This window comes from Planctopirus sp. SH287, from assembly GCF_056500625.1.
This window is the reverse complement of the sequence record NZ_CM151403.1, coordinates 4,745,452-4,860,794: the sequence shown is the minus strand read 5'-3', so window position 1 is coordinate 4,860,794 and position 115,343 is coordinate 4,745,452. Positions and strand designations below refer to the sequence as shown.

At 54.4% G+C, this 115,343-nt stretch carries 84 protein-coding genes (1 of these 84 running past the window's edge); 41 read left to right on the top strand and 43 right to left on the bottom strand.

All coding sequences use genetic code 11. The features are described from left to right. The first annotated feature begins 548 nt into the window (after positions 1-548). The gene (locus SH287x_RS18010; protein WP_479515771.1) at positions 549-785 is read left to right on the top strand and encodes a hypothetical protein; all 237 of its coding nucleotides are present in this window, start codon (positions 549-551) and stop codon (positions 783-785) included. A gap of 139 nt (positions 786-924) precedes the next feature. On the opposite strand, the gene thrS is transcribed toward SH287x_RS18010, so the two are convergent. Next, complete coding sequence (gene thrS / locus SH287x_RS18005; RefSeq protein ID WP_479515770.1) at positions 925-3,135, bottom strand: threonine--tRNA ligase; 2,211 nt, start codon at positions 3,133-3,135, stop codon at positions 925-927. Between the two features lie 412 nt (positions 3,136-3,547). On the opposite strand from thrS, the gene tadA reads away from it, so the two are divergent. Then, a complete protein-coding gene (tadA, locus tag SH287x_RS18000) occupies positions 3,548-4,027 on the top strand; it encodes a tRNA adenosine(34) deaminase TadA (protein ID WP_479515769.1) in 480 nt (159 codons plus the stop codon). A gap of 414 nt (positions 4,028-4,441) precedes the next feature. Here the strand turns inward: tadA and SH287x_RS17995 are convergent, their stop codons facing one another. Beyond that, positions 4,442-4,927 carry a DinB family protein gene (locus tag SH287x_RS17995; RefSeq protein WP_479515768.1) on the bottom strand — a complete coding sequence of 162 codons (486 nt, stop codon included), beginning with the start codon at positions 4,925-4,927 and terminating at the stop codon, positions 4,442-4,444. 205 nt (positions 4,928-5,132) lie between these two features. Next, positions 5,133-6,359: a molybdopterin-dependent oxidoreductase gene (locus SH287x_RS17990; protein ID WP_479515767.1), complete on the bottom strand. Its 1,227-nt coding sequence runs from the start codon at positions 6,357-6,359 to the stop codon at positions 5,133-5,135. A gap of 512 nt (positions 6,360-6,871) precedes the next feature. On the opposite strand from SH287x_RS17990, the gene SH287x_RS17985 reads away from it, so the two are divergent. Continuing rightward, positions 6,872-8,302, top strand: coding sequence for a class I SAM-dependent rRNA methyltransferase (locus tag SH287x_RS17985; protein WP_479515766.1), 1,431 nt, complete (start codon positions 6,872-6,874; stop codon positions 8,300-8,302). A gap of 51 nt (positions 8,303-8,353) precedes the next feature. On the opposite strand, the gene SH287x_RS17980 is transcribed toward SH287x_RS17985, so the two are convergent. The 14 genes from SH287x_RS17980 to SH287x_RS17915 all read right to left on the bottom strand — a co-directional run bounded on the left by SH287x_RS17980 (position 8,354) and on the right by SH287x_RS17915 (position 23,838). Next, a complete protein-coding gene (locus SH287x_RS17980) occupies positions 8,354-8,536 on the bottom strand; it encodes a helix-turn-helix domain-containing protein (RefSeq protein ID WP_479515765.1) in 183 nt (60 codons plus the stop codon). Between the two features lie 7 nt (positions 8,537-8,543). Beyond that, positions 8,544-8,777, bottom strand: a complete 234-nt coding sequence (locus SH287x_RS17975) for a hypothetical protein (RefSeq protein WP_479515764.1) — start codon at positions 8,775-8,777, stop codon at positions 8,544-8,546. A gap of 132 nt (positions 8,778-8,909) precedes the next feature. Next, positions 8,910-9,518: a pyridoxamine 5'-phosphate oxidase family protein gene (locus tag SH287x_RS17970; protein ID WP_479515763.1), complete on the bottom strand. Its 609-nt coding sequence runs from the start codon at positions 9,516-9,518 to the stop codon at positions 8,910-8,912. Positions 9,519-9,532: 14 nt separating this feature from the next. Further along, entirely contained in the window at positions 9,533-9,994 is a 462-nt protein-coding gene (locus SH287x_RS17965; protein ID WP_479515762.1) for a nuclear transport factor 2 family protein, read from the bottom strand. Between the two features lie 106 nt (positions 9,995-10,100). Continuing rightward, entirely contained in the window at positions 10,101-11,063 is a 963-nt protein-coding gene (locus tag SH287x_RS17960) for an alpha/beta fold hydrolase (RefSeq protein WP_479515761.1), read from the bottom strand. An 83-nt stretch (positions 11,064-11,146) separates the two neighbouring features. Beyond that, positions 11,147-11,734 carry a TetR/AcrR family transcriptional regulator gene (locus tag SH287x_RS17955; RefSeq protein WP_479515760.1) on the bottom strand — a complete coding sequence of 196 codons (588 nt, stop codon included), beginning with the start codon at positions 11,732-11,734 and terminating at the stop codon, positions 11,147-11,149. Positions 11,735-12,252: 518 nt separating this feature from the next. Continuing rightward, positions 12,253-12,549 carry a CRISPR-associated endonuclease Cas2 gene (cas2, locus tag SH287x_RS17950; RefSeq protein ID WP_479515759.1) on the bottom strand — a complete coding sequence of 99 codons (297 nt, stop codon included), beginning with the start codon at positions 12,547-12,549 and terminating at the stop codon, positions 12,253-12,255. Between the two features lie 155 nt (positions 12,550-12,704). Further along, positions 12,705-14,483 (bottom strand): type I-MYXAN CRISPR-associated endonuclease Cas1, encoded by a 1,779-nt coding sequence (cas1, locus tag SH287x_RS17945; RefSeq protein WP_479515758.1) that lies wholly within the window; start codon positions 14,481-14,483, stop codon positions 12,705-12,707. A gap of 38 nt (positions 14,484-14,521) precedes the next feature. Further along, positions 14,522-15,193, bottom strand: a complete 672-nt coding sequence (gene cas5 / locus SH287x_RS17940; protein ID WP_479515757.1) for a type I-MYXAN CRISPR-associated protein Cas5/Cmx5/DevS — start codon at positions 15,191-15,193, stop codon at positions 14,522-14,524. 3 nt (positions 15,194-15,196) lie between these two features. Further along, the gene (cas7i, locus tag SH287x_RS17935; protein ID WP_479515756.1) at positions 15,197-16,111 is read right to left on the bottom strand and encodes a type I-B CRISPR-associated protein Cas7/Cst2/DevR; all 915 of its coding nucleotides are present in this window, start codon (positions 16,109-16,111) and stop codon (positions 15,197-15,199) included. Between the two features lie 38 nt (positions 16,112-16,149). Then, entirely contained in the window at positions 16,150-17,790 is a 1,641-nt protein-coding gene (gene cas8a1 / locus SH287x_RS17930; RefSeq protein ID WP_479515755.1) for a type I-MYXAN CRISPR-associated Cas8a1/Cmx1, read from the bottom strand. A 52-nt stretch (positions 17,791-17,842) separates the two neighbouring features. Continuing rightward, on the bottom strand, positions 17,843-20,272 hold the full coding sequence (gene cas3, locus SH287x_RS17925; RefSeq protein WP_479515754.1) for a CRISPR-associated helicase Cas3': 2,430 nt from the start codon (positions 20,270-20,272) through the stop codon (positions 17,843-17,845). Next, entirely contained in the window at positions 20,262-20,885 is a 624-nt protein-coding gene (gene cas6, locus SH287x_RS17920; protein ID WP_479515753.1) for a type I-MYXAN CRISPR-associated protein Cas6/Cmx6, read from the bottom strand. Before cas6 ends, cas3 begins: the two co-directional genes overlap by 11 nt. 1,219 nt (positions 20,886-22,104) lie before the next feature. Beyond that, positions 22,105-23,838 carry a GGDEF domain-containing protein gene (locus SH287x_RS17915; RefSeq protein ID WP_479515752.1) on the bottom strand — a complete coding sequence of 578 codons (1,734 nt, stop codon included), beginning with the start codon at positions 23,836-23,838 and terminating at the stop codon, positions 22,105-22,107. 463 nt (positions 23,839-24,301) lie between these two features. Between SH287x_RS17915 and SH287x_RS17910 the strand changes: the two genes are divergently transcribed. Further along, positions 24,302-26,470 carry a TolC family protein gene (locus tag SH287x_RS17910; RefSeq protein ID WP_479515751.1) on the top strand — a complete coding sequence of 723 codons (2,169 nt, stop codon included), beginning with the start codon at positions 24,302-24,304 and terminating at the stop codon, positions 26,468-26,470. A gap of 244 nt (positions 26,471-26,714) precedes the next feature. Here SH287x_RS17910 and SH287x_RS17905 read toward each other — a convergent pair whose 3' ends face one another. Beyond that, on the bottom strand, positions 26,715-27,731 hold the full coding sequence (locus SH287x_RS17905) for a hypothetical protein (protein ID WP_479515750.1): 1,017 nt from the start codon (positions 27,729-27,731) through the stop codon (positions 26,715-26,717). A 244-nt stretch (positions 27,732-27,975) separates the two neighbouring features. Between SH287x_RS17905 and SH287x_RS17900 the strand changes: the two genes are divergently transcribed. The 6 genes from SH287x_RS17900 to SH287x_RS17875 all read left to right on the top strand — a co-directional run bounded on the left by SH287x_RS17900 (position 27,976) and on the right by SH287x_RS17875 (position 35,359). Then, on the top strand, positions 27,976-29,118 hold the full coding sequence (locus tag SH287x_RS17900) for an AraC family transcriptional regulator (protein WP_479515749.1): 1,143 nt from the start codon (positions 27,976-27,978) through the stop codon (positions 29,116-29,118). Between the two features lie 220 nt (positions 29,119-29,338). Then, a complete protein-coding gene (locus SH287x_RS17895; RefSeq protein WP_479515748.1) occupies positions 29,339-30,277 on the top strand; it encodes a DUF1559 family PulG-like putative transporter in 939 nt (312 codons plus the stop codon). A gap of 104 nt (positions 30,278-30,381) precedes the next feature. Next, the gene (locus SH287x_RS17890; RefSeq protein ID WP_479515747.1) at positions 30,382-30,840 is read left to right on the top strand and encodes a hypothetical protein; all 459 of its coding nucleotides are present in this window, start codon (positions 30,382-30,384) and stop codon (positions 30,838-30,840) included. 104 nt (positions 30,841-30,944) lie between these two features. After that, entirely contained in the window at positions 30,945-32,192 is a 1,248-nt protein-coding gene (locus SH287x_RS17885; RefSeq protein WP_479515746.1) for a peptidoglycan-binding protein, read from the top strand. A gap of 134 nt (positions 32,193-32,326) precedes the next feature. Beyond that, a complete protein-coding gene (locus SH287x_RS17880; RefSeq protein WP_479515745.1) occupies positions 32,327-33,667 on the top strand; it encodes an NAD(P)/FAD-dependent oxidoreductase in 1,341 nt (446 codons plus the stop codon). 90 nt (positions 33,668-33,757) lie between these two features. Next, a complete protein-coding gene (locus SH287x_RS17875) occupies positions 33,758-35,359 on the top strand; it encodes an N-acyl-D-amino-acid deacylase family protein (RefSeq protein ID WP_479515744.1) in 1,602 nt (533 codons plus the stop codon). Positions 35,360-35,406: 47 nt separating this feature from the next. Here SH287x_RS17875 and SH287x_RS17870 read toward each other — a convergent pair whose 3' ends face one another. Beyond that, complete coding sequence (locus tag SH287x_RS17870) at positions 35,407-38,748, bottom strand: PVC-type heme-binding CxxCH protein (protein ID WP_479515743.1); 3,342 nt, start codon at positions 38,746-38,748, stop codon at positions 35,407-35,409. A 578-nt stretch (positions 38,749-39,326) separates the two neighbouring features. Between SH287x_RS17870 and SH287x_RS17865 the strand changes: the two genes are divergently transcribed. Together SH287x_RS17865 and SH287x_RS17860 are read left to right on the top strand one after the other, a co-directional pair. Continuing rightward, a complete protein-coding gene (locus SH287x_RS17865; protein ID WP_479515742.1) occupies positions 39,327-40,337 on the top strand; it encodes a hypothetical protein in 1,011 nt (336 codons plus the stop codon). Between the two features lie 59 nt (positions 40,338-40,396). Next, positions 40,397-43,558 carry an ATP-binding protein gene (locus SH287x_RS17860; protein WP_479515741.1) on the top strand — a complete coding sequence of 1,054 codons (3,162 nt, stop codon included), beginning with the start codon at positions 40,397-40,399 and terminating at the stop codon, positions 43,556-43,558. Between the two features lie 416 nt (positions 43,559-43,974). Here SH287x_RS17860 and SH287x_RS17855 read toward each other — a convergent pair whose 3' ends face one another. The 5 genes from SH287x_RS17855 to SH287x_RS17835 all read right to left on the bottom strand — a co-directional run bounded on the left by SH287x_RS17855 (position 43,975) and on the right by SH287x_RS17835 (position 49,725). After that, positions 43,975-44,772: a hypothetical protein gene (locus SH287x_RS17855; protein WP_479515740.1), complete on the bottom strand. Its 798-nt coding sequence runs from the start codon at positions 44,770-44,772 to the stop codon at positions 43,975-43,977. A 197-nt stretch (positions 44,773-44,969) separates the two neighbouring features. Then, positions 44,970-46,307 (bottom strand): Gfo/Idh/MocA family oxidoreductase, encoded by a 1,338-nt coding sequence (locus SH287x_RS17850; RefSeq protein ID WP_479515739.1) that lies wholly within the window; start codon positions 46,305-46,307, stop codon positions 44,970-44,972. Positions 46,308-46,545: 238 nt separating this feature from the next. Continuing rightward, positions 46,546-47,049 carry a GNAT family N-acetyltransferase gene (locus SH287x_RS17845; RefSeq protein ID WP_479515738.1) on the bottom strand — a complete coding sequence of 168 codons (504 nt, stop codon included), beginning with the start codon at positions 47,047-47,049 and terminating at the stop codon, positions 46,546-46,548. A 160-nt stretch (positions 47,050-47,209) separates the two neighbouring features. Then, the gene (locus SH287x_RS17840; RefSeq protein ID WP_479515737.1) at positions 47,210-47,743 is read right to left on the bottom strand and encodes a type II secretion system protein; all 534 of its coding nucleotides are present in this window, start codon (positions 47,741-47,743) and stop codon (positions 47,210-47,212) included. A gap of 176 nt (positions 47,744-47,919) precedes the next feature. Next, on the bottom strand, positions 47,920-49,725 hold the full coding sequence (locus tag SH287x_RS17835; protein ID WP_479515736.1) for an ATP-binding protein: 1,806 nt from the start codon (positions 49,723-49,725) through the stop codon (positions 47,920-47,922). Between the two features lie 194 nt (positions 49,726-49,919). Between SH287x_RS17835 and SH287x_RS17830 the strand changes: the two genes are divergently transcribed. From SH287x_RS17830 to SH287x_RS17805, 6 genes are all read left to right on the top strand, one after another. After that, positions 49,920-50,204: a hypothetical protein gene (locus tag SH287x_RS17830; RefSeq protein WP_479515735.1), complete on the top strand. Its 285-nt coding sequence runs from the start codon at positions 49,920-49,922 to the stop codon at positions 50,202-50,204. A 436-nt stretch (positions 50,205-50,640) separates the two neighbouring features. Next, entirely contained in the window at positions 50,641-50,850 is a 210-nt protein-coding gene (locus SH287x_RS17825; protein WP_479515734.1) for a hypothetical protein, read from the top strand. 467 nt (positions 50,851-51,317) lie between these two features. After that, positions 51,318-52,478, top strand: coding sequence for a twin-arginine translocase subunit TatC (gene tatC, locus SH287x_RS17820; RefSeq protein ID WP_479515733.1), 1,161 nt, complete (start codon positions 51,318-51,320; stop codon positions 52,476-52,478). A 591-nt stretch (positions 52,479-53,069) separates the two neighbouring features. Further along, the gene (locus SH287x_RS17815; protein ID WP_479515732.1) at positions 53,070-54,443 is read left to right on the top strand and encodes a 6-phosphofructokinase; all 1,374 of its coding nucleotides are present in this window, start codon (positions 53,070-53,072) and stop codon (positions 54,441-54,443) included. A 125-nt stretch (positions 54,444-54,568) separates the two neighbouring features. After that, positions 54,569-55,351: an SDR family NAD(P)-dependent oxidoreductase gene (locus SH287x_RS17810; RefSeq protein WP_479515731.1), complete on the top strand. Its 783-nt coding sequence runs from the start codon at positions 54,569-54,571 to the stop codon at positions 55,349-55,351. A gap of 659 nt (positions 55,352-56,010) precedes the next feature. Further along, positions 56,011-57,438 carry an IS1380 family transposase gene (locus SH287x_RS17805; protein ID WP_479514981.1) on the top strand — a complete coding sequence of 476 codons (1,428 nt, stop codon included), beginning with the start codon at positions 56,011-56,013 and terminating at the stop codon, positions 57,436-57,438. A gap of 406 nt (positions 57,439-57,844) precedes the next feature. Here SH287x_RS17805 and SH287x_RS17800 read toward each other — a convergent pair whose 3' ends face one another. Both SH287x_RS17800 and SH287x_RS17795 read right to left on the bottom strand, forming a co-directional pair. Beyond that, positions 57,845-59,785 carry a LamG-like jellyroll fold domain-containing protein gene (locus SH287x_RS17800; protein WP_479515730.1) on the bottom strand — a complete coding sequence of 647 codons (1,941 nt, stop codon included), beginning with the start codon at positions 59,783-59,785 and terminating at the stop codon, positions 57,845-57,847. 197 nt (positions 59,786-59,982) lie between these two features. Further along, positions 59,983-60,990 (bottom strand): LLM class flavin-dependent oxidoreductase, encoded by a 1,008-nt coding sequence (locus SH287x_RS17795; RefSeq protein WP_479515729.1) that lies wholly within the window; start codon positions 60,988-60,990, stop codon positions 59,983-59,985. Between the two features lie 488 nt (positions 60,991-61,478). On the opposite strand from SH287x_RS17795, the gene SH287x_RS17790 reads away from it, so the two are divergent. The 3 genes from SH287x_RS17790 (at position 61,479) to SH287x_RS17780 (ending at position 65,751) form a co-directional block, all read left to right on the top strand. Then, positions 61,479-62,819: a cytochrome ubiquinol oxidase subunit I gene (locus SH287x_RS17790; RefSeq protein ID WP_479515728.1), complete on the top strand. Its 1,341-nt coding sequence runs from the start codon at positions 61,479-61,481 to the stop codon at positions 62,817-62,819. Further along, on the top strand, positions 62,816-63,853 hold the full coding sequence (locus tag SH287x_RS17785; protein WP_479515727.1) for a cytochrome d ubiquinol oxidase subunit II: 1,038 nt from the start codon (positions 62,816-62,818) through the stop codon (positions 63,851-63,853). The genes SH287x_RS17790 and SH287x_RS17785 overlap by 4 nt, the downstream gene beginning before the upstream one ends. A 281-nt stretch (positions 63,854-64,134) precedes the next feature. Continuing rightward, positions 64,135-65,751, top strand: a complete 1,617-nt coding sequence (locus tag SH287x_RS17780; RefSeq protein ID WP_479515726.1) for a DUF1570 domain-containing protein — start codon at positions 64,135-64,137, stop codon at positions 65,749-65,751. A gap of 164 nt (positions 65,752-65,915) precedes the next feature. On the opposite strand, the gene SH287x_RS17775 is transcribed toward SH287x_RS17780, so the two are convergent. The 4 genes from SH287x_RS17775 to SH287x_RS17760 form a co-directional block, all read right to left on the bottom strand. Next, positions 65,916-66,866, bottom strand: a complete 951-nt coding sequence (locus SH287x_RS17775) for a DUF1559 domain-containing protein (protein WP_479515725.1) — start codon at positions 66,864-66,866, stop codon at positions 65,916-65,918. A gap of 180 nt (positions 66,867-67,046) precedes the next feature. Next, positions 67,047-67,220, bottom strand: a complete 174-nt coding sequence (locus tag SH287x_RS17770) for a hypothetical protein (RefSeq protein WP_479515724.1) — start codon at positions 67,218-67,220, stop codon at positions 67,047-67,049. A 339-nt stretch (positions 67,221-67,559) separates the two neighbouring features. Further along, the gene (locus SH287x_RS17765; protein WP_479515723.1) at positions 67,560-67,868 is read right to left on the bottom strand and encodes a hypothetical protein; all 309 of its coding nucleotides are present in this window, start codon (positions 67,866-67,868) and stop codon (positions 67,560-67,562) included. 170 nt (positions 67,869-68,038) lie between these two features. Continuing rightward, on the bottom strand, positions 68,039-70,633 hold the full coding sequence (locus SH287x_RS17760) for a c-type cytochrome (RefSeq protein WP_479515722.1): 2,595 nt from the start codon (positions 70,631-70,633) through the stop codon (positions 68,039-68,041). 337 nt (positions 70,634-70,970) lie between these two features. On the opposite strand from SH287x_RS17760, the gene SH287x_RS17755 reads away from it, so the two are divergent. From SH287x_RS17755 to SH287x_RS17745, 3 genes are read left to right on the top strand one after another with little or no spacing between them, the layout of a single operon-like run. Next, a complete protein-coding gene (locus tag SH287x_RS17755; protein WP_479515721.1) occupies positions 70,971-72,302 on the top strand; it encodes a hypothetical protein in 1,332 nt (443 codons plus the stop codon). 34 nt (positions 72,303-72,336) lie between these two features. Further along, positions 72,337-73,464 carry a tRNA pseudouridine(13) synthase TruD gene (truD, locus tag SH287x_RS17750; RefSeq protein WP_479515720.1) on the top strand — a complete coding sequence of 376 codons (1,128 nt, stop codon included), beginning with the start codon at positions 72,337-72,339 and terminating at the stop codon, positions 73,462-73,464. A gap of 22 nt (positions 73,465-73,486) precedes the next feature. Then, a complete protein-coding gene (locus SH287x_RS17745; RefSeq protein ID WP_479515719.1) occupies positions 73,487-73,888 on the top strand; it encodes a hypothetical protein in 402 nt (133 codons plus the stop codon). 168 nt (positions 73,889-74,056) lie between these two features. Here the strand turns inward: SH287x_RS17745 and SH287x_RS17740 are convergent, their stop codons facing one another. The 3 genes from SH287x_RS17740 to SH287x_RS17730 form a co-directional block, all read right to left on the bottom strand. Beyond that, positions 74,057-74,914: a hypothetical protein gene (locus SH287x_RS17740; protein ID WP_479515718.1), complete on the bottom strand. Its 858-nt coding sequence runs from the start codon at positions 74,912-74,914 to the stop codon at positions 74,057-74,059. Between the two features lie 350 nt (positions 74,915-75,264). Continuing rightward, positions 75,265-77,748, bottom strand: a complete 2,484-nt coding sequence (locus tag SH287x_RS17735) for a type II and III secretion system protein family protein (RefSeq protein ID WP_479515717.1) — start codon at positions 77,746-77,748, stop codon at positions 75,265-75,267. A 529-nt stretch (positions 77,749-78,277) separates the two neighbouring features. Continuing rightward, positions 78,278-79,171 carry a hypothetical protein gene (locus SH287x_RS17730; RefSeq protein ID WP_479515716.1) on the bottom strand — a complete coding sequence of 298 codons (894 nt, stop codon included), beginning with the start codon at positions 79,169-79,171 and terminating at the stop codon, positions 78,278-78,280. Between the two features lie 338 nt (positions 79,172-79,509). Between SH287x_RS17730 and SH287x_RS17725 the strand changes: the two genes are divergently transcribed. Then, a complete protein-coding gene (locus SH287x_RS17725; RefSeq protein WP_479515715.1) occupies positions 79,510-80,304 on the top strand; it encodes a hypothetical protein in 795 nt (264 codons plus the stop codon). 154 nt (positions 80,305-80,458) lie between these two features. Here the strand turns inward: SH287x_RS17725 and SH287x_RS17720 are convergent, their stop codons facing one another. The 4 genes from SH287x_RS17720 to SH287x_RS17705 form a co-directional block, all read right to left on the bottom strand. Further along, entirely contained in the window at positions 80,459-82,015 is a 1,557-nt protein-coding gene (locus SH287x_RS17720; RefSeq protein WP_479515714.1) for a Gfo/Idh/MocA family protein, read from the bottom strand. A gap of 238 nt (positions 82,016-82,253) precedes the next feature. Next, the gene (locus SH287x_RS17715) at positions 82,254-83,471 is read right to left on the bottom strand and encodes a DoxX family protein (protein ID WP_479515713.1); all 1,218 of its coding nucleotides are present in this window, start codon (positions 83,469-83,471) and stop codon (positions 82,254-82,256) included. Positions 83,472-83,773: 302 nt separating this feature from the next. After that, positions 83,774-84,874 carry an FAD:protein FMN transferase gene (locus SH287x_RS17710; RefSeq protein WP_479515712.1) on the bottom strand — a complete coding sequence of 367 codons (1,101 nt, stop codon included), beginning with the start codon at positions 84,872-84,874 and terminating at the stop codon, positions 83,774-83,776. A gap of 168 nt (positions 84,875-85,042) precedes the next feature. Continuing rightward, positions 85,043-86,302, bottom strand: a complete 1,260-nt coding sequence (locus tag SH287x_RS17705; RefSeq protein WP_479515711.1) for an outer membrane protein assembly factor BamB family protein — start codon at positions 86,300-86,302, stop codon at positions 85,043-85,045. 614 nt (positions 86,303-86,916) lie between these two features. Between SH287x_RS17705 and SH287x_RS17700 the strand changes: the two genes are divergently transcribed. The 13 genes from SH287x_RS17700 (at position 86,917) to SH287x_RS17640 (ending at position 100,898) form a co-directional block, all read left to right on the top strand. Continuing rightward, positions 86,917-88,347, top strand: coding sequence for a HEAT repeat domain-containing protein (locus SH287x_RS17700; protein WP_479515710.1), 1,431 nt, complete (start codon positions 86,917-86,919; stop codon positions 88,345-88,347). A gap of 156 nt (positions 88,348-88,503) precedes the next feature. Further along, complete coding sequence (locus tag SH287x_RS17695; protein ID WP_479515709.1) at positions 88,504-89,400, top strand: sugar phosphate isomerase/epimerase family protein; 897 nt, start codon at positions 88,504-88,506, stop codon at positions 89,398-89,400. 118 nt (positions 89,401-89,518) lie between these two features. After that, positions 89,519-90,055 (top strand): TPR end-of-group domain-containing protein, encoded by a 537-nt coding sequence (locus SH287x_RS17690; RefSeq protein ID WP_479515708.1) that lies wholly within the window; start codon positions 89,519-89,521, stop codon positions 90,053-90,055. A 159-nt stretch (positions 90,056-90,214) separates the two neighbouring features. Then, positions 90,215-93,289 (top strand): proline dehydrogenase family protein, encoded by a 3,075-nt coding sequence (locus SH287x_RS17685; RefSeq protein WP_479515707.1) that lies wholly within the window; start codon positions 90,215-90,217, stop codon positions 93,287-93,289. An 89-nt stretch (positions 93,290-93,378) separates the two neighbouring features. Beyond that, positions 93,379-94,707, top strand: a complete 1,329-nt coding sequence (locus SH287x_RS17680) for a phage portal protein (RefSeq protein WP_479515706.1) — start codon at positions 93,379-93,381, stop codon at positions 94,705-94,707. A 14-nt stretch (positions 94,708-94,721) separates the two neighbouring features. Continuing rightward, positions 94,722-95,729 carry a hypothetical protein gene (locus SH287x_RS17675; RefSeq protein WP_479515705.1) on the top strand — a complete coding sequence of 336 codons (1,008 nt, stop codon included), beginning with the start codon at positions 94,722-94,724 and terminating at the stop codon, positions 95,727-95,729. A 212-nt stretch (positions 95,730-95,941) separates the two neighbouring features. Continuing rightward, positions 95,942-96,439 (top strand): hypothetical protein, encoded by a 498-nt coding sequence (locus tag SH287x_RS17670; RefSeq protein WP_479515704.1) that lies wholly within the window; start codon positions 95,942-95,944, stop codon positions 96,437-96,439. An 80-nt stretch (positions 96,440-96,519) separates the two neighbouring features. Next, positions 96,520-97,713, top strand: coding sequence for a phage major capsid protein (locus SH287x_RS17665; RefSeq protein WP_479515703.1), 1,194 nt, complete (start codon positions 96,520-96,522; stop codon positions 97,711-97,713). 114 nt (positions 97,714-97,827) lie between these two features. Next, entirely contained in the window at positions 97,828-98,328 is a 501-nt protein-coding gene (locus tag SH287x_RS17660; protein WP_479515702.1) for a hypothetical protein, read from the top strand. A gap of 418 nt (positions 98,329-98,746) precedes the next feature. Then, on the top strand, positions 98,747-99,016 hold the full coding sequence (locus SH287x_RS17655) for a hypothetical protein (RefSeq protein WP_479515701.1): 270 nt from the start codon (positions 98,747-98,749) through the stop codon (positions 99,014-99,016). 122 nt (positions 99,017-99,138) lie between these two features. Beyond that, entirely contained in the window at positions 99,139-99,378 is a 240-nt protein-coding gene (locus tag SH287x_RS17650; RefSeq protein ID WP_479515700.1) for a hypothetical protein, read from the top strand. Between the two features lie 80 nt (positions 99,379-99,458). Further along, entirely contained in the window at positions 99,459-99,848 is a 390-nt protein-coding gene (locus SH287x_RS17645; RefSeq protein ID WP_479515699.1) for a hypothetical protein, read from the top strand. Between the two features lie 33 nt (positions 99,849-99,881). Next, a complete protein-coding gene (locus tag SH287x_RS17640; RefSeq protein ID WP_479515698.1) occupies positions 99,882-100,898 on the top strand; it encodes a hypothetical protein in 1,017 nt (338 codons plus the stop codon). Positions 100,899-101,146: 248 nt separating this feature from the next. On the opposite strand, the gene SH287x_RS17635 is transcribed toward SH287x_RS17640, so the two are convergent. The 3 genes from SH287x_RS17635 to SH287x_RS17625 form a co-directional block, all read right to left on the bottom strand. Continuing rightward, positions 101,147-101,368: a hypothetical protein gene (locus tag SH287x_RS17635; protein WP_479515697.1), complete on the bottom strand. Its 222-nt coding sequence runs from the start codon at positions 101,366-101,368 to the stop codon at positions 101,147-101,149. 47 nt (positions 101,369-101,415) lie between these two features. Continuing rightward, complete coding sequence (locus tag SH287x_RS17630; RefSeq protein WP_479515696.1) at positions 101,416-102,624, bottom strand: hypothetical protein; 1,209 nt, start codon at positions 102,622-102,624, stop codon at positions 101,416-101,418. A 351-nt stretch (positions 102,625-102,975) separates the two neighbouring features. Further along, the gene (locus SH287x_RS17625; RefSeq protein ID WP_479515695.1) at positions 102,976-105,420 is read right to left on the bottom strand and encodes a sialidase family protein; all 2,445 of its coding nucleotides are present in this window, start codon (positions 105,418-105,420) and stop codon (positions 102,976-102,978) included. A gap of 307 nt (positions 105,421-105,727) precedes the next feature. Between SH287x_RS17625 and SH287x_RS17620 the strand changes: the two genes are divergently transcribed. Continuing rightward, positions 105,728-106,381, top strand: coding sequence for a 3-keto-disaccharide hydrolase (locus SH287x_RS17620; RefSeq protein WP_479515694.1), 654 nt, complete (start codon positions 105,728-105,730; stop codon positions 106,379-106,381). Positions 106,382-106,533: 152 nt separating this feature from the next. On the opposite strand, the gene mutS is transcribed toward SH287x_RS17620, so the two are convergent. Beyond that, positions 106,534-109,155, bottom strand: coding sequence for a DNA mismatch repair protein MutS (gene mutS / locus SH287x_RS17615; RefSeq protein ID WP_479518727.1), 2,622 nt, complete (start codon positions 109,153-109,155; stop codon positions 106,534-106,536). Positions 109,156-109,542: 387 nt separating this feature from the next. Between mutS and SH287x_RS17610 the strand changes: the two genes are divergently transcribed. Next, positions 109,543-110,607, top strand: coding sequence for a prenyltransferase/squalene oxidase repeat-containing protein (locus tag SH287x_RS17610; protein ID WP_479515693.1), 1,065 nt, complete (start codon positions 109,543-109,545; stop codon positions 110,605-110,607). Between the two features lie 145 nt (positions 110,608-110,752). Here SH287x_RS17610 and pnp read toward each other — a convergent pair whose 3' ends face one another. Next, complete coding sequence (pnp, locus tag SH287x_RS17605) at positions 110,753-112,873, bottom strand: polyribonucleotide nucleotidyltransferase (RefSeq protein ID WP_479515692.1); 2,121 nt, start codon at positions 112,871-112,873, stop codon at positions 110,753-110,755. A 767-nt stretch (positions 112,874-113,640) separates the two neighbouring features. Beyond that, complete coding sequence (rpsO, locus tag SH287x_RS17600; protein ID WP_479515691.1) at positions 113,641-113,910, bottom strand: 30S ribosomal protein S15; 270 nt, start codon at positions 113,908-113,910, stop codon at positions 113,641-113,643. Between the two features lie 713 nt (positions 113,911-114,623). On the opposite strand from rpsO, the gene SH287x_RS17595 reads away from it, so the two are divergent. Continuing rightward, positions 114,624-115,343 carry the 5' portion of an ABC-three component system protein gene (locus tag SH287x_RS17595; protein WP_479515690.1) on the top strand. The gene runs 261 nt beyond the window's last position, so the window shows 720 of its 981 coding nt (coding positions 1-720); its start codon is at positions 114,624-114,626; its stop codon lies off the right edge, out of view.

Below are 115,343 nucleotides of genomic sequence, written 5' to 3'. Positions count from 1 at the left end.
GAGTTCACCGAAGAAAACGGGACGGGATTTCAGTGGGACAGGTCAAAGTGAAAGGCGGGATTAAGCAGAACGGAATCTCTCACAAAGCCATTGGTGCCTGTTTGAAAGCACAGATTGCTTTTTCAAACGTTGCTGCATCAGAGGTTTTACAAGAGTTGATAAAGATCAACGCCGAACAGGCCGGAGCCGATGGGTGAATCGATGAGTTGATGGGTGGGATAGTCAAAAGGTGAAAGCATTGAGCAAGTCAGTGTGATGACTTGTTTAGCCCCAATGTCAGCCAGGAAACGGGAGTAAAAATCGTCGAAGGAAGTGAAGTTGATACAGGCGGGAATAAGCCGTTGAAGGGAGATCAGCAGTCGAAACAGTGTGATAAATCCAGTGTGATCGCCAAGGACTGGCAAAATCGGCCACTGTTGCGAGGAATATGTAAAAGAATCGGCGGATTCTGCCAAGACGAGTTCGCAGAAATCTCGTGATCTGACCATCACCACATAAAAAACAGCATTTTCCGCCGATCACCAACCTGGTCAACCCGCAGGAATCTCGTGCGGTTCCCCCTTGCGGGGTTTGTGGCGGCGTATGAGAGCCAGCTGTTCAGAAACGAATGGGTCTTACGCCGCCAGAATGCGGTCGGTAATCCCGTCCAAAGCCACTGCGGGTTTGCCAGCAGTGGCTTTGGACGGGATGAAAAGCTCTTCGCCTTCTTCAAGCTTTTTCGCTTCCCCTTGCGGGGTTTGTGGCGGCGTATGAGGGCCGACTGTTCAGAAGCGAATGGGGCTTAAGCCGCCAGAATGCGGTCGGTAATCCCCCAAAGCCACTACTGGTTTGCCAGCAGTGGCTCTGGACGGGGTGAAAAGCTCTTCACCTTCTTCAAGCTTTTTTGCTTTTCCGCTTCTTCGCTTCCCCCCCCCCTCTCTCTCATCAGTCGGCGTAATTCTCGTCTTCACTGGTGGTCGGGGCGGGTGCTGGCTTCGCCACGTTGCGAATGCGTTTTTCAACCACTTCTGCTTGCAACCGGGCGATGGCGTCTGCCAGAGGAACCGCACCCAGATCGCCTTCAATGCGGTCGCGAATTGAGACGGTTCTGTTTTCCTGATCCTTACCGCCCACGACGAGCATGTAAGGCACGAGTTCTAATTGGGCGTCGCGGATCTTGCCGTTGATCTTGGCACCACGCAGGTCTGAAGTCACGCGGAAGCCAGCCGCTCGGAATTCGCGTTCGACTTCTTTTGCGTAATCTTCAAACTTGTCGCTGATCGACAACACGCGAATCTGCTCGGGAGCCAGCCACAAAGGAAACGCACCGGCGAAATGCTCAATCAGCATCCCTGTGAAGCGTTCCATCGAACCAAACGGTGCCCGGTGGATCATCACTGGCCGGTGCGTTTGATTGTCAGCTCCCACATATTCCAACTGGAAGCGTTCGGGCAGATTGTAATCCAGTTGCACCGTTCCTAATTGCCATTCACGGCCAATGCAATCCTTCACCATGAAGTCAGCCTTGGGGCCATAGAACGCAGCTTCCCCTTCACGGGCTGTGAACGGCAGATTGAGTTCGGTCAGCACCTTTCGCAAGCTGGCTTCGGCACGCTGCCAGTTCTCTTCACTGCCGACGTATTTATCGCTCTGTGGGTCACGGAGAGAAAGCTGCACGCGGTAGTCTTCTAACCCCACGCTGGCCAGCACGAATTGAACGAGTTGCAAAGTCCCCCGGAACTCTTCTTCCACTTGTTCGGGAGTGCAGAAGAGGTGAGCATCGTCCTGAGTCAAACCGCGAACTCGCAGCATCCCATTCAGTTCGCCCGATTGCTCATGGCGATAAACCGTGCCGAACTCGGCCAGTCGCACCGGCAGATCGCGATAGCTGCGATGCATCGACTTATAAATTTGAGCATGATGCGGGCAGTTCATCGGCTTCAGAAGATAGCGTTCCTGCTGCTTCTCCCAGGTGCGAAGAACTTCGCTCTTGGCTTCAGAGGTCGTGGCCTTGGCGTAATCGGGAATCTCCACCCCCAGAATTTTGGCCGAGCCGAGCAGCGACTGTTCATCGGCTTCACTGATCGCACCTTCTTGAAGCTTGCGAATCCAGAAGTCGATCAATTGGCCCCCGTCATGGCCATAAAGCGGTGTGAACTGAGAATCACGGTAGTAAGGGAAGTGACCACTGGTCTCATACAATTCCACACGCCCGATGTGCGGGGTGTAGACCGGCTGGTAGCCCCGCTTGAGGAGTTCCCCCTTGATGAACTCTTCCAGCAATGCCCGAACAGTGGCTCCCTTGGGCAGCCAGAGACAAAGCCCTGCACCGACTTCCGGACTGATCGAAAACAGGTTCAACTGCTTGCCCAGCACACGGTGATCACGACGTTTGGCCTCATTGACCTGCTCCAGATGGGCATCGAGATCTTTTTGCGAAAACCAGGCGGTGCCGTAAACCCGCTGCAATTGCTGGCCGCTGGCATCACCCTTCCAATAAGCACCAGCCACGCTCAACAAACGGAACGCCTTGATCCTTCCAGCATCCGGAATGTGCGGCCCCCGGCAAAGATCCACAAACTCACCCTGACGATAGAAGCTGACGCTTTCTTCGGCTGACAACCCCGTGCGGATATGTTCGCACTTGAGCTTCTGCCCCATTCCTTCCAGCATCGCCAGGGCTTCATCACGCCCGGTCATGAAGCGTTCAAATGGTTCGGCCAGTCCCACCAGCTTGGCCATCTCGGCTTCAATGCGGGCAAAGTCGTCTTCGCTCAGCTTATGTGGCAGATCGAGGTCATAGTAAAAGCCATGCCCAGTGGTCGGGCCGAAGGCCAGTTGCACTCCGGGAAAGACACGCATGATGGCCCGAGCCATCACGTGAGCACACGAGTGACGCAGCACGCCCAGCGAAGAGGCGTCTTTTTCTGTGAGAATCTGCACAGGCGCAGGCCGAACGTCAGTGCTCTCGGCCACAGGTCGCTTCAGATCAGTGATTTTCTCACCCACGCGAGCGGCAATGGCGGCTTGTGCCAGGCGGGGACTGATCGATTCCGCAATCGCCAGCGGAGTGACATCCGCAGGAAATTCCTTCACAGAACCATCAGGAAGTTGAATCGAAACAGGAGACGAGACTGAAGGAGTAGAAGCAATCATGAGGGAAACATCCTGACCAGACGGCGACAGGCTCTCTCCCCGGCCGACTCCGCCGGAAGGTTCCTGTCGTGACAGTCTGACCTCGTTGAAAAAATCAGGGCTATTGAAACGACTTTTGACTTATCAGGATCTGTAATGAAAAGGGGGTGAGTCGCCGCAAACACTCATTTTCATCACGAAACTCACGGACAAGATTACAAAAAACGCACCGGAAAGTCCGTCCTCACGAAAGAGGAAATTCGTGCGAAGAAGGTTCATGTACAGCAAAACATGCCGAATTGACCCGGAACATGGCCATTCTCGCCGCCATTCAAAGTGGTTCGCTTGCAGAATGTATGGCATGCTAAAAGTGGTTGATCATTGCCATTTTCCAAGTTAATCCGGCCCAGCCATGTCTCAGCAACTCTCCGAAATGTTTGACAACGTGCTCCAACCCCACGACCGGTGGATGCGGCAGGCACTCGATCTGGCACAACAGGCCTTTTCCGAAGAAGAAGTTCCCATCGGCGCGGTCATCGTCAAAAACGAGCAGATCATCGGAGCCGCATGGAATCAGCGAGAGCAACTCAAAGATCCCACCGCACACGCCGAAATCGTCGCAATCACCCAAGCGGCAGAATCCATCGGCGACTGGCGACTGGAAGACTGCACGCTCTACGTCACGCTCGAACCCTGCCCCATGTGTGCCGGCGCGATTGTCCAGGCTCGGATCCCCCGCGTGGTCTACGGCATCACCGATCCCAAAGCCGGCGCCTGCCACACGCTCTACCAGATCACCGACGACCCACGCCTTAACCACCGTTGTGCCGTCCTGGGCGGTGTCTTGGCACAAGACTGCAAAGAGATCCTCCAAGAATTCTTCCAGCTACAACGTTCCCGCGGCAAAAAGTAACCCCTCGCGGGGTTTGGGCCTATCGGCCGGGCCGTTGGCTGAAGATCCGCAGGCTCGTTGGCCTGCTGGTCGGTCGTTCATTCGCGAATGGGTCTTACGCCGCCAGAATGCAGTCGGTTAATCGCCCAGAGCACTGCGTCTTTGTCAGCAGTGCTCTGAACGTGCTGAAAAGCTCTTCTATACTCTTCTGGCTTTTTCGCTTTTCTGCTTCTTCGCTTTCCCCCCTTGCGGGGTTTGTGGCGTTGCATGAGGGTCGGTTGTTCATTCACGAATGCGCTTACGCCGCCAGAATGCAGTTGAAAGAGAGATGTGCCATGTTTAGCAAGCATGCTCTGTGAATTGATGGAACATCGGCGTCAAATGAACATCCGGTATGCTCACTCAGAGCCGTGAAGATGGCACGAAACTGAGTGTCTACTGCAAAGGTTTCCCGAGCAGTGCCCGCTTTTCGTAGGCGAACTTCAGGTGATGTTCCAGATGCCAGGTGTATTTCACCACCTGATCGGCCAGGCTGACTTTGCCCACCTCGGTATGAATCCCCGTGCGGGCAAACATTTCCGGTGAAAATCGCTTCAGATGTTCGGCCATAAACCTGCGGTTTGTACGCACGACCTCACACGCCGCGATCACATCCAGTTCGCTCATTCCCGGCAGAACATTGAACGCGGATTCGTCATAAGCACAGATCAGCGGATTATCCATCGCCGCGATCCGTTTCATCCGGTCGGTTCCGATAAGATCGCTGTCATAAATGTGCGTGGCAATCTGCTGCAGGCTCCAGGTTCCCGGTACCGGATAAGCCTGCAGTTCCTCTGATGTCAGACCAGAAAATGCCGTTACCAGTTTTTCCCCACCGGCAAGGTACGCTTCAATCTGCGAAGTTGTGATCATGGTTTCCATAGGCCTGCTTCCTTCTTGAACCTCAGATCGGCCATGATCACAAAGGTTTCTGACCGCACATTTTTCACTCAACTTTTTTTCACGTTGCAGTGATTCTGAAAGTAATCTGCAGGACAACCATTCGCTGGGAAAGTTCGCCCGCACGCGAAAATTTCTTTCCCCTATTCATGGCCAGACTCAGCAATTTGATCATCAGCCAGAAAGATCAGGATCGGGCAGGCTGTGACCCTGCCACAGGAAGTGTGTGCCACGAGTTGAGTTGATAGCCTTTCACATTGAAAGGCTGTGTTTCAGGCTGTTGATTCCCGGCTTGGTCAAAGGCTCGCACCGTGACGGTCTGGACGTCTTTGGCAGGAATTGTCAGGCTCCACAAAGCCCACGCATTGCGAGTGGGAGTCGTGGCGATCCGGGCCTGTTGCCACGTTTTTCCCAGATCTGTGCTCACTTCCACCCGCTCAATCGTATTCCCAAAACTTCCCTGAGGGACTGCATAGCCTCGAACGCGCAGTGACTTCTCAAAGGGCCGGATCTCAGTGATCGCGGAGTTAAGAATGTACTCCATGATCGGTTCGGCATTGGCCGTCGATTCCGGCTTGTCGTCGAGCACAACCTTATAAACATCCTGCACAAAAAAGTTGGGTGAAGGACGATCGCTGACAATCACCTTTGCCAGCCACTTCACACTGCGCGCTCCGATGTAGCCGGGAACCACGCCTCTTAAAGGAAACCCATGCTCGGGAAGCAACGGGTCACCGTTCATGCCCCAGGCCAGCAGTGCTTCTTCACCAACCCGCTGTTCCATCGTCTTTTCCAGTGGGATCGAGGCGCCGAAGGCAAAGGGGTCACCATGTCCTTCAACAGCGTCCAACCCTTCAAACCAGACATGCTTCGCCCCGGCTTTTAACCGGCAGAACTGAAGCACGTCGGATAACGAAACTCCCTGCCAGTCACAGTAACCAATAGCGCCGACATCCCAGGGCACACCTGGTGCCTTTCGTCCTTTCAACGCAAACTCATTCCGACGATTTCCCGCACAGATCATCATCGCGAGCGTCGATCTGGCTGGAAATCGTTCCTGCAAGTCATCCACGGTGAACGTCATCGGCTGTTCAACCAAACCGCTGATACTGACTGAAAATGATTGAGGGTCGATCCTGGGAATCTTGCCATGACTACGGACATACAGACTGCGCGTCGGTGTCATGAACTGTGACGTCAATTCAGGAGCCGGCGGTTCGGCATTAAAGGGCGTCGCCTGACGGGTGATCAGCCTTTTAATGTCGGCTGAAATCAAGTCCAGCGCCGGCTCATCAGCTCTCAGACGTTGCGAACCAACATAAGGAATCGCCGTCGATAAACCGGCCGCGGTCAACAACCCCGCTGTTTGACCAAGAAATTGACGGCGATTGGAACTGCCAAATGAGGATCGCATCAGTTGTTTCCCTGAAGTCTTTTCGTGGTGGAGTCGTGTGCGAATTGAGTTAGGAGAAATCTCGCTCTCGGTCATATTCATCGATCATCGTTGATTGAATTCTTATGTTAATCCAAACGGCAGACTCAGGATAGAACTGAACGAATGCCCGCCTGCGGTCAGTCACTCGGGCAGCTTCCCTTCAGATTCGACGTGTTAAGCAGTGAGTGAGTAGCACAGGTTGCCCGTCTGCGGGCTACCTGTGTGCCAGAGGCACAGGCGGTTCAGGCGGCCTGAACCGCCTGGAAGCGAGAAACCTCTTGTGGCTGTGCCACCCCGGTAGAAATCGGAATTTCAACCGGGGCTACCCTGCACTCGTCCGAACGCGGGAGAAGGGGCAGGAAGGACAATGCTGTCTCGCAGCCCTCGCCCGCCTTGCGGGAGAGGGTGGCACGAAGTGCCGGGTGAGGGTCTTTCCAATGGATATTTTCAATAGAGCAACGTGACTGGCTAGCTATTGGCGGGCATGTTGGATGATCGCTATTTGTCCCACGGCTCGCCCTCATCCCGGCCTTCTCCCGTCCGAACGGGAGAAGGAGCAGGACATCAGGCAGTTTCATCCTGTAGAGCTGTCGTGCAGAGGTCATCCACTGGCGGACGATGCGACTCCTTGTCACACTGTCGCTATGTCACTGATTCGACCCGTTGATCGCCCACCTGTTCATCTCCGCCTGGCCCGAGATCTTTCTCGATCCATCCGGCGGGGTCACCCCTGGGTTTATGCCGAGTCTCTGCGCGAGATCCCCAAGGTTCCTGCCGGATCGAAAGCAGTGCTGCTCGATTACAAACACAATCGGGAGATTGCCAAGGGATATCTAGACCCCGCCAGCCCGATTGCCTTTCGCGCCTGCACGGTCGAAGACAAAGACAAGCTTGATGACCGCTGGGCACGCAGACAGTTTGACCGGGCTTATCGACTGAGAAAAGCCTTGTTTCGCAGCCCATCCTCTCGCGATGGTTCCGCTCGCGATCAGGTGGAAGGCGTGACTCCGGTTGATGACATCACGGGGCGAACCAGTCAGACCACCGGTTTTCGCCTTTTCCATGGCGAAGGAGATGGCCTGCCAGGGTTGGTGGTTGATATTTATGGCGATGTCGCTGTCATTAAGCTCGATGGCCCCGCCGCAACCAGCTTCTGGGATGCAGAAGGAATCGCCGAGTGGCTCATGCAGGCCACACGGGTCAAGGCGGTCGTTCAACGGGAACGCGACCGGGGAAAAGATCCGCGCATTATTGGGGGAGAACTCGATCACCCCGCCGTCCCGTTTCTGGAATATGGCCTCAAGTTCACTTCGGATGTCCTGCACGGCCAGAAAACAGGCTTCTTTCTCGATCAACGGGAAAACCGGGCTTTGATTCGTAAGCTGGCGTACAATCGCCGGGTGTTGAACCTCTTCAGTTATACAGGCGGATTTTCAGTTGCTGCCGGTGTGGGCGGCGCCCAGCATGTCACCAGCGTTGATGTGGCTGAACCTGCGATCGAAGTTTCCCGCCAGCATTGGGAACTCAATGAGCTTCCAGAAAGCCAGCACGATGCGGTGGCAGCTGATGTTTTTGATTACCTGGCTGAAGCGAAGAAAGCTGGCCATCGTTGGGAAGTGATCATCGTCGATCCCCCTTCGTTTGCTCCTTCACAGGAAGCATTAACGCGGGCTATCGCCAGTTATGAACGGCTGTTTGGCATGGCGGCTGAGTTGGTCAGTCCGGCAGGCTTGCTGGCAACGGCTTCATGTTCCAGCCATCTTCGCGACCAGCAGTTTCTGGAAATCTGTGAAGAGTCTCTCAGCGCCGCCCGGCGTCGTGGCCGCATTCTCACCTTCAACGGCCCCCCTGCCGATCATCCGGCCCCACTGGCCCTCCGCGAATTCCGCTACCTGAAATTCGCCCTCATGCAGCTCGATTAGGATTGGCGAGAAAATAGGTGCCTTTGAAAGTGGCAGGCCGGATGAGCATTTTCAGATGTTTGCTGCCAGGACCGACACATCGACCTGGAAGTAATCTGCCAGCTTGTGGATCATCTGCCGACTGAACCGCTTCTTACCCTTCAGAACTTCGGAGATCGTGGATTTGGGAAGATCAGCGTCCCGGCTCAACTGTGCCTGAGTGACCCCTTTGGCATCAAGAAGATGCTGAAGCATTTCGGCGTCAGACGCCGGCGTGATGCTCGTCTTCATAAGCACCCACGAGATCGCTCAAGGCATCAAGGTAGGTTTCTTCGCCCTCATTCAGAGTGCCACGAGCCAGCAAAGCATCCATGACCTTCTGGGCTTCTTCCAGATGATCGTCACTCTTGATTGAAGCCAGAGGGAAATCGAGAACAAGCTCCAAATAGGAGTCTTTGTTCTTTCCCTTCAATCGAAACTGCGTCTTCGTGGCCATTTCACTTCCCTCGTTTCTTTGGCTTTGCCGTTCCTGACTTGTTCTCCGTGCTTGGTTTGGAAGGCGGAGGATCGTAGCAACCGCAGTCTTCTTTCAAATTGTCTTCGTCACCCCAATGCTGGCTCACCCGTCTTATTCTTTCGTTTCGAGAGCCTTGAGCCTGGCTTCCAGTTCCGCAATACGGCCCTGCAACTGCTCAATGACGGGAGCCACCTGCTTCTGCGAGAACCGGCGATGAATGTGCTGCGGGCAATTGACGTCCCAGGCTTCAATCTCGAACAGAATGGCCCGCTCGACCTTGCCTGGATAGGACGCATCACGCAGACGTTCGAGCAAGGCCATATCGTTTTCCACAACACGAGCCGTGCCCCAGAGCTTGATGCGTTGGCTGTGGGCGTAGTCCATCAGGAAGATGAACGCCTTGGGGTTCTCCGACAGATTGCCGAGGGTGATGTACTGGCGATTGCCGCCAAAGTCGGCAAAGCCCAACGTCTTCTCATCGACCTTCCTGAGAAAACCGGGGGAACCTCCTCGATACTGGATGTAAGGCTGCCTCTCAGCATTGGCGGTTCCCAGATAGAACATATCCAGATCAGCCAGAAACCCTTCCAACCCCGGCGTCACGGTTGTCTCCCAACCGCCGCCCATTTCCATGCGGGCGTAACTGGAACGAGAGCCTTTGTCAGCCTGAATGCCTTTCACGGCGGGCGTGAAGGCGATGTCACTCGAAAACTGACGCATGGAACGACTCCTTATTACTTCACGTTTGGGATCCCCGCGTCATCCGCTGGTCGCGGGCCGGGGGCAGGCCAGTGGAACTTCCGTTCGTGCTCTTGAATTCGCAAATCGTTGATGCTCGCCTCTCGCCGCCGCATCAGCCCGTCATCATCAAATTCCCAGAGTTCATTCCCATAAGCCCTGAACCACTGGCCGTGAGCATCGTGGTATTCGTACTGGAAGCGGACGGCGATCCGGTTCTCGGTGAAACTCCAAAGTCCCTTCGTGAGGCGGTAGTCGAGTTCCCGTTCCCATTTGCTCGCCAGAAAGGCTTGAATCTGATTCCGGCCTTGAACGAACTGATCCCGATTCCGCCATTCAGAGTCCACGGAATAGGCGAGGGACACCCGCTGCGGATCACAACTGTTCCAGGCATCTTCTGCGGCACGCACCTTGGCGGTGGCAGTTTCCAATGTGAAAGGCGGACGGATGATGGTCATGTTTTTTCCCTGACGTATTGTTGCGTTGAAAGAGGTACCGGATGCCCAGACACGGCCAGGCACCCGGTTGAGTGTCAGTTGGCTAATTTCAATAAACGATGCAGGGCTATTTTGTCAGTTGCTTGTCGAGAAAATCACGGATCAGTGTGGCGATCGTCGCCCCATCTTCTTCGAGAGCAAAGTGCCCCGTGTCGAGCAGGTGAAACTCCAGGCTCTTCAGATCACGTTTGTAAGGGAACGCACCGGCAGCAGGAAAGATTTGGTCGTTCTTGCCCCAGACGATCAACGTCGGTGGCTGGTGCTTACGGAAGTATTCCTGCCACTTCGGATACAGCGGCGGGTTGCTGCCATAGCTGTAAAAGAGTGCCAGTTGAATCTCCTGATTGCCAGGACGATCCAGGAGGGGTTGCACATGGTTCCAGGTATCAGGGCTGACCGTTTCCAGATTGCGGACGCCGGTGGTGTACTGCCACTTGGTTGCGTCGAGTGTCAGTAGCGAGCGCAGTGCGTCTCCATGTTCCTTGCTCCGGTCATTCCAGTACAACTTGACCGGCTTCCAGAATTCGTTGTCGATCCCTTCGTCGTAAGCGTTCCCGTTCTGCACGATCAGCGTTTGCACACGCTCCGGGTGCTTGGCAGCGAGACGGAATCCCACGGGAGCACCGTAGTCCATCAGATAGATCGAATACGTCTTCAACCCCACCTTTTCGGTGAACTTCTCGATCACGCTGGCCAGGTTGTCGAAGGTGTAGTCGAAGTCCTTGACGGAGGGGGCCGAACTGTAGCCGTAGCCGGGATAGTCCGGAGCGACAACGTGGTACTTGTCAGCCAACGCGGGAATCAGGTTGCGAAACATGTGCGAAGACGTCGGGAAGCCGTGCAGGAGCAAGACTGTGGGGGCATCCTTGGGGCCGGCCTCACGGTAGAAGATGTCGAGGCCGTCAATCTTCACCGTGCGGTGCAAGACTTGCGTTGGCGGTGTCTTCAGTTCATCAGCATTGGCATTCCAGCCCCACGATGCCAACAAGGCAACGGTCAGTGCGGTAGCGTAGCTTCTCAGAGTGGTCATGATTCTGTCTCCTGGGTTAGGTTAATCCACTGAGTAAACAGACAAGTCTGTCTGCTGTCTCGCAAAAAAAGAGAAACGTTTCGTTACTTTCGTTTGGCTTTCGCCACCAGGGCCACCGCAGCCTCCTTTGCCACGTCAGCCGATGCCGACGACTGTGCCATCACGGCGGTGACAATCGCCCCTTCAACCAGCAAAGCAATCGCCGAGGCTACCGTTTCCGCCGCCTTCGCTCCACTCGATTCTTCGATGATGGTTTGAAGCATCTCGTGAAATCGTACTTTGTGACAGGCCGAGAATTCCGAAGCCGGGTGCGTGGCGTCTGCCAGTTCCACCCGGGTGTTGATGAACATGCAGCCTCGAAAACCGGGACTCTCGAACCAATCCTTCAGGGCGGCGAAGAACGCTTCGAGGCGGTTCATGCGTTTGGACAAATGGCGATCCATCCATTGCGCGAACATGGCGTCAAACTTTTCTTCCCGGTACTGAAGCACGGCCAGGATCAGATCGTCCTTGGAAGTGAAGTGGTTGTAGAGCGACATCTTCGCCACTTCCGCTTTAGCGATAATGCGGTCGATGCCGACGGCCCGCACCCCTTCGGCGTAAAACAGCCGCTCGGCAGTTTCCACGATCCGTTGGCGGGCTTCGGAGGATTTGGTTCGCGTCTTGCTCATACCGATAATATACAGACCTGTCTGTTTTATGCAAGGGGCGGTGCAGGATTTTTTTTGGTTCGTCAGATTGGCCATTGTGCTGATTGTGAATAGCACATGTCGTCTCTTTTTCTTTTATTCATCCATGCAGGCGCTCAACGCCCGGGGGCGTCATAGGATTTTTTGCAGTCGTCAGGAGAAGGCGCGGGGAGAATCACCCCATGTGCTCAACGCCCGGGGGCGTCATAGGATTTTTTGCCACGTTGATCATAACTCGTTATCGCAAATTATGTTAACCCACCATCTTTCATGCACCCCGAAATACCACGGCTGATTTCCTGTTTCTAATCGGGGATGTTTCGATTCCAGAGATGCCGTTCGCATCGTATTTCCTTTCTCCATAACTGTTTAGCGTTCAATGATGGCTGGATTCATGGATCTTCGGACGATCTCTCTGCATCCTAAACCGTTACCAGGCAACTCTCTGACGACGTCTGAACGATCGGCTTAACGCACCACTCGGAGGTGCATGAAGAAGGTTAAAGCAACCGAAATCCCGGTGGAGGGGCTGTCCAGCTTGTTTGGTCGCCGGTGGAATGATGGGGAACTTTCCCTGCGCATCCATCGCACAAGGGGATCACCAGCAGTTCATCGGAGATGTCCAGCACCTTCGCAAGTTCCCAACGCAGCTTTTCGAGCGAAGGTTTGTCCAGCCGGCAGCGAAAAACGCTGAACTGTACCCGAGACCCATAGCCTTCCAACGTTTTGGCGACTCGCCTCAAGCGTTTCGGATCATGGATGTCGTATGTGATCAAATGCCAATGACGTTCGCCCATCTTCATGGATCCCCGAATTGAACCGCAGCGACCGTCGGCAGGACTTGATCTCAAGCACCCACGATTTGCGGAAAGTAAAGACAGTCAGCCGGATGCCCTGTGAGGAAATGTCACTGTGGGTTGCCAGTCCGAAAATCATCTTTGCCTTTGCCAACTCAGCGAATGCGCCAGCGGGCGAACAAGCCGGGACAACCGGTCCATTCCTTTTCAAGCAGACGACATTCCAACTCGATCATCCGGCTGTAAGAGAGGGCCTGCTTGGTCTGCGGGTGGACGTAGGAGTCCTGCAATCGCTTTTCAAAGAGGCCGATGGCTTTCTTGCGGCCTTCGTCCGACAGCCATACCTGGTTAGCAGCCACAGTGAAGTCTGCATCGACGTTCCATTGACCACGGTTAATGCTGGCGACGACGGGCATTTCCCACACGGGCGTCCGGAACAATTCCATCAAATCCAGCACGAGAGGAGGAGCAGAGGTTCGCGGCTGATGGAAGATGCCCAACGCGGGTTCCAATCCAACAGCCAGGGTACTGCGATGAACGGCTGAATGGATCAAGGCATAACCAAAGCTCAACAGGGCGTTAAACCGGTCGCGCGGCGGATGTTTGGTGCGTCCGCGGGGATGTAACCCGGCGGGCACGGACTTCCCCAATAATGAGGGGATCGCAGCGAAGTAATGCCGAGCCGCCATTCCTTCTAACCCACGCAACGAGTCCGGGTTGGTCGACAACGGAATGCGTCGGAGCGACTCGCGAATCCCTTCGATAGCCGCACGGCTGGAGGAGCGACTCTCGGGATCGCCGCGCGTGCTGCGCAACAGATATCGCAACTGTGTCTCGACCTTGGCATGGATCAATTGCCGAGCCAGGCGGAAACGCGTTTCTTCATTGGAAAGAGCCGCATATTGCCTCAGTCGTTGCTGCACGCGACCGGGGGAGGCGCTGGTTCCTGCTAGAAACTGGCCACCCGTCGTCATCCATTGCACCGAAATTCCGCGTTTGGCACAGAGCTGGATCGCTTGCGTGGTGATTTGGCCGAAACCATGGATCAGGATCGCATCGAGATCCTCGACGGGAACTTTTTCCTTGTCGTTTTCCACGGTCACGACCAGCGTCTCGGCACTGCGGGATACATAGGCTCGCGGTGAGATAATGTGGAGCGTCTGCTTCTGTCGCGTCGCAGGATAGAGTCGCGGTCGGGATGGTTCTTCTTTTATGACTTCGCCGGACGTATTTTCGGTCAACCCGCCGGCATCAGGCTGAAGGATGGGCAAGGAGCGTTCGGCTAACCGCTCCTCCTCCGGGAGGCAAACAGGGGCCAGCGAACAACGGTGGCACATCCGTTCGTTTTCATGGACAGGTGGCCTTTCGATGGTTTGCCGCAATTCACGGGCACGAGCAATCGCCAGGAACAATTCTCTGCGGGCAGCATCGTCGATGGGTACAAACGCCGTGACATTGTCGGCGTGGTAACGGACACGGGCTTCTGGAATGCGTTCACCAAGCGATTCCTCCAACAGGACGGCATAGGCGATGGCCTGGATGCGGTCGCTGGGCCAGGTTTGAGGTTTGTTGTCCTCGCTGCGCCGACAGCGACCGCGCTTATGTTCGTAAGCAACCCATTTTCCATCGCGCCGGCGGACGGCGTCGACCTTGCCGAAGATGCCCCAAGCTTCGCTGGCAACGTCGAGTGACCGAAACTCCGGCGATTCGTCGTCGAGCGGCACTATCTCCTCGTGCAACCTCCGCCCGGCATAGACCGCAGCGTCGGCGACACGGATCTCCTCGACTTCCTCCAAATAGAAGAGCCGCTCGCAATAGAGCAAAGCATGCAGCGACATCACCCGCAGCGGCGGTTCGTCAACGGCAACACCCGCTTCACCATCCCTCCCCGCGACCTCGCGAGGGACTTGATTATCAGCACCAAACGCAGCCATGAATGGGCACTCCGGTTAAGAAGGGAAACATCAACCCATCAGACGTACTCGCTCTCGATCTTGGGCATGAGAAGTGAATCTGGTGCTTCCGCGAGCGAATGTTCAACGAGATCGCCAGTCACGAATCTGGTCTTCGCGGAGCCGACATGATCGACCCACACTGGCAACGTGAGTCGTCCCCGGGGGGCGAGCAGAAAAGCCCGCCCCTTGTGTCCCGTCACGCGATGAGGAAGGTCGGCTGCCTTTTGTTCCTGCAGTACCACGCGTTCGATCAGCGTGACCTCATCAACGAGATGGGTGCTCTCACCAAATGAAAGACCGCCGAACCGCTGGATGGCGGCCGGGTTCTCCAGCGCCAACCGTACGCGATCTTCCAGGCGTTCGCCGGATTCCTGGGAGGAATCAAGCCAGATAACCAGTTCGATGTTGGTCAACAACTGCTGGTAATCGGGGCGGGTGTTGCCGGAAGAACCAAGCGGCAGCTTCTTCACCCGCCAGACCGTTCGCAGCACGACGCTGGTTGGCGGCTTGCCTTTCAAGACAGGAGAGACGCGGCACCCGAGATGGCGGCGGCGGTCGGTCTCGCCCACAAGCGACAAGAGGAAGCCGTAACAGGTCGCAGGCGGAGGGAGCGGTTCCGTTTCCAGATATTCGCGCGCCAGCCCCTTGCGGAAGCAGGCGACGGGAACGGTGACGTAAACGCCGAGCATGTGTTACGCCTTCACTTTGAGGTCTTTATTGATCTTATCGACGGCTGCAACGCAGGCTTTCTTCACACCCAGAACCTTGACTCCCCGTTCTTTCAGCGCGCTGGCGAAGGGAGAATCGAGGTCGCTGACTCCGACGATGAGTTCGCCCACCTGAATGTCCTCGGATTTCAGACGCTGGAGCAGTGACTTAGCGCCGAAGGTCTTCCCGTCGTCGGTGGTGTCGAAGCAATAGAGCAGCCGGGGAGCGGGATCTTCTGTGAGCCGGAAAATGACGGCTTCCGGGGAAAAATCGAACAGGAACCGCCCGTGGTTGCCAGCAACGGTGCCGAGTTGACATAAGGCGTCGACCGCTTTGGCGGCCCGCGATTTATCACGAAGGCGCTCGGGCGTCAGGGCGATGCCGTACTGATAGCGGGTAGCGTGCAGTTCGGTGCCATAGGGGACGGGATTCTTGCTTTTGTTCTCCCCTTTGGATGCTGAAGGAGTCGCACCGGGAGAAGCGGCATTGAATGTCACGTCGCCCGCCCATGGCGTTAGAGAAATCGCGCGGGTGACCTCAAGCACGGCCCGACGGACATTGGCCGAACCTTCAACCTCGTCTTTGGCCGCTTCCGCTTTCATAAATCCCAGCAGGTCGTCGTCGATAAAAGTCTTGCCTTTCTCTGACGCCCATCCTTTGAAGGCGTCGTCCTTCCAGCCATTCACTCTTTCTACCTCGTCCCAGGCGCGGTTCGTCTCTTCCGCGGAAGAGAGTCGCCGACGCAGGGCGAAGCGGATGGCTTCGGCAGAGACAGTGCTGTGAGTCTCCCCCATCCAGAGCACTTTTTGAAGCGTCGTGATGTTGCCCTCGGTTTCGGCGCGATTGTTCGCGGCGGTGCCGAAGGGAGTGACGAAATTCGCGAAGACATGCAGAGACATGAACGTGGATTCCTTGAAAGGAGTTGAATGTAACGTGATTACTTCGATTCGGTGGTTGCTTCGGTATCGGCCCCTCGTCCGACGTAGCTGGCGAGCGCCAGCAGGGCGAGGTCCCGCGTGTATTGCCATTGTTCGTCGCGCAGCATGGGCAGAATCTTGATCCATGCCTGTTGCAGGGGCTTGTTCGGTCCGCCGCGGCTGAAGAGGTCGCACAAGGCGGTTCGCGCCTGGGATGGCGTCTTGGCGCCTGCGAACGCGAGACGGAGTCGCTCGCGTTCGGTGTTAAACTTCTTTTTCATGCCGGACGAATTTGTTTTGTATTCATCGGCGATCTGTCCGAATCGCTGGCGGATCGCCTCGTGGACGGCTCTGACAACGAGCGATCCCCCCTCGTCGTCCAACCAAGCTTTTTCGTCGTCAACCATGTCCTTGAGTCCCTTTCGTTCAAAGTTCACCTGGTTCCGGTACGGTTTGTCCGTGGCCGGATTCGTTGCAGTCATCAGTCGGCCGAAGCCCGCATACCACCGGCGGGAACACGCGAGGTTTTCGGCGATGAGGGGTCGGACGACGCTATCGACGCGGAACGACTCCTGTTTCTCTGTGACGACCTTTGCCTTGCCCTTGCCGGCGGATTCGCGAACCGTGCGCACTGTCGACCGCGACGGCAGATGTGCACACGCTCGTTCAAATAAATCGATGTCCCGGTCGTCCAGAACCGGGATGTAGAGTGATTCGACGCGCGACTTTTGTTGCGAGGCCCACGGCGTTGGTCGAAAGGTGATCGCGTGGCAGGCCGTCAGTTGGAACTGGCGTTTCTTGAGCCGCACTTGCAACTGGAGACCTGCGTCGGCCGCGCCCGCCGTGAGTGTTTGCTTTCCGTCGACCGGAGTCAGGCCGGGCCGCTCCTCCGCGAAGTCGTTTAGATCCTCAACCTCGGGAACCAGCATCACGCCAACGCCCCGGTTGACGGGAATTGTGAAGCAGCCGACCAGTGCGAAATAGAGGGGCAACAATCGCTCGACCGGCTCGTCGATCTTCGTCGGCCCGGCGAACGCGTTGTGTCGGACGACGGCTCCTGGGTTGAGCGGGCCTTCGATGCCAACCGTCGCGGACGACAGGCATCCCGTCTTTTCGTTGATGCAGTCCTTCCAGCCGTCCTGGTGCTTGAAGCTCGAACAGGCCCGGTACTCAACAATCACGGGGGGGATGCCGTCGCCATCCGGATCATGGGTCGCGGGCGTTGATTCCTTGGCGAGCGCGCGGGTCTTCCCGTGTTGCAGGAAGGTGAGCGTGATCCCCAGTTGGAGGTCGGCCAGAACAGCCGGGTTCGGCTCCCGTTCGTATTGACCAGGAAGCCGGATGAGTCCGTCGGAATTTCCGATCTGGAAAGCCAGTTTGAAAAGCCGTTCCAGGAAAGCGGAGGCCCGCTGAGGTTCGCCAAATTTTAGCGTGATCTGGTTCGCTTCGATCTCCCAAGGTGGGCGTCCGCCTGGCCAAGGGCCACCCGGCAGCATGTCCGCTTTGAAACGCTTCGAGTTGCTTTCAATGTATTTCAGCGTGCAGGCCAACCCGCCGAGGCCCGCCCGGTGGATATGGGACATGCCAGGCGCGAACAGCCGTAGCGTGAGATGATCCGGCGCGACGGGTTTAGTGGGTTTGGCTTTCGAGATCGACTTCATGAAGTTGCATCTCAACGACTGGGGAATGATTCAATGAAAGTCCGTGATGCCGTCAGGCGTTTTTCCAGGTTGCCCCGCGGAGGAGGCAATAGTCGATCCGGTCGTGCGGGGCCAAGGGGAGGCCTTGGTGGCGCGGCCATTCCCTCCAGTCGCCGGAAAGCTGGGGCATGGGGATGGCGACGTTCACTAGCGTTTGCTCGTCCTCCCGGGGGCGACGTTCCAACTCGGTAAGCTTTTCCCCTGACAGACGGGCCTGCCTCAAACGTTGCTCATATTTCTTCACGGCAGGCAGATCGGCTTCGCGGATAACAGTGATGCCGTGTGATCCTTCGCGCAGCGCTGCCACATTCGTATTTGGCCCGCTTTGGAGCCAAGCACTATCAACAATCTGAAAATCATGGTTGCTTGTGCTTTGATTTTTCCAGGCGTCCGCCAGATGTCGCTGGCTGATGTTCGTGGCAGGCAGTTCCTCGAGCCATTCCCGCGCGGCTTGAAGTTCTTTCTCCTCATAGGGACAGTGACAGGTTTTCGGATCGTCGATCACGATGAACGGGCATGTGGGATCGCCGGCTTTTGCCTTGCGATTCAATCGGCCCAGCCGCTGGATCAGGGCCGAAATCGGTGCGAGTTCAGTCACCAGCAACGTGACCCCCTCCAGGTCGAGGCTCATTTCGCAGACTTGAGTGGTACAGGCGACAACTGGGCCGGTATGACTGCTTTTGAAGGCATCGACGACGGCCGCGTGACGCTGCACTCTATCGCAGTAGCGGAAGCGGGAATGGTAGACCTCGGGCTTGAGACCCAGTGTTGCCAGTCGATCGGCTGCATCCATGGCCCGCTGGACGATATTGCAAACCCAGAGGATTTTGCCGCCCCGGGCGAATTCCTCTGTAACGCGCCGGTCGAGGAGCGAAGACTCTGCGGGCATCGCTTCGCGGTGGTAGCGGGGTTGGTTTTCCAGTTCAGGATCGCCGGGGATCACATTCAATTTCTCGCAGCCCGTCCGCGCAAGAGATTCCTGCAACAAATTTAATCGGGCCTCGGGTAAGCTGGCGGTCATCAGCAGCGTTGGCAAACCGGGAAGGGCTTCCAGGAACCGCAGCAAGGCTCCGAACAGCCTATCGTCGTAGGCGTGGATCTCGTCGAAGACAAAGGCGGCTCCGGCTAGAGCCGGCCAGGCGTAGATGCCCCGCCGGTTGTTCTGGATCAGTCCCAGCACCGTGTCGACCGTACAACTCACGACCGGCGTCGACCAGGCGTCGAGCGATTCGATGCGATCGGCCGCCTCCGCTTCCTCGGCAGTTTCATCTTTTGAACCGGTGGCCGATCCTTGATCCCCCTTTACGATCAGCGCCATGTCGACCGCGGCGCGACCGTGGAAAAGCCGGTAGTTCCACTGTTCTTCGGGGTTGTTCAGGTAATCGCGGAAACCTTCGGTCGCGGTGCCTGTCGTGGGATAGCAGAACCAGAGACGTTTGTTTGGGTGGTTCGACGCGGCCCAGTGGTAGGCAGCCAGCGTTTTGCCCGAACCACAACCGGCCTCTGCCAGCGTGACATTGTTCTTTGAGGCGCCGATGTCTTTTTGGAACTTCCGCAGTTGGATCGACGGGTTATGTTGTTCCTCCCGCTGCTGCTCCAGTCGTCGTTCGACGATTGCTTCCAGCTCTCCGGCTTGGGGGACATTGCCAAGGGAATCGGCGATCCATGCGAGGCGTGTCTCCTCCTCCGCGACCTCGACCGGCAGTGCGGAACCGGCCACGTCGGCAGCGACGAGCGTCGCTTTCGCAGCGGCGACCAGACGGTGCTCCGATTCTTCCAAACGATCCCAGCATTTTTTGGACAGCTTTCGCCATGAGTGGTTGAGCCGGATGAAGGCGGAATCGCCGCCTGTCAGTTCGATCACCCACGGCTCAGCGAAGCGGGGAGGAGGGCCTACATCGGGAAAGGCGGATTGGACGACCTCGAGACAACCATGAAAATCGCTGTGGTTCGTGTGAACGATGACTTCGGGCGACGCGCCGTCTTGCAAGGAGAGAGATGGCGGTGTGTCGCGACCGAACTTGGGATGATGGCCACCGATGATCCATTCGACGATATTCAGATCGGTCTCGTTTCCATCAACAGCCGGTAGAAGCCACTCGCGGAGTTTCTCGCGGACAAGGAGCACCGAGATCCATTCGTGTCGCAAGCCTTGTGGTTTACTGCACCGGTCGGAAGACCAGGTGAGCATGCCCTGGAAGTGGTTGTTCGCCTTTCCCAGATCGTGCAGGACGGCGGCCAGACGCACAATACAGCGGAACCGCTCTTCGTATTCGCGGGCGGGCAGGCCGAGCGCGTGAAGTTGATCCTTTGCCGTGATGTCCAGAATCTGCACAGAAGCGGCGTGGACATCGCTGAGATGCCGCGGCAGAAATACATGGATGGGGGGTGTGCCGGGGAGCTGTTGGTTCCAGCTTTTCGCCCATAATCGCTCAGGTACCATGCCCCACCCCCTTGGCGAGCAGCGGTAGGAAGAGGCCGCAGCCCATGTGGCGGCGGCCGCCCAGGCCGTGAATCTGGATGTCGAGGGATTCTTGAGCCGCGATGCCGGAGAGGATGACTTCATGCCCGACGATCTCCTTCCCCTTGATGCGGATCGTACGCCGCGCGGGGAGGCGGGGAAGTGTCAGTTCCACATCGGGAGAAACGTTCAACAAGCCGAGTTGGCGGCGGAGTTCGCGACGGAAGTTATCGGCGTCCTCACCGTTCTTGGTCGTGGTGATCCGGCTGCGCAAGATGGTGGCCGGAACGAGGGCCTGCACACTCGGAACTCCGACCCGTATCACCCGGTCGGCCAGCGTCAATGATTGCCCCGCCAACTGGATCACTAGGGGGATGCGATCGGCGGTGAGACGGATCGCCAGTCGGCTCGTCTCGGTTGTTTGCATCATGCGACTGCCAACCAGCCGCCCGGCAATCGGATGCACCGCCATGCCATTCTCACGGTGGAGTTCGGGGAGCGTGCGCGAGAGGGCTGCGTACAGGATGTAGCCATGATCGGCGGGCAGCGGCGCCTGACTCATCACCGGAAAGAAAACATCAACGACTGGTTCCATGGGAGGCTCCGGGATCAAGAGCGATGTCTGACACATCGAAGATTATGCGCCAGGGGTATGACAGACTCTGTCACACCTGATTTTTTTATGATTTCAAAGTGCCAATAACCGCTTCGATCTCGCCGTCGAGACGTTGCAGTTGACGATAGGCACTTGATCTGGCGTCATCAGAGTGTTGCACCACATGACGCTTGGAATGAGCCGTATCGTTCTCGCCGAATAACATCGCGAGATAGGCGAAACGGCTAGCTCTTGTTCAAAACTTTCTTTGCTCTCTGTGCCATGCTTGGCGTGGTGGCATGCTCACGGCAACGGCGTTTTGTGCCATGCTTGCGGCTCTGAGCTGTCTTTTATACATAAATTTCTCATTCCCTTGAGCAAGCGGCACGGCATTGACACCATCAAGGGGTGATGACCAGATCAACCCACGGGAGTTCCGGCCTGGGGGAAAAACCTGCTCATCGGAATGACTCCTTTGCGTTCTTCGCGCCTTTGCGGTGAGTCAAAGAATTTTTACCGCGAAGAAAAGAAGAGCGCGAAGGAATTCGGAAGAGATCGAGTGCCGTGTCACGGCTTTGTTTTCGGGTTGATGTCGCCGCAACGTCCTCCGTTGTCGGACTAACAACAGAAGTGACCCGAATTTTATACTTTGACAATGCACGAGGGGAGTCGAACGGTATGGGGCGGGAGCCTGCTCTATGACTTTTGAACAGCATCAATCCCTTGGATTCCCTCGGCTGTATGCCAGATATTGAGGTAACGGCCGCAAGGTGCTATGGGCCACCCATGCCAATTTCATGGTGCGGTTCAGGTGGCGAAAAAGTTGTGTATAAACGACAGCGGCTCTGAGCAAGCATGCTCTGTGAACTGAGGAAGGATCGGCATCAAATGGATATCCGGCTCAAAGCCGTGAGCATGGCACGAAGAGTTTTGAATTCCCGACACGGCGCCCGTCTATGATCAAATTAAGCCGGAGAAAGTCGCGTATAAAAGACAGCGGCTTTGAGCAAACTTGCACTGTGAGATTGTGATTGACTGACGCTCTACACGTGCTGCGCATACTCATCTCAAGCGATGAGCAGGGCACGGAGTCTTTTGAAGACAGTACATGCGACCCACCCGGATGAAGGGGTCGAAAATGGCCTGTGGAAACACTGGTGGTTCATGGGCCACATCCCGACCCTTTTCCACAAGGGGAGGGGAGAGTGCCGGGCAGGTTTTAAGACACGCCGCTGGCGGTGATGGCTGCGGGTTCCTGGGCGCAGCAGACGCGATTGCGCCCGGCGGACTTGGCTTCATAGAGAGCGGCATCCGCTGCGGCAATCAGTGCTTCCGGGGATGTCGCATGCAATGGGCAAGTTGCCACTCCCACGCTGATCGTTACCGACATCAGGGTGGAATCCAGTGGGAAAGGATGTGCATCGATAGAGGCGCGAATTCCTTCGGCGATCCGCAGGGCACCGGCAATCCCCACACCCGGAAGAAGGATGGCCATTTCTTCGCCACCATATCGAGCAAGCAGCGCCCGATCTCCCGAACGGATCTTGCCCATTTGTTCGCGCAGGATCTGTGCCGTTTCCCGCAGGACAAAATCGCCTGCCTGATGACCATATTGATCATTGATCAATTTGAAGCGATCCAGATCGCAAAGCAGCAGCGAGCATTCCAAACCGAGTCCCTGCTGCACGCTGTCAATTTCTCGTGCCAGTTGCAGGTCAAAAGTGCGACGATTGGCCAGATCCGTTAAGCCGTCTTGTCGGGCCTGACGTTCGATCTGCAAAAAATTGATCGACTTCTGAATCGTTTCCGACAGCACATCAGCTGCCCAGTTGATCAGTTCCAGATCAACCGGCAACGGAGCCGCTGACTGACGGCGTGTGAGACACAACAGACCTGCGAATCGATGTTTATGCCGGATCGGTGCGGAAACGGCCGATTGCATGAGTGAATCAACACCAATGCGTTTGAGATGCAGTGGATCGAAGATGGTCACTTGCCCATACAGTTGGCCCATGCTGGCCAGGGTGTCTTCATGCTGGAACCAGCGGCTTTCGACGCCGGGGGGCAATTGCACTCCGCAACGAACCAGTGGTTTGCACGTGGCTGCCCCTTCCTTGGGCATGACATAAAGGGTGGCTCGTTCAGAGCCGGTGATTTGTGCCAGCCGGACGATGAACCGCTCGATCATACGCAGCGGCTGCTCGCTCTGGCTGTCGGCGATGGATCGCAACTCCAGCATTTCGCGAGTCGAACGCAATTGATGGGTATGATGCTCAAGAGTAAAGAGTTGCTTAAGAGAACCCGCCACGCAAGCCATGAGCCGGGAACTGAGTTCCAGTTGTTCGGCTTGAGGAGCAGCTGTTGGCAGTAACTGGGTGGTCGCCAGGACGGCACAAAGTTCTTGACCAATCCCTACGGGGATCAGAAAAATGCGACTGGCTTTTCGTTTATCACTGGGGCTTAGCGAAGCATGGAGCTGGGTTTTGCGGAGAACCTGATCTTCCAGTGTGGAAGGTGATCCTGACGCCAGCGTCGCCAGCAGATGCGTATCAACCGTGAATTGTGTGAGAGATTCGTCCGAGAGACCGCGCGATTCAAAGACGCTGCCGGTACTGCGATCCAGACGAATAATGGCGGCAAATCCCGAATCGGTATCAGGGATAAATCGTTTCAGGAGAACCGCGTAGGCCCGCTCGGGATCATTCTGTGTCAGAATCTCACGAAGAACCACGTTTTCCAGTCGGGTGATCATTTTGTCACGAGTGAGGTTCATCACTTCACGTTCGAGACCTTTGACCTCGCCGAGAATTCGGTTCGTGCTTCGATCAGCCCGCTGCCGCTGCAACACATGAATTCCGTGTTGGAACAGACAAACCGAGGCCAGCGCCAATAATCCGGCTGTACCGGATAGAGCACCCTCCAGTTGAGAAAGTACGTAGGCTAGACCTGACATGAATGGATTCGCCCTGCGGACACATCGCGATCAGAACCTGCCTCTTGCCTGAACCAGTCATCAGAAACATGTTGCAAAAATGCAACAATTCCGGAAGACACAGAAAGGCAATTGGCCCGTCATCAAAATGCCACCCTAGGCACCTCACTGAAACTTAGCATGGAATTCGCTCACTGCGGCGAGAATCGCGCTTTTCAATGACGATGGCTTGATCTCCAGTATTTTTTCACGTTTTTCCAGGCATTTGATCTCCAAAAAGATGGTGACGTGACCCATTTCCGCAGGAACCGCCGGTGATCCAGACTTCTGGAAAGTTGCCCAAAGGACGCCTGTCGATGTGCCGATGACTGACGATGAGATGGCAGATTGTGGAGATTCCCTGCGCTCACTGAACAGGGAATTGTCGGAGCAGGATGCTTCCGTTCACAAGCCAGAGATCTCTTGTAGTGAGGGGCAGACACGGATGTCGCGGCGAAAGCGGACTCTCCGCTGGCGATGGGTCAACTTCGTGATCATAGCGATCACGTTGCCAGGCCCAGGCTGCGCCCGTTATCAACCGACTCCTCAATCACATGTGGCCGTTGATCAATCGCACTATCAATCGATGGGGCGAAAGATTGAATATCCCCAAATTCAGCCCATGAGTGGCGAAGCGGAATTAGCCGCCACCAGTGCCCCCATTTCACTCAGTAGCGAAACGCCTACGGAATATCTCGATCTGACGCTTGAACAGGTGATGCAATTGGGTCTGGCTCAGTCCAAGGCCTTCCGTGATCTGGGCGGGCTGGTGCTGAGGTCACCGGAAATTGTTCGCACAAGAAACGATCCCGCGATTACCCAAACGGATCCCCGCTTCGGAATTGAAGCGGCACTGAGTGCGTTTGATGCTCAGGTTGCCGCCAGTGCCAATTGGGAGAAGAACGACCGGGCATTGAATAACCAGTTCTTTGGCGGCGGCACCCGTCTGCTGACTCAGGATTTTAACGTCTATCAGGCGCAGATCTCGAAGACAGCGGCCACAGGTTCCACCTTTGCCCTTCGCAATTACACGCAATACGACGCAAACAATGCTCCGGGTAACTTTTTCCCCAGCGCCTGGACAACCTGGTATGAAGGGGAGGTTCGACATCCTCTGCTTCAAGGGGGTGGCGTCGATTTTAACCGGATTGCCGGCCCTAATGCTCAGCCGGGATTGATCAATGGTGTGGTCATCGCCCGGATCAACTCGGATGTTTCGCTCGCTGATTTTGAAATGGGAGTGCGAAACTATGTGAGCGATATTGAGAACACCTATTGGGATCTTTCGTTTGCCTGGCGCGATCTGGAATCGAAAATCGCAGCCCGTGATGCGGCTCTGGAAACCTGGCGCCGCATTCAGGCGTTGTATGCTCAAGGCCGGCGCGGTGGCGAGGCGGAAAAAGAAGCGCAGGCCCGCGAACAATACTACCGCTTTCAAGAAGAAGCTCAGAATTCACTTCATGGTCGCCTGCTGGATGGCACTCGCACCAATAATGGCAGCACTGGTGGCACCTTCCGTGGTACGGGAGGTGTCTTTGTCTGTGAACGACGTTTGCGGCTGCTAGTGGGGATGCCGATCAATGATGGCCGCCTGATCCGTACCGCTGACGAACCCTCCGCTGCAAAGCTCGCTTATGCCTGGGAATCCACACTGGGTGAAGCTCTCACCCGGCGTGTAGAGCTTCGTCGACAGAAATGGCAGATCCGCAAGCGAGAGCTGGAACTTCAGGCCAATAAGAACTTCCTCAAGCCACAGCTGGATGCCATGGCTCGTTATCGTTTCCGCGGGTTTGGAAAAGACCTCCTTCCCGACGGCACCAGTGGCCGTTTTGGCGATGCCTACTCCGACCTTGTTTCGGGAGATTTTCAGGAGTGGCAACTGGGGCTGGAATTCTCCATGCCTCTGGGCTTCCGCCAGGCTTATGCGGCTGTTCGTAATGCCGAGCTTCAACTGGCGCGTGAACGATCACTCCTCTTTGAACAGGAACGGTCGGTTGTCCATGATCTCAGCAATGCGATTGCTGATGTCGATCGTTCTTACCAGATTGTCGAAACGGCTGCGAATCGTCGTATGGCGGCCCGCGAGCAGGTGGAAGCCGTACAGGCCGCATTCGATGCTGATAATGCGACTGTCGACCTGTTGTTAGAAGCTCAACGACGGATGGCCGACGCTGACGTTTCCTACTTCCGCTCGCTGATTGAATATTCGCTGTCGATCAAGAACGTCCAGCTCGAAAAAGGAACTCTCTTCGATTACAACGAGATCACGTTAGAAGAAGGGCCATGGCCGGAACAAGCCTATTGCGATGCGCTGGAACGCCAGCTTCGCACGCATCCTGCCAGCCGATTTGAGCATCCAAAACAACTGGCACCTCAAGTGAGTGCCGGGCCAATGTCGCAATCTCTGGTGCCTGGTGAATATCCACCAGAAGGGCCAACTTATCCTCCTCTGAACGGCCCGCCCACAACATCTGGCAGCTCGGCAATCTATGCCCCTGGGACTGAAGGCGTCCCGACGTTGCTCTATGACGGGTTAAGTTTGCCGCCTGGATCAAGGGATATTCCACCTGTTCCCGGTGCCGACTCGAAACTTGTCCCTTACGACGAACCGTAGACTATATGACGGAATAACGGCTTTGTCATCAGGGTTCGAGCGGTGTCGCGTCGCGCTGAGGCTTGATATTCGCATGCCATCAGCGAGGCCTTCGCGTGGGATAAGCCGCTTGACCAGCGACCATCACCAGTAACTATCAATTGATATTTAGCGATCGAGTGCCGTGTCACGGCTTTGTCTTCGGGTTGATGTCGCCGCAACGTCCTCCGTTGTCGGACTTAACAACAGAAAAGCCCCGAGTTTTCTACTTTGACAACGCACTAGCTACTTGCTCGACAATGTCGTGAATGACAGGGTCATTCTCTGGGGATTTCTGTTCGGTTTCCGTCCAGCGAGTCAGCTTCCGCTCTTTGAAGGCGATCTGATCGGCTTTTCCCAAGGCCAACAGAATGTCACGAACCAGATCCCAGCCTGCCAGCTCATCATCGACCAGCACGTGCTTGCCGTTAATATAGTGGGCCGCTTTCAACTCTGGCGGGAGTTGATCCATGGGAAGTTTTTGCAGGCGCGAGTGTTGTCGCAGTAGCGGACTCCAATAGCTCAATGAGGCGTCATAGCTTGATAGATAGACTTTTTCCAGCAGTTCCTGGCTGGGAGGCCAGATCAGTTGCTGCTGGCCTTTTGGTAGGCCTCCTGCTCGTAATCCCTGTTCTGACCAACGGGCTGTCCCTTCAGTGAACCACCGATTTTTGAAATAGGTCGCACTGTTTTGAATGACATGAAACATTTCATGAGCCGGCGTCTGGTTCTCAGCCGGTTTCACAGAAGTTGCGACATCGACACAAATGCTGATCGTTGTTGGCGGATCACTTTCCCGCTGAAATCGCCGCAGTTCATCGTATGTCAGTCCATTGGCCGATAAGGCGTCTTTATGTAGTAAATGGATATCGATCCAATTGGCCTGGGCATACCGCTCCGTCTTGAAAGGGTCTGGAAAACCCAGGCTTTTCCAAAGCGTGAGGGCTGCCCAGGATTGCATCGCGACATCTTCGACGGCATCAGGGACAGAATTTTGATTCAGATCCGCCAGAGCGACGGCATGTTCGCCCTTTGTCTCATAAAAAACGCGAATCCGCTCTTTGATCCAAACGCGAGGAAGCGACCGGCGCAGCTCGACGAATGAGGAACGACCTGCTGGCTTGTTCGCTGCCGCATTCGAGGCTGAAGAGGTTTTTGCCTGGATTGGTTCTTCCGAGCGGGCGTCCCCCGTTGACCAGCAGATCATCAGGAGAAGGACACCCTGAACACGCAGCGGAGACATGCAAGACGCCATCAGCAATTCGCCTTTCATTTTCATCGGAAGACTTCAGTGACAGATTACGCTTCTCCCGATGCGACCTCCACTGGCGTTCTGCGCAAAGTTCTTGCGGAAATACGCAATCCATTGTGAGGCACCTTTCTACTCACCAGAATGTCTCAGCCTCTCGTCACCCCGAAGCCTCAGCGGGGAAGTGACAGGGACGTCAGTGGTTCCTGGATAGGGAATCCGCAGGATAGCGGGCATCATGGCGCATTATCACAAGTCCGTTGCGGTGCTGATTGAAACCGGCGACAGCTGGGGGCGAAACGTCGTCGAGGCCGTTGCACGTTATGCCCAGAAGTATCGCTGGTCGCTGATTATCTCGCCTCGCGATGCCCACGGACGATTGCGGCTGCCGCCGAAATGGAAAGGGGACGGCGCTGTGGCCATGTTGCGAGATCTGACCATGGCTCGCCATCTTCAAGCGGCTGCCATTCCCGTTGTGGATGTGGATGTTCTGATGCAGTCAGAAAAATGGGTCGGCCGCGTCGTCACCAACGATTTGCAGCGAGTAACGATGGCCTTTGACCATTTTCGATCCAAGAATCTCAGTCAGTTTGCCTATTACGCCCCACGAGTGAATCGCTATCCCGACTATCGCTCGAAGCTATTTCAACAGGTTGTCGAGAAGGCGGGTTTTCCCTGCACGGGATTCGATCAGTCAGGACATAAAGAGTTCGGTTGGTACGCAGAACCGGAGAAGGTCGCGCGGTGGATCAGGAGGCAACCTGCACCGCTGGCCGTTTTCGCCCCCGATCCTGTCCCCGCCCGCCAGTTGGCGGAAATCTGCCAGGGGGAAGGGATTCATATTCCCGATGAAGTCGCGCTCCTCTCGGGTGATACCGATGACCTGCTCTGCAATATCGCCTCACCTCCCATTTCCAGTATTGAGCTTGATTGCCACAAGATTGGACATGAAGCCTGCGTAATGCTCAGCCGGATGATGGAAGGATCACCCGCCCCCACCCGTCCCAAGCTGATTGCTCCTTTGCAGGTGATTCCACGGCATTCCACAGACCTTCTGGCAGTGGCAGATACACAACTGGCGGAAATCCTGCGCTACATCAGATCCCGGGCTTGTGAAGGGATTCGGGTGCCCGACATCCTGCGGTTGTTTCCCATCTCCCGTCGGGGGTTGGAGCAAAAGTTTCGCAGCCTGCTGGGCCGAACACCGGCCGAGGAAATTCGCCGCACCCGGCTGGAACATGCCCGCCATCTGCTGGTAGAGAGCGAGATGCCCATCAGCGCCATTGCCACCGCCTGCAGTTTTTCCAGTGGTGTCGAACTCTCTCACGCCTTTCGGAAATACCTGGGAATCAAGCCTTCTGACCTGCGAACCCATGAGTGATCAGAAAGTGTTGATGAATCGCCCGTTGCGATTTTGCCCAACATTTCTGCGCAAAGCTCTATTGAAAGAGGCGGTTTAAGACTGCAAGATTCTTATCCAGCGCCGCACCAAATGATCTGCTTCATACTCACGACGACTTTCGATCATTCCCGGAGCCGCTGCCATGCTGTATTGCCACCGTTCGTCGCCTGGACATACCCGACGTAATATTCTGAGGCCGATGCGCCGCGTTAGAGCAGGTTTTACACTGATCGAATTACTGGTCGTTATTGCGATCATAGCCGTATTGATTGCGTTGCTACTCCCCGCCGTGCAACAGGCGAGAGAAGCGGCCCGTCGCAGCCAGTGCAAGAATAATCTCAAGCAGATTGGTCTGGCATTACATAATTATCATGACGCATATCAAAAATTGCCAGCAGGGTACGGTTATGAAGCTAACAATCTGATTCCTATCTATGGATGGGCTGTCGCGATCCTTCCTTATCTTGATCAGGGCCCACTTTATAATGCGTTAAATCCAGGGACGATTCCTTTGAGCGCACGATATGTCTCAGCCTTTACTTCAGAAGATCAGCGTCTATTACAGACACCCATTTCCGTTTTTCGATGCCCTTCAGATATCGCTCCTCCAGTCAATGAATTTGCGTTTGGTGCCTTGAATTTCTTCTATCCAGCGACATCAAATTATGTGGCATATGGTGGAGCGGGAACCACAGCCGAAACGCTGGCGAATAACAATGATGCTCATGGCGTATTCTTTGGAAATTCCTATTTAGGATTTAATGCCGTCAGCGATGGGTTGTCCAACACGTTTTTCGTGAGTGAGCGTGATTCATCACCAGTTGGCCCATCCACGAGTGGATTTACAACAACTTTTGGTGCTGCCGTTTGGGCGGGGATCGCCAGTCGCAATAATGTGCTTCGTCCTTATCGTACGCTGACACACGCGGTATACCGCATAAATTATGACTATGTTCAGGCGCTGAATGATACGACAGGAGCTTACAACGCCCGAGGAGTCAGTAGTTATCACATTGGTGGAGTCCATGTCCTCATGGGGGACGGCAGTGTGCGGCTTGTCAACGAAAATATCGATCACACGACGGTCTATCGGTATCTGGTCTGGCGGGATGATGGGCGGGCTAATCCTGAAATTTAGACATCTCGATCAATAGCGATCATGTAAAAGCAAGTCACGACCGTGTCTTATCCTTAGGGTTAATTCGTCTGAATTCTTACAGCATGTATCAGGATGCCGACTTCATGCGAATTGTTAAAAATATGAAAGAAATCCGCGTTACCGAACTTTGTAATCGCGTTCCATTCGGGAATTCACGAATCGTCCTGGTTTCAGGGATGTTGCTGGCATTGATTGTGCAGGGTTGCTCGCAATCTGTAGGGACGATTGAAGGGTTGCTCACGATTGACGGCAAACCTGCCAAGGGAATGGCTGTAACATTTAAATCATTAGATGATGAGCAGGAAGGCTTTGGGATGACCGATGAACAAGGCCGCTTCAGAATCTTTCGTGGACGTGGGAAACGGGACTTTATTACGGGTAATTACAAAATTGCTGTTGGCACGATGGACGCCGAAGGTGAAGAAGATCGTTCACGCAGATTTCCGGCGATCCTATCAGATATTAATAAGACGACTTTAGTGAAGGCTGTTCAAACAGGAAGTAATGATATTGAAATTCATCTGAATCGAGAGAGTCCTTGAAGATGTTAGGATGAGATTGATATCTGGCTCATCAGTCGTCAAGGGGTAAAAAAGTTTACGCAGGAATATCTCCATTGATCGAAATGACGAAATGGATACACAAGATGATTGGGCGAGTCGCATTTTCCGTAGCTTTGATTTTGATGGCATCGGTCGCGATAGGACAGGAGAGTTCCAGTGTTAAAGCCTCTTCAAAAGCACCGATTCCGAACCCTGCTCGACCATTAGGATTACTATCCGACGGGTGGCAGGTTGAGGCGCTACAACGTACGCTCAATTGGAAACTCGCCCCATCGCCTCAACTATCGATCAGTGGCAAATTCGATGAAGCGACAGAAGATGCTGTCAAGTCCTATCAAAAGCTGCACCATTTACCTGCCACAGGGATTGTCGATTCCCTGACCTGGCGTGCACTTGGGCCGCTGATGACCAGCGATTCGCCTATCCTTGATCCTTTACAGGATAAGCCAAATCAAGCGGAGAAATCGCCGGCCGAATCACTCAGTGGCGTCCCCTTTGTCACCTGTAAAGCCTGGGTGGTTCTCGACGCTGATACGGGCGAGATCGTGGGGGGAGAGCATCACAATGACGAACGGGAGATGGCCAGTACCACGAAGCTGATGACCGCGTGGATTGTCTTAAGAGCCGCAAAAAAAGATCCTCAGTTGCTTGATTCGCTCGTCACTGTCTCCCGCCGGGGCGATCTGACCTCGGGAAGTACGGCGAATCTCCAACATGGTGAACAACTGACGTGGCGAGATTTGCTCTATGGGTTGTTGCTCCCTTCAGGGAATGATGCGTCGGTGGTGGTTGCCGAAAATCTGGGTTCACGCTTTGCCCCGCCCGTTGATCAGCCCGATCTTAAAGATCCGTTTCGCTTGTTCATTACCGAGATGAATCGAACAGCAGAAGGGTTGGGGTTGAAGCAGACGCATTTTGCTAATCCGCATGGACTTTCATCGCCGGGTCATCATACGACCGCCCGTGAATTGGCACAATTTTCCGCGATGCTGGTGCGAGATGGAGATATTCTCCCGTTTGTCCAGACTCGACAGGCGATTGGAAAGCTGACGGGGGCGCCGGGATATGTTCGCTATGAACTATGGAAGAATTCTAATCAGTTACTCAATACCGAGGGATATCTCGGTATGAAAACCGGCACGACTCCTCAAGCTGGTGCTTGCCTGGTTGCAGTTGGTGAACGCGATTCTCGTCGATTGGTTGTCGTCGTTCTGGGGTCAACATCTCAAGACGCCCGCTATGTGGATGCTCGCAACTTATTTCGCTGGGCGTGGAATGAATGTGCGAAACAGTCATCTCGCGTCGGCGCCACATCCACAAGTGATAAATAATGTAGGGTGCATGCAGCGTAGCGAAATGCACCAATTGACTACCAGATGCGAGAGATGGTGCATTTCGCTTTGCTGCATGCACCCTACCAATGGATTTCGCTGAAAAGACAATTTTGAGTGACTAGATAATTTAGATGAATGTATCAACAACCATGATCAGTGCTACGTCCAAAGTTTCCACTTACGCACCTGCCAATGTAACGGGAGTGGCAACATCTCCGGGAAGTTCTGCCAAGCCTGTCGTCATTATTGGCGCAGGTGTTGTCGGTTCTGCCTGTGCTTATTACCTGGCATTGGCAGGATGCCGTGTGATCATGATCGATAAAGGAACATTCGGCCAAGGATGCTCCCATGGAAATTGTGGCTATATCTCTCCCAGTCATGTCTTGCCGCTCTGCCGACCTGGAGCTATTACGTCGTCATTAAAAACACTCTTTCAAAGAAACTCACCATTCAAGATTCGTCCGCGACTTGATTTAGCAACATGGCAATGGTTTTTTCGATTTGCGATGAAGTGCAATTCGAGTGATATGCTCCAAGCGGGGAAGGCCCGGCACGCACTACTGCAATCATCCCGGCGTCTTTATGAGCAATTGATCGAGGCCGAAGTTTTGGGCGAATGTGACTGGGAAACGCGTGGCCTGCTGTTTGTCCATCATGATCCGCATCATTTTGAGTCATTTGAAAAGACGAACAAGCTACTATCTGACGAGTTTGATCTTCCCGCGCGACGGATCGATGCGCCAGAATTATTAGAGATGGAACCGACATTAAAACCTGTCGTTGCGGGAGCGTGGCTCTATGACTGCGATGCTCATTTACGCCCTAATATGCTGATGAAATCATGGAAGGAGCGATTGATCCAGATGGGGGTCGAGATTCGCGAGAACTGTGAGTTTCTTGATCTGGAAGCGAAGGGTTCACAGATCCAGTCTATTCATACTTCGTTAGGACATCTGGAAACGGATCATGTCATTTTCGCGACGGGAGCATGGTCACGGCTCATCCAGAAGAAGCTCAAAGTGGCCATCCCGATTGAGCCTGGCAAGGGCTATTCGATCACCATGCCAAGGCCGGCCATGTGCCCCACCTATCCGATGATTTTTGAAGATCATCGGGTCGCGATCACTCCGATGGCCAGCGGCTACCGGATTGGCTCAACCATGGAATTCGCGGGGTATGATGCAACACTTCGCGAAGATCGTCTGGGACTATTGACCGATACTGCCAAATTCTATTTACATGATCCCGTCGCTTCGCCAGTCATCGAGAAATGGTATGGCTGGCGTCCGATGAGTGCCGATGAAGTTCCGCTGGTCGGGCGAATTCCCCGGTTAGGCAATGCCTGGATGGCCGCCGGCCATTGCATGCTGGGGCTTTCGATGGCCACCGCCACCGGAAAGCTGCTCACCGAATTGCTGACAAATACCACACCACACATTGACCCCCATCCTTATCGACTGGAACGATTCTGAGAAGCGGGGTGAATTAATCATATTTATTGGTGCATTCCGTCGGAACTTCATGCACCCTACTTGTTGAAACAAATTCATGAGATTTATGTGATGAATAAGCAGATCTTTTTGCGAACGTTCGGTTGCTTTTTCACTGTGCTTATAGTGGTTGCTTTTCCACAGAATCTGCTGGCGATTGATGATGTCGTGCTCAAAAATGGCCTGATCTATGATGGATCTGGCGGTGCCCCATTCACTGGGCATGTTTCTTTTAATAACGGGAAAATCACTTCTGTGGGTGCAGGGGATGGCCCTGATGCGACCTGGCAGATTGATATCAAAGGGCTGGTGATCGCGCCGGGATTTATTGACCTGCATACCCATAGCGATTCTTCTGTGATTTCCCCTGATCGACGCGCTTGCGTGAATTATCTCCTGCAGGGCTGCACCACGTCTGTCACGGGAAACTGTGGTAACGGCCCTGTCGATGTGGCCGAGTATTACGACAAGATCAACGCTGCGGGAGCGGGGACAAACGTCGCTCATCTGCTCCCTCAAGGATCGTTGCGATCCCGTGTCATCGGAAGTGTGAACCGTAAAGCCACACCTGAAGAACTCGAACAGATGCGGGGTCTGGCGAAAACTGCGATGGATGATGGGGCATGGGGTATGTCGACGGGCCTCATCTATACTCCCAGTTCTTATGCTAATACCGATGAGTTGATAGAGATAGCGAAGGTTGTCGCTACTGCTAATGGGATTTATGCCAGCCATATTCGTGGAGAGGATTCCAGCCTGCCAGCTTCAGTTCAGGAAGCGATTGAAATCGGTGAGAAAGCGGGTTGCCCGGTTCATATTTCGCACCTCAAATCGGCGGGGATGTCGAATTGGGGACGAATCCGCGTCGCGATTGATCTGATCGAAAAGGCCCGCGCTCAAGGGCAGAAGGTCACGGCAGACCAATATCCATACATTGCATTAAGCACATCGATACAGCCATTTCTCTTTCCCAGTTGGGCTAATTCTGGCGGAAGTAAAGGACTGATCGGTAGGCTGGATGATCCTGAGACAGGCCCGCGCATTCGCGAAACCGTTGCTAATAAGCTTAAAGATGCTGATGACGGTCATCACGTTGTGATCGCCCGCTGTGCCACGCATCCGGAATATGTCGGCAAGAGCTTGAAACAGATTGCTGAATCAGAAAAAAGCAGTGCTCTTCAGGTGGCCGAGAAAATTATTCGGGACGGTGGAGCCAGCATTGTCAGTTTTTCTATGAGTGAAGACGACGTTCGTCTGGCGATGACGCTTCCCTGGGTGGCGACAGCCTCTGATGCTTCGGCACAGATTCCAGGCGCCAACCGCCCTCATCCGCGAGGCTTTGGAACTTTCCCCCGGAAGATCGGACACTATGCGATTCGGGAGGGAGTGCTCCCTTTAGAACAAGCTATCCGCAGTGCCACGGGGCTGCCGGCAGAAATTATCGGCATGACAGATCGTGGACTTCTGAAAGTTGGCCTGGCCGCCGATATCGTGGTCTTTGATCCCAAAGCGTTCATCGATACGGCGACTTATGAAGATCCGTATCAGTACGCCCAAGGTATGCAGTACGTATTTGTGAACGGGACACCGGCAGTCAATCAGGGCACGCCGACAGGTGCTCTGGCAGGCAAGGCATTGCGAAAAACAGATCTCAAATCAGACCCTGTGCGATAACGATCAATGACCTGGCAAATGTTCTATCTGGCTTATCACTGCCATGGTTACTGTCCCAAAGGTGGTGACAATGGCAGCGGAACCTGCTGAGAATGTCTGAGATAACCCAGCAGATCACGGATCTGTTCGGGCGAGAGGGAATTCAGAATCCCTTCCGGCATGGGGGAGAGTTCTGTCGGTGAAAGTTCGGCAATTTCACTGCGTTCCAGTGTGATTCGTTCGGTCTGTGTTTGCAGCGTGATTGTTCGGGGAGATTGTTCGACAACGACGCCGGAAATGACTCGGCCATCTTCCAGCTCGGCAATCGACATCCGGTAATCCTTGGAGACGACAGCACTGGGATCGATGATGTTTTCCAACAGGTAATCCAGATTTGACCGTTGCGATCCTGTTAAATCCGGGCCGATTGCGCCCCCCTCGCCATAGAGCTTATGGCATTTGGAACAATGCTGGGTAAACAGCAGGCGACCATCCGTCAGCACGGCTTTGGCAAAGACATCCGGCGTCAATCGCCCCTTGAGATCTTCGATGGCCTTGAGCTTGTCCGCGCTGGTTTCGCGAACGCCGCCCCAATGACTCGTCAATTGTTCGTCCAGTTCGGCATCGCGTAATGATCGCATCTGACGAATATCAAAGGCGGTCAGATCGGCCACGGGAAGCTTCCCCTCAGCAACAGCTTTCATCAACGCCTTGGCGTATTCTTTGCGCGTCGTCAGTAGCGCAATGATCTGCGGTCTCACCGGTGCGCGGAAGGCCCGATAATGTCCGGCAATCTGCTGGCCAATTTGAACGCGATTCGCTTTGGCATGGTTCCATTGAGCCAGCCCACGAGCGGCAGAGACATTGAAACGGGCATCCTTGAGCAGTGGCATCAAAATTTCGGCCAGATCATCGGGGTGGCTCTCGGCCAGCGTGTCCAGTGCTGCCAGCCGGCTGGCAGGATCGGCATTCTGATCCAATGCCACCTGACGCACATCGCCCATCGCTCGGCCATCACCGAACAGGATGCTCAGATCGCGCAGACGTGATGGCAGGGAGTTCTTCTGGCTGGCATCGCCGGCAGACGCCAGATCCAGAGTTTCAACCATGGCAACAAAAGCAGGCCATGCCGCTGGGGCTTTCGCTTTTCGCCATCCCTTCAAACCGGCTGTCATCCCTGTGACAAGATCCTGAGTGAGTGAGAGGTCTTTTCTGGTTGTCACTTCCCGCAGCAATTCCTCCATCACCTGCGGGCGTGATTCAATCTCTTCTGCCAAGCGGCGAGTGATTAACTGTCGGGTCAACGGCCACTGGCTGGCCAGACAAACGGGAACCAAATCCGCAGGAGCCACCTCGGCCACAGGAATTAAGCCGTACCAGACCATCAGTGGTAAGTTGTGGTCATCTGCTTCACCTGGGTGACTCATGAGCGCGATTGCCAGATGTGGCCTCGTTGCCAGCGGGAGGCGTTGAAGTGTTGAAGCCAGCGTAAGCCGCACGAGTGAGGAGCGGTCTTCCTCGGCCAGATCGCAAAACTGGTTCAGCAGTTGTGGTGAAAGTGCCAGTGCCTGTTTTGCTGCTGCCTGAGGAGGCAGAACCCGCTGCCGGCTCATGGCATCGTCCAGCGGAAAAGCATCGGTCGCCAGGCGAATTCCCCATGCTCTGATGGACTCATCGGGCGAAGTGATCGCGTGTTCTAAAGCTTTTTTATCAAGCGTTTTTCCCTGCATGCCCAGAACCGTACCCAGTGTGGCAAGCAGCCTCAGCTTCACACGTGGTTCCGAAGCTTCAATCATCCGTTGTTGAAGTTTCGAGACTGTTTCGCTTGTGAGTGTCCCTTTCCTCGCTCGCGATGCCAATTCCAGTCGTGCCTGTCGAACAAACCATTCATTGGGATGCCCCTGCATCTCGATGAGGTCGGCATCACTTTGACTATCGATCATCAGGGATGCTGATGGCTTGACGGGGCTGGATGACTTCGAGGGAAAACTCACTTTGAAAACCCGGCCGCTGGTGCGATGGACTCCCGTGTTTTCGTGGCATTCGCCGGTATCACTCCAGTCGATGACAAACACACTGCCATCCGGGCCGTAATCTAAATCAATGCCACGAAACCAGAGATCTGGTGAAAGAAACATGTCAGGTCGATGGCGGCCCACGTAGCCGCTCCCTTCGCGATCCAGTTGTTCGACATTGATCCGCCGACCATGCAGGTTCACAGTGAAAAGCTGGTTGTGGTACTCTTGAGGCCACTGATTGCCCAGATAGATCATTGTGCCCGAGTGAGCGTGCCCGCCGCCGAGAGAATTTGCCGCGCCATCGCGCGAAGCCGTCCAGCTCTTGCCGGTATCAAAGTGAAAATGATCGGCGTGCTGATCAATCAGCCCGTAGGTTCTTGTATTGGGATCCAAAGTAAATGGTCGGGTGAAGTGAGCACCCGGAATGGCATGCCACAAGTGACCATTGACCGTGTTGACGAAGAAGGCTTCGTATTGTTCGTTCCAGTCATGGCCCCAGGGATTGGTGGTGCCAGTCGTCAGAACATCGAATTGACGACTGACAGGGTGATACCGCCAAAGTCCCCCTTCCAGTGCGGCCCTCGCTTCCGGTGGCGAATCCGGTAAGCCGATTTGTGCGGGGCAGGAACCTCCACACCGGCCATAGAGCCAGCCATCCGGCCCCCACTTCAAACCGTTTGCAAAGTTATGGTAATTTTCCTTCGCGACTTCAAAACCATCGAGCATCACCTGAGATGGCCCATCAGGGACACCATCATGATTCGCATCAGGAATGAAGACCAGTTGCGGCAAACAAAGTAACCAGACTCCGTCATGACCAACTGCCACACTGGTCAGGCAGCGGACGTTCTCAGTAAAGACCGTGCGACGATCCATCACACCATCGCCGTTCGTGTCTTCCAGCATGAGCACACGATCGCGCAGTGAGTCCTCAAAACGGACAGGGCGTTCGGCGTAGGTGTAGTTTTCAGCAATCCACAGCCTTCCCCGGCTGTCCCAACTCATGGCGATCGGGTTCTGGACATCGGGTTCAGCGGCGAAGACCGAAACCTCGAAACCAGCTGGCATCTGAGTTCCCGCCGCCGACTTCACGGCACTCATCTGCGGCTCACCCAACGACTTTTCCGTGTTGAACGGCGCGGGAAAGGTCTCTGCGGTGATTGCCGCTTCCCCACCAGAATTCTGAGCACAAGCCACGTGATCAAATAGAATTCCACCAGAGAACGCGTAGATAACCAGCGGCAGAACAGACGAAGAGAGAGTATTCCAATTCACGGGATCATATCCGCTGAAAGCACTCGAAGAACCAGACAACAACGCATCGACAGAAAAGCATATCAGAAATTTCTGCTGGAACCGAGTGATCGACGACCCGGAAAGAGATCTCGTCATTTCTCAAACCAGGCAATCAACCCTCGCCCGCGCAGGCGGGAGAGGGTGGCACGGAGTGCCGGGTGAGGGATTTTCCAGTGGGTGTTATCTATAGAGAAGTGTGCCCGGGTTTCTATTTGCATGGCAGATATGATAGTCGATGTTTTGTGGTGGATTTGTTTGCAGTTGGTGCATTGCGCTAGCGCTTCATGCACCCTACATAATACATAGGAATCCAGCAGTTATTAAGTTTCGGCTCGCCCTCACCCAGCCTCTCCCATTGGAATGGGAGAGGAGTAAATCAATGCCTACATGAAACATGATTCTGGCGGCGTAAGACCCATTCGTGGATGAACAACCGGCTGCCATACGCCGCCCCGAACCCCGCAAGGGGGCCGCCACAAACCCCGCAAGGGGATGCGAGGGGACGGTTCGCGAAAAAAACATTGATTGCTGAAAATGGTATTCGCAATGGCGTGCTGAGGGACTGTATTCTTATTCAGTCGCCATTTTGTCCAGTAGCAGCCGGGATGTGTTGCGTTGGTGGCGATTTTTGATGGTGGCGTTTTTTTACAGTCGACATCTTTGCGGGCCAGCCGATGTCATTGTCATCTCCTGTCAGGCTTGCTTCACAGTTGATTCTTGCGCGTCTGCTGATTCCGCAGGCCAAGGCACCTTCGCAGGCTGTTCTTTCCAAAGCTCTGGGGCCGCTGTTTGCTCAGCAGTATTCGGCAGGGCAATGGCGAAGTCTGTTTGAAGACGCATTGGGATCGCTTCGTTATGAAGGCGATCTCGAAGCTGATCAACTGGTGCTGACGCCAAGTGGTCTGGCGGCTGCCCGGAAATTTTGCGGTTTTTCTCCCGCAGAAGCACTTCCCAAAAATCTCCGCTGGCCTCAACTTCTCGCCAGGCAGATTGTCCCCCGGATCTGCGGCTTTGCCCTCCCCGGTTCCAAAGCCAAGACAACGGATCATCTGCTGCTGGAATATCTGAAACAGGCCTATCAACTGACAGAGCCTGTCACCACGATCAGTCAGTTGTTGCTGGCATTGGCGTGGAAAGAATTGAACGTCAGTTCGCGAAAGAAGCTGACGCCAGCGAATGTTCTGGCAACCGTTTCCTTGCAGACTGACCGCTCGCTGACATCCGCTCAGGTCATCAAACTGCTGGCTCAGCAGCAGCTGGGTGAGTCGAGTAGAGATGTGGCTCAATCGCTCATTCGTCAGCAAATCCGGCAAGCAGCAAGTGCTTCACAAGGCGATGTTTCACGGGGGGATGTTTCAAGTGGCGATGTTTCGCCAATGGCATGCACATTCACTCTGGCCGACATCCATGCCGCCTTGCCTGACATTCCTGTTGGCCCGCTTGGCTCGCATCGCGTTTTTATCGATGACCTTTGGCAGCACCTGCCTGCTGACCGACGGGGAACGCTTGACGAGTTTCGGCACGCGCTCCTGGCTCTATTCAAAAGCCACCAATTGCCACTCGGTCGTGTTGACCTCCCAGACCGTTTTGATCCCCAGACGATTGAGCGATCCCGCATCGAGGATGGGCACGTGACTTACCACTTTCTTATCAAACAGGGTGAATCACCACCACCCGTCCCGTGAGTGAGGCCGTTTGATCCATTCTTCAGGTTTTCATCCATTCTTTCACGAGGCCGGTCGATATGTCTGCTGACACTGAATCACTGCTCGCCGTTGCTGATATGGGTCTCCCCGGTGATCCTTATCTTCAGGCGTTGCTCTCTCCGCGTGGCGAGGAGGTTCTCCACGCGGTGTGCCAAAAGGATCAGATCTGGCGGCATGATAACTTCGATGTGTTTGATATCCATGAATCGGCCCGGCTGCAGTTCGACAGACTTCTTCGGCGGCTCAAAGCTGAAGGAGGTGCCCCCTACGGTCTGATCCAGTTGGTGCTGGGTGAAGCGGGGAGTGGTAAAACGCACCTGCTCCGCTTCTTTAGAAACCACGTCCATTACAGCAACGATGGCTTTTGTGGTTATCTCCAGATGACCACCGGGACACAAAATTATCCGCAGTATGTCTTGTCGAACCTCATCAATTCGCTCGATGAGATTTACTTTGAACCCGACAGTGATTTGACCGGACTGATGAAGCTGGCTGATGCTGTTGGTCAGCAGGTCGAGTTATTTCTTCCCAAAGAGATTCAACGGCTTCGCGAAGACGAAATGACTTTTGATGAGCTTGCGCAGTTGACCAATGAGTTAGCTGACTCGCTTCAGGCCCGTCCTGGGAATCGCGAACTGGATGCGGGGATTCTCCGCGCGCTCCTTTCGCTCATTCCGAGAAATCATAAAGTTCACACACGGGTGCTCAAGTATCTCCGCTGCGAGTCGTTCACTTCTTTCGATGAGAAGGTTCTTCCGGAAATGCCGCGTTGGGTGGCCGACGACGCCCCCAGCCATATGATCGAACACCTTGGCCGGATCATGCGGCAGATCACCAACAAGACTCTGGTGATTCTCGTCGATCAACTGGAAGAAATGGCGAATTTCGACGAAGACCCCACGCGGTTAGAACACCGGTTCCGTCACGCCATGCAGGCGATTTCCTCGCTGATAGGAAGAGTTCCCGGGGCGCTTTGTGTCGTGGGTTGTCTGGCGGATCTGTATTACCTGCTGGAACCGCGACTTCCAGAGCCGGTGCTTGCGCGGGTTGCCAAAGATCCCTCGACAATCCAACTGATTGCCAGTCGCACGCGTGATGAGGCGAAGCAAATCATTGAGACCCGCCTGAAGTCCGTCTATGAGCAGGCTGGGCTGGAAAATGCGGAAACGATTGCTCCCTTTACCGAGGAGTTCATTGACACGCTGGAAGGACTGACAGCCCGCGACATTCTCTTCGCCTGCCGGGCGTTTCGGGACCGTTTGGCGAAGGGTGAATCGGAGGAGCCGCTTCCACCGCCCCCACCACAAATTATGTGGCCACAGGAATGGAATGATTTTCTGTCAAGCGCGGCGCCCAGCGTCCCGGAAGATCCCGAACAACAATTGCGGCTGCTTCACTGGGCCATTGAACAATGCACACTGGAAAGACAACCCGCAGCGGAATGGTCGCCCGATCTTCATGAGGGTTCGTTGCTTGTTGGAGCCACTATCGGAGGCGTGACCAAAGAGTCCAAACTTCTGGCGGCGTTTTGTGATGAGAACGCCCAGGGCGGAAAGCTTCATAAGCGGGTCGAGTCAATTGTCAAATTGGCGGGAGACCAGCCAGCCGCCCTGTTGCGTAACACCGCATTCCCTCTGGTAAAAAAGGGAACCAAGATTGGCGGACTGCTCCTCTCGCTTCCCAACAATCAGTTCAAAAGGATTGTCTGGGAAAACAGCCACTGGCGATTTTTAACGGCTCTCCGCGCGTTTCATGAGCAGCACTCGATCCAGGGGCAGTATCTGGAATGGCGCACAACCAGCCGACCGCTGAACGATGTGAAGCCTCTGGCCGATCTGCTGGATCTCGACAAGATTCCGCTTTATCCAGAAGTAAAAGAGGAACAAAAGCCGGAGGAAACTGGCAAGAACGGTTCACACACTGAAGGAGGCCCGTTGCCGCCACCTCCTCCAGTAAAAGACCAGCCAGTGACAGGCCAGATCGTGCTGGGGATGACGCAGGGGTTGCGAGCGGCACCGGTTGAGTTGTCATCGGAAATCTTCAAGCGGCATGCGGCGTTTGTTGGTGGCGCGGGGAGTGGCAAGACGACGCTGGCGCTCAATGTTCTGGAGCAACTGTTACTGCAAGGGATCCCGGCCATTCTGGTTGACCGCAAGGGAGATCTGGCGACCTATGCCTCGGATGACTGGGGGACTGCGAACGATCCCGCCCTGCTCGAACGTGCTTCGCGCCTCAAGCAGAAGCTGGAGATTTCCGTTTACACTCCTGGCGATCCCACCGGGCACAACCTGCTATTGCCCCTGGTTCCCGAGGGTGTGGCACAGATCCCTGACAGTGAACGGATTGCAGCTCTCGACGCGACGACAGCAAGCATTCTTGGAATGCTCAACTTGTCAAAAAGCAAATGGGAGGAATACCAGCCAATCGTGCTAATGACTCTCCAGTTGTTGGTTGACGCTCCCGGAAGTGAAGTGACGTTGGAGCTTATTGAAACCGTCATCGGTCGACAAGAACAAGAACTCACCAGGCAGTTTCCTTACAATCAACCCAGTGTCTATCTTCAGTTGGCACGGCAAATCAATAATCTTCGCATCGCGCGACAAGTGCTCCTTTCGACAGAAGGGACGCCGCTGGAGGCTTCGCGGATGCTGTCAGTGACTGCTGATGGCCGCGTCCCTCTGTCGATCATCAGTCTCAAATCGCTGGTTGATCTGTCGGCTGTCCAGTTCTGGATGTCACGCTTTCTGATGACCCTTGGTCGGCATGTCAGTGCTCATCCCAGAGCGACTCTTCAGGGGGTGCTTCTGCTGGATGAGGCTGATATTTACGTCCCTGCGACCAGCAAGCCTTCGACCAAAGAACCGTTACTCAATCTGTTGAAGCGGGCCCGTTCTGGTGGTCTGGGAGTGTTTCTGGCGACACAGGCTCCCGGTGATCTCGACTCGACTTGCCGCAGCAATTGCGCGACCTGGGCGATTGGCCGCTTGAACGATAGCCTGTCCATCAACAAGGTCAAAGCGATGTTCAGCGAATCACCGCAACTGATGGATCGTGTTGCCACACAGACGGCTGGTGAATTTGCCCTGGCTTCGGAAGCCATCACCGGGCAATTGAAAGCCAGCCGCAGTGCCATGAATACTCGTCAGCTTTCCGAGCAGGAGATTCTGGCTTTGGCAAGATCTCGCACGCCATCACGATAAGATTTGCCGTTGTCCGAGGGATCAATGCAAGACAGATCAAGAGGTATCAAGTTCCCTGGGATGATCATGTCCATAGGAAAGGGCGAGTAGTCCGGGCAATCATGGAACAGTCGGCAGTAAAGTTCCGGACTTTTCCAGAAGAGGAATGTCAACCCCTCGAGGTTGCCACATTGGCCGTCCGGAGGCCTCCTGACGCTTCCGCGCATCCTCCAGTATCGCTTTCGCATCGCCGCTGAATCGTTCAAAAATCTCCCGGCGGGTCTGATGGATTTCATCAAGCACGGAATCAGTTGTCGTCGGCTTGCGGATCATTCCCAACCATCTCTTCCGGGGGGATTTCGTAGAGTACATGCTAATGCACCAATTATGGTCTGCATAAAATCAAAAGCATGCAACGCTAGATCCTAATTCTTCTCTTAGGATTCTGGACAAACACTTATTACTACAGAATTCCTTTTACACCACTCAATCAGTTCATAGACGTGCCGCAGGTAAAGTGGAAATATTGTCAAATTTGCCGTAATCTGCTCTTTGGTTTGCTTATCGCCCGAGGGGTGGCCCGCCTCATTTCTGTAAAGTCGGAGGCATGTAAACACAAAATCGAGAGATGTTTTGCAAGTCTTCCACCATTCTGAAGAAAAATGTTCCTTTAGTTTTTCTTCGCTTTTTTTGAGGTACTCCAGAAAGGCCGCTTGCTTTGTACTAATGTATCGTTGATCCAAAACCTTTTTGTCATAAGTTGTTATAACATTTTCATCCAACGTGTTTCTGAAAGCCTCGGAAAGCAGCAAAATTGCTTTTTCAGAGGCACAACCGAGTGTAACTGTGGACGATAGAAGACAATTACGCCGTAAGGTCTCTGCAGCCTCTGCAATATACATTTCGATGACCCAATCAATTTCTGGAATTTGGCTTTTCAAGTTTTGCAAGTAACCAGTTGGGTCATACGGATTAACGAGCCCTTGAAGAGCCTCTTTCCCATGTTTTGTAACATGAATGTATGGTAAATCTAGATTCTGATGACCGTCACCGGGTCGAAGCACTCCTTCAATAATGAGATCCCAAATGATATCCATGGCTGGTGCCTTTAGGGCATCGTTTAGCTCTAGGGCATCAGTCCCCTTTCTGATCCAAGCATTAGACTGATCTTTTGTCTTATAGTCTTCCTTTATCGCTACTTGTGCAATTTGCTGAAAAATAATGTCGTATTTCATCCTCCCGTCACCAGAAGGCTTAGTTTGAAGACATTTGATGATAATAGATCGCAGTATGCTCTCGTCGAGAACCATTGAGTCTACTTTCCAGAGATGTAGCGGTGAGATGCTTGCCAATACACCTATTCAGACTGTCACTGTGAAGCTGGTGCATTCCGAAGACTCCATGCACCCTACATAAAGCCACACGCCTCACCCTAACCCCAAGGACTGCGCTCCTCCCGCACCAGCATCTTGTTCGCCTCGTCATTATCGATGAACTTCTCCCCCTGCGCGTCCCACTTGGCCACCAAAGGGCCAGTTTCCGGAAAGAGGCGGATCATGGCGTTGGCGATATGGCAGAGGTTGGCAGAAGAGACGCCTACCTCCACCGGCGCCCGCGGCTCTTTCCGCGTCTTCACGCACTCCACAAAGTTTGCGAGATGGGCTGAATGCGGGTCGCTGGTTCCCTTGGCTGGTGGTGGGCAATCTTTCAAAAGGGCGGGATCAGAAGCGGTCGTTCCTTTGTAACCCGTCTGCAGCCAGCCGTTGCTCCCTTCAAAGCGGGTCTGCACCATCTCGGGGCCGCTCTCACAAAGCAGTTCAACACCATTGGCATATTTGCAGCGAAAGCGGGTTTCTGTCGCGGTATTAAAGAGGCTGCCCGTGGGGAGGAATTTGGCATCGAGGCATTCGATTTCTGTCGGGCCACCAACATCCAGCCCCATCCCCCAGTGAGCCATATCGTTGCAATGCGCCCCGAAGTTGGTGATCTGTCCGCCCGAGTAATCATAGTGAAAACGGAAACGGTAAAGGCAGCGGTCGACGTGGTACGCCGCCTCCGGTGCCGGGCCTAGCCAGGTGCGATAGTCAAACGTCGCGGGCACCGGCATCCCCTGCCAGCCTGGCCCCGGCCCCACTTTATTGTTGTAACCGACCTTCGTAATCACCTTTTGAAGGGTGCCGATTTTCCCGCTTTTTGCTGCCTCGCACACAAACTGGCTGACAGGATTGGAGCGTTCGTGGCTCCCTGTCTGGAAGACTTTCTTATGCTTCCGAACGGCGTCGATCATCGACCGTCCGTCAGCGACCGAAAATGTCAGCGGCTTCTCGCAATAAACATCCTTCCCCGCCTCCAAAGCCATCACGCTGATGATGCGATGCCAGTGATCAGGCACCACAATCACGACGGCATCAACATCCTTCCGATCCAGCACTTTCCGGAAATCGGCATAGGCGTCGCATTGTGGGACAGTGCCGCTCTTGCTTCGCTTTTTCGCGTCAGCTTCCACTACTTCTTTCGCAGGAAGGCGGCCGTAGAAATGGTCGGGTTCCTTGTAGCCGAAGCTCCCCTCATTGACGTCACAGACCGCCACCACCTGACCCATCTCGGCGGCGAGAAACCGCTTGAGCAAGCCCATCCCCTGATTCCCCGTTCCAATAAACGCCACCCGCAGCCGCTCACTGGGAGCCTGGGCACCAAACAACCGGGAAGGCAGAATGAACGGTGCACCCACAGCCAGCGAACTCTTGAGAAACGTACGGCGAGAAAGCATGGTGGCCTCACTGAAATTAGGTCCAATGCCTGTCAACGCGCCAATCGTTCATTGTAAAAATGACGCATGACAGGCAGTGATAAGTGAAATCAAACAAAACTGCTGGAAAACGCTTCACCAGCAATTCCGCTCATTCTCACATATAAACGACAGCTGCTGTATCTTGAAAGCATAGAATGCAACAAGTTCTCAAGATTGTCTCAGTGAAGGAGATGAAAGATCGACGTCTCTGAAGAGATCAACTTGTTAGCACCTTTCTCATGAGAGCATTCTTGAGCATGATACCTGCTCGCTCCACCTGATTTCGTTGTACAACCTCAAAGCCGTTTCTCAGGAAAAACGGTTCGGCTGTCAGGCTGATATGGGCGCAAATTTCTGGCAGTCCCCTTGCGGTGGCCAGTCGCTCGATATGCTTCAGCATCGCCTGGCCCACGCCTTGTTTGGCAGCGAAGGGGGCGACAAAGAAATGGTCAATCAGACCCTCTGGCTGCAAATCGGAATATCCTGCGACCTGACCACCCCACAGAGCAACGAACGGCTTGCGAGCAATCATTCTGGCATGGAATCCTTCAATATCATCCGCCCCGGTCATCCACGCCGCTCGTTCGGCCTCGCTATATTGACCGGTCGTCAACGTCGCGACGGCCGCCAGAAAGAGGTCTCTCAACAGCGGAATTTCTGCCGGCGTGGCGTCTCGAATGATTACTTCACCTGCCGACATCTTTTCCCCGTTACGGATCATTCACATTCTGGACAATATGGTGATGATATTACCGAGATCTCTTTTTTGTATCAATGTTTGCTATCGACGTGATATCAAACGAAAGACGGCAACTCTATCAATGAGCTGCCGTCTTCGTTTGATATTAGCGATGAATCGTCGGAACGATCACATCATCAATTTAGATATCATCCAGATCCTTGTCGTCAGCAGCCTTACCGCTGGCGTTTGCCTTGATTTCCCCTGTGGCAGCATTGTAGATCCAGCCAACCTTTTCGCCACTGATGACTTCCGTCATATCGGGAACGGTGCCGGCAACATCAGAAACCATCTTAATGGCTCGGCCGCCGCTATATGGGTTCACAGGAAGCTGACCCACGACATAGGGGCCGAACTGGAATCCTGCGGTGCCGGGAGGGGCTGTTGTCAGATCGGCTTTTGTGGCCATCGTCAGTTGCTCAACAACCTTGGTCGGGTCGGTGCCACCATCGCCGGGGAATTTGCCATCGTGCTGGAAGCGGAACATCTGAATCTGGCTTCGCAGCAGTTGCAGGTTCTGGCGAAGTGAGGCTTCCTTGGCATCATCCGTTGCCGCTGTAAACTGTGGCAAAACGGTGGCGGCAAGAATGCCCAGAATCACCACGACAATCAGAACTTCAACAAGTGTGAACCCACGTCGACGTGAGGTACGTGGCGAGTTTGAACGAGTCATCATCGAGCAGCTCCTGAAATAGCAAAACACCGAATGGGTTCGAGACGTTATGGCCCGCAGCTTTCAAGTCTGCTAGCGTCACGTTGACTAAAGGAAACCTAGGTTGGCATTTCAGCTTGTCAAGTCCGTTGGAGGTGTATTCACCTATCTGTTTCAATTTTTATTCGCTGTGGCTATTTTTACATGACAGAAAAATAGTTATCGACAGCAAAATCAAAGGCTTCGGGCGTCATCTGCTTGGCAAGATTTTTATAAGTGCAGTAATTCTTCACCTGAAGTAATAAATCTCGCGGCTGGCAGGCACGAAATGGGCGATTGACCGCCGTGTAATGCTTGCTAATCAGATAGGACACGGCCTGTTCGTTGTATTGAAAACCCAGATGAGGCGAGAGGCGTTGTAGGATGCCTCGAAACTCGATTTCAGTGGGATCAGGCACCTGGATTTTGTAGGGAATTCGCCGTAAAAACGCACCATCAACCAGATCACGAGGTTCCAGGTTCGTCGAAAAAATGATCAACTGATCGAACGGCACCTGAATTTTTTTCCCACTGGGTAAATTCAGGAAGTCATAGCGTTTTTCCAGCGGGACAATCCAACGGTTGAGCAGTTCAGCGACAGGCATTCGCTGGCGACCGAAGTCATCGATCACAAAGGTGCCGCAATTACTTTTCAATTGAAGCGGGGCCTCACAGATCTTGGTGGTAAGATTCTGTGTGACTTCCAGTTGATCCATCGTCAACTCACCTCCGGCGACAATCGTGGGCCGGACGATTTGAACCCAGCGTTGATCAATGCCAGTAAGATTGAACAGTCCCTGATCAGTCGGAGCAGCTTCCACCTCATCGTGCATGCCCGGATCAAACAGACGAATCACATCGCCATCAATCCCTAAAGCTCGGGGAATCCAGATGGTGCTTCCGAAACAGCGAGTAATTCGTTCCGCGATGCTGGTTTTTCCATTGCCCGGCTCACCGAACAGGAACATGCCCCGTCCCGAATTAATGGCAGGGCCTAGACGATCCAACAAGGCCGGGTTGATCAGTAGATCTTTGAAAGCCGCTTTGAGACTGGCTTCGGTGGCATAATGCCGGGTTATCGACTGAGCTTCCATGGCATGGAGATAGTCACGTAAAGAAACGGGAGCCGCTCCGAAATAGGTGCACTCCTCCATGAATCGACGTGCCCGCTCGCGGCCGACATCTGTGATGCAATATTCATAATCGCCCATCTCAGCCGTATTGCGATAGGCCAGCAGCATGTCCTGCTTAAGTCCTTTAACAATCGGTTCAATGAGACCAAATGGAAGCTTTAATTGAGTGGCCACTTGCCGGCCAGTGGCCGTTCCCTTGGCAAGTAAATACTTGAGTATCAGCCGCTCAATCTCGTCTTCTGTCAGACGTGTTTCATAGAGAGATTGCGGCTCTGGCGGGAAAAATTCATTTTGGCCGTTAGATTTCTTTGGCCCCAGCAGATTTTCGACTCGCTCAAACAGCGAATTGAGCCGGGTATCTGTGGCGTCAGTCGGGGGCACCAGTGATTCCGTTTCCCGCGAACTGATTGGATCTCGTGGGATATTAGCGCGCAGTGCGGCCGAATTGGATTTGAGCAAGTTGCGAATATCGGACTTCAACGCGTTGATCGACGCATCCGAACTGTCGCCTTGGGTGCCTGGCAATGAAGGAGCCACAGCTTGTCCAGAAAGTTTTTGATCACTACCGTGACCCGCCAGACGAGCGGCGGTGTTCCCCTGGTTTTCCTGTACAAGCGTTGATCGATTAGGAGACCCCATTGCCGGGAGACCAGTACCTCTGGAAACCGCAGGAGTCGGGCCGTTCGCACCTTGTGTGGAACCATGGGCGACTGCTGTGGCAGTGGGTGGTTTCGTGCCATCCCCAGGGACAGCAGAGGGTGAAAAAGAATTCGCGACGCTGGCGCCCACACGACGTAAGTACTCCGCCGGTGAGAGTTTACATTCCGTCGACATTAAACACTCCCAAGTCATGCAGGAACAAGGGGATCAAATCTCGTGGCCCGCAAAGCGCGAGGATCCCCTGTATGATCAACCTAGCTCATGACTTGTGTCTGGCAGGAAAATAGTTTCGGCCAATCTCAAATCAGGGCAGATGTGCCTTGGTATTCAGAAATAAACCACACGATGACACTGGCTGATGAACTCAAGTGAGTGACGACAAAACTCAATTCACCGGCAACACGGCACTTCACATCCCCCATCGAGAGCCTCCTCACCACTGGAGTTTTTACAACGGAATTGTCGCCAGGTTTCGCCATTTTGCAGAATCTACGATGATTGTGATTGAAAAATGGGTCTGGAATTTGTGTCATGGATTCTGCACCGGGAATCGGATCTCCGATCCAGATCGGTTGAGTGGCCTGCCCATCGATGACCTCGGTCGTCGTGTGAAGCTCTGCACGGGAATGTTTCTGGTCTCTTTGATCCCGTAGCGGTTAGGCTGAGCGTAGGGTTTGATCGATTTCCGGCAAAGACCGCCGATGAAAACCGCCGATGTGCCTCTCGTGAGAGATTTCGTCACTTGTAAGAAATAGTCTTTCCTGACGGTGATTCATTTCCAGGCACTGTCTGGTCTGTGAGTTCGTGGGGACTTGACTTGCTCGATTTCTGGTGGCCTTGCTCTTGCTTTCATGTCTGGAACTGCATTTGCATTGATGTTTCCTTTGTGCCGATGAGCGAAAAGTTTCACGGATTGAGGCTCACGCTGACGGCAACCCGCTTTACTAAGTTTTACAACCTTCACAAAATGATCTTGACAGGAACTTGAGATCGAAATTTGTGCGGGTTAGTATTTTGTGGATGAGGAGTCGGCAAATTCTCGGTGAACCAACGATTCTTGCCGCTTCCTCTCCAATAGTTGAGGATCTCATGAGCGAACCATTGCACGTTGACCTTTCCAGCCGCCAGTGCGAACTGCTGTTGCGTGGGCTGCGTTTTGTCCGCAGCAGCCGCATGTTGGAATTTCGTGATAGTTCTGACATGACTGATGAAGAACGAAAGCATGAGCTGGCGGAAATTCGTCAGTTGCAATCTCTTCTGGATGTCGGCGTCAGTTCCCAGCGAACATCTCGCGTCTGATGCCATCCTGTGGCGTGAATGAACTTCCGGTTTGTCAGTCTTCAATGCTGTTGCCGGTTAGAACTTCTCTCCATAGGCAGAATTCAACGAATTGGCTCTCTGCAAGGACTTCCTTGCAGGTGTGGTATACCGATTGTTCAAACGGCCTGTTCACGGCATTTCCGTGAGCAGGCCGTTTCTCATTGAAGTCGCTGCCAAACTTTTTCAGTACAGTTCCTTCCTTCGGATCTGGATGATGAGGTTGGATTCAACGAGACGAGCTGATACGATAAGTTTGCCCTGCGGAAGATCCTTGCGGCTCATCGTCGGTCTCTTCCAGCAATCGCGCACCGCAATTGTCTGCCTCCTGATCGCAGGGAAGCAGCCTTCTCGCATGTCGGTCGCGGGTCTGTTTGTCTGGCGTCAAAAGAATCGAGATTTCCGATTCGCGAGACCGCCACATCCCTCGTGACCTTCGTGAGTGTTCCATGGCAGCCTCGCAGACATCTTCTCCTGCATCCGGCAAAACGACTCCAAAAATCAAAACCCGCGATCTCTTCGATGATTCCACCATGACATTTGGGGAACATCTTGAGGTGCTCCGCGTGCATGTCTTCCGGGCAATGCTTGGGCTGATGGTTGCCGTCGTGATCACTCTCACCTTTGGTGAATATGTGGTCGCATTCATCCGGCAACCCATTGATGCCGCTCTTGTTCGTAACAACATGATGGAGTTCGTTCAGGATCAACCGAAGATGTCCTCATGGGATTTCTGGACTTATCTCCAGGAAAGCCTGGGGGCCTTTGTTGGTCGAAAGCCGGAAACCCCCGATTCTGCTGAAGCCTCCACCATGCGAAAAGAGCTGGAAAGCCTGCAAAATTCCAGTGATAAGCCCAGCCGCGCCATTGAATTGGAAATGTCAGCCTATGATCTGCTTTCTCAACTTCACAGCGCCTCCCCCGACACGCTTCCTGCACCAAAGGACGAACTCAAAGGAAAGTCGATTACCGTCAAGGTGATGAGCGACACCTTTGCCACTTTGCGCAAAGCCGCCGAAAACAGCGTTCGCCCGGTAGCGCTCAATGTGCAAGAAGCCTTCATGACCTATCTCAAAGTCGGCTTCGTTTCCGGTCTGGTGCTTGCCAGCCCTTGGGTGATTTATCAACTCTGGCTTTTTGTCGCAGCCGGTCTTTATCCACATGAGCGCAAATACGTGCATGTCTATCTGCCCGTAAGCGTCTTTCTTTTTCTGTCCGGGGCCGCCTTCTGTTATTACGCGGTCTTTCCTTTGATGCTTGATTTCCTTCTGGGATACAACGCCCGGCTGGGGATCAATCCACAAATCCGAATTTCCGAATGGATCTCTTTTGCAGTCTCATTCCCCTTGATGTTCGGGATCAGCTTTCAATTACCGTTGATCATGATGTTTTTGGCCAAGTTGAACATTCTCACCCCGCAGATTTTTCGACAGCAACGCCGCATGGCCATTCTGGTCATCGCGATTGCCTCCATGCTGCTCACTCCCTCAGGTGATCCCGCCAGCATGATCCTCATGATGGTTCCCCTTCTTCTCCTGTATGAACTGGGAATCATCTTTTGCGGAAAACCTATCCCAGAGGAAAATGCCGATCTCCCCGCCATCACATAACCCGCAAAAACGCCATTCCCCGTAGGGCAGGCCCCTGCCTGCCAGAATTGTTTCCTGAATCTGAAAAGGCAGGCGAGAGCCTGCCCTACCCACTCGCTAGGAATCATCTTTTGCGGCAAACCCGCACCTGATGCCGGTGAAGAACTTCCCGCGGTGACCTGAACCATGCCATCCGCAACTGTTCACTGTGTTAAAAATAGGCGTTTTTGCTCCCATGAGAGGCATGACGCATAAGTGTCTATTGTTCTATTGATCATTTTCCCAAGTTTCTCCGTAAGCTTTGCACATCAGAGTTGCCGGACTGGGCATGAACGATTGAAATGCGGGCACTCTGACGCATCAATTGCGATAAGAGTGCTGATTTGTTCGGTTCGCGCGAGTTTGGCGCGATGAATGCTGATAATCGACCTTAAGACCGACGCGGTGCCACTTTCACTGAATTTTCTTCAGTTTCAGTGAACAACACAGGCATCTGGCGAAGGAAGGTCAACGTCACCAATTCATTCATGGGCTGAGACGGCATGCAAATGCTGCTCACTCCTCGGGCACAATCAGCGTTCTGACAACTGTTTACTTCCAAAAGGTTCGAAGATGAAGCGGATTGCGATCCTCACCGCTGGCGGCGATACCCCAGCTTTGAATGCGACCATTTACGGGGCCGTCGAGCGTGCGAATGCACTGAATATCGAAGTTTACGGCGTGATCCGCGGCTTCGCCGGCGTGGTCGACCACCGCATGCCACACGTCCGCTTGAATCCGCTCTTCACCACCATCCCCGAACTCGATCCCTGCAAAGGAGGCACTCTTCTCGGCGCCTCCCGAACCTATGTCGACCCCACCGAAAAAGATCTCCTCGCCGATATCGGATCTCGCTTAAAACGACTCGGAATCGAAGGCCTCATCTGCGTGGGTGGTGACGGCACCATCAACGGCATGCAGCCCCTTTCCGAAATGTTCCCCTGCGTTCTGGCTCCCAAAACCATCGATAACGATCTGGGCTTGAACTATCTCGATGAAGTTCACGAATGGAACGAAGCCGGTGACCGCAAGGAACTCCTGACCAAGCCGCTACGTGAAAACATCGAACTGGACGAGATCATCAATTTCGCCACTCCCGGCTACGCCACCGCGTGCTTCGTCGTGGCTCAAGGCATCGAGCGAATCCGCACGACAGCCGAAAGTCACCGCCGCATTGCCATCGTGGAAGTCATGGGACGCGACTCCGGCTATATCCCTCTCGGCTCAGCCTATGGCCAACCCGATATCATTCTCATCCCTGAAGTTCCGCTCGATATGGACAAGCTGGAACACCGCATTGCCGAACTTTACGACCTGCAAAAGCACGTCGTGATTTCGATCGGTGAAGGGATCGTCGATTCGACAGGACATCAACTGGGAGCCGCTCATAAGAGCTTTGACCCAGCCGGCAACGTGGTCTTCAGCGGTGCTGCTGACGAACTCAAACGCATGCTGGTTAAGCGATTTGGCGATGACTTCTTCGGCAGCCGCCGTAAGCACGAATCAGGCGATTCGGCCATCTTCACACGAAAAGTTGGCCACACTCAACGAGGCGGTCGCCCCATTTTGTTTGATCGCTTCTATGCCACACAATTAGGTGGCAAGACGGTTGATCTCCTCCATCAGGGCAAGAACAACGTCATCGCCACACTCCAGTGGTCGCCCAAAGATGGCTTCCGCCTCGATTCGATCCAGGCCAACCGGCTGCGCGATCAGTGGGGACGCATCCACGCCCGGCATGTTCACCCATCGCTCTACGATGCCGATAAGTTCCAGCCATCCCGTTTAGGGAAGCAGTACCTCGCCACCATTCTTACCAGTGCCGTGGGCGCCGATGACATCGAGCAACTCTCGCGGGAAATCTTCAGCCCCGGTAAACTGGTCGCTCGCTATCAAAGCGTGAACATCGATATTCAACGCCGGATCGAAACATTCAAAGACGCTTAATTCGCTTTGAACTGACAACGAAGTTTGCTTCAAAGGCACCCGGCATTCCATAAGTCCCGGGTGCCTTTTTTCTTTCTCACAGGACAGAGTGGTCGTACACACTTTGCAAGGATTCAGACATCACGATGTTTCCCTACCGCGGTAAAACAGCCCTGATCACTGGAGCGTCTATTGGTATCGGAGCCGAGTTTGCCAGAAAGCTGGCAGCCAAAGGAATGAATCTGATTCTCGTCGCCCGTTCGGTCGAACCCATGCAGGCGCTGGCTCAGGAACTCTCTGCAGCTCACGCGATTCAAGTGCACGTCATCCCCGCCGATCTGAGCCGTGAACCCGCTGTCTCCGAAGTGGTGGCAGAAGTGGCTGCCAAAGGGCTGACTGTCGACCTGCTGATCAATAACGCCGGGTTCATGACTTATGGCCCTTTTGAAACCATCGACCCTGCGACCGAGCACGCCGAAATTATGGTCAATATCGCAGCCCTCGTGGGGCTGACACATGCCTTCCTTCCTGCCATGTTGGAACGCCGCGAAGGAGGTGTGATCAACGTCGCCTCGATTGCCGGCTTCCAGCCAATCCCCTATTTAACTGTCTATGCAGCGACCAAAGCGTTTGTGATTTCTTTCTCGGTCGCACTTTGGGAAGAATGCCGCGGCCGAAACGTGCGCGTGCTGGGCTTGTGTCCCGGCACGACAAAAACAGAACTCTTCACCCGTGGCAATGCCACCCGTGCCGCTATTGGCTCTGTTCGTACGGTCGAACAGGTCGTAACGACAGCACTCCATGGACTCGATAAGAAACGCAGCCTGATCGTTGATGGATTAATAAACAGGCTGCTGACCAACGGCCCGCGATTCATCCCACACTGGTTTGCCGCCAAGTGTTCGGGTCAAGCCGTAGGAAAAAAGTAAAACCTCCATCAACCCTCTCCCGCTCAGGCTGGAGAGGGCGGCACGCAGTGCAGAGTGAAAGATTTTTATCAATAGATATCTACTACATAAAAAACGCCTACTATCGCCAAGCATTTACTACGTAGGGTGCATGAAGCGCAGCGCAATGCACCAACTCCCAACGTTCAAGTAGCCAGAGACCGTTATTAAACAGTAGGGTGGGTTAAGGCTTTGCGCAACCCACCATCTCCCTAATACCGCCCGACCAACCACGATCCGCCCCCGCAAAAAAACACTACCACCCTGGCGGCGTAAGACCCATTCGTGAATGAACAACTGGCTTCATACGCCGCCCCAAACCCCGCAAGGGGGCCGGGTGAGGGATTTTCCTGTGGTCGTTCCCAATAGAGAAGCGTGCCTGGAATGCCTAATGATCTGGAGCTTCTACGAATCGCTTATTAAGCATCGGCTCGCCCTCACCCTGCCTCTCCCATCGGAATGGGAGAGGAGTCAATCAATCAACCCCAACGAGAACCACCAACCTGGCGGCGTAAGATCCAAACGTGGATCAACAACCAGCTAGCCCGGATTTCTCACAGCGCAGCATAAACGAGACGCCTGGATTTGCGTAAAGTGTTGTTACCACACAACTCACCACGCCAGCACAAGGACGTCTCGTCATGACAGAGTGTAACACGCAGCAGCTGCTCTTTCAGCACCACGATCGCCGGGAAGTGGTCGCTGATTTTGACGGCGGGAAGATCACTTCCGATGCCGGGGGGCTCTTACTCCGCGAAGTCGAAGAGCGGTTCGGCATCGTCCGCCAGTTGGCCGGGTGTTTCACCGATCATCGCGATGAAGAACTCATTGAATTCACCGTGGAAGAACTCCTGCTCCAGCGGGTGATGGGGCTGGCTTTGGGGTATGAAGACCTCAACGATCACGAACAACTTCGCCATGATCCTCTCCTGGCGCTGCTCTGTGGACGAAAGGATATCACTGGCCACAATCGCCTCCATCCACAAGATCACGGCAAGCCGCTGGCGGGCAAGAGCACGCTCAACCGGCTGGAACTCACACCGCCCGGAGCCAGTGCGAAAAGTCGCTACAAGAAGATTGTCGCCAGCATCGACCAGTTGCAGGAAACGCTGGTCGATATCTTCATTCGGATGAAGGCCAAACTGTGCGTACCGCCAGAACTGATTCTCGACTTCGACGCCACAGACAACCCCATTCACGGCGATCAGCTTGGCAAGTTCTTTCACGGGTACTACCAGAATTATTGCTACCTGCCGCTGTACTGTTTTTGTGATGGCTGGCCGCTCCTGGCCTTACTCAAACCCTCGAATATCGACGCCTGTGCGGGCACCGTGGAGGTCTTGGCGAAGATCGTTCCCAAGCTGCGTGCTGCCTGGCCTCAGGTGCGGATCATTGTGCGTGGCGACAGCGGCTTCTGTCGCGAAGCGATCCTGCACTGGTGTGAACAAAACCGCGTGGATTATGTCTTCGGCCTGGCCAAGAACAAGAGATTGCTGAACATCATCGGGAAAGAATTGCACGAGGCGCAAGCTCTGTTCGAGCAGACTCAGGCCTCTTCCCGGGTGTTCAAAGACTTTGAGTATCGCACCCGGAAAAGCTGGTCGCAGGCCCGCCGGGTGGTGGGCAAGGCTGAGCACTTATCGAAAGGGAGCAACCCCCGGTTCGTGGTGACGAGTCTGCCGGAAAGACGCATGGCTGCCCGGCCGCTATACGAGGATCTGTATTGTGCTCGCGGCGAGATGGAGAACCGGATTAAAGAACAGCAGTTGTTCCTGTTCGCCGACCGCACGAGTACCCACGCCATGCGCAGTAATCAGTTGCGGGTGCTGTTCTCGACCATGGCGTATGTGCTGCATAAAGCGCTCAAGGAGTTCGGCCTGAAAGGCACGTCGCTGGCGACAGCTCAGGTCAACACGATTCGGGCCAGGCTGCTCAAGATCGGTGGACGAATCAGTGTGAGTGTGCGACGGGTGGTGCTGTCGTTGTCGCAGGCGTATCCGTATCAGGCGCTGTTCCGAGAGATCCTTGGCAACCTCCGGCGTCAGGAACGGACACCTCTGCGAGTGTAACCAGCCTATGGCTTAGAAATCAGGAGTTTGCCAAGGCCTCTTCGGTCGAAGACCTGTTTCGACAGCGAAGAGCGGGGAGAAGTTCTGCGCTGAGCAGAGTAAAAAACCATGAACCCGCCGGAAATCCGTTGCAATTCCGCTCCGCGATCACGAAATCCCCAACGATCGGCCCCCACCAGCCCTCCAACCGATTACCAACCAGCAAAAAAACACCACCCCCACGCCCTGGTGAGATATCCGGGCTAGCAGGCCAACGAGCCTGCGGATCATTGCCCACGTCCCGGCCGATAGGCCCAAGCCCCGTGAGGGGTTTTCAAATGGAGGGATGCCTGAGTGTCTAGTGGTGAGTGTATAAAACGTAGGGTGCATGAAGCGCAGCGCAATGCACCAATTTTCTCAAAATTGGTTATTTCGTTGAGAATTTCGCTTCGACGGCAGGAGCCTCTTTTGTCAGCTCAAACGTATCAAAAAGTTTTCCATCGGTATCATAAGCTTTGAACTGAATGGTTTTATCAAAGGCCGTGACATAGCAGTAATGATGGGCACGCTTAAAGTGGAGGCTGAACCAGGCACGTTGTGCCGCCGCCTGCTCCAGATGTCCCCCGCCTCCACCGCTGGTAACATACCGAACGCCTTTTTTCTGATTGATGGTCATCTGATAAATTGGCCAAGTCCGCTCATAGACATGAATGTGGCCGTTCCAGGCAATATCGACCCCATACTTTTCATAAAGTGGAACAAGATTCCGTGCGTTGAGATCTCCATAGCTTGGCTGGCGTTTTCCTCCGCCGGTGACGAGATCGCCATAATCATCGGAATCCGAGGTGAAGCAGGGGTGATGGTGGCAGGTGAACTTCCAGGTCGCTTTGGACTTAGCCAATTCTTTCTCTAACCATTCATACTGCTCAGTCCCAGCACCGACCGGCTTGTTGGTATCGATCATGAAAAACTGAGCATTGCCATAGCGGAATGTGTAATAATACTCCGGTTTCGGCAAACTGAAATAGTCGTAATACCAGTGAGCGTTCTGTTCGTGGTTCCCGAGAGTTGGAAACACCACCGTTTTGCTCATCAGGTTGTGGCATGGCTCAAAGAAATCTTTAAGCCATTGATTTTTGGCAAACCCATTATCAACCACATCGCCACAATGAATGACAAAATTGGGTCGCAGCGAATAGAGCCCTTCTGCACAAGCGGCGGTAATGACCGGGTTTCTTTGTGTATCACCGATAATCCCGAACGACCACGGACGATCGGCCCCGAATGCCGTTTGGAACGAATAAATATCACTATTTAAAGATTGTCCGTCGGCTGATGTGCATTGGACTTGATAATAATAAATAGTCCCCGGTGATAAATCCGCCAGCGCCACTTCCTGAATGAGTGACGCCGTGTTGCTGGTCGCCTTCATGGTGAGTGGTTGACGCTGCGCAAATTGAACAGTTGTGGTAGCCGGACGACTGGTTTCACACATGACTACGATAGAATTCTCTGTGACGGCCTGAAGATAAGGCTTCACCAGAAATTCGAGCTTTGCGTCGTTGGGAGGGTTCCATTGAACAAGATTATCGTTCTTTTTAGCAATCGCAGAAAATTCTGTAGCAGGCAACGGACGGTCGTAAACTTTGACCTCATGAAAAGCGCCTGACCATGGATAAAACTCATTGGAGTCTTTATAGGCTCCAATCACATATGGAGATCGCGCATCATAGAGAATCTCGCCACTTTGAGCGGTTGATTCACCTGCCAGCAGCCCATTGACATAGAGCTTCATGATTTTGCCGTCATAGGTACCAGCCACATGATACCAGCGTCCCGGTTGGATGGTCTCTTTTCCGGTGAGATAGGTCATCAAGCCGTTACCGTCGTCAGCCCCTTTTGTTGCCAGTGCAAAAGTGAACTTGTCGTTTTGATAGCCAAGTAGCCAGCCCTTTTCTTCATCACCCGTATCTTCCATGCAACCGGCTATCGCTCCCCAACGGCCTGTTGCCTTGAGATTGACCCAGGCCGAGACCGTCATTTCCTTTTTAGGAAGAATCTTGCCTGCCGCGGAGACGTTTTCCGCCAGGATGAGATAGTCGCTCTTGCCGTCAAGCATTAAACCTTCCGCCGGCCCGATCGTGATGGGTTTGGGCGAACCAATCAGCTTCGCTTTGGTGGAATGTGTCTGGTCTTCCAGACGGCCATTATCGATCTTGTGTCCTCCCACCACAAAGTGCGAGAGAATGCCTTCTTCATCAATATCCGGATGAGCCAGCACGAGTGAGCCAGTAACCAGACAGGCCGCCAGCAGCAGGAGCGTCCGTAAATAGGCAAGCGATGACGACGGAAACGCGAAGTGAAGCATGAACAGTCCTCCGGGCATAAGCGTGTGCATATCGTCTATTGGTAGTGACGATATACGAATCTGCTCGTTTTCTGGGGAGTTGTCAATTCATGACGGGTTGGTCATGAAAAATTCATGCTTTATCAGAGGCCGTTCAGCCGACCAATTGAAGAACAGTGGGGGTGATCGGATCAGGAAGATTGATCGAAACAACAGTATTAAGTTGAGGCTTCTGGTGACTTGGAAATGCCCGTGATCTCAGCGATCAATTCCAACGACCGCAATCGCTTTTGCGAATCAAAGAGATCTGAAACGACCATCAGTTCATCCGCGTGGGTTCGCTGAACCAACGCGTTGATCCCCTCACGAACGGTCTCCGGATTACCGACAATACTGCACGCCAGCATCTGCGAAACCTGCATCTTTTCTGTTGGTGTCCAATAAGATTCAATATCGTCGATCGGCGGCTGCATCAAACCGCGTGCTCCTCGAAAAATGCCAGTGAACGACATCTGTTGCGATGTCGCCAGACGTTGGGCTTCCGCATCGCTCTCCGCAGCGATGATATTCACACCCACAAGGACATAAGGTTTTGAAAGTTGAGCCGAAGGCTTGAACCGGTCACGGTAGATCGACACGGCTTGATCAAGGGCCTGGGGCGCGAAGTGTGAGGCAAACCCATAAGGAAGCCCCAGCTCTGCCGCCAGTTGAGCACCAAACAGACTCGACCCCAGAATCCACAGCGGCACCTGTGTCCCCGATCCCGGCACCGCTTCGATTCGCTGCTCAGGTTGAAGAGGCGCCAGAAAGGCCTGTAGTTCCAACACATCACGTGGAAATCGATCGGAATGAGATGGGTCACGCCGCAACGCGCGGAGAGTCAATTGATCCGTCCCCGGTGCCCGACCAAGACCCAGATCAATCCGGCCGGGAAACAACGTCTCCAGCGTGCCAAACTGTTCGGCAATCACATAAGGGGCATGGTTTGGCAGCATAATACCGCCCGCACCAACGCGAATTGTCTGTGTCCCCGCCGCAATATGTGCAATCACCAGCGACGTTGCCGCCGTCGTCACCGTGGGCATATTGTGATGCTCAGCCACCCAGAACCGCTTGTAGCCCCACCTCTCGGCGTGCTGGGCCAGCGTTCTGGCTTCGTCCAGCGCAGCCCGGCGATCCGAACCTTGCCGCACACGTCCCAGTTCAAGAATCGAAAACTCAACCACGCTGATTCACCCGTTATGACGGCAACAAAAATTCAACGACTGCCATCGTCTTCATAGAACCCGCGGTGAGAAAGATTCTCACTCGCACATTGTCAACGTGAAAACTCGGATCCCGTCGGTTGTTAAGTCTGGCAACGGAGGACATTGCCGCGACATCACCCGAAGACAAGGCCGTGAAAGAGCACGCAATTTGTTGCAAGCAAGACAAGCAGTCACGGAAGAGTAATACTGCCCCTGACATCTTCTTATTACAGGAAATTGTTACAGAATCCCTGTTTCGGGAAAGCCAGGGCCAGGAAAAGATTCCCACTGGCATCCCGGCATCCGTATTTGAGAAATGGCATTAAGTGGGGCGGTTATTATTTTGCGGATTAAGAATCGCATCGATAATAACGCCAGTTCCTGTGGCTCATGCCTGATAACATCAACCACTGCCGACAACCCCAACGGCTCGACTGAGCTTGCGTGTTCAAACGAAAGTCCTCCACGTGGATTCCTTACTCATTGCCCGTTGGCAAATGGCGTTTACTCTGGGTACGCACATCATTCTGGCGTGTCTGGGAGTCGGGCTGCCGGTGCTGATGCTCTGGGCAGAGAACCACGCAATTCGCACGGGCGATCCCTTATGGCGGGCATTGGCCAGACGTTGGTCAAAAGCGTTCGCCGTTTTGTTCGCTGTCGGTGCTGTTTCTGGAACAGTCTTATCGTTTGAACTGGGGATCCTTTGGCCCAGGTTCATGGGCACGTTCGGCAGTGTCATTGGCTTGCCCTTCACGCTGGAAGGTTTCGCCTTCTTTCTGGAAGCGATCTTTGCCGGAATTTACCTTTACGGCTGGGATCGATTGCCCCCGCGTGTCCATTGGTGGACGGGAGTGCCCATTGCGTTATCCGGCATGGCCTCGGCAGCATTCGTCGTCACAGCCAACGCCTGGATGAACGCACCGCGAGGCTTCACCATGCGTGATGGTGTCGTTGTGGATGTTGATCCCATTGCCGCCATGACCGGCCCGACAGCCGGCGCACAAGTCGTGCATATGCTGCTGGCGGCATATATGGTGACCGGGTTTGTCGTCGCCAGTTTCTATGCCTGTGTCCTCTGGTATCGTCAAAGCTGTGCCTATTCCCGCAACGCCATGATGCTGGGCCTCTGGATGGGAACACTAGCCAGCTTTCCTCAAGGTCTGGTGGGAGACTGGGCTGCCAAGGTTGTTGCAGAAACACAGCCGATCAAATTAGCCGCCATGGAAGGTCAGTTCAAAACGGAGGTCGGTGCTCCTTTGCGCATCGGAGGCTGGCCCAATACCACCACGCGGGAAACAAACTACGACATTGAAATCCCCTACGCCCTTTCCATTTTAGCATATGGAAATCCCCAGGCCGAAGTACGCGGGCTGGATGATTTCCCGCGTGAGGATCAGCCTCCCGTCGCGGTGGTGCACATCGCCTTTCAGATCATGGTGGGTCTGGCCACCCTGCTGATGGCTTTGGGAGGCTGGACAATTCTCTCCTGGTGGATGAAATGGCATCCCGCCAATTCCCGCTGGGTTCTGCTGGCAATTATCGCTTCCGGCCCGGCCGCCGTCATTGCCATGGAAGCCGGTTGGGTGGTGACGGAAGTCGGTCGTCAACCCTGGATCGCACATGGCGTCATGCGAACCAAAGACGCCGCCTCCAATGTGCCAGGACTTGAAGGGCTGTTCTTCACCACCATTGCCATCTATACAGGCCTCGTCGTGGGACTGGTCATTGTCCTGCGATTGCTGGCAGCACAACCCTTGCTAGCAGCTCTTCCTTCCCATGACAGTTTGCTGGAAGGAGCGGCACAATGAATCCTGACGCACAACTCCCCGCTGCGATTCTCTATGGAATTCTGCTGCTGGCGCTGACCGCCTATGCCATTCTGGGAGGAGCCGATTTTGGAGCAGGGATCTGGGAATTTAACACCAGCTTCCGACCTCGAAAACGCGACCAGATGCTGCTGCGCGAAGCAATCGGCCCCGTATGGGAAGCCAATCACGTCTGGCTGATTTTCGTGCTGGTCATCATGTGGTCATCAATGCCGCGTGTCTTCCAGCATGTCTGCCAGGTGATGTGGTTGCCGCTTTTATTGGGTCTGGCGGGAATTGTCTTTCGCGGAGCCGCGTTCATCTTCCGGGCCTATTCTCCCGTAGAGAATTCCGTCACACGCACCTCGACCGTTCTCTTTGGTTTGGCTTCAACAGCAGCCCCCTTCTTTCTGGGAACCGTTGTTGGCGGAATTCTCACCCATAACGCCACTCAAACCGGCGAATCACAGACCGCGTGGCTCGATCCTCTGGCGATTTACAGCGGCTTTTTTGGCGTAGCGGTCTGTCTCTATTTATCGGCGGTCTTTCTGCACCGGGAAGCCGCCTTGCGTCATGAACGCTGGTTGATGGATGTCTGGAGAGGCCGGGCACTGCTGGCCGGAGTGTGGACGGGCCTCTTGGCAATGGCTGGCCTGGCGTTTATCAGCAGTGAACAGCCCGAGATGGCCAGAAAGCTGGTCTGGGGAGACTCCCCCTGGGTACTGATGTCGCTTATTGGAGGCGGCTTGTCATTAGTCGCCACGTTCTTCCACAAGCCCCTCTTCGCCACGATTTGCAGCATGGGAGCCGTGGCGGGCGTGCTGATTGGCGCGGGCCTGGCCATTACACCTCAGATGATTGTGCCCGAAGTCCCACTCAATCAGCTCGTGGCGCCAGCGTCAGTCCTCTGGGCCATGATTACAGTCATTAGTTGCGGCATGCTGCTGCTCTTGCCATCGCTGATCTGGCTGTTCTGGCTCTTTAAGTCATCGTCAGCACTGGATACCGAGCTTGTCGGCTCAGGGCATTCTCACTGAAAACACGGTTAAGTAAACCCGCCCTCTGATAAAGTGGGATCAGCAGGAAAGAAGGGTTAGTGCATTGTCAAAGTATAAAATTCGGGTCTCTTCTGTTGCTAAGTCCGACAACGGAGGACGTTACGGCGACATCAACCCTAAGACAAAGCCGTCACACGGCACTAGACCACATTTCTTTGATCAATCATGATGTAGACCTGCGCACATAACCGGTTGTGTGCAACTTTCCAAGCGTGAAAAAGTCGCCCGCAGGCACTTGATGAGTGAGTCCGACAAACCACATGAGATATCACTTCCCACTTCTTCGTGATCAACGCTGGCGATTAACGCCCTTATTGTTTGTTGTTGCGCTTTTAATTCCTGAAGGCATGCACCTGTTGCCTCATAACCAATCGGTTGTGAGCACAGTCCGGGGAACAGCGCAGGCAGCCGATACTCCCAAATCTTTGGCAGCCGGCACGCTGAATACGCTTCAAAGCCAGCAACAGAAGCTGGAAACCGAATTGACTGCCAAATTAGAGGCACTGGCTGCCGATTGTGAGTCACGAGGATTGCCCGAAGCAGCCGCAGAGGTGCGCCGCGCTATAACGCCAGTCGATCGAGCGGCATTTCGCCACCGGCCACTCCCTCGCAATCTCCGTGCAGAAATCCCCCTCTCCCTCCCGGCGAACGAGCGTTTCTGGAAGACGAAATTGCAATTTGAGCAGGAAACTCACGCCAAAAACTTGTATCTCCATTCCCGCCGGGCGCTCCATGCCGGGTTTGGAAGCTACGCCCTCGATCTGGTGCGCGAAGTCGTGCAACATGATCCCGACAATAAGCCGGCCCGGAAGCTATTGGGATATGTCCAGCAGGGACAGGAGTGGATGACTTCCTTTGAAGCCGACATGCACCGCAAACAATACGTCCGACATCCCCAGTTCGGATGGTTACCCAAAAAGAATGTCGATCGCTACGAAAAAGGTGAACGGCTCGTTCAATCCAAATGGGTCTCGGCTGATAAAGAAGGCGAGATTCGCCGTGATTTTCGTCAAGCCTGGGAAATTCGCACAGAACATTTCCTCATCAAGACCAACCACAGCCTGGAAAAAGGGGTTGAACTGGGTGATGCACTCGAAGCCTTCTATGATTACTTCCATCTTCAGTTTGCGGGATTCTTTAATACTCCCGAGCAGCTAGCTCAACTCTTTGATGGGAAAACCCAGGCACGCAACGTCACTAAACCACACATTGTGCATTACTACCGTTCACGACTGGAATATAACGAACGCCTTAAGAAATATATCCCGCAGATCGAAATCACCAACGGCCTCTACCGACCTGTCGAACGGATCGCCCATTTTTTTCATGATCCGGAATCAATGTCAGATGCGACATTATTTCATGAAGCAACTCATCAATTGCTCTATGAAACAGGCCGTGATCGGGAGGTCGCTCAGTACGAAAATTTCTGGATAGTGGAAGGAATCGCCTGCTATCTGGAATCGTTCTCGGCGAAAGATCATGGAGCTTCGCTGGGTGACCCGCGTTTTGACCGCTTTCACGCGGCTCGCTATCGATTTCTCAACGATGATTACTACATGCCATTACGAGAAATGGCTCCCATGGGGATGCCCGCATTTCAGCAAAGTGAAAAACTGGCCTGGAACTATCAGCAAGCTGCCAATCTCACAAAATACCTCATGGAAACCCAGGATGGCCGCTATCGTGATGCTATCGTAAAACACCTCTCTCAGATCTATTCCACAAATGACCTGAAGCGGGAGCATGTCACATCAATCGAAGAGCTCACGGATGTCCCCTTCGAGCAACTGGATGCTGGCTATCGTGAGTTCGTCAAACAGCAGGAAGAATTAGCCCGCAGCCTGCCACCTCTCAATCCCGCGATTTCACAATAGTTGTGAAAAATGACAGCATTAAAAATGGCCGTGTTAAAAATCACAGCATTTAGCCCGGTGTGAGATCAGCGCGGCTTCTCTTTTAACTATCGCGTTCTGGCGGTGTAAAAGCCCCAGATTTGTCAGGCCAAATGGCGTAACGACACCGCCACACGGGCACGGCATTAGAACTCGCCTACCGTCTCGTGGCCATTTCGGGAACCCAGGGCACGCCAGATCTGTGTATCCATGTTTTCCGACATAAATCGGACGGTACCATCACCAAAAGCGACATGGGCTCCTCCAGTGTGAAAACTACCGAAAGAAATCTCTGCCTCGTTATGCCCTAACGATTGAGCCGTAGTATTAATGGGATGGTATGTCGAACCCAATCCCTCCGAAAAATCACCACCATTACCAGCATCAATGCTATCACTGAAGAAAAGAAAACGATCGCAGACATTGCACCAGGGATCATCAATATGCTGATGAAAGGCTTCTCCTGCCAAAACGGTATTGGAAAGGCCATCGGAAGCATCTCGAAAACGGAATGTCCGGCCAGGAGTCGTGGTCGTATTCATCTGAATGGCATTAAATAAACCGTTGGATTGATCCATCCCCCCTGAACCGAGTGCGTCATCCGTCGCATTACTCCCGGCGTTTCCGAGATAGCTGGAAATCGCACGATTTGCCAACCCATTGGTTCGCCGGGCTTCCCTTGGCCCATTCGGCTGTGAAGGGCAAAGAAACGAAGGAACACTGGTCGTGGAAATCTGCTGGATCGCCCGGCTGCGTGCATCCGTGTTCGTATCCGGAGCCGCTCCTGAATCGTTCACGGGCTGAGGCATCACCTGATATAAGGCGGTTTGTTCCATTTGCGGCAGCACTGCCCACGTCCAGAGATGTCCCCAGGCAGAATAAGCACCGATGGGCAACGTGCCATGGGTGTCGTGATAGTTATGCAGTGCCAATGAGATTTGCTTGAGATTATTACGGCACTGTGTCCTTCGTGCCGCCTCCCGCGCCTGCTGCACAGCCGGCAGCAATAACGCGATCAAAAGCGCAATAATCGCAATCACAACCAGTAGTTCAATCAGTGTGAAAGCCGGACGTTTGGAGGAAACCTGGCAGGGCATATCAAACCTCTCAAATAGATAACGCGATGTAAAAAATAGAATCTGTCAGTCTTGAGCAATGTTTCCCGACAGTCACAGAGCCTTGTCAAAATCTAAAACTCGGGTCTCTTCTGTTGTTAAGTCCGACAACAGAAGACGCTATGGCGGTGTCAGCCTGAAGACAAAGCCGTAACAGGGCACTCAGGCATCGTCGCCTGCGGGAATAGGCTCTGTCCCCTCCGGGGCCGGAGCTTCGAGTGCACCATCTGCTGTCGGAGAAATCACAGGACGGGGGACAACAACCTCACTGGCTGAATCACAACCCCACAACAGTAAAAGGAGGGAAAGGGAGAGTGCCCGTAATTTCAAATTCATCTGAAAATCCATGCGTTAGTGGCTTGCCAGACCAGGCTCACGGATTGCCCAACTGGACAACAGCCATGCAAGCAATGGCCATTATCAGCAACCCGACAGGCGGAACCTGTTCACAGAAAAATCACCCGGCGTGGCAACCGCATGTGAACAAAAGTTTCCTCGAAATCAACAACGCAAAATGTCCCACATGTTGATTAACAGTCAACAATGATTTGGTTAATAATCCATGAATAAGGGGACTGTTCTGGCAGCACATGGCGCCAAACCACAGCGATTGCTCGTCTCGCGTTCATTCTGATTTGACGGGGAAACCACTGGGCCACACACGATTTTCAGCCATCAACCGGCTGCATCGTCCCGTATCACTTCGTCCGCCCAGGTTTTGAGATTGGGATACCAGGCCGTTCCCGGCCATGGCAGACGCTCGGGCGGGGTCTTAATCCATGTCAGATGAACGACAACGACCCGGCCGGTTCCATCCAGAACAGCAAACAGCACATCGTCGTTATCCTCGCGGCGCGCCAAAGCTCTCACCGGCAAGCCGAACAGAGAATGCCCGGAAGTAAGCTCGCGGCACAACTCCCGTTCCAAAGCTTCGGCCAAAATGGCCTCGCCTTCAATCGAATACCAGGGAGCAATCCATTCCATCCTGCCAGACTCCTGTCATGCCATGCACAAGCTCACCTGAATATCAAAGTCGCGGCACATGACGAAAAAACCGGGACTCGCCAATAGACAAGTCCCGGTCGATAATAATAGCACGCGATGAAAGCTATATTGAGAAGAGAGTCAAAACAGCCTCTCGCGTCTCTCACGTCCTATTTCTTAAATACCGGGTTATCCCTCTGACCACGTGAAATAAGATAAGCCAGAAGATCAGCCGCCTCTTCCGGGGTGCAGGTGTTAATGAGACCGACAGGCATCATGGAAAGCTTTGACGGAACAATCTCTTCAATATCCACTCGCTTCACGCCGGTCTGCTTGTTTGGCTCCAGCATGTTGGTCATCACCTGAAACGACTCGCCACTATGATTCGCAATCCGCCCGCTGACCGAACGGCCATCGTTGAGAATTATCGTGACAGCTTCATATTGGTCACTGATCGCCTTGCTAGGCTCAATGATCGATTCTAGTAAATCTTTCACGCTGAAGCGGCCGCCAGCCGAAGTTAAATCCGGGCCATAGGCTCCCCCTTCTCCATCAAACCGGTGGCAGGCAAAACAACTGGTGGCGGCAAATAACTCACGACCCTTATCAAAATCCCGCCCTGACATTTTTTCGGTAACAAGCGGCGCAAGTTCGGCAACCGTCCACTCCTTGACAAACGCCCGTGGAGGCACCACCACAGGAGGAGCTTCCGCCGGAATGGTCTCTAAGAGCGGCTTTAAGAGTGTTCGTTCGCTATCACTCAACGTTTCTTCGGCGTCCTTGCGGATGTTTTCCACAAACTTGGAAAAGCTGGCACCACCCCGATACCCCGCCGCCTTCTTGAACCACTCGAAATAGGCCGTACGAAGTTCCGACGTCCAGCCTTCTCGCAGCACTCGCAAAATTCTCGCGTAATCGATCTGCTCCTCTTGAGTGCGCGCAGCGGTCAACGCCGCGACCACTTTATTCGCCGCCACTGGCGACTGGAGATAAACCAGCAGATTCGCCAGTTCAATATCCAGAGGCTTAACGCCCGAAGGGAACGCCGGCTCAAAACGGGCCAGAGCCTGCTTACGCACTTCTTCCGAAGGGTTACCAAAACGGTTAAATAAAATCGCATAGACACGACAGACATCCGTTTTCTGGCGCGATGTCAGTGACTGCCAATCCAGCCGGGCTAATGCGTTGCCAATTGAATCACCTAAAGGACGATCCACTGGCTTATCGGCATCCTTCCGATGGAAAGGATCAATCCCTCCCGCTCTCACCAAAGCCAGCAATGCAGGAATCGCTTTCGCAGGATCCGTTTCAGTAAGAGCCTTGTCTTTCCAGGTTTCTAATGGCTGATGCTCGATCGCAACACGTGCGGCCCAGCGAATGGCCCGATCATCGCTCCCCAGAGAGGGCCATGCCTCAGCAATCGCATTGATATCAACTTTGCCATGAAAAGCCTCTAGCTGATGCCGCAATGCCCGTGCCGCCGACGCGGCTTCGTTGACAACAGGCTGAGCGGGAGCTGTCGATTCGTCACCGATATAGGTTAAGCGGTAAAGCCCTGATTGTGTCTTCCGTCCGCCAATTGCGAAATAGAGCGCACCATCCACCGGGTTCACGAGAATATCAGTCAATGGTAATGGGGAACCAGCCACCATCTCTTCTAATGTTCCCGTGTAGCTCGCTCCTTCAGGAGTGAGATGAACGGCATAGAGCTTTCCATAACTCCAGTCACTAATAAAAATCGCTTGTTGATACTTCGCGGGGAATTTGGCACCAATCCCGCTACAAACCCCCGTGGGTGAGCCGGGGCCGATATTGACGACAGAATCTAAACTGTCAGGATAATAGGCCGACCACTTTCCTGCCCCATTACGCCAGCCAAACTCAGCCCCGCTGATCGCATGGCAGACACGCGTCGGACGATACCAGGGAGTATTCCAATCCCATTCCATATCGGCGTCATAAGTAAAGAGTTCCCCATCAGCGTTATAAGCCCCGTCATATTCATTACGATAGCCCGTCGATTGCAACGTCCATTCTTTTCCATCTGGACTGACTTGATAGATACTCCCTCCTGGCCCCATGACCCCTTTCATAAAGCCTCGCCCGTCAGGCATGCGAGGAAGCAGATGGTCTTCCCCCCATAACCGGGGAACAGAACTTCCCGCAAGATCAGGCAGTACAGGAACCTGATTCCCGATCAGCACTGTCAGCGAACGGCCATCAGGATTCAGCAACACCGCATGCGGGCCATGTTCTCCCGCCTTGGGGAGCGTCCGCATTTTCTCAATAGTATCAAGCTTGTCGTCGTTGTTGCTATCTGTGACCCGGTAAAGACCGCTTTCATATTTACCCCCGGAGTTCACGATGACATAGAGACTGTCAAAGGCCCAGAGCAAGCCCTGCGCCTCTCCCAGAGGAATATCGATCTTCTCAATTTGTACTTGAGGATCAGTGGCACCTATCGCCGGCACAGTCACGCGATACAGCCCCCCATATTGATCGCTGACGATCAAGCGGCCCTTGGGATCGGTGCACATGCTCACCCAGGAACCCATCTGGTCTTTGGGAACCGAGTAGAGCAGTTCGACTTTAAACCCGGGCTTCACTTTGAGCGATGCCGCCGGCGTGGCTCCATCAATCGCGATGGCCGGCACGGCAAACGCCAGCAGCATCAAACAGCCAATCATCATCGGAACACACTGCTCGAAAGGATATCGCCAGGAGTCATGATGAGATCCCTTAGCCCGTGAGGCGCTCTGTGTCATGCTGCTGATCCCAGATCCAAATTTTGCCATTACCAAATCCTGTTCACACTTCTGGAGACACATCAATAGAAGTCCACGCGTTATATCACAGGAGAGAGGCAAGGGCGAGTTGGCTTACTGGCAAATTCCCGATCAAAAAACACACTCGGAGTAATCACAACCGTGGGCCGGCTCACAACACTTTTGGATTGGTCGTGTCGAAGAATGGCAAAACAGGGTAAGATTTGCGGCAAGGAACGCCGCCCTTTGATCATGTCCCGGACGGCGAAAATACGAATCGGCAAACCGCACTATCTTGGTCGTGTTTACTGTCTTGGTCGTGTTTGAGGATGCCTTGATGCGCTTTGGTCGGTCATTTCAGGATGTCAGTTGGCTTCAGCAGGGTTTTCAAGCCCGATTGCTTCGCTGGGTGCTTTTCCTGGCCATTATTTTAGTGGTGGGTCAACTGGTCTGGTCGACGATGAAGCGGTCTCCTCAAAAATTGGCCTCATCCCAAGTAACTGAAGATGACCGACGTGTGGTGCTTGAAAGTCGTGAGCAACTCCCGCCCGAGACCGTACGCATTCTGCCATCCTCCTCGAGCCAGGCGTTATCGTTGCCTCCTGCCAGCACAGAGATCGAGCCACTCAACCTGGGGATGTCGTCGCGCCCAGTCCCTTTACCAGTGGAAACTGACAATGATCCCCTGAGCATCAACCTGGGAACCGCGACCGAATCCGTGAAGGCCGGCTCGGCACAGAATGCAGGTAGCCAGCCAGAAAACCGTCGCTTGCCAGAACAGGGGACTGACACATTCTCGGGAGAATTCTGGAATGACCGTGAGCCTGGCGGTTCACCCAACCCGGTCGCCACTCACAACCCCGCGATCATCCCCGACTTGCCTCTCGAAGAGGTCCTGGCCGAAACAACCATCGACAAGTCCATTTTGAATCCCATACGCGACAACACGCTCGGCGTTCGTGGATCAGAGTCGGATGCCTATTATCGCCTCTTGTCTCATACCCGATTATTGCCAAACAGCTATCTCACCATGGCCGCCCATCGCGATCTGGGATGGGATAACCTCATGGCTGACCCGGAAACCCATCGCGGAGAACTCGTCACCATTCGCGGAGATCTTCGGCGATTGACGAAAATCCAGGCCACCAGCAATCCCTATGGCATCACCGAATTCTATGAAGCCTGGATCTTCACCCCCGACTCGAATGACCATCCCTGGCGCGTCGTCACCACGAAAATTTCCGAAGGATTGAAACTCGGAGACAAGCAGACAACGCCAGTCAGCGTAGCGGGCTACTTCTTCAAACGGGAAGGTTACGATGCCAACGGCGGCCTGCGCGTGACACCATTACTGATTGGTCAAGAATTGGAAAGAGTGCGCGCGACCTCCATTCCTCCCGTCGACATGACCTCGGCGTTCTCTCTCGGTGCAACCATCGGTCTGGTCTTGCTGGTCATCCTGGCCCTGCTCATGTCTGTCAGCATCACCGATATGCGCCATCAAAGGGAACTGCTGGCGGCTCGCTATGAGCCATCACAAGAGACACTCCAGTCACTGCCGGAAGTCAAAATCCCCTCAATCTTTGAGCAGCTTGAACAGATCTCCGGAACCGAAATCCAGCAGGAAATGCCCGATCTCGACGAAATGACGCTCTCCCACCGTCCATAGACCGTGCCCAGCTACAAGTGAGGCGTTCTGATCAATGCGAAACGATCTGAGTCTGCCATCTCCTCTCTTCTTAACCACAGACATCCCCGGCGTCGGCGGAGAATGGAAGCAAACCCCGGAAGACTTTCTGGTCGAGGAAATTCCCGCTTACCTCCCCTCTGGTGAAGGCGAGCACTTGTTTCTCTGGATCGAAAAACGCGATCTCTCCGGAGAATTGCTCCTCGCCAGAATCTCCAAAGGTCTGAAGATCCCTCAATCAGAAATTGGCATGGCAGGGATCAAAGACCGTCGAGCCATTACACGGCAATGGGTCTCGGTTCCTGCGAAAGTCGCTTCCGCAGTCGCAGAACTCGAAAGCGACGACCTGCATGTCCTTGAGATGGCTCGCCATCGCAATAAACTCAAAACAGGGCATCTCAAAGGAAATCGCTTCACAGCCGTCTTGCGTGGCGTGCGGCCTGATCAACCTTCCATCGACGCGATTGCCCACCGGCTGAAAATAGAAGGATGCCCCAATTTTTACGGGAACCAACGATTCGGCCATCAACAGGAAACACTCGTCATGGGCCAGAACCTCCTGAGTGGCAACATCACTCCTGCTGATCTTCCCCCGGCTCGCCGACGATTTCTCCTCCGGCTCGCACTCTCGGCTGTGCAATCATCCCTCTTCAATCAGGTGTTAAACGATCGACTGTCCGATGACCTGTTCTCACGGGTGTTGAAAGGCGATCTCATGGAGATTCTCCCCGCAGGGGGAAAGTTCATTGTCACAGAACCTGATGTTGATCAGATCCGCTTTGATCAGCAGGAAATTTCCACAACAGGCCCGATGTTCGGAATCAGGATGCGTGCACCTGAAGGGGTGCCTCTTGAACGCGAGCAGCAGGTTTTCTCGCGTGCCGGTTTCACCAGAGACGCCTTCATTCCTTATTCGTCTCTGCTGGAAGGAACCCGCCGGGCGCTGCGATTCCTCCCGCATGGCCTGAGCTGTGAACTCTTCTCCGACACCTCCCCGGGATCTCTCACCACGACTTCGCTGCGTCTTTCCGTCGACTTGCCATCAGGCTCATATCTGACCGTCCTGCTTCGTGAATTTCAGAAGCCTGCGCCCTCGAATCTTCCTGCTTTGTCTGAACAGGAGTCTGTCGAATCCGCCGAATAACCGACAGGATCGGTTTTGACGCATGTTTGTCGGCAAAATCCGCAGATCGATGTTCTCTCGACTGAATCGCCGGCGGGCAAATTCCGAAGGGATCCCGAAGGGGAGTCTTTCTGTCTGCTTCCCGCAGTCACTCTCTGAAGTTCATTCCGCCTGGAGCCAGTCCAACATGTTGCGAGCCGCGTTTTTTGGGCTCGGTGTGTTCGTTGCCCTGACCGGTTATTCCTTTCTGGTTGTCGATAAATTCGTCATGACCGGCGAGCACGAAGAACGTGCCGAAGGATTCCGTGGGATGCTGACATCTCCCGAAACCATTCACCAGCACACCAAAGATGTGTTCGATCCTCCTGAATGGTGTGCGTTCGTGCTGATGTCAGTTGGCTGTATGACAATGCTGTATTCAGCCGCTTTACCGAAATCACATTAAGCATGAGAACTGCTTGATGGCGCATTATTCCTCCGTGTCAAAAAACGAAGCCGGCGGGGTCAACCATCATGGTTCCCCCGCCGGCAAGCGCTACGCGAACTCCGCCGCGTATTTCAAGTCTCCAGAACGGATCAGGTGATCCGGGAGATTGTCAGTCGAATATCGTCGTTAGAAGCCAAAGCCTCCGAAGCCGCCACCACCACCGCCGCCAAACCCTCCGCCGCCGAAGCCGCCACCGCCGCCAAATCCGTTGTTATTCCCGAAGCTGTTGTCGCCAGAACCCTGATAGACGTTCTGGTAGAACTCGGGAGCGCCTTCCAGCGAATGCTTGCCTGGCCCGTAGGATGTCGAGACGAACGTACGGTTGTTAGCGTCAGGATTACCAAGATCTGTGAGCACCTGAGCCACCAGTTGCCGACGCATCGCGTCCAGTTCGGGATCAGCGTTGTTCATGGTTCGTTCGACAATCACAGGAAACGGTGCACTGCGCATCCGCGAGGCAATTTCCAGAATCTTGTCTTTACCATCCGGAGTCAGCTCAGCACTTTCGCCCACAAAGTCGCTGTAGTGCAGAATGAAATCGGCTGCTTCTGCATTGGTTTCCATCTGATGGAAATGGGCGCGATGAACCGTCCCCAGGGCGTACTGTTCTGGGGTCGTATTACGAGCCGCAGAATGCCCCCACCACGAACAGGCCCCTGCGCAGAACCCACAGGGCTTCTTCGCGCAAGGATCGCATGAGTTGCAGTCGTTGCAGGAAGATTTCTTACACCCCCATTTATGACCGCCACAGGGTTGACCACCACAGGGCTGAATGCCACACGTGGGATCATAAGGGGATGTGCCACAAGCCCCGGTCTGGCAGTTACCGGTCTGGCAGTTTCCAGTGTCGCATGACCCGGTTTGGCAACCACCATCCGGGCCGCAGGTATTGCATGATTTATGGCCAAGTGTCATGCAGCCACTCGCCAACAGCGGTAACGCTGCCAGGCCGGCACACAACAGCTTCGTGAAGGAGCGGAGCATCCCTTCCCCCCTAACAAGTTCGTCCCTGAAGAATGAACTTATGGAATTCATTGGCAGATTGTTCAGCAGATCACCATCGCAGGCTTGGCGATCGCCCAACTGCCCTGTCATCTTTTTCTCTCAACCTCGTGCTCAGCCAGATGGCCACTTGCAGCACGATTGATTTCACCGATCAGCCCTCAATCAATCTTGCACTGCGGAACTCTCCGAGTTCGCCGCACACAATCGGTCGAGTGCCATGTCACGGCTATCTCTTCGGGTTTCATACCTGGTAACGTCCTCCGTTGTCGGACGTTACGACCTGTTGAACCCCGCTTCTCAACTTTGACTATGAATCAGGCTATCACCGACTATCGGCGAGGAACCTGGTTTCCTGCGGGACTCGTTGGCTGGCCGGAATAACCGCCATAACCGTAGGGACTCGCAGGCTGACTGTTTCCGGGAGCTGCATAAGGCATCTGTTGAACACCATTCTGTGGTGCAGACATCCCTTGTGTTTGTGGGGCAGCCTGAGACTGACCAGACGGTGCCGGATTGCCGGGATACCGGCTATTCGGTGTGTAACCCGTCTGTCGGACTTGGCTCTGACTTTCATTGGCCGAAATCGGTGTCGGGCGGTTGGAAGGTCGCATAGGGGCCGGGCCTGGTGTCGGAGGATAAGAGTGCGAAGGCACTGAATATCCACCTGGTGTCGGCTGCATCCCATCAGGTTGAACATTCCCTGGCGACATTCCTCCCGGCTGTGGCCCCACGGGTTGAGGCCCATATGAGGGGTTCGCTGGCCCCGGATTGAAGTGTTGATAGCCCACATTCGTGCCGGTGCTGCCTGAACCGTATGGTGGCACCTGATAGTGCCCGGTATCGGGGCTGCCTTCGATCCGGTTGTACCAGAAGAACTCATGGTCACCGGGATAGGTCACTTCAAACCCAGGAACTGGAGGAACCTCTTCAGGATCCATTGGACGAACAATTTCAGGTGAAATCAAAATCAGCAACTCATTCTCGTCCTGTGTTTTTTCCTTGCGGCTGAACAACATCGGCCCAACCTTCGGGATGTCCCCCAGAAACGGAATCTTGGAAATGCTGGATCGCATCTGGTGCGAATACAGACCAGCAAGTGCCAGCGTCTGCCCTTCGCGCATTTCAACCACAGTATCAATGCGTCGGGCATCAGTACCCGGAATCCCTTGCACAGAGTTCGCCTGATTCAGATCGCTATATTCAGCCACAGTCGAGAGCCGGATCAGATCGCGATCCAGAACCGTTGGCGTCACCAGCACCGAGGTACCAAATCCACGGAACGTCGTCGATTGACCTTGAGCACCAGCAATACCAATGATCGTGGGAACGGCAAATTCACCACCCGCCAGGAAGCGCGCCTGGCGACCGCTCAGCACCGTCATCCGGGGTTCAACCAGAATTTTTCCCAGACCGTTTTCTTTCAACCAATCCAGCAGAACACTGACATCACCGTTCTGGAAAATACCGCCCAAATTGGCTGCCCCACTGCTCATCGAGGACATCAGCATATTGCTGCCGTTAAAGAGCACCGAAATATCCGCTCCGGCTCTGAACATTTCCGTACGATTGAGTTCTGCAATCCGTACCGTCAAAGCCACCTGAAATTCGCCGGGAACTCGCAACTCATTAATGATGTAACCAGCGGCCAGATCAAAAGCACCGCCAATGTTATTTCTGTTTCCTCCCAACGCGCCCATATCGACCGAACCCGCAGGAGTACTCCCGAAGTCGTTGTTCATGAAAGGTTGAGGCCCACCCAATGAACCTTCCTGATTGATCACTTCGCCACGAACAATACTCAGGATATGAGCGGCTTCTTCCCCATCACGAGCCTGTCCTCGCACAATGATCTTGTACGACATGGGGATCAGATAAACCTTGCTGTTAGGAAAGAGCGTTTGCAGCTTCTTTTCCAGCTTGCCGTAATCCAGACGACGTTGAAAATCCAGGGCCGGATCACGGATCACTTTAACGAGATAAATTAAAGGATCCGACATTCCTTCAAACCACAACGTGAGCGTGGTTGTGCCACGGGCAACGCCAATGATGGAAATTTCCCGTGGGCCATATTGGACGACATCAATAATCCGAGGATCAGCAATCGCAGCTCGCACAACGTTTGACCGAGTCACAATCAACTGGCTACGACGCTCAATGACCTCCAGGTCTTCTTCTGAAGAAGGCATCGATTCGATCAGCCGATGAAGCTGACGCGCTGTTTCCGACTGATTGGTGTCCTGAACAGTACGGGCCGGTGTCCCTCGCTGAGGCAACTGAATGGGGATCACCGCGGGAACAGGCTGATATTGAACCTGCTGGACTTGCGAGACCGCCTGTTGCGGCACTTGATACTGCGCAGTCTGGTGTTGCGCAGCTTGATACTGCACGGCCTGAAACTGTGGAGTATGATGCTGTGGAGCCTCATACTGCGCAGCTTGTTGGGGCACCTGATACTGGTCAGTTTGGTGCGGCACCGTTTGATGTTGCACCGTTTGATAACGGGCAGGTGGCTGACCCGAAGCGGTCTGTCCCTGGTTTGGCTGGTAAGTACCGGGGGCTGGCTGATAAGGCCCCCCCAGATGAGGTGGTGCTGCGACCGCAGTACGTGGCGCCCCACCGGGCTGGCTATTCTGAACCTGCTGGCCAGAAACCACTCCCGTGCCACTCAAGCACACCAGGAGGGCCGAGACCCCTCGGCTCAGAAAAAATCGCCACGGACAGTGCTTCGCGGCGCGGAGCGGCGAAGAAGCTTCGGCAGACAGACTCTCTGTCTTACGCAGCGTGGCCTCTGTCGGCCCTGTAACGGTCAACATCCGTGTTGCTCCTGTTCCCCCCGGAAAATCCTTTTTCCAGAGTGGACTGACATCCTGACAACAGCATGTCGCATGACGCTAATCAACGTGAAGGTTTTGCGACACATTCACTTGATAGCCCAGCGTTCCGTTAACCATCCCGACGTCCCCTAAGGACGCAACGATGGCAACGTGCTGTGCGGGAGATATCGGCCATGCGATTTTATCGTCATCATCGGAACTCAGGAGAAGACCTCTCGCACCTCACGAAAATCGCCTGCAATCGGCAAATCGAGAAAACCTCCCCCTGCTTTCCTCTTGTCTCAATCGCACCAGAATCTGCTGAAAAATCAGCAAAAAACGCCAGGCAACCTTGGCCATGTGCAACAAATCTGTCTCTTTGTACCGGTTGTTCATTCAGTCGAAATCAAATCGCACCACCGAACTACGGTATTGTCAAAGCTTAAAAGCGGGGTTGAACAGGTAGTGAAGTCCGACAACGGAGGACGTTGCGGCGACATCAACCCGAAGACAAAGCCGTGACACGGCACTACCAGGCAAAATTGGTGTCACGGTTATAAACGGCTCGGCCAGGATAGTACCAGGGCGCACGATAGCTGTAATAAGGGAACCGGTAATGGCCATGCACGTTGCTGCGTTGGAACCCAGGGCCAAAATGATCGTAGTAAGGATCGCCCGTGATCGTTCCTCTGGCGTTTCCATCATAGTAATAAGGTGAGCCAATGCGGGCATCATATCCACCTGGCTGATAGTACTTCGCACCAGATGCATATCCTGACTGATATTGTGGCCCCGGGAGTGTGGGCGAAGGCAACCGACCCGCAACACCGTTCGCGGCGACACCGTTCGCGGTCACACCTGCGCTACCCGGTGCAAAATTAGCCCCACTTCCCGCCTGTGAACCTGCACTGTAACTGGGCACATAGGTTCCTTGTGCCGCATAAGCAGGATCAGTGTAAGTCACCCCCGGATCAGCCACCGGTGCCAGCGTCGGCCCAAAGGAAGAATTCCCCATCACAGGCGATCCTGCGGCAGGAGACCCCGGATAACCTGCACCCGGATAACCTGCACCCGGATAACCTGCACCCGGATAACCTGCCCCGGGATATCCGGGTGCGGCATAACCCGGAGCGGCAAACCCTGATGTGGTGCCCCCTGCCCCCAGATTCCCCGCTCCGACAAACCCCGATGAGGTCGACAGGTTACCGCCGGATCCGAATGTCCCGGCCGTTGGCCCCCCCACAGCAAACGAACCACCTGCCACCTGGGCCGACGCTATTGAACAAGCGAAGAAGAACAGACCACCAGCACATGCCATTAATCTTTTCCGCCCAGCCGCACAGAAATGAGACTTTGTGACAGAAAGACATTTTGTCGGCGGGTTGACTGAAAAATCATCGCCGGCTTTGTCAATGTTCATCATCGCTGGCCACTCCTGAGGAAGCTGGGACATGTAAAACCTCGCTGACCCTGACGAAAAGGACGATTAAATGGCAAAGTCTTGAATGTTCTGCTTCCCTCAACGTTTCAAATATGGATCATGCACCGCTCAATAGCCGACGATAGCTGCTGCAAGGATGGATTTTTGCAGAGAGACTCCGCCATATAATCCGCGCGATCACATCAAGCGGGTCAATGCGGTTCGGCAAACTCTGCCGGTCAAATGTTTATCTCCATTTCCCTCGACTGCGCGTAAGATGCCGCAGGAAGATGCCGGAAGAACTTTGACTCTGACCAATCTCATGTGCAGGAAGCAGCGTTATGTCGGGTCTTGTTGTTCAAGTGGCCATTGCGGCGGTCATGCAGGTCGGTCAGCCCGCTCCTCAAGAAATCCCAGGCATTCCTGTCATTCCTGAGGCTTACCAGCAATCAGCGTTTGGCGGACAAGCCGAAACGCGGCACCCCTTTGATACCCAGCAAAACTGGGTTCACGGCTATTTCCAGGAAATCCCCGCTTATCGGGGACATGCCTTTTTCCGGCCTTACAACTACAAGCACGTCCTGTCGCAATCTCAGACCGCAGGGGGTTGGGGTATGAACCCCAATCTGGCCTATTCCCAACAGTTCTGGCATCGCTACCAGGACCAGGCGACCATGCTCAAAATGTCGCAGGCCACTCCAGGACAAGCGGTGCAGCCGGGCTATCCGCCTGTAGGATCTCCCTATGCTCCCCCGTCCAGCGTTCCCTATGATCCGGCACAACCCGCCATGAGCTATTACCCAAATAGTTCTGGAGCCAACATGGCCCCGGTGACTTATCATGAGCTGGTTCCCGAGTTCGCTGCTCCCGCCGGGCCAAGGGCTGGTTATGGCCCAGCCATGCCAGTGAATGTTCCTGTGAATTACAGCCACCCGGTGAATGACAGCCAGTATGTCGTGCCCGGTAATGGTCATTCATATGGGGCTGTCCCTTACTCACCGGCTCCTTATACGCCTGCCCCTTATACGCCGGCTCCGTATGGCGCCATGCCTTCCGGACAAGCCAACCCGGGATTCCAGCATCCCGGCTCAGGTTTCCAAGGCCCCATGCTGCCACTTCCTCCTTCGGCTCGTTAATGCTGTTCGACGACATCGAAGCAACGAATCAAGCTCATATCCTTCCGCAATTTTTACGCCAAAAGCCCGGAGTTGTTCATGACAACTCCGGGCTTTTCAGCATTGCACTATGACATTGGTCGATCAGACGCATTGATCGACCAACTGCGACCCATTAGCCAATCACTTCAGGGTCTGTTTCTGGAACCGCAGGGCTGGAAGCATCAAACCATTCGGGCTTGAAGACAATTCGTTTCTTGTGCTTCATCGCCAGATTTGAAGTCAGCGCCATGATGGCATCCTTCATCCCCTGCTCACCGGGACAACGCAGCCCCCCTTCGCTGGCCTTGTTGAAGTTGCCTTCACGAATACAGTGAGCGAAGTGTTCCATCTCTTCAGTGTATCCACGGCTCACCTTGCCAATGTCCGCGACGGCTGCCTGGCGCGAAGGCCCACCACTATCGCTCGCCTGAAGGACTGGCTTGCCATCGTTACCAGCCAGCACATATAGCCGCTGATCGACACCACCTCCACCCGTAGAGGGGCTGGCTTCCTTGAACAGCATCGCTTCCAGTTCCTGCTTCATGACCAGCGTTCCCCGGCTGCCAAACACGGTTTCACCGTATGGCTCCCAGCGGTTGGTGCTGATTGAGGAATAGGTCACGACGCAAACGTCGTTCTTGTCTTCCGCATAGTTTTTGCCGGGGAACTCGAACGTGACGTAAACATTGTCATCAATGTCGCGGTCATCAGCCTGCTGGTCAGCCGAACCAATTCCCTTGACGCCATAGAAGTTCTTCCCGCCAAATCCCTGGACAGCAATGGGCTGCACCTTACCCAGGAAAATGCTGGCAGCATCCAATTGATGGCTGCCAAGTTCAGCCATCAAACCGGCTCCGGTCTCATTATAGATACGCCAGTTGACCAGCTTATGTGCCGAAGGATAACCGAATTCCTTTTCAAGCAGTTCGTCAGCGGATTTGAAGCCGCGATCTTTGGCCATGGCCACCAGTGCGTCCATATCGGCGCGTGGCACACTTTTGCGCCAGCTATCGCGACCGGGGAAGCTGTTGTTACGGTGCCACTGGGCGCGGATGAACTTGATATCACCCAGCAAGCCCTTCTGGATCAGATCATTGGCGTTCTCATAGAGCACGTTGTAGTGCCGCTGGTGTCCCACAGCGAGCAGTTTTTTCGATTCACGCGCCTTAAGAATCAGATCCTTGCACTGCTTCACCGAATGACACATCAGCTTTTCGGTCAGCACATGCTTGCCAGCATTCAGGGCATCCAGAGCCACCTGATAGTGCTGGCACAAAGGAACCGCAATGACCACTGCTTCGACATTGGGATCAGCCAGCAGTTTTTTGTGGTCATCATAGAGCGTAATGCTCTGGGCCTTATCCCGACCTAACTTCTTGATCAGGCCCGTCCGCTCTTCGTTACCATCACCATGAAGCGCCCGCAGGCGGTTGGTCGGACGAATATCGGCCACCGCCACAATGTCCATATAATCCGCAGGATGCTGGGTCAGCAGGACACTGCCTTCATCACCCGTACCAATGAAACCCACTTTCACGGGGTTCCCGGAAAGTTTCTGGTAACCAAAATAAGCGGCTCCCAACCCAGTGGCAGCGGCTGTCGCACCAATCAGGATGTCACGACGACTAAAAGAAACCGCCTCGTGGAAATTATCTTTGCCCAGACGGGTCTGTTCAGGAGTCAGTTGCATGGGAGAAAACTCCTCAGATAGAAGTGAATCGAATGTTTGAGTTTTAGCCCCGGTTCCGGGGAGTTTCAGTGAAAGAAAACCAAAGTGACCATTCTGGCACGTTGTCACTTCTTCTGGAATTTCTCGAAATAGATCGATTGACCGCTCTCAAACCAGTCCGGCTAACGAACTACGTCCCAAGAGCCAAAAATGCGCGAGGAAAGTCAAAATTTCCTCTCTCACATTCTTCAGGATGTGGTTAGTCCTCTGCTTTTTTGCGACGGCACCACAATCCATAAATCAGGCTATCAACTCCGAACCAGCGACCGGTCGGCATGGCCGCAATCGCCAGAAGAGTCAATGCTTCCATATTAACCTTATTGATTATGTAGTTGTGCTCGATCCCCGGAACTTCAGGAACTCCCGGCCAGGGAGGAGCCGCCAGATAGAACAGCATTAACAAGCCCGCGCCACCAATCGCTGCAAAACGCGTCCCCAGGCCAATGATCAGCAGAATGCCGAAAATGGTCAGGCTCCACATTGTCCGCCAGCTTAATGTCCGGGCTTCCGTCCAGGCTTCAGGGACTGGCCCCATCGCCAGATGATTCGTGTTGAGCAACTTTTCAGCATTCTCGCGCAGTTCATTTTCCAGAGCCTGTACCGGACTGATGACGCGCCGCCGCAAGTCTTGAAGCTCACGCCATTGAGCCTCCAGATGGCCCCATTGGAACTTGGTATGGGCCTTCGCGCGGTTTTCTTCATACCGCAGCAACTGATCCTGGTACAGCTCGATGTCCCCGATCCGTTTTTCAATCACCGCTCCGTCTTTCTCCCGCTGAATGACGCCCACGCGCTCGGGATCTCCCTTAAGCAGAACGGCCAATCGCTCTTTATAGCTCAGCCGGGAAGACTGATCATAAAGCGCATTAACCGCATTCTTATAGGCCACCACCTGGGGGGCCTTGGGGTCTTCTGCATCATCGACCAACGACAACAGCCTGTCCCGCTCGGCAGCCAGCAGATGCTGCTTTCCATCGACGGATAAGGTTTTGTCTGCCGCGTTGTACTGAGCGAATCGACCCAGTTTTTCAGGCGTGACACCTGCAGGAAGGGCATCCAGCTTCACGAGGAACTGTTCCGGCCCATTGATCATCAGTAGCAGGCGATTCGATTCAGGCGACCCTGCCGCCAGACCATAATGGGCATGAAAGCGGTTTGCATAGTCGTCCCACTTTTTCGTCATATAGTCATAGTTGACCCAGCGAAGATCGTCGGGATCGCCCACCATGTTGCGGAACACATTCCGAAGGGGGCCGGTCGCATTTTTCAGATAACCCTCCGCAGTCCACGGCTGCGAAGTCTTCTGCGTATCGATCTTCCACCACCCCTCATAGAGCAGGTGCCAGCCGATAAACAGCCGGAGCGTGACAAGAAGGACACATGCCAAAGTCGAAATCTTGCGGTCTTCGCCGTTCACTCTCGAACCTCTCAATCCGCCTGAAACCTGCAAACGTGCTAAAACATCTGGGATTACAAGGCGGGTTCTACTCTCGGATGCAGTGACTGATGGGGATGGACTCTGTTGGAAACGATTCTTTCAAGGAATCGTCGATGCGGCGGGTTGGTTCATGCGTTATCACTGGGGATTCGGAAGAATTCGCTGTAACATCCGGATATAAAAGACGTTACTTCGTATTTATCTCGAAAATAAAGCCGTGACGCGGCACTGGCAGGCTCCCGGTTCGTACCGACGAGGATTCTGGCGGAGGCAAAAACAGTTCAGTTTCCAATACCTTTTTCGGTCGTTGGGGCCGAATCAGCGGGAAACAGAATTTCTGCCGGGATATTGATCTGCGTTGTGTCCACCGTGGCCGAGCCACTTTTTTGAACAAACAACAACACCCCGACATCTGTTGAATTATCACAGAGCTGTCGAGTCTTTTCGACCCCCAGAGCAAAAAAAGCGGTCGAAAGTGCGTCAGCAATGGCGGCTCGGTGGGTTAAAACACTGACGGACAGCATTTCCTCGACGGGCCAGCCAGTTCGTGGATCCAGAATATGCCCATAACGCCGGCCCCCGACACGAAACGACTGGGCAGCCGTTCCACTCGTGCCCATCGCCTGGTCACGGAGAAGGATTGTCCCCCACGCACGTTGAGGAATCAGGGGATCACGCAAACCAATGGGCCAACCTCCTTGTCCCGCATGATCACCACGTGCCAGGACGCTGCTTTTCCCGCCGTGAACCAACCAGTGGGCCACACCACTTTCCGTCAGTTTTTCACCGGCCCGGTCAACCGCATAACCTTTTCCAATCGCTCCCAGGTTCAATTCGACTCCAACCTGGGCATATCGGACAGTCCGGTTTGACGCATTAAAATCGATCTGCTGCATCCCACATAAGGCGCGCGCCTGAGCCAATTCCGTTTCCGTCGGCAGGCGACCTTCGTTTCTTGCCGTGCGCCAGGCGGCAATCAAAGGCCCAGTCGTCGGATCAAACGCCCCCTCCGTCTTTGCGACCAGATCACGGGCCTCTAGCAGCAGATCAAATAAATCGCCTGACACTTCGATCGGGCGATGCGGCGCCACCCGGTTGATAGTCGCAAGCTCGGCGTCTTCCCGATACACCGTCATCATCGATTCAAGGTCATGAACCAGATCTAAAGCCGCAGACGCGGCCTGCACCTGTTGAGGCGGCCCATCGGGATTCAAAATCACATCAAAATGGCAGGCCATGGCTGTGGTTTGCAGCAAAACGGTCGGCCCGCGGGAGGGAGTCACGCTCAACCCGGTTGGCCCACTCCGCAGCGCCGCCTCCGCAGCGACCTGCTGAAGCAGGCGCCCTGTCAGAAAATCACGGCGGTCAGAAGAAGGCTGCATGTCGTATGATGATCAAAAGACGATGACGGAGCAGACACCACTCAGGCCATCCGTCAGCCAAGCCATCCTGTCAATCTCTAAATAAGAGCCTTTCCGGGAAGGCTCTTTCTCCCGCAAGGGAGAGGGATTTGAGAGTTTTCGGCCAGTCTCTGACAACCCTGTCGCGGTTCAGTTAGCTTCCGCCGCTGGTTCCGCAGCACCCTCTTCGGGTTCAAATTCTGGCATCAGTGGCAGGCGGTCAGGGTACTTGTGAAACGTGGGATAAGGCCGCCCCATCGGACGCAGACACACGATCAATCCGGTCGATGTCGACAAATAGAGCCGATCTGTACGATCGTTGGCCACCCGGATCGAGAAGTGCCGTACGGGCAACGCCCCAGTGATTTTTCCATCCGAGCGGGAAACCATGACCAGATTCCGGTCTTTATCGCTGGCATAGAGGTTATTGCCTGCAACACCCACAAACTGTTCCAGTTGTTTATTCCACCATTTTTGAACGCCCGTGGATGTCGACAAGCAGTATGTTCCTCCGCGATCGGGAGAGACAAACAGCTCATTTCCAACCACAAACGGAGCTTTCCGAATCGGTAAGCCTGTCGAAATGTCCCAATGAGTTTCACCATGTTCGAGATCAATCGAATAGAAAGTGAAATCTTCCGAGGCAAAGAACAATGATCGACCAGACCAGGCCATTGGTGCAACAATCGGCCCGTCTGTCTCAAACTGAAAAGCAAGCCGGCGATCTTTCGAGGAAACGGCGTAAACCGACCCATCCCGGCTGGCAAACAGAACCAGACGCCCTGTCGACAACGGCGGCGAAGTGATCTCCGCAGCCGCTTTATACCGCCAGACAAACGCATCGTTTGACCACTTCGGTAAACGCTGCTCCAAATACAACTCACGAATGCGCTTCAAACTGAAGGCATAGACGCTTCCATCCAGCGTGCCGTAATAAACGTGGTTGTCATCAATCGTCGGGCCGGTTGATGGTGCTCCGGGCAATCGGAGAGTCCACAGAACCTGCCCCGTCTGTTTTTTCAGGCACGTCATCTCTGGCCCGACAATCACCAGGCATTCGGTTTCGTTAGCGGCAATGGGAAACATGGGGGAATCGTCGCGCCCCAGCAACACCGCCCAAAGCTTTCGCCCGTTCTCGGCATCAAACGCGGTGATATGGCCAGATGAGCACTGCACATAAACAGTGTCTTCATCTGTCACCACATGCGCGACTTTGTCCCGCGAGACATTCAGAACCGCCTGACCCCACCACGCGCGTTCCATCCCCAGCGATTGCGCCTGGTCGTGAGTGATCAGCCCCGATGTCTGTTGAGCCACAGCCACCGGCATCATCCCTGCCATCTGCGCAAAAACCGCGATCAGCATCACGCTGGTCAAAATCGCGGGCCACCAACGTTGGCGCGTTAACATGACATCATTCATGAATGAACCTGATATCGAAAAAATAATCGGTGGCTCGACGACTGATCTCGTCAGCACCGACACACAGCGAAGTCGAGAACGACTTAAAGAGAGCCGATTTCCACTCGAACATCGCCCACAGCCAAACTTACCACACACGGAAAAGCTCAAGGGCATTCTTGGAAAAAAGCAACCCCCTCCAGCAAAAACCTGTTTGCTGGCTCGTTACTTTCCACCAGAACCACCCAAAGCTCCTCACCCAAGTCTAGCCATCAGGAACAACCGAACGCCAGACGCATACATCGGTGAAACCACGGTTTCATTGAGCCTTCTCTCTACAAGAACAATGAGGGATCGCAAAATCCTTACGGCTGTATCGATTTTTCCGACTTCGCAGTCTGTGAAGCAGGATTTCACCTGTCAAATTGCAGCAAATACTGCCAGCAATCGATAACCCCTCTTTTCGGAATATCTTAAGCCAGCCATTGCGGATTGTGCCTCTTTGATCAGAACTTCGGAAGATTCTGTTGCCTCCTTCTGTGCCGAAGAGTCGAATAATAGAGTGAGTAGCCGCAGCGACCGCCCGTGAGCCTCAATCCGGCGTCCATTCTCTCGAGGGAAATATGAACGCGTTTGCAATCCATGTTTTGAAGGGAGTTCGGCTGGTCGTCGCCGGCGGACTGTTCCTCCTCTGCCCCGCAGCGGAAGCGATGGCAGACGTCATAAAACTGGTCAACGGCGGCGAACTTCGCGGGAAGCTCTCAAAACCCCTTTCTGTTGTCCAGAATGTCCCCTCACAAAACGAAACGCCATCCAAAGGAGCGTCTCAAAATAACGCCCGAACTCCGGCCAATACACCAACTCCCGACACGCCTGCACCTGATTTAGAGCCTGAACCAACACCCGAACCTGTCACCATCGTTCTTCGTGAGGGGGGCGAAATCACGATCCTGCGGTCACAAATCGCGTTCATCACTCCGCAAACACCTGCGATGGACGAGTACGACGCGAAAGCGGAACTCGTCGAACACACCACCGCCGCACGCTGGGAACTGGCCAATTGGGCTCGTCAAAAAGGACTCACCAAACAGCGGGAAGAACAACTTCTGGAAATCGTGCGGCTTGATCCCGACGATGAAAAAGCCCGACTTGCACTCAATCACACTTTTCAGGAAGGCAAATGGGTTGACCGTGATGAATGGATGCAGGCCAAAGGTTACGTCAAATACAAAGGACGCTACATCACTCTCCAGGAGTTGGAACTGCTGGAACGTTCCAAGGCAGAACTGGAGGCGGAACAGGCATGGTTTCCTAAAATCCGTTTATGGGCGAATTGGCTTGCCAGTGATAATGCTCAACGCAACACGGAAGGCTTGCTCCAGTTCGAGCAACTGACCGATCCTGCCGCTGCGACTGCCATTGAGCGATTTGTGATGAAAGACGCGCGTCGTGACTTCCGTCTGGTGGGCATCGCGGCCCTTTCCCGTCTGAAAGGAGAACGTCCCGCAGCAGTCCTGGCGAGATCTTCCCTCTTCGATGACGATCTGGAACTGCGCTACACGGCCGTAACGGCTATCCCTGAAGACCAGCTTTCCAACGCGCAGTCATACTGGCTAAGGCATCTCCGCCACGATGCCAACTTTGTTGTCTGCCGGGCCGGCCGGGCACTCTTTATTCGAGGGAAGGATGATGCCGTCGAACCGCTCATCGAAGCGCTGCTCACTAAACACCGATATCAGATCCAGGTTCCCGTGACTGACGGCGTCAGTGCCCCGGTCGAACGAGGCGGAGCCGCTCGCGGTTCAACGCCCGTTCCCGGCTTGGGTCAGCGATTTATCTTCCCGAACGGACAAGTGGTTGAAGGACAAGGACGATTGATCCCTGACCCGAATGCCCATCGTCCGATGAAGACCGTCACGATCGAAAAGGTTCATCAGAACGAAGAAGTGCGAGAAGCGTTAATGAAGCTGACCAATCAGAATTTTGGTTACGATCTGCGCACCTGGCGCCTCTGGCGCGCCGCCCAAAAAGCCGGCGCTCTCCCCCCCGGATAGTTCATGTGTTTGGAAGTCGTTCAAACCAGGATTTTTCCTGATTTTTTGAATCTCATCCTTTAGACGAATCATTTGGACAAGACGCCGACACGCTCAAGCTGATATCCTTGCCTTTCACAGATCAACACTAAGCGATATGATCCCTCGGATGTCGGCATGCAGCTGGGTTATAACACCAACGGATTAAGCGATCACCGTTGGGAAGATGCTCTCGAACTCATTGCCCGGGCGGGATATCGCTCGGTGGGCATCACGCTCGATCATCACTGCCTCGATCCTTATGCCACTGACTTTCCTCGTCAAGTCGAGCGGTACCAGCGGGCACTTCGCCGCCTGGGGCTTGCCTGTGTTGTGGAAACCGGTGCACGTTTTTTGCTGGATCCCCTCAAAAAGCATGAACCTACACTAATTACGGGCGATCCGGCAGGTCGGGCCAAACGCATTGATTATCTCAAACGGGCGATTCTTCTGGCGGATGAACTCGGTGCCCAATGTGTTTCTTTCTGGGCGGGGATTTTACGAGAACCCTGGTCCCGCGAAAAAACCATGGACATTCTGGCTCAAGGTGTTCAGGAGGTCTGCGAACATGCCGCTCTCTATGGCGTGAAGCTTGCCTTTGAACCCGAACCCGGCATGTTCATTGAAACGATGGCCGACTTCAAAGAACTGGAAAGTCGGGTCAATCATCCTCAATTGGGTCTGACAATCGATATCGGACACCTCTATTGCGTGGAAGCCCCGCACAACGGATCTTCCGAAACACCTGTCATCATCCCGCCAACTGCTTCCATGAAGGCCAGGCAGACTTTGATGCTGATCGTTCCTCATCTTCTGGAATGGGGTTCCAAAATCGTCAACATCCATATCGAAGATATGAAGCGGGGCGTTCATGAGCATCTCCGGTTTGGAGAGGGAGAAATTGATTTCGCCACGGTCATGTCCACCTTGCGTAAAATTCAATACGCAGGGGGTGTTCATGTGGAACTGAGCCGCCACTCCCATATGGCGCCCCATGTCCTCCAGGAATCATTTGAGTTTCTCAGCCAATACTGATCTCTCGAAATGACAAGGCACAGATCCTGGTTTGTGAAAACTCAGGGGAATCATCAGACTGGGTGATTGATGCCCAATGTGATCAAAATCAGGCATAACGAACAGTCGGGGGAGGTCGATGGTTTATAACCCGCGTCGTATCCGTGAACGTCGCCTGGATGCTGCCCGTGGCTATCTGCTGCTGGAAATGCCCGCGCCCGCCCTCGCAGAACTGCACAAGATCACTGATCCCGGCCCCCAGATCTTTGAATATCACCTGCTGACAGGCGATGCACTAAGGCACCTCGATCGTTTTGAAGAGGCCGCCATTCAGTTTGAAAAAGCTCATGGCCTCGACACCACCGATCTCGATGTGATGATGGGAATGGCCTGGTGTTACAAACGCACACAACGGCTCCATCAGGCCATCGATATCATGCTGGCTGCCTACCAGTCACATGATCAGGAACCCATTGTTCTCTATAACCTTTCCTGCTATTACGCCTTATCCGGTCAACGGGAACAGTCCCTCAGTTGGCTGGGCCGTGCTTTGCGCATGCGACGCGATCTGATTGCGATCGTTCCGGAAGAATCAGACTTCGACCCGATCCGTGAAGACCCTGAATTCCGCCTGCTGATACATCTCGCGAAAACACCTCGCAAAACCAGCACATAATGGTTTCATTGCCCGGAAAATCAGCGTTGACTTTTTCTCAACGGCCTCATCCCACATTCGGTCATCCTCTTTGAAAATGGGTATGAGAAACTCCTCAGCCGTGTTGCTTGTTCACAACAGGGGGTTGTGGTCACAATACGGCAAAAGGACTTCTCTGATATGGCCAAACGCAAGGCACTTGCCACTCTTGTTCCGACACCCCCCACTCCCACAGTTGATGAAGCCTGGATTGAGGCCGAAACCCAACGATTGGGGCGGCTCATCTGGACACAACTCAGTTTACGAAGCCCGTCGTTCTTTGAACGTCGCTGGTGGGATGATCGTATCATGGCTGCGGCCATGTCCGATGAATCCCTCAAGGTGCAGATGTTCCGCTTTGTCGATGTGTTGCCTCGCCTGAAAACGCATCAGGCCATCACAAGGCATCTTCAGGAATGCTTTGAGGAAGTGCGTGAGCATCTTCCCTGGGCGATTCAACTGGTTCGCTTCGGGGTCGAGCACGTCACGCCCAATTCGATTCTTTCGCGGACATTGGCCTTTAATGCTCGTAATAACGCACTGCGCATGGCCCGACGGTTCATTGCTGGCGAAACCACCGACGACATTCTCAAAGCCATCACGCGGTTGAGAACACTAGGCTTTGCCTTCACCCTCGATCTGCTGGGGGAATCCGTCATCAGTGATGAGGAAGCCCTGAAGTATCAGCAGGCTTATCTCGATCTCATCACGGCTCTGGGTTCTGAAGTCAACGCCTGGCCGGAAAATCCGTTGATCGACACCGATGATGACCATCAGGATGTCGCCCGTCTGAATGTGTCAATTAAACTCTCGGCTCTGGTCAGTAGCTTCCGGCCGCTCAATGCCGCAAAAACCAGCCAGAAGGTGGCCGATCGTCTGCGTCCCATCCTGAGGCTGGCTCGCGAGCAACAAGCCCATGTCCATGTCGATATGGAACAATACGCCTTTAAGGGGCTAACGCTCGACATCTTCCAGAAAGTCTTCATGGAAGAGGAATTCCGTGATTGGGCCGATTGCGGCATCGTGATCCAGGCTTATCTGCTGGATGCCGAGCAGGATCTGCTCCGACTGGTTGAATGGGCGAAAAAACGCGGGACACCCGTCTGGGTGCGTCTGGTTAAGGGTGCCTATTGGGATTACGAAACGGTTGTGGCCAAGGCCAAAAACTGGCCCGTTCCCGTGTTTGAAGAAAAGTGGCAGACCGATGAAAACTATGAAAAACTGACACGCATCCTTTTAGAAAATCATCAGCATCTCCGCCCGGCTTTTGCGAGCCACAATGTTCGCAGCCTGACGTACGCCGTCTCTTACGCCGCCGCACTGAAGATCCCTCCCCTCCGTTACGAATTGCAAATGCTCTATGGGATGGCTGATGAGCAGGCGCAGGCCTTTTCTGAACAAGGCCATCGCGTACGGATTTATGCCCCTTTCGGCAGCATGATTCCCGGCATGGCTTACCTTGTTCGCCGGCTTCTTGAAAACACATCCAATGATTCGTTCCTGCGGCAGGGATACTCTGCTGAAGTCTCTGTCGAGGATCTGCTTATGAACCCCACGCTGACTGGTCAACACTTGGCTTCCCAGAAATCCGCCTTACCATTTACGGCACCGCCGGTTGGTTTTCTCAATGAACCACCCACAGATTTCTCCCTTCCTGCCAATCGCGAGGCCATGCAGGCCGCGATTGAGAAGGTTGAAAATCAATTCGGCCAGACCTATTCGCTGATCATCAATGGCCGCCGTGAAGACACGCGCCAGAACCTCACGGTGCGATCACCTTCCGAAAAATCGAAGGTGCTGGGCATGGTGGCAACGGCTAACGCTGACCAGACATTGGCCGCGATTGATTCTGCCCGACGTGCGTTCTCTCGCTGGTCGATTGTTGAAGCCAGCTACCGCGCTGAGTATCTGGAACTGATCGCCCGCGAGATACGCCACCGACGGTTTGAACTTGCCGCCTGGCAAACCTTTGAATGTGGCAAGCCCTGGGCAGAAGCTGATGCCGATGTGGCTGAAGCGATTGACTTCTGCACTTACTACGCCATGCAGATGCGTGAACTGGCCGAGCCTCGCCGCTTCGATGTACCGGGTGAAGAAAACGCCTATTTCTACCGTCCACGGGGTGTTGTCGTCGTCATCGCTCCCTGGAACTTCCCGCTGGCGATCCTCACCGGCATGGTGGCAGCTGCCATGGTGGCAGGGAACACAGTGGTCATGAAACCTTCCGAGCAGGCTTCGATCACAGCGGCTAAGTTGATGGAAATCATCCAGGCTTGTGGGATCCCCGATGGTGTCGTCAGCTTCCTTCCAGGGATTGGTGAAGAGGTTGGCCCGATCCTCACAGGTAGCCCCGATGTCGACATGATTGTCTTCACCGGGTCGAAAGAAGTGGGCCTGACGATCAATCAAGCCGCTGCACAACCGCACGCTTCGGCACAATCCATCAAGCGGGTGATTGCCGAACTGGGTGGTAAGAACGCGATCATTGTCGATACCGACGCAGATCTTGATGAAGCCGTCGCTGGTGTGGTCGACAGTGCCTTTGGCTATGCCGGTCAGAAATGTTCTGCCTGCTCGCGCGTGATTGTGATCGGCGAGGCCTACGATGACTTCATCCTTCGACTCGTCGCTGCCACCAAAAGTTTGACCCTGGCCGCAGCCGAAGATCCCGCCTGCCAGGTCGGCCCCGTCATCGATCAGGAATCACAGCGACGGATTCTCGCGATCATTGAAGAAGCCAAGCAAACCTCGGAACTGGCTCTGGCTGTTGAGCCGGGGACGCTGGCCAAGAAAGGATTCTTCGTTGGGCCGCATATCTTTACGAATGTCGCACCCGATGCCCGCATTGCGCGGGAAGAAATCTTCGGCCCCGTTCTGGCCGTCATGCGTGCTCCCGATTTCAGTGAAGCACTCGCCATTGCCAACAGTGTCCCTTTCGCACTGACCGGGGGTGTTTACAGCCGCAGCCCTGCGAACCTGAAACGTGCCCGTCAGCAATTTCAGGTCGGTAATCTCTATTTGAACCGACCGATCACGGGGGCTTTGGTGGCTCGCCAGCCATTTGGCGGTTTCAAACTCTCAGGGATCGGCAGTAAAACCGGCGGCCCGGACTACCTCCAGCAATTCATGGTGCCTGTCAATGTCACCGAAAACACCCTTCGCCGGGGGTTCACTCCTCCTGAGGAATCAGAAGCCGCACCAGCAACCAGCGAATAGCGGCTCATCGAGTCTGCCAAAATTTTTCGCGCAACACCGGGTGATAGGTTGAGAGCCTTTCTTATCTCAACCCATCACCCGGATGACTCATGCTAACTTTTCTGGCCGACACACTTGCTCGCTGGCAAACCCAAGCCCGTTATCGCCGACGAGTCAGCGAACAGCTTCTCGATCTCATCGAAAAGCAAACGTCTTCAGTGGATGATGACTCACGAGGTTGGCAGCCCGTCGCCACTTCTGGTAACACATCAGGTTCCTATACACCGCTGGAACGAGGGCATCTCCGTGATCAGGCCCGTCGTCTTGTACGCGACAATCCTCACGGCCGTAACCTGTTGAGGTTAATGGAGATCTATGTCGTTGGCCCCGGACTGGAACTCACCGTTCAGGCCCTCGATCCACGGGATCAACCATTAGCCGATCAGGCGGCTCACCATTGGAAACAATTTCTCACTCTCAATGCCCAGCATTTCTCACCACGGGAATTTGCTCGCCGGGCCTGGCGCGATGGCGAAGTCTTTGTCCGCTATTTCACCGATATCAATGGCAACCTTACCGTTCGCTTCATCGATCCCGAGGCCATTGCCCCATTACCAGAAGCTCCTCACGATGAAGGGCTGGTCACCATCCCAGGTGATATCGAATCGGTGCTGGCCTATCACCACATCGACCCCGTAACGGGTGAGTGGCAAGGTGATATCCCTGCTGAGGAAATGCTCCATACCCGCATCGGTACGGATTCCAACGAGCGACGCGGCATCAGCCTGTTCGCTCCCATTCTGAATGCTCTCTCCCGCTTTGATCATTGGATGGAGACCGAATTAACTGCTCGCAAGCTGCAAGCCTCACTTGTCCTCTGGCGCAAAATTCAGGCGTCTCCTTCTCAAATCACTCAGCTGACAGACGGCCCAGGCTCACCCCGTGAACGCTATCAGCCGGGCACGATTCTGACGACATCCCACACGACCGATCTTCAGTTTCTGTCCCCCAATACCAACTTTGGCGACGCCGTTCCTTTGGGACGATTGTTGCTGCTCTGTGTCGCCGCGGGGGCGGGATTGCCGGAATTCATGCTCTCCAGCGATGCCTCCAATGCGTCTTACTCCTCCACGATGGTGGCAGAAGGGCCAGCGGTCAAACTCTTTGAAAGTGAACAGCAATTCTTCGCTCGAGAACTGGAACGATTGTGGCGGGCCGTCCTGATGGCCGCCTTTGTTCATCGTGACTGGCCGGAAGATTTGCTTGATCGCATCTCACCTCAATGGTCATTCCCGCAGCTGGTCAATCGCGATCGTCCGCGAGAACGCCTGGCGGATGTTCAACTGGTGGAAAAAGGCATCCTCAGCCGGGCAGAAGTCGCCCGCCGCGACCACGCCGATCCCAAAACCATGAGACGTGAATTGAGTGAAGAAGAATGATTTGAGGTCGGACGATGTCCACCACTGACTCTCCCTCCTCCTTTCCCCTCTTCTTTCCCACTTCTCTGCTTCCCCGCTTCTTCGCTTTTCCGCTCCCCACCCCCTTCCCCCTGATAGCTTCCCCTCTCATGCCCACACCCATTATCGAACATCTCACCGACTGGCATTCCTCCGGCTTAAAAGTTGACCGCGACACCCGCATGGTCTACGACGTCGCATTGACGGCTCCCGAATCCGCCAATGGTTACCATTACCTGCCGGCGGCTCTGGAAGCGGCCCTTCCGCTTTACGAGCACAAACCTGTCTTTCTCGACCATGCTCCTCACGCCTCCAAGCCGCGTGATCGCAGCATGCGGGATCTGGTTGGCACGATCAGTGCGCCACGTTATGTCGCAGGCCGCATCCGTGGTGATATCCAGGTGGTGGATACAGAAGCGGGCCACATCTTTCTGGGACTGGTCGCGGCACGCAGTCCCGCACTGGGCATGAGTCATGTGGTGCTCGCACAGCAGGATTCTTCGCAAAAAGCGATCACGGCGATTGTCGATGTCATCAGTGTTGATGCGGTCGCTTTTCCGGCCACAGCGGCCACCTTTTCTGAACAAGCCCCGCAGGAACTCACTCTTCCGTCAACCACCGCTCATCCCTCTTCACCAGAAGAACAGACTCCTCACGAGGAAGTGATACCCCTCGTGGTGAAGACTTGCGAACTGGATCTGTTGCGAGCCGAGAACGAGCGTCTGACTCAGGAATTGGCTCAATTTCGTGAAGCGGCCCAGATGCAAGCGCTGCTGGAAGCCGCTCGCCTTCCGCCAGAACTTCTCACATCCGATTTTCGGCAGCTTCTTGCTGTGACTCCCCCCGCCCTTCGTCCTGCATTGATTCATGAACGCAGCACGTTGGGCCAAACTCTTACTCAATCAAGGAAAGCCACACCCGCCAGTCAGACCCGTTCTCTTCTCAGTGCCACAGGCCCCAGTGATGCCTCCATCATCGAGACCATCAAACGCCGCTTGAAGTAAGAACCTGTCCGGGAAACTCCCTCTCCCGCTTGCAAGAGAGGGTTGGGGTGAGGGGCTGATGAACGACCAGTGTGACCACTGGCCACGCGATCCCTCCTCATCCGGCCTTCAGCCACCTTCGCCCCCAAAGGAGAAGGATTTGAGGGCTTCCGGACAGACTCTCACCTTCAGCAAGTATCAAACGCTCCCCCTCATTTCTGAAAGCCCCGTCTATGTTTCCCGCCCTTCGTTTCCGTTCCGGCCAGGTTCAACTTCAACGCTGGCCCGTTGCCTCAGACACTCTCATCGAACCTGGCGACCTTGTTTATTTCGATGGCACCAGCATTAAGCCCGCTTCAGCTTTCACCTGGACAACTAATCTCGTAACGACCCAGACAAACTTTGTGGCTGCCTTCGTTGGTGTCGCTCATCAAGCCTCGGCTGCCGGTCAGGTGACGCCAGTCTCTGTCGATATCAGCCCGCTGGCCACGTATGAATACGCAGTGCCAATGGGCCACTACACCGTCGGCCAGACACTCGCCATTCATGGTGCTCCGAGCGCCTTGTCCAGGCAGCAGTTAATGGCGGCTGCCAGTACCGCTGCCATCGCCCGGGCCGCAGAATCCGCGACCAGCACCACAATGTTGCGAGTCAATTTCGCCAGCGCGTTCTCCGTCGCCAGCAGCAACATCCATGCTCAACTCGGCCCCATCCCCGAATCAGGGGAATAATACGCCCAGACGTTTTCCTCTCCGTTTGAACGTTTCTGCTTTTTTGATTCTCCCCTTTTCCGCTATTCAAGAACCCCCTCATGCCTCATTTGCAACCCCTCATTGCCTCGCTCGGCCCGGAAGGCTTTTATCACAAGGTCTGCACTCTCTTGAACGAGAAGCAGCTTTCTGTTGATGATTTCAGTTACCACGAACTGGCCGAAGCGTGTGGTGTCCTGCCCGAACTCCGGTCGACCCGTCCTTTGCGGGAAGACGTCCCCGTTCCTGCACTCCTGCGTGAATCCAACCCGGGCGTCAACAGTTCGCTCTTTCAAGTCGTGACGGCCGAACTGATCGGACGGAAAGTTCTTGAAGGTTACGAAGACGATTCCGGCTTTATCGGCGACCGTCTGGTGACGGTGCTTCCCAGTCGGGGACGTTCACAGAAACTCGCCGGCTTTCGTGCCCTCAGTGGCCCGACAGAAGTCACCGAAGGCCATCCTTATGAAGAGTCGACCTTCAGCGAAAAGTTCATCACCACTGAAGAAGCCAAACGCGGCCGCATCCTGTCCATCAATGAAGAACTGATCGCTTTTGACCAGACTGGCGAGATCAACCGCCGCGCTCTCGCTCTTGGTTTTTATCTCCGTCAGGAACGGGAACGCACGATCCTCCGCGCTGTGACCGATGCCGATGCAGCCAGCAACCGCTTTGTCTACCGCCCTTCCGGCCAGGGACAATCGTTGTACAAAACCAACGGTTCTCATCAGAACTTTATCGGCCCGGGAAACACCACTTCGCCCGACTTCGATGAAAGCCTGCCCCTCACCAATTGGGCCGATATCGATACGGTTCTCAACTATCGGGCCACGCAGGTGAAAGATGACCGGATCGATGGCACGCCCCGTCCGATTCTCGTTCCGGCCCGACAGATCCTGGTTCCGGAAAAACTTCGTGGAGCCGCCCGCAGCCTGATTCATGCCAGCGAAATCGTCGTCACCACTGAAGATCGTGAAACACGTCTGGCCAATCCGATCCGTGATCAGTTTGAAGTGCTCTCGTCACCGTTCATTGATGAACAAGGCGGCGAGGCCCTTTCAAGCTGGTATGTCGGTGATTTCAAACGACAGTTCGTCTGGACAGAAATCTGGCCGGTGCAAACGTTCCTGCAACGCGAATCCAGTGAAGCCGCCTTTGAGCGCGATGTCGTCCTGCGTGTCAAAGCCCGCTACTTCGGTGGCGTCTCAGCCGTCGACACCGTCTTCGTCACCAAAATCGACGGCAGCGAAAGCTAATAGCAGCGGAAAAGCAGGAAAGCAAAGAAGGAGAAAGATCAAAGGAACGCAATCACCAACCATCAACCTTCAACTTTCCACTCCCCTCTCCCCACCATCAACCCACAAATCCCCATGCCCCTCCTGCTCCCCCGCCCCGACAGTGAACCGCTTGTCCTTGATCTTCGCCCGTTGCCGCTGGGCTTCCAGCAGCAACTCAAGCGGCATGGTCTTGTCCCGCCGATTCCTCCCGCACGGCTGGCTCGTGATAGTCACGGCAAGCCGCTCAAGGATGCCCAGGGTCAGCCGGTTCGATTCTTCGATGAAACCGATACCGACTATCAGGCCGCAGGTGAGATTTATCATCAGCGGCTGGCAGTCATTGCCGTGGCGTTTGCCTTAAAGCACGACCCACATTCTCCGCTAATTTCTGTCTGGCCAGTGAACCAGTCTCCCCCTGCGGGTGACTGGAATCACTGGGCCGATGAACTGTTCGAGACGCTGGTGAATGCGGGTTGGTTGGCGGGAGATCTCATGGCCGCTTGCGATGAAATCACCCGCATCAGCAATCTGGTCAGTGATCGGCTTCTCGCCGCTCAACGGTCTTTCTCGGCTCCGGAGGACACCACCAGTTAAACGACCCTTCCAGCAGCCGCACGCTGGCTTACCACATCCTCCGTTGCTGCGAACGCCTGCATCTGCCTGAAGCCGATTTCTGGAATCTCCCTCGAGACGAACAAGATCGACTGCTGGCTTATGAACTCCTCAGGCAAGCAGAAGAAAGGATGTAAGAAGAGATGGGGGTTGGTAGTTGCTGGTGGGGAGTCGAAATCACCCCTCTCCCGCGTCATCGCGGGAGAGGGTGGCCGCAGGCCGGGTGAGGGTCTTCCCAGTTGATATCGCAAATCAAACACCATTCCCCGGCAGGCCGCACGACGCACGATGAAACCTTCCGTTATTTGACCACCACATCCATCTGAACCCGCTTTTTCACTGTTTTCGCTTCTCTGCTTCTCTGCTTCTCCGCTCAATCCCCATCCTTCCAGGTTCTTCCATGTCCGATCTCACCGACCTCTCGACCACCAGTGGAACTTCGCTGACGGAATCACAGATTCAAGGGATTCTTGCGCAGATTGATCTTGATCTGCTCAACCTGCTGCGAGATGGCAAGCTGGCGGCTCTGAAATATTCGGCTCCCGGAGCCGGGCCTCAGGCCGACCGCGCCGCCAATCTGATGGCTCTTCTGGCAGCGAGAGACAACTATCAAAAACTGCTGACCAGCCTGCCCACATGGCAAGCCACAACGGCTGAAGTAGGTCTTTGATTTCCCCACCGCTCTGCTCTTTTTCTCCTGTTCTGCTTCTTGCCTTCTCTTTCTTTGCTTCCCAGCTTTTTTGCTTTTCAGCTCTCTCACAGTCCATCTTTCTTCCGCGACCGGTGCCCGTCATGCCGCCTACTCAAGACCGTCTCGACAAGTTGATCGACACCCTGCAGTCCCTTGCCCTGCAATTGGAAAGCCTGCGTGTTTCGCTCGAAGCCGTGGCCAATCTGACCAAGGATCATGAATCACGATTGCGGCATGTCGAAGTGACGCAACATCGACTCATGCCCCTTGTCGGCGGCCTGGTTTTCCTGCTGACCACCCTCGCCTCCATCGCGCTCACCCGCTGGCTGACCGTTGCCTAAGGAAGAAAAAGCAGAAAAGCCAAGAAGGCTCAGAAAAACAATCACGACGCACTTTCCAACTCCACAATGCCAACTCCCAAATGCCAAACCTTTCTTCTCTTCTCTCCGCCGATCTTGACCTGATGCTGACCGATTGGGGCCAACCCGCCTTGCTGGTGGCTGTTCTTGAAGAGCCACCCCATGAATCGGATTCCGACTCATCGGCCATTGTGTCTGAAAGTTTTCCATTAACCCTTCTTTGCGGCGACGTCACTGAGACAGCCGCAACGGCTCAAAGTCTTCAAGGCACACTTTCGACATCCCTTCTGGAGGCCACCTTCATTGTTCGCTCCGAGACCTGGCCCGTTACTTTGCCCGGTGCCTTACTGGAGCTTCACCTCGATGGGCGAGTCTGGGTCATCACAGGGTCTGCGCCTCATCAAAATGCCAGCTTCCTGCTCCTGAGCGCTCGCTCCATCGCATCACACTAAGAACCTGTCAATTCCTTCTCCCTGAGGGAGCAGGTGCCCGACTGGCATCATACCGTGCTGGTGGTGAGTTCCGTGACATCCGCCACGCAGGACACATTCCACCCTGTCAACATCATTTCACTGGCGGGGAGTGATCGAAATCATTTTCAAACCCTTCTCAATCAGCAAGTTGACCAGGCCCGACAGCAGGGACGAGAACCCACCCTCTTGCTTCACAACACACCTGCGCGCTGGCAACTCGACGCCTGGCCTTGCCCGGCATTTGTCTATGCTCATTCCCAGGGATCACTGGTCACTGGCGAGACCACCAAAGCTTGCTCACACTGGCTGAGCGATCAAAGGGCGAGCAATCAACGGATGAAAAATCAACGTTTGAAGCCACCGTCGCCGCCCGCGTGGCCTGTCTTGTGGCAGGGAGTTCCCGATCCACGCTCTGAACTCATCCAGATTGCGCCCCATGTCCGGCATTCGCCCCTCAAATTTCGAGTCGGCCGGCTTTGCACCCCTTCGCTCCACAAATTTCCCGAGGAACTGATCGGTCTTTATCGACGCTGGTCGCGCGAGTTCCCCCAGGTGATGTGGGAATTTGTCGGTTGCCCCACTGTCAGGCAAGCCGCTTTGTGGTCAGCCTGCCAGGGTCGCGCCATATTTCATCCCGCCAGTTGGCAGGCTCGAAGATGGCTCTGCGAATGGGATGCGTGGCTTTACACTCATCCCCACCTGACGGAAAGTTTCGGACGAGTTCTCGCTGAAGCCATGCTGGCCGGGACGATGCCGATGGTGGATGCCAAAGGCGGCTTCATCGAACAGTTTCCTGCTGATTTTCCCATCCCCATGAGATCAGACCATGCAAGTCCTCTGGCTGGACAGCGACCTCGCGGGTTGTGTGCCACGCCGGACGACTTTTCCGCAGACCTCACCTGGGCCATCGATCATCCCCACGAGCGAAGAGAATGGACGACATATCTTCAACAACACGCTCAACATCATTTTTCGCTTGAGGCGTTTGGACAACGTCTTCGTGCCTGGTTTCTCCCTCGGGGAGAATGATTCGACAACTCCCTCTCCCGCTTGCGGGAGAGGGCCGGGGTGAGGGGTATTTAACTCTCCGCATGTAGATATCTATCGATCATACTTCGTCGGTATCTACATGCTGCCTTCCATCGAAAGCCACGCATCTCCCTCTCATCCGGCCTGCGGCCACCTTCTCCCTCAGGGAGAAGGATTTAACGACTCCCTCTCCCGCTTGCGGGAGAGGGCTGGGGTGAGGGGTATTTAACTGTCCGTGCTTTAGATATCTATCGATACCCCCTCATTAATGACAACGCACTCCCTTTTACTGGGAGCCACGCATCCCCCCCCTCATCCGGCCTTGCGGCCACCTTCTCCCTGAGGGAGAAGGATTTAATGACTCCCTCTCCCGCTTGCGGGAGAGGGCCGGGGTGAGGGGTATTTAACTCTCCGTATTTCAGATAGCTATCGACCAGAATTCGTCGATAGCTATCTGACTCCCTCTTCATCAAAACCTGCGGCCACCTTCTCCCTAAACGAGAAAAATTTGACAAGTTCAGGCGTCTCGAAAGATATCCAAACCGTTGTCTTTCCCTGGAGGACGTTCACCAGCGACGAACCAGGGGACATCTCCCGTTGTCTGGCGGCGTGGTCTGTTTTGATCTTCTGGCTCAGTTGATGTGGTGGCCTTGGTCGCCGCACTGTGAGTGACAGAAGGGGCTGATTCCGGCTTGGCCTGGGAGTGCGAAAAGCCAAAGGCTGTCAGATCTTCTCCCGCAGCTCGTTCCGTTTTTTGATTGTGTTTTCGGTCAGAGGGCTTGGTCGTTGCTCGAACGGAGGGCTGGGCCATGACCTTGGGAGCAGCAGAAGGCCGGCTCTGTTGAAACTGTTTCATTCCCACCCAGACGGCCGCCATCACAGCCGCCAGTCCACCGACTCCCCAGAACAGAATTTCTCGTGGTGAAAGTGGAGTCGTATTTTTCAAAGGGGCGGGAGTAATCAGCCGAACGTGGCCAACCAATAAGGGAGCACCCCGCCGCGTTTCAAAGGCTTCGTAAGCCATGATCTTGAGGAAGTAACCCACGAATTCCACTTCGGACGAAATGTCGGCTCCTAGGGGTAAGCCTTCGGGAAGATCGGGAAAGACAATGACATAAGGAAACGACTTGGAATCTTCGGTCCAACCCCAGCCTTCGTAGAGTTGGGTGATCCCCAACGTGTTTTCGCCTGCGTCATAGGTCAACACCCGTCGAAGGTTTAGCTTGAGTCGGACAGGCAGACCTCGGTGGGTGGCTGGCGACTCCCAGAGATTCGTGAACAGTGTTGTTGTGCTCGCGCGTTGGCGCAGGTCAAGATACGGTTCACTTTGAATCCATTGCATCAGTCGCCAATAGGCAGGCATCTCTTGCGCTTGAAGGGCCTGACGATCTTCAATCGCCGCTGCCTCCTTTTGAAAGCTGGCCCATTCATCAGGCGCTAAGTTGTTGAGAACAATTGTCGCCGGGCGATCAGACGAGACCGGCAGAGCAGTCTCTGTTTGTGCAAGCAAAACAGGGGACTGTTCAGGGTGAGCAATCGAAGAAGCCTCACGATCTTCAGCGGCGAGAACAACCTGATAGGAATCATCAATCGCCATCCACGACCAGAGACCAGGATGGCTCGCGCGAAGGGTGCAGACACCGACGATCAACAAGAGCACCAGCAACGAGAAGGCTCGACCAGAAGGAATTCCCGCACCAAAAGGCCTGACGTAATACCGCCGCATATCTGAATCTTCTGCTAGAGAGATAAGGCCGAGAGATTCGTGAGCAAGCCCTTGGTCATCGGGCAGAATCGTCACTTCCAGCAGCCGTATCGCCCCTGAATTTTGTGATGTTGGCAGGTTCGATGCTGTGAGATCAATCCCAACCTGAAGTTACGCGTTTTCCTCTCAATGTGCCACGCCTGCAGCTTTGAGCAAAGAGGCTATTGCAGAGTTGTTAAAGGATCAATCGCGAAACGTGCGTGGCATGCTGATCAAAAGCTTTCAGCATGCCACGCGGATCTCATCAAATGAGAAGCGAACCCGCTCTCACTCTGGAACTCATCCACCCGAAAACAAAGCCGTGACACGGCATTATTCCTCGATCGGGCCGTTGGGCAGTTTCGCCCCGTAATAGACAGCGCGGTGGCGGTTATCGTCGTAAGCAAAGTGAAGATAACCATCCTGGCTCACAAACCCGTCGGGATAATTGAGCTTGCCCTTGGGGCCATCAGAAGATTCCTTGACCAGCACGCGGCGATAAGGCCACGTTTTCATCCCGTCATAGCTCACCCATAACGAGAGCGGGCTGCGGTGCGAAGGATTGGAGTTGTGAAGCATCGCCACGCCATTATTCGGCAGCTTATAGATCGTGGCCTTGGAACCAGGATTGGGGATATCCGACTTCTGTGCGAATTCCGGCCAGGTCTTGCCCCCATCTTTGGATTCGGCCACATACAACACGCCCCCCAGTCGATCACCACGAATGATCATCTTGATCGTGCCGTCGTCCAGTTCAACAAAGTTGTTCTCGGCCCAGCCATGGTAGCGATCATCGGTCGTGAGACGAATGTTGCCGTGCTCTGTCCAGCTTTTCCCCTGATCGTTGCTGATGAGAACCCCATTGCGGGGATTGCTCACGTAATGACCCAGAGCTTTGTGCCAGGGACGACTCTCTGCTGGAGGCGGGGGAACATTCGGCCCCGGTCCCTGATAATACTGGAACGGAATCATGATGCGTCCATCTTTGGTCACAATGTGATTGCGGATGAACGTGAACTTGCCCAATCGTCCCGGCATCAGCGTTGGGGAACTCCATGACTTGCCATTGTCTGAACTGGTCATCCACCACGATTGCCAGTTTCGGCCCCAGGTCTCGGAGTGCGTCGAGAAGAACATGGTCATCTTCTCGCCTTGAATCAGCACTTCGGTAGCCCCCTGCCCACTGGTCAAACCGCTGCGTGGCAGGCTGGTCGGAACCTCTTGAATCGGAGACCACGTCTTTCCTTCATCAGTGCTTTTCACCACACCAATGTAATTCCCCGGCGAAGGTTCAATATCATCACCAGCGAGGAGATATAGCGCCCACGACTTGTCTGGCAGTTGTCTCAGGGTGGTGTCGCAGACCATTTTGTTGGGGGTGATCCCATCATAAGCCAGTGTGGTTCGATCCTGTTTCGCATCCGCCACCGCCTGGGCACGCCACTTTTCACTCGTCCCTTCCTGTGAAGAGGATGCGGCGGGCGGGTTTGCGGTTTTGACAGGAGCCGCTGAAGCCAACCCGTTCATCGCCTTGGTGATCACGCCACGCAGACGCCCATCGGGCGAGACAATCTTCCCGGCTGCCACATCCTCTTCCCGAAAAACAGCCAACAGCACTTCCCGCTCTTTGGCCCGCTCGCGGTCATAGGAAACATAGATTCGTCCATCAGGTGCCTGAAAACCATCCGGGTAAGAAACGCCTCCCCGGTCATCCAGCATCAATCCCCCCTTCCAGGTCTTGCCTTCATCGTTCGAGAGGAACGCCATCAGTCGTATCCGATTTTTTGTGCGTTCATCAACATTCCCATGCCTGACCAGCAGCAGGTTTCCTGAGGCCAACCGCCGGATATGAAACCGCGTGGGAACATGCGGCATCGCGAGCTGCGGCGTGCTCCAGGTTTTTCCCTGATCTTGAGAGAGACTTTCAAACATCCCCTCTGTGGTGCGGGCCAGCATCCAGAGAGTGCCATCTTTTCGTTCAACAATCATGTGTTCATCAAACTGCGGGCCGGGAAAAGCGACCCCGCCACGATAGTTCCAGGTCTTTCCCTGATCGTTAGACACAAGGACGTTGGCCTTACGGAAAGGATCAAGTTCTTTGGCGGCTGTTTTCAACTCGCCGGGGCCGATCTTGCCGCGATCCCACAAGGAAACCGGGAGCATCCACTCACCCGACTTCAGAACCGTTGGCTTATTGAGCGTACAGCCATCCCAGATCCGGCGAGGAGCTGACCAGACGGGCGACTCATCATCGGGGTTATCACAAGTGATGGCCCAGTCTCCCGCGCGACCATCAAAATAGCCCATGGACTGATCAAAAAAGAGCCAGAGCCTGCCGGTGGGGTCAGTCCAGAGATTGCCTACAAGAATCCGGCGCTTCAAACCAGTGGGGGCTTCGGGGGGATCAATGACCAGCTGAGGCGATTTCCACGTCTTGCCATCGTCATCACTGCGACCCAGCACAAAGAAGCCTTTGTCGCTATCTCCACCGGCAACCCACGCCGCCCACAAACGTCCTTTGGGCGTTCGCTCAATCCCGATCGTCATCGAGTAATCAAGCTGCTCGGGTGAATACTCCGGCCCCGGACGGGTTTGAATCGTCGGCGGGACAAGCGAAAGATCCAGAATCTCCCGGCCTGGCAACGTGTCTGCCGCCAGAGAGGCGGGTTCTTCCAGTAAGAGGCCAGCTCCTCCCAACAAAAACAGGAACATCAGACTGCGGGTGAATCCCTTCATGGCATAGGGAGCAGTCATGCAAACAACGGGCGACGGAGGCATGAGCGGGTGCCTTTCTCGCGGCAAGAGGTGAGATGTCAATCGTGATGTCAGGCGGGGCCAACGGGCGGTAGGTAGAGTAAACGTCCCGACAGGGAACTTTCTAACGGTTTGCGATGTTCAATAACAGTAGCCATTTTCTGGAATTGCCTGATCTGAAGAACACGCCTTTGGCTTCTCTGACTTCGTACTGGTGAGGCCCTTTGTGTCACGCTAAACTAACCGATGAATATTCACTGATGTGATTCTCCCGGTGAATCTCTCATCCGATTTCTTCAAAAGAAAGCTGCCTGACACCATGATCGGCTTCATGAAATCTCTCCGCTCCCTGGCATTTCTGGCTCTGATGGCTGCTGGCGCCATCGCCACTGGCACCATGACCTCTGGCGTTGCTGCCGAAGTCGAAGAAGGGTTTAAGCCTCTCTTTGACGGCATGTCATTCGAGGGCTGGAAAATCAACGAAAGCCCCGAAAGCTGGAAAATCATCGATGGTGCGCTGGTCTGCAAAGGCCCACGCAGCCATCTGTTCTATGTGGGCGACGACAAGCCATTCAAGAACTTCGAGCTGAAGGCCGACGTCTGGACAGAGCCTAACAGCAACGCCGGGATCTATATCCATACCAAGTATCAGGACACCGGCTGGCCCAAGCATGGTTTTGAATGCCAGGTCAACAACAGCTATGTGAAAGATCCCCGCAAGACCGGCAGTCTCTATGCTGTGAAGGATGTCCTTGAAGCTCCTGCCAAGGATGGTGAATGGTTTACCGAGCATGTCACCGTCAATGGCAAGCACATTGTCATTAAGGTGAACGACAAGGTGGTCGTCGACTACACCGAACCCGATGATGCCAAGCCCGGTAAAGACTTCACTCGCGTGGTCGATCAAGGCACCTTTGCCCTCCAGGCCCACGATCCCGGCAGCGTCGTCCGTTTCAAGAACATCCGCGTCAAACGTCTCGACTAATCTGTCCGTTAAAACTCCCTCTCCCGCTTGCGGGAGAGGGCCGGGGTGAGGGGCATTTAACTCTCTGTATTTCAGATAGCTATCGATCATACTTCGTCGATATCTACGTGCTCCCTTTATCAAGGGCCACGCGTCTCCCCTCTCATCCGGCCTTACGAGGCCAGTTCGTTTCTGATGCGGGCCAGTTCTTCCCAGGCCGCTTCCGGAGAGAGGTCTTTCAGATCAAGCTGACGGATCTTTTCCAGAATGGGATGTTCAGCCAGTTCAAACAATGTGAGTTGCTGTTCGCGCGAGCGGCGCGTTTTGCGGGCCGGCAATCGTGATTTCTCCTGCCCGCTGGCCAACCCTTCCGTTTGCTCCGCTTCCAGTGCCTTCAGAATCACCCGGGCACGGTCAAGGACCACGCCGGGAAGTCCTGCCAGCCGACCGACATGAATGCCGTAACTTTTGTCCGCTGCACCCGGAACGATCTGATGCAGAAAGACGACATCATCGTCCTGTTCACGGACAGCCACGTTCCAGTTCATCACCGATTTCAGTGTCGCACTCAGTTGAGTCAGTTCATGGTAGTGTGTGGCAAAGAGGGTGCGGCAACCCACCGCATCATGGAGAAATTCCGTGATGGCCCATGCCAGAGAAATCCCGTCATACGTACTGGTGCCCCGGCCAATTTCATCGAGAATCACCAGACTGGAAGCCGTTGCCGAGTTAAGAATGCGAGCCGTCTCGGTCATCTCCACCATAAAGGTCGATTGACCACGTCCCAGTTCATCGCTCGCTCCCACCCGTGCGAAAATACGATCGGCCAGGCCAATCTTTGCGGCAGAAGCGGGCACAAATGAGCCAATCTGCATCAGCACGGTGAGTAATGCCGCTTGTCGGATATAGGTGCTTTTTCCCGCCATGTTGGGGCCAGTGATCAATTGGATCATCCCACTGGATCCGCCGAGACGAATGTCATTCGGCACAAAACCACCAGCAGGGAGCAACTGATCCAGTACCGGATGCCGGCCATGGCGAATTTCCAGCAATGGCTGGGTGGTGACTTCGGGGCGGACATATTGCCGACGGTTGGCCAGAATCGCAAAACCGCACAAAACATCCAGTACGGCAATCGCTTCAGCGGTATTTCTCAAACGGACAGCAGCCTGAGCCACCGTTTGCCGCAAGCTGTTGAAGAGTTCCTGCTCCAGCGCAATCGACTGGCTTTCGGCCCGCAAAACCTTCTCTTCGTATTCCTTGAGAGCAGGCGTGATATACCGCTCATAGTTCTTCAAAGTCTGCTTACGGATATACTCCGGCGGCACTTTATCCGACTGATTGGTATTACATTCCAGATAGAATCCGAAGACACGGTTATAGCCGACCTTCAGATTGGTGATCCCCGTCCGTCGGACTTCTTCGGCTTGATAACTGGCCATCCATTCCTTGCCCCCCCTGGCAAGATCGCGCCATTCATCGAGCTGCGGATGAAATCCCGGTTTGATGGCCCCCCCTTCGGTCAGGTTGAGCGGGGGTTCTTCAACCAGAGCCGACTCAATCGCCTGTCGCAAGTCCTGATGCAGCTCAATGGCGGCTTCAAGTTGTATTAGCAACGACGACCGGCGACCTGTCAGCCTTGCTTTGATCTGAGGGAGCAGTGCTAATGTTTTTGTTAAGCTGACCAGATCTCGTGGCGAGGCTCTTCCCGTGCCGACCCGTGCTGAAAGACGTTGGATGTCGTAGCTGGTTTTGAGGATTTCTTGCAGCGATTGCGTGGTTCGCAATTCGACGAGCAATTCATGAACAGCGTCCAGGCGGGCGTTGATGGGCGATAGTTCTTTGAGCGGATTGGAAAGCCACTCCATGAGCAGCCGCGCGCCCATGGGGGTGACTGTCTGGTCGATGGCCCAGAGGAGGCTCCCTTCCCGTTGATTGGAGCGCAGCGTCCGTGTCAGTTCCAGGCTCCGGCGCGTCGCTTCATCGATCAGCAGATGATGCGATGGCTCGTAGGGTTCGAGCCGGGATAAGTGCACCAGTTGCGTCTTCTGAGTTTCACGCACGTATTCCAGCAGCGCACCGGCAGCGATGATGCCAGGTTCAATGGTTGAGGCCCCGCCAGCCGTTTTGGCTCGATCCACAAACCCGAAACCTTCGAGTGTGGCGACACCAAATTGTTCAAGCAGCAGTCGATAGGCTTCATCGGGACGATAGGCCCAGGGGGGACGTTCTGAAACAGCCCATGACCCGCTGCGCAATCGTGCAACGATCAGATCATCGCGCTGACGTTCGGGAATGAGAACCTCTGCGGGGTTGAGCCGCGCCAGTTCGTCATGCAATTGAGCAATTGCCAGAGTGGCGCAGGTGAAGTGGCCGGTAGAGAGTTCGAGCCAGGCCAAGCCGCAATCCGTTTTTCCCGGAAGCACGCAGGCAAGAATGTTGGTTTCGCGGGGATCGAGCAGTGAATCATCGGTGAGAGTGCCGGGCGTGACGATCTGTGTCACTTCCCGCTTGACCATCCCTTTGGCAGCTTTAGGATCTTCGACCTGTTCGCAGATAGCCACGCGATGGCCGGCCCGGATCATCTTCTGGAGATAACCGCTCAGTGCATGATAAGGGAACCCGGCCATGGGGACGGGATTGGGTGAGTTTTTATCCCGGCTGGTCAGCGTCAGCCCCAGCACGCGAGCTGCCACTTTTGCATCGTCGTAGAAGAGTTCATAGAAGTCGCCCATACGGAAGAAAAGTATGGCCGCCGGGTGCTCGTCTTTGACCTCCATATACCGCTGCATCATGGGCGTGAGGCTTGAGCGATCGACGGGAAACGGGCTGGCGGTTTCCGCAACGTCACTGGGTAGCGCAACGGGGGATGGCAGCGCAACGGAGTCGGCTGTCACAGGAGCGTCAGTCTCAGGGACAGTGACAGATAATTCAGGGGAAAGATGGTCTTCTGGCATCATACAGGGCGTTGATTCAACGAAAAGGAACCAAGGGCAAAGGTCAAGCAGGCATCCTAGGAGTCTGCCTGAGAACTCTCAAGTCCTTCGCCCTCAATGAAAGGGGGCATGTTGCCCTTTGAAAAGAGGATTCACAGAAACGTGAATTCGCCGCCCGATTCCTGAACGATCCTCTCTTGGTATCTGATTAAATAGAAACGGATCTAATGGAACGAGAAAAGGCTGATGGCTATGGAACAACCGGATCGTCGGACATTTCTTGGGCTGACTGTAGGATCAGCCATGGCGGGCTTGCCCGGAACATGGGAAGTGCTGGGCGCGACGGGAGCAGGGGCGATTCCTGCGAAAGCCGTGATCTTCACTCCCGAAGTCAGATCCGTGATCGATGCCGGTCTGGAATGGCTGGCAGCGCAGCAACGGACTGATGGCGGATTTGGAGGTCACGCGACCTACGACAGGAATGTCGGTGTGTGTGCCCTGGCTGGCTTAGCCTTCCTTTCAGAGAGCGGACGGCTCGCGAAATATGGCCGGTCGATTCAGGGGTGCATGACCTACTTGTTAAGCCGGGCGCAATCCAGCGGATTCATTGTCGAAGCCGACATAAGGACGCATGCTCCGCTCTATGGACATGGCTTTGCGACCACATTTTTAGGCCAGACTTATGGGCTGGATTCACGCAAAGAAATTCGCGAGGCATTGAAGAAAGCCGTCGAGATGACGCTTTCTTGCCAGCAAGCCAATGGCGGCTGGCGCTATACTGAAGACCCCACCGATACTGACACATCGATCACGACCTGCATGATGATGTCACTGATTTCTGCCCGACAAGCGGGGATTGGTGTCCCTTCGGCAGCGTTGGCCCGAGCGGCTCAATTTTTGAAAGAGTGCCAGAACCCTGATGGGGGATTTCGTTATCGCCCTACAGACCCTTTGGAATCGCTCTTTCCCCGCTCAGCCGCTGCGGTGGCCACGCTCTATTTGCTGTTTGGCCCGGAGGATATCGCAGTGAAAGCCGGGCAAGCCTATCTGGCAAAAACAAAACCATATTCGCCAGCGGGAGAGTCACACGCCGAGTATTTTTATTACGGACAATTTTATGCCGCCCACGCCCATTGGCAGCAGGGGCCAAATGTCTGGAATCAGTGGTATCCGGCAGCGTGCCAGAAGCTGTTGGATCGTCGCACGACGGAGGGATTCTGGAGTGATGCGAACATTGGCAATGTCTACGCCACGTCGATGGCGCTGATTGTGCTTCAGTACCCCACAGGCCACATCCCGCTGCTGGCGTAATCTGAAAATAGTGAGCACATTTCAGAAAGCCACGCTTGGCCATTTCATAAAACAACCCGGCGCATGAAACAGCCCGGCAGGAGAGATCATCTTCCCACCGGGCTGCGACAAAATCAGATTTCACAAGGGAACCTGAGAGCGTTGATTACTCGGCGGCATCAGCCCCTTCAGCCTGGGCAGCATCGGCGAGGACAGCTTTGCGGGAGAGCTTGACGCGGTTCTGCTCATCGATGGCGATGACCTTCACCTGAATCTTTTCACCCACCTGCACCACTTCGCTGACCGACTTCACAAATCCGTCGGACAGTTCACTGATGTGGCAAAGGCCATCTTTACCAGGAGCGATTTCGATAAAGGCACCGAAGTCCTTGATCGAGCTGACAGTCCCGTTGTAAATACGGCCAACTTTGATTTCTTCAGCAATGGCTTCCACGCGAGCCAGGGCGTCTTCTGCCCCAACGCTCGATGAGCTGGCAATCACCACGGTGCCGTCATCTTCGATATCGATGGTGGCGCCGGTCTGTTCCTGGATGGCGCGGATGTTTTTACCACCCGGCCCGATCAGAAGACCAATCTTGGAAGGATCGATCTTGGTCCGAAGCAGACGCGGTGCATGTGTCGAAATCTCGGTGCGGGGACGACGAATCGTGCCCAGCATGGTCTTGAGGAGATCGATGCGTGCCTTCTTGGCCTGCTCAAGAGTCGCTCGCACGATCTCTTCGCTGATACCGTCAATCTTCAGATCAAGCTGAATGCCGGTGACACCCTTCTGAGTACCGGCCACCTTGAAGTCCATATCACCGAAGTGATCTTCATCGCCCATGATGTCGGTCAGGAGAATAAAGCGATCGGCGGCTTTCACCAGACCAATCGAAATCCCTGCCACTGGCTGACTGATGGGCACACCAGCGTCCATCAGTGCCAAAGTGGCACTGCACACCGAAGCCATTGAGCTGGAACCGTTCGATTCCAGAATGTCCGAGATCACACGGATCGTGTAGGGGAACTTTTCAGCCGGTGGCAAGACGCTGGCGACGGATCGCTCAGCCAACGCCCCGTGACCAATTTCACGACGTCCCGGGCCACGAATTGGCTTGCACTCACCCACCGAATAAGGAGGGAAGTAGTAATCGAGCATAAAGGCCTTGGCTTCTTCACCAAAGAGACCTTCGACACGCTGCACGTCACGGACGGTGCCCAATGTCACAGTGGCCAGCGACTGAGTTTCCCCACGGGTGAAGAGCGCCGAACCATGGACACGTGGCAGCACACCAGCCGAGCAGTTGACAGCACGCAGATCATCACTCTTGCGACCATCCAGACGGATGCCATCGAGGATCAGGTCACGAACAGCCTTGGTTTCAACGGCATAGAACGCCGCGGCGAACTGAGCCTTGGTCAGACCATCAGCAGTGGTTTCCGCTTCACCCGGGAAGAACTCGGCCAGCAGTTCTTTCTTGAAAGCGGAGGTCTGAGTGCTGCGTTCCTTCTTGACGCCTGACTGCTTGACTTCGCGCAGCTTCGGGTAAGCTTTTTCGAGCAGAATGGTTTCAAAAGGATTGGCCTGAGCCACTGGCAGTGTGAATCGCTCGCGGCCTGACTTGGCCACCAGTTCATTCTGAAGTTCACACAATTCAATAATGCACTTGTGGCCAAACATGATGGCATCGGCCATCTGGTCTTCTGGCAATTGCTTGCCGAAACCTTCGATCATCAGCACGGACTTGGTTGTCCCCGCGACGACCAGATCGAGTTCCGATGTGACCAATTGTTCCTGAGTTGGCATCAGGAGGAATTCGCCATTGATCAGGCCCACACGCACAGCAGCCAGCGGCCCCTGGAACGGGACAGGTGCCAGGCACAGAGCCGCACTGGCCCCAATGATCGACAGCACGTCGGGATCGTTCACGCCATCCGAGGCGAGGACGTTCGACATGACCTGAACTTCTTCAACATATCCTTCAGGGAAGAGCGGACGAATCGGACGATCCGTCAGGCGGCTGGTGAGAATTTCACGCATGGTCGGACGACCTTCGCGCTTCAAAAATCCGCCAGGGAATTTACCAGCGGCAGCCACACGTTCCCGATAGTCACAGGTCAACGGGAAGAAATCGATTCCCGGACGTGAGGGGCCATTCTGAGCAGCCACGAAAACTAATGTATCACCATATTGAACCGTCACCGAACCGGCAGCCTGCTTGGCCAGTTCACCTGTGGTAATCGATAATGTCCGTCCGGCAATTTGACGCTCAACAGTAACCTTCATAAATCTCAATCCTTCATTAAACTAACCGACTTCACTTCAACACTTGTGTTTGCATCTTAATGGGAAACTGAAACCCTGCGCGGGGAGAGATGTGGCTTGACGAAGGGGCATACCTTGCACCAGCAATTCTGACATGCCGCCATCGATTTCGATGGGTGCAACGCGCCGGAATTCCAGGCACTCTCCCTGCCCCGCCTGAACCGCCCTGCATTTTCCGTCGAAACCGGCAGGCGTCTTTGCGAGAGACTTTCCGGAACATGGGGAACATGTCCGGAGCGATAAGAGATCTGAAGCCGCAAGTTTCAGAAACGACGCAGGCTTCAAAAGCGACGCGGGCTTCAAATGCGACGACAGTGCCGCACTGGAGAACGATTCACGACGCTCCAGATTTCTCTGACGAAAACGACGGCACAACTCAATAGTTTGCTGATCCTGCATGCCAATACCGATGAGGGCGATTTCTCAAGACCAACAAGCCATAACTCTGTACGTCATGCCTCTGAGCAAACCGCAAAGCCTCTTGCCAATCTCTCACAACTTCATAAATAACACATCTCAGACAACATGACCCAGCCCTGAACAACCATCAGAATCCGCAGAGACTTATCAGGCTCTCCCGTGCCAGCCGCCATTTTCACAGAGAATACGTGGCTGGCAGAGAGTCTTGGCAGTCCGCCCGAACCCTTGCTGTAAAACCCGGAGGCACAAAAGCTGGCAAGAGAATGAAAACCGCCCCAGACTCGAGATTGAGCTGAGGCGGTTGAAAACTACTTGCGGAGGCTCAGGCGTTCGAGCAATTCAAAGTATTTGGCAGGAGTGGTGGCTTTCACATAATCGAGCTGGCGACGGCGCTTGCTCACGAGCATCAGAAGCCCACGCCGGCTGGCATGATCCTTCTTATGGCTGCGAAGATGCTCTGTCAGTTCTGCGATTCGCGAAGAAAGCACCGCAATCTGAACTTCCGGGGAGCCGGTATCCGACTCAGTTCGCTGGAAGTCTTTGATAACCTGTGTTTTACGCTCTTTTGTGATCGACATTTTCATTCCTTTCGCTCCACCCGAAACATTTCGGGAAGCCGGTCGTCGTGACGTACCAGGGAGCAGTGATATTTTTTTCCATCCGTAACAGCCACTCAGTCTAACTTCGCGCACGAGAGTTGCAAACGAACAGACCAGAGGAAGTGTTCAAAAGAATATGTCTGGATTGAAAAATTGGTTTACTTTTCAATAGTTGTTGTTCCCCCCCCCGTTTGATTTTGCAAACTGCCCTTCGACGTCTTCGTCGAAGGGCAGTTTGCATTGTTGAGCCAAGGTTTGCGACTCCATCATCAGGTTCAATGGTTCTGGCAGGCTGATCCACGATTCCATAATGAGTAGACGTAATTCGTTTCGTGGTCAGATGTCCGCCGTTCAAATCCCGTTCACTGTTTCAGCGTTTGGTGGGTAAGCTGCTCCGTTGCATTGATCCATCGAATGGAATATGCACGCCCAAGTTTGGCTATGACGTGTGATAACCACACTTTTCAGGCAGTTTCGTACCGAGTAGAGGATCTTCATAGGAGCCAGCGTGTGGCACGCAAATTGTCAAGGCATTTTGAAATGTCGAAATTCATCGCATCTAACGCATCTTAGTAGCCCTGTTTGAGGAGGGATTTGCGAGCATAATCTGGTATCCTAAGTTCGCTCGATTCAGAGAAGCACAAGTCAGGTATCTGCGAATCTTGCCCTCAACGCTGAAACTTGAGAATCGAATGAAGTTTGCGTACGAAGATCTCAGTGACGATCAGTTCGAGCGGTTGGTTGTGCTCCTGTGCCAGCGCTTGCTGGGAATCTCCGTACAGGGCTTCGCGAAAGGGCCTGATGGTGGACGAGATGCCAAGTTCACGGGGACGGCGGAATTGCACCCGAGCAAGACGGCGCCGTGGGTCGGTACAACCATCGTCCAGGCCAAGCATACCAACGGCTATAACCGTAATTTCTCCGAATCCGACTTCTTCAGCACGACGGCCGCGAACACCGTGCTGGGCAAAGAAATTCCCCGCGTCAAGAAGCTTCGCGAGGCCAAGCAGCTGGATCACTACATGCTGTTTGCCAACCGTCGGCTGGCGGGTAATGCCGAAACGGAGATACGCGATTACATCGCGTATCAGTGCAATATTCCCACCTCGTCGATCTACCTCTGCGGACTAGAGCAACTGGAAATCTGGCTGAAACGCTTCTCTGAGGTTGCGAGGGAAGCAGACCTTGATCCGGTCGATTCGCCGTTGATCGTCAGCCCCGATGACCTGGCCGAGGTAGTGCAGGCATTGGCCCGCCAAAAAGATGGCGTGGTCACATTGCTTGACGATCCACCGACTGCGCGCGTGACCTATGAGCAGAAGAACGCACTCAACAATATGAGTGCCGATTACGCCAGGGCGCAGCGGCGAAAGTACCTGAAGGAGACCGCTCAAATTCGAGCTTTCTTGGCA

Excerpts from the sequence above, each read along its gene's own strand:
- SH287x_RS17655 (WP_479515701.1), top strand. The coding sequence starts at position 98,747 with ATGTCCGATCTCACCGACCTCTCGACCACCAGTGGAACTTCGCTGACG.
- tatC (WP_479515733.1), top strand. The coding sequence starts at position 51,318 with ATGGCAGCCTCGCAGACATCTTCTCCTGCATCCGGCAAAACGACTCCA.
- SH287x_RS17700 (WP_479515710.1), top strand. The coding sequence starts at position 86,917 with ATGAACGCGTTTGCAATCCATGTTTTGAAGGGAGTTCGGCTGGTCGTC.
- SH287x_RS17805 (WP_479514981.1), top strand. The coding sequence starts at position 56,011 with ATGACAGAGTGTAACACGCAGCAGCTGCTCTTTCAGCACCACGATCGC.
- SH287x_RS17970 (WP_479515763.1), bottom strand. The coding sequence starts at position 9,518 with ATGCGTCAGTTTTCGAGTGACATCGCCTTCACGCCCGCCGTGAAAGGC.
- SH287x_RS17730 (WP_479515716.1), bottom strand. The coding sequence starts at position 79,171 with ATGATGAACATTGACAAAGCCGGCGATGATTTTTCAGTCAACCCGCCG.
- SH287x_RS17735 (WP_479515717.1), bottom strand. The coding sequence starts at position 77,748 with ATGTTGACCGTTACAGGGCCGACAGAGGCCACGCTGCGTAAGACAGAG.
- SH287x_RS17670 (WP_479515704.1), top strand. The coding sequence starts at position 95,942 with ATGTTTCCCGCCCTTCGTTTCCGTTCCGGCCAGGTTCAACTTCAACGC.
- SH287x_RS17650 (WP_479515700.1), top strand. The coding sequence starts at position 99,139 with ATGCCGCCTACTCAAGACCGTCTCGACAAGTTGATCGACACCCTGCAG.
- SH287x_RS17875 (WP_479515744.1), top strand. The coding sequence starts at position 33,758 with ATGAATAAGCAGATCTTTTTGCGAACGTTCGGTTGCTTTTTCACTGTG.
- SH287x_RS17775 (WP_479515725.1), bottom strand. The coding sequence starts at position 66,866 with ATGCCCTGCCAGGTTTCCTCCAAACGTCCGGCTTTCACACTGATTGAA.
- SH287x_RS17870 (WP_479515743.1), bottom strand. The coding sequence starts at position 38,748 with ATGACGAGATCTCTTTCCGGGTCGTCGATCACTCGGTTCCAGCAGAAA.
- SH287x_RS17610 (WP_479515693.1), top strand. The coding sequence starts at position 109,543 with ATGGCTATGGAACAACCGGATCGTCGGACATTTCTTGGGCTGACTGTA.
- SH287x_RS17865 (WP_479515742.1), top strand. The coding sequence starts at position 39,327 with ATGTCATTGTCATCTCCTGTCAGGCTTGCTTCACAGTTGATTCTTGCG.
- SH287x_RS17860 (WP_479515741.1), top strand. The coding sequence starts at position 40,397 with ATGTCTGCTGACACTGAATCACTGCTCGCCGTTGCTGATATGGGTCTC.
- thrS (WP_479515770.1), bottom strand. The coding sequence starts at position 3,135 with ATGATTGCTTCTACTCCTTCAGTCTCGTCTCCTGTTTCGATTCAACTT.
- SH287x_RS17800 (WP_479515730.1), bottom strand. The coding sequence starts at position 59,785 with ATGCTTCACTTCGCGTTTCCGTCGTCATCGCTTGCCTATTTACGGACG.
- SH287x_RS17660 (WP_479515702.1), top strand. The coding sequence starts at position 97,828 with ATGCCCCTCCTGCTCCCCCGCCCCGACAGTGAACCGCTTGTCCTTGAT.
- SH287x_RS17840 (WP_479515737.1), bottom strand. The coding sequence starts at position 47,743 with ATGATGACTCGTTCAAACTCGCCACGTACCTCACGTCGACGTGGGTTC.
- SH287x_RS17690 (WP_479515708.1), top strand. The coding sequence starts at position 89,519 with ATGGTTTATAACCCGCGTCGTATCCGTGAACGTCGCCTGGATGCTGCC.
- SH287x_RS17900 (WP_479515749.1), top strand. The coding sequence starts at position 27,976 with ATGGCGCATTATCACAAGTCCGTTGCGGTGCTGATTGAAACCGGCGAC.
- SH287x_RS17985 (WP_479515766.1), top strand. The coding sequence starts at position 6,872 with ATGATCGCTATTTGTCCCACGGCTCGCCCTCATCCCGGCCTTCTCCCG.
- cas2 (WP_479515759.1), bottom strand. The coding sequence starts at position 12,549 with ATGGGCGAACGTCATTGGCATTTGATCACATACGACATCCATGATCCG.
- SH287x_RS17815 (WP_479515732.1), top strand. The coding sequence starts at position 53,070 with ATGAAGCGGATTGCGATCCTCACCGCTGGCGGCGATACCCCAGCTTTG.
- SH287x_RS17770 (WP_479515724.1), bottom strand. The coding sequence starts at position 67,220 with ATGAATTTGAAATTACGGGCACTCTCCCTTTCCCTCCTTTTACTGTTG.
- cas5 (WP_479515757.1), bottom strand. The coding sequence starts at position 15,193 with ATGCTCGGCGTTTACGTCACCGTTCCCGTCGCCTGCTTCCGCAAGGGG.
- cas3 (WP_479515754.1), bottom strand. The coding sequence starts at position 20,272 with ATGGTACCTGAGCGATTATGGGCGAAAAGCTGGAACCAACAGCTCCCC.
- SH287x_RS17745 (WP_479515719.1), top strand. The coding sequence starts at position 73,487 with ATGTTTGTCGGCAAAATCCGCAGATCGATGTTCTCTCGACTGAATCGC.
- SH287x_RS17855 (WP_479515740.1), bottom strand. The coding sequence starts at position 44,772 with ATGAAATACGACATTATTTTTCAGCAAATTGCACAAGTAGCGATAAAG.
- SH287x_RS17665 (WP_479515703.1), top strand. The coding sequence starts at position 96,520 with ATGCCTCATTTGCAACCCCTCATTGCCTCGCTCGGCCCGGAAGGCTTT.
- SH287x_RS17780 (WP_479515726.1), top strand. The coding sequence starts at position 64,135 with ATGAGATATCACTTCCCACTTCTTCGTGATCAACGCTGGCGATTAACG.
- rpsO (WP_479515691.1), bottom strand. The coding sequence starts at position 113,910 with ATGTCGATCACAAAAGAGCGTAAAACACAGGTTATCAAAGACTTCCAG.
- SH287x_RS17630 (WP_479515696.1), bottom strand. The coding sequence starts at position 102,624 with ATGCGGCGGTATTACGTCAGGCCTTTTGGTGCGGGAATTCCTTCTGGT.
- SH287x_RS17705 (WP_479515711.1), bottom strand. The coding sequence starts at position 86,302 with ATGTTAACGCGCCAACGTTGGTGGCCCGCGATTTTGACCAGCGTGATG.
- cas1 (WP_479515758.1), bottom strand. The coding sequence starts at position 14,483 with ATGGCTGCGTTTGGTGCTGATAATCAAGTCCCTCGCGAGGTCGCGGGG.
- cas7i (WP_479515756.1), bottom strand. The coding sequence starts at position 16,111 with ATGTCTCTGCATGTCTTCGCGAATTTCGTCACTCCCTTCGGCACCGCC.
- SH287x_RS17890 (WP_479515747.1), top strand. The coding sequence starts at position 30,382 with ATGCGAATTGTTAAAAATATGAAAGAAATCCGCGTTACCGAACTTTGT.
- SH287x_RS17905 (WP_479515750.1), bottom strand. The coding sequence starts at position 27,731 with ATGTCTCCGCTGCGTGTTCAGGGTGTCCTTCTCCTGATGATCTGCTGG.
- SH287x_RS17835 (WP_479515736.1), bottom strand. The coding sequence starts at position 49,725 with ATGTCGACGGAATGTAAACTCTCACCGGCGGAGTACTTACGTCGTGTG.
- SH287x_RS17960 (WP_479515761.1), bottom strand. The coding sequence starts at position 11,063 with ATGACCACTCTGAGAAGCTACGCTACCGCACTGACCGTTGCCTTGTTG.
- SH287x_RS17895 (WP_479515748.1), top strand. The coding sequence starts at position 29,339 with ATGCGCCGCGTTAGAGCAGGTTTTACACTGATCGAATTACTGGTCGTT.
- SH287x_RS17620 (WP_479515694.1), top strand. The coding sequence starts at position 105,728 with ATGAAATCTCTCCGCTCCCTGGCATTTCTGGCTCTGATGGCTGCTGGC.
- SH287x_RS17720 (WP_479515714.1), bottom strand. The coding sequence starts at position 82,015 with ATGCAACTGACTCCTGAACAGACCCGTCTGGGCAAAGATAATTTCCAC.
- SH287x_RS17845 (WP_479515738.1), bottom strand. The coding sequence starts at position 47,049 with ATGATCCGTAACGGGGAAAAGATGTCGGCAGGTGAAGTAATCATTCGA.
- SH287x_RS17825 (WP_479515734.1), top strand. The coding sequence starts at position 50,641 with ATGAGCGAACCATTGCACGTTGACCTTTCCAGCCGCCAGTGCGAACTG.
- SH287x_RS17645 (WP_479515699.1), top strand. The coding sequence starts at position 99,459 with ATGCCAAACCTTTCTTCTCTTCTCTCCGCCGATCTTGACCTGATGCTG.
- cas6 (WP_479515753.1), bottom strand. The coding sequence starts at position 20,885 with ATGGAACCAGTCGTTGATGTTTTCTTTCCGGTGATGAGTCAGGCGCCG.
- SH287x_RS17755 (WP_479515721.1), top strand. The coding sequence starts at position 70,971 with ATGCGCTTTGGTCGGTCATTTCAGGATGTCAGTTGGCTTCAGCAGGGT.
- SH287x_RS17980 (WP_479515765.1), bottom strand. The coding sequence starts at position 8,536 with ATGCTTCAGCATCTTCTTGATGCCAAAGGGGTCACTCAGGCACAGTTG.
- mutS (WP_479518727.1), bottom strand. The coding sequence starts at position 109,155 with ATGATGCAGCGGTATATGGAGGTCAAAGACGAGCACCCGGCGGCCATA.
- SH287x_RS17965 (WP_479515762.1), bottom strand. The coding sequence starts at position 9,994 with ATGACCATCATCCGTCCGCCTTTCACATTGGAAACTGCCACCGCCAAG.
- SH287x_RS17675 (WP_479515705.1), top strand. The coding sequence starts at position 94,722 with ATGTCCACCACTGACTCTCCCTCCTCCTTTCCCCTCTTCTTTCCCACT.
- tadA (WP_479515769.1), top strand. The coding sequence starts at position 3,548 with ATGTTTGACAACGTGCTCCAACCCCACGACCGGTGGATGCGGCAGGCA.
- SH287x_RS17810 (WP_479515731.1), top strand. The coding sequence starts at position 54,569 with ATGTTTCCCTACCGCGGTAAAACAGCCCTGATCACTGGAGCGTCTATT.
- SH287x_RS17785 (WP_479515727.1), top strand. The coding sequence starts at position 62,816 with ATGAATCCTGACGCACAACTCCCCGCTGCGATTCTCTATGGAATTCTG.
- cas8a1 (WP_479515755.1), bottom strand. The coding sequence starts at position 17,790 with ATGAAGTCGATCTCGAAAGCCAAACCCACTAAACCCGTCGCGCCGGAT.
- SH287x_RS17695 (WP_479515709.1), top strand. The coding sequence starts at position 88,504 with ATGCAGCTGGGTTATAACACCAACGGATTAAGCGATCACCGTTGGGAA.
- SH287x_RS17955 (WP_479515760.1), bottom strand. The coding sequence starts at position 11,734 with ATGAGCAAGACGCGAACCAAATCCTCCGAAGCCCGCCAACGGATCGTG.
- SH287x_RS17850 (WP_479515739.1), bottom strand. The coding sequence starts at position 46,307 with ATGCTTTCTCGCCGTACGTTTCTCAAGAGTTCGCTGGCTGTGGGTGCA.
- SH287x_RS17625 (WP_479515695.1), bottom strand. The coding sequence starts at position 105,420 with ATGCCTCCGTCGCCCGTTGTTTGCATGACTGCTCCCTATGCCATGAAG.
- SH287x_RS17680 (WP_479515706.1), top strand. The coding sequence starts at position 93,379 with ATGCTAACTTTTCTGGCCGACACACTTGCTCGCTGGCAAACCCAAGCC.
- SH287x_RS17760 (WP_479515722.1), bottom strand. The coding sequence starts at position 70,633 with ATGACACAGAGCGCCTCACGGGCTAAGGGATCTCATCATGACTCCTGG.
- SH287x_RS17635 (WP_479515697.1), bottom strand. The coding sequence starts at position 101,368 with ATGAAGAGGGAGTCAGATAGCTATCGACGAATTCTGGTCGATAGCTAT.
- truD (WP_479515720.1), top strand. The coding sequence starts at position 72,337 with ATGCGAAACGATCTGAGTCTGCCATCTCCTCTCTTCTTAACCACAGAC.
- SH287x_RS17885 (WP_479515746.1), top strand. The coding sequence starts at position 30,945 with ATGATTGGGCGAGTCGCATTTTCCGTAGCTTTGATTTTGATGGCATCG.
- SH287x_RS17995 (WP_479515768.1), bottom strand. The coding sequence starts at position 4,927 with ATGGAAACCATGATCACAACTTCGCAGATTGAAGCGTACCTTGCCGGT.
- SH287x_RS17685 (WP_479515707.1), top strand. The coding sequence starts at position 90,215 with ATGGCCAAACGCAAGGCACTTGCCACTCTTGTTCCGACACCCCCCACT.
- SH287x_RS17765 (WP_479515723.1), bottom strand. The coding sequence starts at position 67,868 with ATGGAATGGATTGCTCCCTGGTATTCGATTGAAGGCGAGGCCATTTTG.
- pnp (WP_479515692.1), bottom strand. The coding sequence starts at position 112,873 with ATGAAGGTTACTGTTGAGCGTCAAATTGCCGGACGGACATTATCGATT.
- SH287x_RS17740 (WP_479515718.1), bottom strand. The coding sequence starts at position 74,914 with ATGCTCCGCTCCTTCACGAAGCTGTTGTGTGCCGGCCTGGCAGCGTTA.
- SH287x_RS17910 (WP_479515751.1), top strand. The coding sequence starts at position 24,302 with ATGTCGCGGCGAAAGCGGACTCTCCGCTGGCGATGGGTCAACTTCGTG.
- SH287x_RS17975 (WP_479515764.1), bottom strand. The coding sequence starts at position 8,777 with ATGGCCACGAAGACGCAGTTTCGATTGAAGGGAAAGAACAAAGACTCC.
- SH287x_RS17990 (WP_479515767.1), bottom strand. The coding sequence starts at position 6,359 with ATGCGATCCTCATTTGGCAGTTCCAATCGCCGTCAATTTCTTGGTCAA.
- SH287x_RS17915 (WP_479515752.1), bottom strand. The coding sequence starts at position 23,838 with ATGTCAGGTCTAGCCTACGTACTTTCTCAACTGGAGGGTGCTCTATCC.
- SH287x_RS17880 (WP_479515745.1), top strand. The coding sequence starts at position 32,327 with ATGAATGTATCAACAACCATGATCAGTGCTACGTCCAAAGTTTCCACT.
- SH287x_RS17725 (WP_479515715.1), top strand. The coding sequence starts at position 79,510 with ATGTCGGGTCTTGTTGTTCAAGTGGCCATTGCGGCGGTCATGCAGGTC.
- SH287x_RS17710 (WP_479515712.1), bottom strand. The coding sequence starts at position 84,874 with ATGCAGCCTTCTTCTGACCGCCGTGATTTTCTGACAGGGCGCCTGCTT.